Annotated in this window: 97 protein-coding genes, 1 tRNA gene and 1 riboswitch (2 of these 99 running past the window's edge); of the genes, 35 read left to right on the forward strand and 63 right to left on the reverse strand. The window is 68.5% G+C overall.

The annotated features are described in order from the left end of the window. The 8 genes from treF to ABD017_RS06790 all read right to left on the reverse strand — a co-directional run. Nucleotides 1–120: the start of an alpha,alpha-trehalase TreF gene (treF, locus tag ABD017_RS06755; RefSeq protein WP_343881458.1), read on the reverse strand. The gene continues 1,476 nt to the left of window position 1, outside the view; only the first 120 of its 1,596 coding nucleotides appear in the window; its start codon is at nt 118–120; the stop codon falls past the left edge of the window. 7 nt (nt 121–127) lie between these two features. Further along, entirely contained in the window at nt 128–895 is a 768-nt protein-coding gene (locus tag ABD017_RS06760; RefSeq protein WP_343881461.1) for an SDR family NAD(P)-dependent oxidoreductase, read from the reverse strand. Between the two features lie 76 nt (nt 896–971). Next, on the reverse strand, nt 972–1,853 hold the full coding sequence (bioC, locus tag ABD017_RS06765) for a malonyl-ACP O-methyltransferase BioC (RefSeq protein WP_343881463.1): 882 nt from the start codon (nt 1,851–1,853) through the stop codon (nt 972–974). Nucleotides 1,854–1,863: 10 nt separating this feature from the next. Next, complete coding sequence (bioH, locus tag ABD017_RS06770) at nt 1,864–2,637, reverse strand: pimeloyl-ACP methyl ester esterase BioH (protein ID WP_343881464.1); 774 nt, start codon at nt 2,635–2,637, stop codon at nt 1,864–1,866. Beyond that, nucleotides 2,634–3,566 (reverse strand): sulfurtransferase, encoded by a 933-nt coding sequence (locus tag ABD017_RS06775; protein WP_343881466.1) that lies wholly within the window; start codon nt 3,564–3,566, stop codon nt 2,634–2,636. Before ABD017_RS06775 ends, bioH begins: the two co-directional genes overlap by 4 nt. Before the next feature lie 26 nt (nt 3,567–3,592). Further along, nucleotides 3,593–4,786, reverse strand: coding sequence for an 8-amino-7-oxononanoate synthase (gene bioF / locus ABD017_RS06780; protein ID WP_343881468.1), 1,194 nt, complete (start codon nt 4,784–4,786; stop codon nt 3,593–3,595). A 123-nt stretch (nt 4,787–4,909) separates the two neighbouring features. Beyond that, the gene (gene bioB, locus ABD017_RS06785; protein ID WP_343881470.1) at nt 4,910–5,950 is read right to left on the reverse strand and encodes a biotin synthase BioB; all 1,041 of its coding nucleotides are present in this window, start codon (nt 5,948–5,950) and stop codon (nt 4,910–4,912) included. A gap of 99 nt (nt 5,951–6,049) precedes the next feature. Continuing rightward, nucleotides 6,050–8,032 (reverse strand): multicopper oxidase domain-containing protein, encoded by a 1,983-nt coding sequence (locus tag ABD017_RS06790; RefSeq protein ID WP_343881472.1) that lies wholly within the window; start codon nt 8,030–8,032, stop codon nt 6,050–6,052. 125 nt (nt 8,033–8,157) lie between these two features. Here ABD017_RS06790 and ABD017_RS06795 point away from each other — a divergent pair, with 125 nt between their 5' ends. Next, nucleotides 8,158–8,877 carry a ComF family protein gene (locus ABD017_RS06795; RefSeq protein ID WP_343881474.1) on the forward strand — a complete coding sequence of 240 codons (720 nt, stop codon included), beginning with the start codon at nt 8,158–8,160 and terminating at the stop codon, nt 8,875–8,877. 96 nt (nt 8,878–8,973) lie between these two features. Here the strand turns inward: ABD017_RS06795 and ubiA are convergent, their stop codons facing one another. Continuing rightward, the gene (gene ubiA, locus ABD017_RS06800; RefSeq protein WP_343881476.1) at nt 8,974–10,002 is read right to left on the reverse strand and encodes a 4-hydroxybenzoate octaprenyltransferase; all 1,029 of its coding nucleotides are present in this window, start codon (nt 10,000–10,002) and stop codon (nt 8,974–8,976) included. A 295-nt stretch (nt 10,003–10,297) separates the two neighbouring features. Here ubiA and ABD017_RS06805 point away from each other — a divergent pair, with 295 nt between their 5' ends. Next, nucleotides 10,298–11,416: a GGDEF domain-containing protein gene (locus ABD017_RS06805; RefSeq protein ID WP_343881477.1), complete on the forward strand. Its 1,119-nt coding sequence runs from the start codon at nt 10,298–10,300 to the stop codon at nt 11,414–11,416. 53 nt (nt 11,417–11,469) lie between these two features. On the opposite strand, the gene ilvA is transcribed toward ABD017_RS06805, so the two are convergent. From ilvA to ABD017_RS06875, 14 genes are all read right to left on the reverse strand, one after another. Continuing rightward, nucleotides 11,470–13,059: a threonine ammonia-lyase, biosynthetic gene (gene ilvA, locus ABD017_RS06810; protein WP_343881478.1), complete on the reverse strand. Its 1,590-nt coding sequence runs from the start codon at nt 13,057–13,059 to the stop codon at nt 11,470–11,472. Nucleotide 13,060: 1 nt separating this feature from the next. After that, on the reverse strand, nt 13,061–13,306 hold the full coding sequence (gene ilvN, locus ABD017_RS06815) for an acetolactate synthase small subunit (protein WP_343881479.1): 246 nt from the start codon (nt 13,304–13,306) through the stop codon (nt 13,061–13,063). A 20-nt stretch (nt 13,307–13,326) separates the two neighbouring features. After that, nucleotides 13,327–15,192, reverse strand: coding sequence for a biosynthetic-type acetolactate synthase large subunit (gene ilvB, locus ABD017_RS06820; RefSeq protein ID WP_343882197.1), 1,866 nt, complete (start codon nt 15,190–15,192; stop codon nt 13,327–13,329). A gap of 121 nt (nt 15,193–15,313) precedes the next feature. Continuing rightward, nucleotides 15,314–15,646 carry a VOC family protein gene (locus tag ABD017_RS06825; RefSeq protein WP_343881480.1) on the reverse strand — a complete coding sequence of 111 codons (333 nt, stop codon included), beginning with the start codon at nt 15,644–15,646 and terminating at the stop codon, nt 15,314–15,316. A 65-nt stretch (nt 15,647–15,711) separates the two neighbouring features. Then, nucleotides 15,712–16,701 (reverse strand): ketol-acid reductoisomerase, encoded by a 990-nt coding sequence (gene ilvC / locus ABD017_RS06830; protein ID WP_343881481.1) that lies wholly within the window; start codon nt 16,699–16,701, stop codon nt 15,712–15,714. Further along, a complete protein-coding gene (ilvD, locus tag ABD017_RS06835; protein ID WP_343881483.1) occupies nt 16,698–18,419 on the reverse strand; it encodes a dihydroxy-acid dehydratase in 1,722 nt (573 codons plus the stop codon). Before ilvD ends, ilvC begins: the two co-directional genes overlap by 4 nt. A gap of 35 nt (nt 18,420–18,454) precedes the next feature. Then, a complete protein-coding gene (gene leuB / locus ABD017_RS06840; RefSeq protein ID WP_343881484.1) occupies nt 18,455–19,540 on the reverse strand; it encodes a 3-isopropylmalate dehydrogenase in 1,086 nt (361 codons plus the stop codon). After that, on the reverse strand, nt 19,537–20,118 hold the full coding sequence (gene leuD / locus ABD017_RS06845) for a 3-isopropylmalate dehydratase small subunit (RefSeq protein ID WP_343881486.1): 582 nt from the start codon (nt 20,116–20,118) through the stop codon (nt 19,537–19,539). The genes leuB and leuD overlap by 4 nt, the downstream gene beginning before the upstream one ends. A 199-nt stretch (nt 20,119–20,317) precedes the next feature. Further along, nucleotides 20,318–21,730 carry a 3-isopropylmalate dehydratase large subunit gene (gene leuC, locus ABD017_RS06850; RefSeq protein WP_343881488.1) on the reverse strand — a complete coding sequence of 471 codons (1,413 nt, stop codon included), beginning with the start codon at nt 21,728–21,730 and terminating at the stop codon, nt 20,318–20,320. Further along, nucleotides 21,727–22,716: a branched-chain amino acid transaminase gene (locus ABD017_RS06855; RefSeq protein WP_343881489.1), complete on the reverse strand. Its 990-nt coding sequence runs from the start codon at nt 22,714–22,716 to the stop codon at nt 21,727–21,729. Before ABD017_RS06855 ends, leuC begins: the two co-directional genes overlap by 4 nt. Then, nucleotides 22,713–24,320, reverse strand: a complete 1,608-nt coding sequence (locus ABD017_RS06860) for a 2-isopropylmalate synthase (protein ID WP_343881491.1) — start codon at nt 24,318–24,320, stop codon at nt 22,713–22,715. The genes ABD017_RS06855 and ABD017_RS06860 overlap by 4 nt, the downstream gene beginning before the upstream one ends. Before the next feature lie 422 nt (nt 24,321–24,742). Continuing rightward, the gene (gene thrC, locus ABD017_RS06865) at nt 24,743–26,065 is read right to left on the reverse strand and encodes a threonine synthase (protein ID WP_343881493.1); all 1,323 of its coding nucleotides are present in this window, start codon (nt 26,063–26,065) and stop codon (nt 24,743–24,745) included. Then, nucleotides 26,062–27,042, reverse strand: coding sequence for a homoserine kinase (locus ABD017_RS06870; RefSeq protein WP_343881495.1), 981 nt, complete (start codon nt 27,040–27,042; stop codon nt 26,062–26,064). Before ABD017_RS06870 ends, thrC begins: the two co-directional genes overlap by 4 nt. Continuing rightward, nucleotides 27,039–28,208: a homoserine dehydrogenase family protein gene (locus tag ABD017_RS06875; RefSeq protein WP_343881497.1), complete on the reverse strand. Its 1,170-nt coding sequence runs from the start codon at nt 28,206–28,208 to the stop codon at nt 27,039–27,041. Before ABD017_RS06875 ends, ABD017_RS06870 begins: the two co-directional genes overlap by 4 nt. A 145-nt stretch (nt 28,209–28,353) precedes the next feature. Here ABD017_RS06875 and ABD017_RS06880 point away from each other — a divergent pair, with 145 nt between their 5' ends. Then, nucleotides 28,354–28,572, forward strand: a complete 219-nt coding sequence (locus ABD017_RS06880) for a hypothetical protein (RefSeq protein WP_343881499.1) — start codon at nt 28,354–28,356, stop codon at nt 28,570–28,572. A gap of 19 nt (nt 28,573–28,591) precedes the next feature. Here the strand turns inward: ABD017_RS06880 and ABD017_RS06885 are convergent, their stop codons facing one another. After that, entirely contained in the window at nt 28,592–30,577 is a 1,986-nt protein-coding gene (locus ABD017_RS06885; protein ID WP_343881501.1) for a bifunctional 2',3'-cyclic-nucleotide 2'-phosphodiesterase/3'-nucleotidase, read from the reverse strand. Nucleotides 30,578–30,741: 164 nt separating this feature from the next. Between ABD017_RS06885 and ABD017_RS06890 the strand changes: the two genes are divergently transcribed. From ABD017_RS06890 to ABD017_RS06900, 3 genes are all read left to right on the forward strand, one after another. After that, entirely contained in the window at nt 30,742–32,487 is a 1,746-nt protein-coding gene (locus ABD017_RS06890) for an alkaline phosphatase family protein (RefSeq protein WP_343881503.1), read from the forward strand. Nucleotides 32,488–32,601: 114 nt separating this feature from the next. Beyond that, a complete protein-coding gene (locus ABD017_RS06895) occupies nt 32,602–34,089 on the forward strand; it encodes an amino acid permease (RefSeq protein ID WP_343881505.1) in 1,488 nt (495 codons plus the stop codon). 195 nt (nt 34,090–34,284) lie between these two features. Next, nucleotides 34,285–36,183: a M61 family metallopeptidase gene (locus tag ABD017_RS06900; protein ID WP_343881507.1), complete on the forward strand. Its 1,899-nt coding sequence runs from the start codon at nt 34,285–34,287 to the stop codon at nt 36,181–36,183. A gap of 125 nt (nt 36,184–36,308) precedes the next feature. Here ABD017_RS06900 and ABD017_RS06905 read toward each other — a convergent pair whose 3' ends face one another. Then, nucleotides 36,309–37,055, reverse strand: a complete 747-nt coding sequence (locus ABD017_RS06905; RefSeq protein ID WP_343881509.1) for a pteridine reductase — start codon at nt 37,053–37,055, stop codon at nt 36,309–36,311. Nucleotides 37,056–37,123: 68 nt separating this feature from the next. Further along, nucleotides 37,124–37,930, reverse strand: coding sequence for a hypothetical protein (locus ABD017_RS06910; RefSeq protein ID WP_343881511.1), 807 nt, complete (start codon nt 37,928–37,930; stop codon nt 37,124–37,126). 266 nt (nt 37,931–38,196) lie between these two features. Between ABD017_RS06910 and ABD017_RS06915 the strand changes: the two genes are divergently transcribed. The 3 genes from ABD017_RS06915 (at nt 38,197) to ABD017_RS06925 (ending at nt 42,033) form a co-directional block, all read left to right on the forward strand. Beyond that, nucleotides 38,197–40,332 (forward strand): TonB-dependent receptor, encoded by a 2,136-nt coding sequence (locus ABD017_RS06915; protein WP_343881513.1) that lies wholly within the window; start codon nt 38,197–38,199, stop codon nt 40,330–40,332. An 88-nt stretch (nt 40,333–40,420) separates the two neighbouring features. Continuing rightward, nucleotides 40,421–41,614: a class I SAM-dependent methyltransferase gene (locus tag ABD017_RS06920; protein ID WP_343881515.1), complete on the forward strand. Its 1,194-nt coding sequence runs from the start codon at nt 40,421–40,423 to the stop codon at nt 41,612–41,614. 8 nt (nt 41,615–41,622) lie between these two features. Further along, on the forward strand, nt 41,623–42,033 hold the full coding sequence (locus tag ABD017_RS06925) for a VanZ family protein (RefSeq protein WP_343881517.1): 411 nt from the start codon (nt 41,623–41,625) through the stop codon (nt 42,031–42,033). A gap of 27 nt (nt 42,034–42,060) precedes the next feature. Here ABD017_RS06925 and ABD017_RS06930 read toward each other — a convergent pair whose 3' ends face one another. The 5 genes from ABD017_RS06930 to ABD017_RS06950 all read right to left on the reverse strand — a co-directional run bounded on the left by ABD017_RS06930 (nt 42,061) and on the right by ABD017_RS06950 (nt 49,804). Continuing rightward, a complete protein-coding gene (locus ABD017_RS06930; RefSeq protein ID WP_343882199.1) occupies nt 42,061–44,166 on the reverse strand; it encodes an LTA synthase family protein in 2,106 nt (701 codons plus the stop codon). 142 nt (nt 44,167–44,308) lie between these two features. Next, nucleotides 44,309–45,544, reverse strand: coding sequence for a multifunctional CCA addition/repair protein (locus tag ABD017_RS06935; RefSeq protein WP_343882201.1), 1,236 nt, complete (start codon nt 45,542–45,544; stop codon nt 44,309–44,311). 44 nt (nt 45,545–45,588) lie between these two features. Further along, nucleotides 45,589–46,743, reverse strand: a complete 1,155-nt coding sequence (locus tag ABD017_RS06940) for an outer membrane protein assembly factor BamB family protein (protein ID WP_343881519.1) — start codon at nt 46,741–46,743, stop codon at nt 45,589–45,591. A gap of 98 nt (nt 46,744–46,841) precedes the next feature. Then, a complete protein-coding gene (locus tag ABD017_RS06945) occupies nt 46,842–47,780 on the reverse strand; it encodes a complex I NDUFA9 subunit family protein (protein WP_343882203.1) in 939 nt (312 codons plus the stop codon). 2 nt (nt 47,781–47,782) lie between these two features. Then, the gene (locus ABD017_RS06950) at nt 47,783–49,804 is read right to left on the reverse strand and encodes a transglycosylase SLT domain-containing protein (RefSeq protein ID WP_343881521.1); all 2,022 of its coding nucleotides are present in this window, start codon (nt 49,802–49,804) and stop codon (nt 47,783–47,785) included. Nucleotides 49,805–49,941: 137 nt separating this feature from the next. Here ABD017_RS06950 and ABD017_RS06955 point away from each other — a divergent pair, with 137 nt between their 5' ends. Next, nucleotides 49,942–51,537: a glycoside hydrolase family 17 protein gene (locus ABD017_RS06955; protein ID WP_343881523.1), complete on the forward strand. Its 1,596-nt coding sequence runs from the start codon at nt 49,942–49,944 to the stop codon at nt 51,535–51,537. Here the strand turns inward: ABD017_RS06955 and ABD017_RS06960 are convergent. From ABD017_RS06960 to ABD017_RS06980, 5 genes are all read right to left on the reverse strand, one after another. Continuing rightward, a complete protein-coding gene (locus ABD017_RS06960; RefSeq protein WP_343881525.1) occupies nt 51,442–51,876 on the reverse strand; it encodes a hypothetical protein in 435 nt (144 codons plus the stop codon). The two genes, ABD017_RS06955 and ABD017_RS06960, sit on opposite strands and share 96 nt — an antisense overlap. Continuing rightward, entirely contained in the window at nt 51,873–52,691 is an 819-nt protein-coding gene (locus tag ABD017_RS06965; protein ID WP_343881527.1) for an endonuclease/exonuclease/phosphatase family protein, read from the reverse strand. Before ABD017_RS06965 ends, ABD017_RS06960 begins: the two co-directional genes overlap by 4 nt. A gap of 95 nt (nt 52,692–52,786) precedes the next feature. Further along, a complete protein-coding gene (locus ABD017_RS06970; protein WP_343881529.1) occupies nt 52,787–53,443 on the reverse strand; it encodes a thiol:disulfide interchange protein DsbA/DsbL in 657 nt (218 codons plus the stop codon). A gap of 49 nt (nt 53,444–53,492) precedes the next feature. Then, on the reverse strand, nt 53,493–54,380 hold the full coding sequence (locus ABD017_RS06975; RefSeq protein WP_343881531.1) for a thiol:disulfide interchange protein DsbA/DsbL: 888 nt from the start codon (nt 54,378–54,380) through the stop codon (nt 53,493–53,495). A gap of 256 nt (nt 54,381–54,636) precedes the next feature. Then, nucleotides 54,637–55,389, reverse strand: coding sequence for a c-type cytochrome (locus ABD017_RS06980; RefSeq protein ID WP_343881533.1), 753 nt, complete (start codon nt 55,387–55,389; stop codon nt 54,637–54,639). Nucleotides 55,390–55,502: 113 nt separating this feature from the next. Between ABD017_RS06980 and yihA the strand changes: the two genes are divergently transcribed. The 3 genes from yihA (at nt 55,503) to ABD017_RS06995 (ending at nt 57,843) form a co-directional block, all read left to right on the forward strand. Then, entirely contained in the window at nt 55,503–56,156 is a 654-nt protein-coding gene (yihA, locus tag ABD017_RS06985) for a ribosome biogenesis GTP-binding protein YihA/YsxC (protein WP_343881535.1), read from the forward strand. Between the two features lie 15 nt (nt 56,157–56,171). Next, nucleotides 56,172–56,861: a thymidine kinase gene (locus tag ABD017_RS06990; RefSeq protein WP_343881538.1), complete on the forward strand. Its 690-nt coding sequence runs from the start codon at nt 56,172–56,174 to the stop codon at nt 56,859–56,861. Nucleotides 56,862–57,078: 217 nt separating this feature from the next. Continuing rightward, entirely contained in the window at nt 57,079–57,843 is a 765-nt protein-coding gene (locus tag ABD017_RS06995) for a hypothetical protein (protein ID WP_343881540.1), read from the forward strand. Nucleotides 57,844–57,955: 112 nt separating this feature from the next. On the opposite strand, the gene mutM is transcribed toward ABD017_RS06995, so the two are convergent. The 5 genes from mutM to ABD017_RS07020 are packed head-to-tail and all read right to left on the reverse strand — an operon-like array spanning nt 57,956 to nt 62,173. Beyond that, a complete protein-coding gene (gene mutM / locus ABD017_RS07000) occupies nt 57,956–58,783 on the reverse strand; it encodes a bifunctional DNA-formamidopyrimidine glycosylase/DNA-(apurinic or apyrimidinic site) lyase (RefSeq protein WP_343881542.1) in 828 nt (275 codons plus the stop codon). 13 nt (nt 58,784–58,796) lie between these two features. Next, nucleotides 58,797–59,288 (reverse strand): hypothetical protein, encoded by a 492-nt coding sequence (locus ABD017_RS07005; protein ID WP_343881544.1) that lies wholly within the window; start codon nt 59,286–59,288, stop codon nt 58,797–58,799. Nucleotide 59,289: 1 nt separating this feature from the next. Continuing rightward, on the reverse strand, nt 59,290–60,645 hold the full coding sequence (locus tag ABD017_RS07010; protein WP_343881546.1) for a GldG family protein: 1,356 nt from the start codon (nt 60,643–60,645) through the stop codon (nt 59,290–59,292). Continuing rightward, nucleotides 60,645–61,415 carry an ABC transporter permease gene (locus tag ABD017_RS07015; RefSeq protein WP_343881548.1) on the reverse strand — a complete coding sequence of 257 codons (771 nt, stop codon included), beginning with the start codon at nt 61,413–61,415 and terminating at the stop codon, nt 60,645–60,647. The genes ABD017_RS07010 and ABD017_RS07015 overlap by 1 nt, the downstream gene beginning before the upstream one ends. Further along, nucleotides 61,412–62,173, reverse strand: a complete 762-nt coding sequence (locus ABD017_RS07020) for an ABC transporter ATP-binding protein (protein WP_343881550.1) — start codon at nt 62,171–62,173, stop codon at nt 61,412–61,414. The genes ABD017_RS07015 and ABD017_RS07020 overlap by 4 nt, the downstream gene beginning before the upstream one ends. A 167-nt stretch (nt 62,174–62,340) precedes the next feature. On the opposite strand from ABD017_RS07020, the gene ABD017_RS07025 reads away from it, so the two are divergent. Together ABD017_RS07025 and ABD017_RS07030 are read left to right on the forward strand one after the other, a co-directional pair. After that, nucleotides 62,341–63,537 carry a DesA family fatty acid desaturase gene (locus tag ABD017_RS07025; protein WP_343881552.1) on the forward strand — a complete coding sequence of 399 codons (1,197 nt, stop codon included), beginning with the start codon at nt 62,341–62,343 and terminating at the stop codon, nt 63,535–63,537. A gap of 209 nt (nt 63,538–63,746) precedes the next feature. Next, nucleotides 63,747–64,514, forward strand: a complete 768-nt coding sequence (locus ABD017_RS07030; RefSeq protein ID WP_343881554.1) for a DpnI domain-containing protein — start codon at nt 63,747–63,749, stop codon at nt 64,512–64,514. Nucleotides 64,515–64,622: 108 nt separating this feature from the next. Here ABD017_RS07030 and ABD017_RS07035 read toward each other — a convergent pair whose 3' ends face one another. The 3 genes from ABD017_RS07035 to rpmB form a co-directional block, all read right to left on the reverse strand. After that, nucleotides 64,623–64,946 (reverse strand): hypothetical protein, encoded by a 324-nt coding sequence (locus tag ABD017_RS07035; RefSeq protein ID WP_343881556.1) that lies wholly within the window; start codon nt 64,944–64,946, stop codon nt 64,623–64,625. A 234-nt stretch (nt 64,947–65,180) separates the two neighbouring features. Beyond that, on the reverse strand, nt 65,181–65,348 hold the full coding sequence (gene rpmG / locus ABD017_RS07040) for a 50S ribosomal protein L33 (RefSeq protein WP_056084493.1): 168 nt from the start codon (nt 65,346–65,348) through the stop codon (nt 65,181–65,183). A gap of 10 nt (nt 65,349–65,358) precedes the next feature. Then, nucleotides 65,359–65,595, reverse strand: a complete 237-nt coding sequence (rpmB, locus tag ABD017_RS07045) for a 50S ribosomal protein L28 (protein ID WP_007081352.1) — start codon at nt 65,593–65,595, stop codon at nt 65,359–65,361. Between the two features lie 296 nt (nt 65,596–65,891). Between rpmB and secB the strand changes: the two genes are divergently transcribed. The 3 genes from secB to ABD017_RS07060 all read left to right on the forward strand — a co-directional run bounded on the left by secB (nt 65,892) and on the right by ABD017_RS07060 (nt 70,608). Next, the gene (secB, locus tag ABD017_RS07050; protein ID WP_343881559.1) at nt 65,892–66,401 is read left to right on the forward strand and encodes a protein-export chaperone SecB; all 510 of its coding nucleotides are present in this window, start codon (nt 65,892–65,894) and stop codon (nt 66,399–66,401) included. Nucleotides 66,402–66,410: 9 nt separating this feature from the next. Continuing rightward, nucleotides 66,411–67,463 (forward strand): NAD(P)H-dependent glycerol-3-phosphate dehydrogenase, encoded by a 1,053-nt coding sequence (locus ABD017_RS07055; RefSeq protein WP_343881562.1) that lies wholly within the window; start codon nt 66,411–66,413, stop codon nt 67,461–67,463. 124 nt (nt 67,464–67,587) lie between these two features. After that, complete coding sequence (locus ABD017_RS07060; protein WP_343881564.1) at nt 67,588–70,608, forward strand: SNF2-related protein; 3,021 nt, start codon at nt 67,588–67,590, stop codon at nt 70,606–70,608. A gap of 84 nt (nt 70,609–70,692) precedes the next feature. On the opposite strand, the gene ABD017_RS07065 is transcribed toward ABD017_RS07060, so the two are convergent. The 3 genes from ABD017_RS07065 to glk form a co-directional block, all read right to left on the reverse strand. Continuing rightward, nucleotides 70,693–71,025 (reverse strand): hypothetical protein, encoded by a 333-nt coding sequence (locus tag ABD017_RS07065; protein WP_343882205.1) that lies wholly within the window; start codon nt 71,023–71,025, stop codon nt 70,693–70,695. A gap of 103 nt (nt 71,026–71,128) precedes the next feature. Continuing rightward, nucleotides 71,129–71,812 carry an HAD family hydrolase gene (locus ABD017_RS07070; protein WP_343881566.1) on the reverse strand — a complete coding sequence of 228 codons (684 nt, stop codon included), beginning with the start codon at nt 71,810–71,812 and terminating at the stop codon, nt 71,129–71,131. Nucleotides 71,813–72,000: 188 nt separating this feature from the next. Further along, nucleotides 72,001–73,047, reverse strand: a complete 1,047-nt coding sequence (gene glk, locus ABD017_RS07075) for a glucokinase (protein WP_343881568.1) — start codon at nt 73,045–73,047, stop codon at nt 72,001–72,003. Between the two features lie 178 nt (nt 73,048–73,225). Here glk and hemB point away from each other — a divergent pair, with 178 nt between their 5' ends. Next, nucleotides 73,226–74,218 carry a porphobilinogen synthase gene (hemB, locus tag ABD017_RS07080; RefSeq protein WP_343881570.1) on the forward strand — a complete coding sequence of 331 codons (993 nt, stop codon included), beginning with the start codon at nt 73,226–73,228 and terminating at the stop codon, nt 74,216–74,218. Here hemB and ABD017_RS07085 read toward each other — a convergent pair. Next, nucleotides 74,176–75,366, reverse strand: a complete 1,191-nt coding sequence (locus ABD017_RS07085) for an acyltransferase family protein (RefSeq protein WP_343881572.1) — start codon at nt 75,364–75,366, stop codon at nt 74,176–74,178. The genes hemB and ABD017_RS07085 overlap by 43 nt on opposite strands. Nucleotides 75,367–75,549: 183 nt before the next feature. Continuing rightward, complete coding sequence (locus ABD017_RS07090; protein WP_343881574.1) at nt 75,550–76,329, reverse strand: glutaminyl-peptide cyclotransferase; 780 nt, start codon at nt 76,327–76,329, stop codon at nt 75,550–75,552. Nucleotides 76,330–76,432: 103 nt separating this feature from the next. Here ABD017_RS07090 and ABD017_RS07095 point away from each other — a divergent pair, with 103 nt between their 5' ends. Next, nucleotides 76,433–78,256, forward strand: coding sequence for a monovalent cation:proton antiporter-2 (CPA2) family protein (locus tag ABD017_RS07095; RefSeq protein ID WP_343881576.1), 1,824 nt, complete (start codon nt 76,433–76,435; stop codon nt 78,254–78,256). Between the two features lie 140 nt (nt 78,257–78,396). Here the strand turns inward: ABD017_RS07095 and ABD017_RS07100 are convergent, their stop codons facing one another. Then, nucleotides 78,397–81,861, reverse strand: coding sequence for an ankyrin repeat domain-containing protein (locus ABD017_RS07100; protein ID WP_343881578.1), 3,465 nt, complete (start codon nt 81,859–81,861; stop codon nt 78,397–78,399). Between the two features lie 85 nt (nt 81,862–81,946). Further along, complete coding sequence (locus ABD017_RS07105) at nt 81,947–82,240, reverse strand: YcgL domain-containing protein (protein WP_343882207.1); 294 nt, start codon at nt 82,238–82,240, stop codon at nt 81,947–81,949. Nucleotides 82,241–82,485: 245 nt separating this feature from the next. Between ABD017_RS07105 and ABD017_RS07110 the strand changes: the two genes are divergently transcribed. After that, nucleotides 82,486–83,982 carry an OmpP1/FadL family transporter gene (locus ABD017_RS07110; protein WP_343881580.1) on the forward strand — a complete coding sequence of 499 codons (1,497 nt, stop codon included), beginning with the start codon at nt 82,486–82,488 and terminating at the stop codon, nt 83,980–83,982. 240 nt (nt 83,983–84,222) lie between these two features. Further along, nucleotides 84,223–84,299, forward strand: a tRNA-Arg gene (locus ABD017_RS07115). Nucleotides 84,300–84,465: 166 nt separating this feature from the next. Here the strand turns inward: ABD017_RS07115 and ABD017_RS07120 are convergent. From ABD017_RS07120 to ABD017_RS07130, 3 genes are read right to left on the reverse strand one after another with little or no spacing between them, the layout of a single operon-like run. After that, a complete protein-coding gene (locus ABD017_RS07120; protein ID WP_343881582.1) occupies nt 84,466–86,907 on the reverse strand; it encodes an EAL domain-containing protein in 2,442 nt (813 codons plus the stop codon). Continuing rightward, nucleotides 86,904–87,362, reverse strand: coding sequence for a response regulator (locus ABD017_RS07125; RefSeq protein ID WP_343881584.1), 459 nt, complete (start codon nt 87,360–87,362; stop codon nt 86,904–86,906). The genes ABD017_RS07120 and ABD017_RS07125 overlap by 4 nt, the downstream gene beginning before the upstream one ends. Beyond that, nucleotides 87,359–92,065, reverse strand: a complete 4,707-nt coding sequence (locus tag ABD017_RS07130) for a PAS domain S-box protein (protein ID WP_343881586.1) — start codon at nt 92,063–92,065, stop codon at nt 87,359–87,361. The genes ABD017_RS07125 and ABD017_RS07130 overlap by 4 nt, the downstream gene beginning before the upstream one ends. A 328-nt stretch (nt 92,066–92,393) precedes the next feature. On the opposite strand from ABD017_RS07130, the gene ABD017_RS07135 reads away from it, so the two are divergent. Further along, the gene (locus tag ABD017_RS07135; protein ID WP_343881588.1) at nt 92,394–92,777 is read left to right on the forward strand and encodes an HU family DNA-binding protein; all 384 of its coding nucleotides are present in this window, start codon (nt 92,394–92,396) and stop codon (nt 92,775–92,777) included. 245 nt (nt 92,778–93,022) lie between these two features. After that, nucleotides 93,023–93,589 (forward strand): hypothetical protein, encoded by a 567-nt coding sequence (locus tag ABD017_RS07140; protein WP_343881590.1) that lies wholly within the window; start codon nt 93,023–93,025, stop codon nt 93,587–93,589. Nucleotides 93,590–93,598: 9 nt separating this feature from the next. On the opposite strand, the gene ABD017_RS07145 is transcribed toward ABD017_RS07140, so the two are convergent. From ABD017_RS07145 to ABD017_RS07160, 4 genes are all read right to left on the reverse strand, one after another. Beyond that, nucleotides 93,599–94,186, reverse strand: a complete 588-nt coding sequence (locus ABD017_RS07145; protein WP_343881592.1) for a hypothetical protein — start codon at nt 94,184–94,186, stop codon at nt 93,599–93,601. Next, complete coding sequence (queF, locus tag ABD017_RS07150) at nt 94,183–95,007, reverse strand: NADPH-dependent 7-cyano-7-deazaguanine reductase QueF (RefSeq protein ID WP_343881594.1); 825 nt, start codon at nt 95,005–95,007, stop codon at nt 94,183–94,185. Before queF ends, ABD017_RS07145 begins: the two co-directional genes overlap by 4 nt. Before the next feature lie 55 nt (nt 95,008–95,062). Further along, complete coding sequence (locus ABD017_RS07155; protein ID WP_343881596.1) at nt 95,063–96,472, reverse strand: coniferyl aldehyde dehydrogenase; 1,410 nt, start codon at nt 96,470–96,472, stop codon at nt 95,063–95,065. A 150-nt stretch (nt 96,473–96,622) separates the two neighbouring features. Then, complete coding sequence (locus ABD017_RS07160) at nt 96,623–97,630, reverse strand: aldo/keto reductase (protein WP_343881598.1); 1,008 nt, start codon at nt 97,628–97,630, stop codon at nt 96,623–96,625. A 267-nt stretch (nt 97,631–97,897) separates the two neighbouring features. Here ABD017_RS07160 and ABD017_RS07165 point away from each other — a divergent pair, with 267 nt between their 5' ends. Together ABD017_RS07165 and ABD017_RS07170 are read left to right on the forward strand one after the other, a co-directional pair. After that, on the forward strand, nt 97,898–98,632 hold the full coding sequence (locus ABD017_RS07165) for a LysR substrate-binding domain-containing protein (RefSeq protein ID WP_343881601.1): 735 nt from the start codon (nt 97,898–97,900) through the stop codon (nt 98,630–98,632). A 132-nt stretch (nt 98,633–98,764) separates the two neighbouring features. After that, on the forward strand, nt 98,765–101,095 hold the full coding sequence (locus ABD017_RS07170) for a S9 family peptidase (protein WP_343881604.1): 2,331 nt from the start codon (nt 98,765–98,767) through the stop codon (nt 101,093–101,095). Between the two features lie 79 nt (nt 101,096–101,174). Here ABD017_RS07170 and ABD017_RS07175 read toward each other — a convergent pair whose 3' ends face one another. Beyond that, nucleotides 101,175–102,200 (reverse strand): ribonucleotide-diphosphate reductase subunit beta, encoded by a 1,026-nt coding sequence (locus ABD017_RS07175; protein ID WP_343881606.1) that lies wholly within the window; start codon nt 102,198–102,200, stop codon nt 101,175–101,177. Nucleotides 102,201–102,377: 177 nt separating this feature from the next. On the opposite strand from ABD017_RS07175, the gene ABD017_RS07180 reads away from it, so the two are divergent. Further along, on the forward strand, nt 102,378–102,674 hold the full coding sequence (locus tag ABD017_RS07180) for a GIY-YIG nuclease family protein (protein ID WP_343881608.1): 297 nt from the start codon (nt 102,378–102,380) through the stop codon (nt 102,672–102,674). A 96-nt stretch (nt 102,675–102,770) separates the two neighbouring features. Here ABD017_RS07180 and ABD017_RS07185 read toward each other — a convergent pair whose 3' ends face one another. The 3 genes from ABD017_RS07185 to glnK form a co-directional block, all read right to left on the reverse strand. Beyond that, nucleotides 102,771–102,995, reverse strand: coding sequence for a hypothetical protein (locus ABD017_RS07185; protein WP_343881610.1), 225 nt, complete (start codon nt 102,993–102,995; stop codon nt 102,771–102,773). A 16-nt stretch (nt 102,996–103,011) separates the two neighbouring features. Continuing rightward, nucleotides 103,012–105,459 carry a ribonucleoside-diphosphate reductase subunit alpha gene (locus tag ABD017_RS07190; protein WP_425543679.1) on the reverse strand — a complete coding sequence of 816 codons (2,448 nt, stop codon included), beginning with the start codon at nt 105,457–105,459 and terminating at the stop codon, nt 103,012–103,014. Between the two features lie 148 nt (nt 105,460–105,607). Beyond that, a riboswitch (cobalamin riboswitch) is annotated at nt 105,608–105,819 on the reverse strand. Nucleotides 105,820–105,896: 77 nt separating this feature from the next. Beyond that, entirely contained in the window at nt 105,897–106,235 is a 339-nt protein-coding gene (glnK, locus tag ABD017_RS07195) for a P-II family nitrogen regulator (protein WP_343881612.1), read from the reverse strand. 182 nt (nt 106,236–106,417) lie between these two features. Here glnK and ubiK point away from each other — a divergent pair, with 182 nt between their 5' ends. The 8 genes from ubiK to ABD017_RS07235 all read left to right on the forward strand — a co-directional run bounded on the left by ubiK (nt 106,418) and on the right by ABD017_RS07235 (nt 113,792). Continuing rightward, nucleotides 106,418–106,678: a ubiquinone biosynthesis accessory factor UbiK gene (gene ubiK / locus ABD017_RS07200; RefSeq protein ID WP_343881614.1), complete on the forward strand. Its 261-nt coding sequence runs from the start codon at nt 106,418–106,420 to the stop codon at nt 106,676–106,678. Between the two features lie 257 nt (nt 106,679–106,935). Continuing rightward, complete coding sequence (locus ABD017_RS07205; protein ID WP_343881616.1) at nt 106,936–108,435, forward strand: YifB family Mg chelatase-like AAA ATPase; 1,500 nt, start codon at nt 106,936–106,938, stop codon at nt 108,433–108,435. Between the two features lie 159 nt (nt 108,436–108,594). Next, nucleotides 108,595–110,382 carry a cation:proton antiporter gene (locus tag ABD017_RS07210; protein WP_343881618.1) on the forward strand — a complete coding sequence of 596 codons (1,788 nt, stop codon included), beginning with the start codon at nt 108,595–108,597 and terminating at the stop codon, nt 110,380–110,382. 151 nt (nt 110,383–110,533) lie between these two features. Further along, the gene (locus ABD017_RS07215; RefSeq protein WP_343881620.1) at nt 110,534–110,662 is read left to right on the forward strand and encodes a hypothetical protein; all 129 of its coding nucleotides are present in this window, start codon (nt 110,534–110,536) and stop codon (nt 110,660–110,662) included. Continuing rightward, nucleotides 110,659–111,093: a hypothetical protein gene (locus ABD017_RS07220; RefSeq protein ID WP_343881622.1), complete on the forward strand. Its 435-nt coding sequence runs from the start codon at nt 110,659–110,661 to the stop codon at nt 111,091–111,093. Before ABD017_RS07215 ends, ABD017_RS07220 begins: the two co-directional genes overlap by 4 nt. 140 nt (nt 111,094–111,233) lie before the next feature. Beyond that, complete coding sequence (locus tag ABD017_RS07225) at nt 111,234–111,758, forward strand: hypothetical protein (protein WP_343881624.1); 525 nt, start codon at nt 111,234–111,236, stop codon at nt 111,756–111,758. Between the two features lie 13 nt (nt 111,759–111,771). After that, nucleotides 111,772–113,178 carry a phospholipase effector Tle1 domain-containing protein gene (locus tag ABD017_RS07230; RefSeq protein WP_343881626.1) on the forward strand — a complete coding sequence of 469 codons (1,407 nt, stop codon included), beginning with the start codon at nt 111,772–111,774 and terminating at the stop codon, nt 113,176–113,178. A gap of 29 nt (nt 113,179–113,207) precedes the next feature. Beyond that, complete coding sequence (locus tag ABD017_RS07235; RefSeq protein WP_343881628.1) at nt 113,208–113,792, forward strand: SGNH/GDSL hydrolase family protein; 585 nt, start codon at nt 113,208–113,210, stop codon at nt 113,790–113,792. A 77-nt stretch (nt 113,793–113,869) separates the two neighbouring features. On the opposite strand, the gene ABD017_RS07240 is transcribed toward ABD017_RS07235, so the two are convergent. Continuing rightward, nucleotides 113,870–114,215, reverse strand: the 3' portion of a protein-coding gene (locus ABD017_RS07240) for a 1-acyl-sn-glycerol-3-phosphate acyltransferase (RefSeq protein ID WP_343881630.1). It continues 248 nt past the right edge of the window; only the last 346 of its 594 coding nucleotides appear in the window; the start codon falls outside the window, past its right edge; the stop codon is at nt 113,870–113,872.

Genomic DNA, 114,215 nt, shown 5'->3' on the forward strand with positions numbered 1-114,215 from the left:
CACGCGCGCCAGTTGCACCGCCACGAACAGCTCCTGGTAACGGTCGGCGGGCGTGAGCGTGTCGGCGGGCGCGGCGCGGGCCGCGCGTTCGGCGTTCGCATGCGGGTCCAGTACCGTCATCGCGCGCTCACTGTTCGTGGTAGTTCCACAGCAGGCCGCCGTCGATGCCCACCGTGGTGCCGGTGATGTACGCCGCATCGTCGCAGGCCAGGAAGGCCGCCACGCCGGCCACGTCTTCCGGCGTGCCCAGCCGCTTCAGCGGGATGTTGGCGCGCAGCGCCTTCAGCAGTGCGGGGTCGTCCATCAGGTGCGCGTTGATCGGCGTCTTGATCGCGCCCGGCGCGATGTTGTTGATGGTGATGCCCAGCGGCGCCAGCTCGATGGCCAGGTCGCGCGTGAGCATCTTCAGCCCGCCCTTGCTGGCGCAATAGCTGGCGAAATGCGGAAACGGCAATTCCTCGTGCACCGAGCTTACGTTGATCACTCGCCCCTCGCCGCCGCGGTCGCGCACGTGCCTGGCGAAGGCCTGGGTGATGAAGAACGGGCCTTTCAGGTTGACGTGCATCACCAGGTCGTAATCGGCTTCGCTGGCGTCGAGGAAACCGGCCCGGCGCTCCACACCGGCGTTGTTGACCAGGATGTCGATGCGGCCCATCGCGGCCACGCCCTCGCGGATCACGCGCTGGCCATCGGCCACCTTGCCCACGTCGCCCACCAGCAGGGCCGTCTTCGCGCCCATGGCCTGCAGCTCGTGCAGGGTTTCCTCGGCGCGGGCGTTGTCCGACAGGTCCTCGATGATGACGGCGGCGCCTTCCTGCGCCAGCCGCAACGCGATGGCGCGGCCGATCCCTTGCGCGCCGCCGGTCACCAGCGCCACCTTGCCCTGCAGTTTCATTCACGGCTCCCTGCGTCGAGAACAATGCTTTCGAGCATAAGCCGCGGTGGTGTGAACGCGATGCGAGCGGCGCGTTTCAGCGCCGGCGTGAGCCGCGCAGGCTGTCGACCGAGAAACTGGCGATCTCGACACCGCCGGCACCACGCCGCGCCTGTCCCTGCGGCGGGCCCCAGGCGTGCGCCGTGACCACTTCCCACGTGGCCGGGATATGGCCGTCCAGACGCAGGGATTCGTACGCCTCCAGCATGCGCCGGTAGCGCGTCTTGCCGGTGAGGCCGCGTTCGCGCGCGTGGTCGGCGTTGGTGGCGCCCAGGCCCTGCAGATCCTGCAGCAGCTTGCGCGGCTCGCTGTAGGTCAGCGTGTAGCGGCACACGTCCAGCACCGGATCGCGCAGGCCCGCGGCCAGTACCGCATCGCCCACGTCGTGCATGTCCAGGAAGCGGCTGACGTGCGCCTGCTGGTCGGCCTCGGCCCAGGCGGCGCGCAGCTCCTTCAGCGTGTCCGGGCCGAAGCTGGAAAAGACCAGGATGCCGCCGGGCTTCAGTACGCGCACGCACTCGGCAAACAGCGGCGGAAGCGCATCGATCCACTGGAAGCAGAGGTTGGAATGCAGCACGTCGACGCTGTGGTCGGCCAGTGGCAGGGCGGTGGCCTGGGCGCAGACGCGCAGGAACGGCTTGCGCCAGCTGCTGTGTTTTTTTGCGGCGCGCAGCATCGGCAGCGCCAGGTCGATGGCGATCACCTCCGCCTTGGGGTAGCGCTGTTTCAGCAGCGCGCTGCCGCGTCCGGTGCCGGCGCCGATGTCCACCACGCGCTGCGGCGTTTCCAGGTAGAAGTCCAAGCGATCCAGCAGCAGCGATTGCACTTCGCGCTGCAGTACGTCGTGCTTCTCGTAGGTGTTGGCGGCACGGCCGAACTGGTGGGCAATGCGGGAGGAGTCGAGCTGGAACGCGGTCATGGCATCGGTTTCATCGAGCAAAGGTGCGCAGCAGGGGTGCAAGGGCCTGCGCCACCGCATCGGCGTGGGCGAAGAACGGTGCGTGGCCGGCCTGCGGCGTGTCGTGGTAATGGCCCGCGCTCTGGCCGGCGGACCACGCCATCGCCTGCGGCGGCACCAGCCGGTCGCGGCGACCGGAGATCCAGGCGCTGGGTACGGCCAGGTCGGGCAGGGCGGCGCGGCGGTCGGTGTTCTGCAGCAGGGCGATGCCCTCCTGCAGCACGCGCCGGTCCGGTTCGCCGCGCGCGAACACCAGCGTGCGCAGATGGCGCAATTCCGCGCGCGGATCGGCACTGCCCATCGCCTCCAGCGCCAGGAAGCGCTCCAGCGTGGCGTGGTAGTCGGTGTCCAGATCGGTCGCCAGCTGATGGACCAGCGCCTCGTCCACGCCGTGCGGCCAGCTGGCATCGCGCACGAATTTCGGCGTGGCGCACAGCATCGCCAGGCCACGCACCTGCTGCCGCATGTCCAGCGCCGCAGTCAGCGCGATCAACCCGCCCAGCGACCAGCCCAGCCAGATCGCCGGTGGCGTCTGCGCCGCGATCGCGGCGGCGCAGACACGCGGTTCCAGCGGCAGATCGCTGTGGCGCGAATGGCCATGGCCGGGCAGGTCGACCACGTACATCGTGCACTGGTCGCCCAGCGCGTCCACCAGCGGGGCCAGCACGCCGCCGTGCATGGCCCAGCCGTGCAGCATCACCAGCGGAATGGGGCCGCGGCCTGCCTTTTCGATATGCAGCGTCATGCCGTGACTCCCTTCTCCCCTTTGGGGAGAAGGTGCCCCGCAGGGGCGGATGAGGGGCGGGTGCTCGCGGGAAAGTCCAACGAAGTGCACTGCGAATCAGCTTCATCGCCAGCGCCCCCCCTCTCCCCAGCCCTCTCCCCATGGGGGAGAGGGAGCAGCTCGGGCTTCGATTCGGCGTCATCGCCAGATGCTTCGGGCGGCAGCGTTGGCCGCAAGCGCTTGTCCACCGCACCGCGCCCGTCGAACACGAAGCAGTCGCCCTGCCAATGCGTGCCGTCGGTCTCCTCCAGGTATTTCAGGATGCCGCCGTCGAGCTGGTAGACGTGATCCATGCCCAGCGCTTGCATGTGCAGCGCGGCCTTCTCGCAGCGGATGCCGCCGGTGCAGTACGACACCACGGTCTTGCCCGTGTAGCGCTCGCGGTCGGCGGCGATGGCGGCGGGGAAGGCGGTGAAGTTGGCCAGGCCGTAGTCGACCGCGCCGGTGAACCGGCCCCGCGCGATTTCGTAGTCGTTACGGGTGTCCAGCAGCACCACGTCGCGGCCGGCGTCGTCGCGGCCGTTCGCCAGCCAGCGCTGCAGCGTGGGCGCATCGACGGCGGGCGCGCGGCCGCCTTCCGGCTGGATTGTCGGCTGGCGCATGCTGATGATTTCGCGCTTCAGGCGCACGCGCAGGCGGCCGAACGGCACGCTGTCGGAGAGCGACTCCTTCACCGCCATGTCGGCAAAGCGCGGATCGGCATGCAGGTGCGCCAGGAACGTATCGATACCCTCGCGATGGCCCGCCAGGAACAGGTTGATGCCTTCGGGCGCCAGCAGGATGGTGCCTTTCAGCGCGGCCGATTCGCAGCACTCGCGCAGGCGTTCGCGCAGCCCGGGCAGATCATCCAGGCTGACGAATTTGTAGGCGGCGATGTTGACGATCGACATGGAAAACTTCGCAGGCAAGCCCGCCATTATACGCGGCGGGTCGAAGCGGCCGGCGCGGGCAGCGTTTCCAGCGCCGCCAGCAACTGGTCGACATGAGCCTCGTCGTGGGCGGCCGACAGCGTGATGCGCAGGCGCGCCTTGCCCGCCGGCACGGTGGGCGGGCGGATCGCGCCGACCAGCAAGCCGTGCTGTTCCAGGTGGTGCGAGGCGGCCATCGCGGTGTCGGCATCGCCCAGCAGCAGGGGCTGGATCGCGCTGGATGATGGCATCAGCGGCAGGCCCAGCTCGTCGGCACCGCGGCGGAAGCGGGCGATGCTGGCGGCAAGCTTTTCGCGACGCCAGGTTTCGGATTGCGCCAGCCGCACCGCGGCCAGCGTGGCGGCGGCCACGGCCGGCGGCATCGCGGTGGTGTAGATGTACGGGCGGGCCAGCTGGGTGAGGCCGTCGATCAGCGCCGCCGAGCCGGCCACGAAGGCACCGGCGCAGCCCAACGCCTTGCCCAGCGTGGCCATCAGCACCGGCACCTCGCGCTGGCCCAGGGCGGCGGCCGCCACGCTGCCGGCGCCGTCGGGGCCGAGCACGCCCAGGCCGTGCGCGTCGTCCACCATCAAGGTGGCCTGTTCGCGTGCGCACAGCGCGGCCAGTTCGCGCAGCGGCGCCACGTCGCCATCCATGCTGAACACGCCGTCGGTGGCCAGCAGCGCGGCGGCCCCGCCGCGACTGGCGAACTGCCGCGCCGCCGCCGCCACGTCGGCGTGCGGATAGCGCTTCAACTCGGCGCCGGAAAGCTGCGCGCCGTCCAGCAGGCAGGCGTGGTTGAGCTTGTCCTGCAGGCACAGGTCGCCGCGCGCGAGCAGGGTCTGCAGTGCGCCCAGGTTCGCCATGTAGCCGGTGGAAAACAGCAGCGCGCGATCGCGTCCGGTCCAGGCGGCCAGGGCTTCTTCCAGCGCGGCGTGTTCGCGGCGGTGGCCGCAGATCAGGTGCGCCGAGGTGCTACCCACGCCTTCATCGTCGGCCGTGCGCTTGAACGCGGCGATCAGTTGCGGGTGTTGCGCCAGGCCCAGGTAGTCGTTGCTGCAGAAGCAGAGCAGGCGCCGGCCGCCGCTTTCCAGCCAGGGGCCGTCGGCGTGGTCGATGGTGCGCAGGCGGCGCAGCAGTTGCGCGTGTTCGCGTTCGGCGCGCTGAGTGGCCAGGCGCTGGAGCAGGTCGGGGCGGGGCATCAGTTTTTGGCGAGAGGCGAAGAGCACCCCCTCCTGACCTCCCCCTGCTGCGCAGGGGGAGGGACCGATGCCTTGCTCCCTCCCCTGCTTGCAGGGGAGGGTTGGGGTGGGGTGCTCTTGCTCTTACGCCGCCACACTGCAACCACAACCCTGCCCGCAACCTGCCGCCGCGCCTTCAGCGATATCGGCATGCACCGTACCGGCGTGCTCGACCACGTCCATCGGATGCAGGTCGAGCCGGCGGAACAGCGCGTGGTCGGCTTCCACGTCGGGGTTGCCGGTGGTGAGCAGCTTGTCGCCCAGGAAGATCGAGCCGGCGCCGGCGAAAAAGCACAATGCCTGCACCGCGTCGTCCATCTGCTGGCGGCCGGCGGACAGGCGCACGATCGAGCGCGGCATCAGAATGCGCGCCACCGCGATGGCGCGCACGAACTCGAACGGATCCAGCGGTTCGGCATTCGCCAGCGGCGTGCCGGGCACCGGCACCAGCTGGTTGATGGGCACCGACTGCGGGTGCTCGGGCAGGTTGGCCAGCGCCTGCAGCAGGCCGGCGCGCTGCTCGCGCGTCTCGCCCATGCCCACGATGCCGCCGCAGCAGGTTTTCAGGCCGGCGTCGCGCACCTGTTCCAGCGTGGTCAGGCGATCCTGGTACTCGCGGGTGTGGATGATTTCGCCGTAGAACTCCGGCGCGGTGTCGATGTTGTGGTTGTAGTAGTCCAGGCCCGCGTCCTTGAGCTGCTGCGCGTGACCGTCGCCCAAGAGGCCCAGCGTGGCGCAGGTTTCCAGGCCGAGCCCCTTCACCGCACTGACGATGGCGGCGACCTTGGGGATGTCGCGATCCTTCGGCCCGCGCCATGCCGCGCCCATGCAGAAGCGGCTGGCGCCTGCCGCCTTGGCGGCGCGGGCGCGGTGCAGCACCTCGTCGATCTCCAGCAGTTTCTGCGCCTGCACGCCGGTGTCGTAGCGCTGCGCCTGCGGGCAGTAGGCGCAATCCTCGGGGCAGCCGCCGGTCTTGATCGACAGCAGGGTCGACACCTGCACCGCATTAGGATCGTGGTGTTCGCGATGCACCGCGTGCGCGCGGAACAACAGGTCGTTGAACGGCAGGGCGAACAGCGCGACGACCTCGTCGCGGGTCCAGTCGTGGCGAACGGCAGCAGGCATGGCGGACTCCGGGGCAGAGGCCGCGAAGTGTGGGCGGCACTCGCCGCCTCGTCAACCATGAACATGGTTCGTTGGTTGACAAGGCGGCTGGCCGCGATGTTATTTGCTGGCGTCGCGTACCGCCTTCACCTGCTCGGCGGTCACCTGCCTGGCTTGGTTGCCCCAGGAAAGGCGCTCGTGGTTGGCGATGTCGGCGATGTCCGCGTCGTTGAGGCTGGCGGCGAACGGCGGCATCGCGCTGGGGTAGCTGACGCCGTCGATGGCCACGCCCTGCAGGCCGTGCAGGATCACGTCCAGATGCTTGGTCGGGTCCGCATCCAGCACGGCGGGGTTGCCCTTCAGCGGCGGGAACGCACCGGGCAAGCCCAGCCCGGTGGGCTGGTGGCAGGCCGCGCAATAGGTGCCGTACAGCTGCGCGCCGTGGGCCGGGTTGAACGTGTACGGCCCGGTGGCCGCCGGCGGCGGCGCGGCGTTCGCGTCAGCCGGCGCCTTGGTGATCTGCGGCTTGGCCAGCGTCTCGCCCGGCGTGGCGATCTCCAGGATGCCCTGCGCGCCCAGCACGGCGTGCGCCATCGAGTGATCCACGAACGGATAATGACCCGCCTCGTCCAGGGTGAGGTCGAACACCGCGCCCTCGCCCGGCCCCACCGTGTAGGTGGAGACACCGTCGATGGCCTGCGCCGGGTTGCCGCCGGGGTAGACCTTGTCGAAGATCGCGCCGATCACGTGGAACGCGCTCCACAGGTTGGGACCGGCGTTGACGACGTACAGGCGCACCAGGTCGCCGGGCTTGGCGGTCAGCGGATGCTGCGCGTACTGGAACGCGGCGCCGTTGAAGACCACTTCATCGGGGCGGATCTGCTGCATCTTCTCGTAGTTGCCGGCCATCAGCGTGCCGGAGACCTGCTGGGTGTACCACTCGCCCTGCACCAATACATAGCTCTCGGCGGCCGGTGGCAACGGCTCGGCGGGGTCGACGATGATTGCGCCGTACATGCCGTTGCCGATGTGCAGCAGCACCGGCGGCGTGCCGCAGTGGTAGAGGAAGGCGCCCGGCACCTTGGCCACGAACGAGAAGCTGATCGACTCGCCCGGCATGATGTCCACGTAGTGCAGGCTGGGCGGCGTGATCGCCGAGTGGAAGTCGATCGAGTGCTGCATGGTGCCGCGGTTGGTGAGGGTGACGTTCACCGTCTGCCCCTGGCGCACGTGGATCACCGGGCCGGGCACGGTCTTGCCGAAGGTCCAGGCCTGGTACTGCACGCCGCTGGCGATCTCCACCGTGTCGTCGCTGGAGGTGATGTGCACGTCCACGCTGTCGCCCGGCTGCAGCGGCGGCAGGCGCGCATCGCGGGCCTGCTTGATCGGCTGGGTCGAGGCCAGCGACAGCGGCGTCACCGCGGCGGCGGCGGCGGTCGGGCTGGCGCTGCGCACGTTAAGCGCGCTGTGCAGGCCGGCCAGCAGCAGCGCCACCAGCACCAGCACGCCGGCCAGCGCGGGTGCCTGCACGCGCCAGGAAAGATGCGGCACCTGCTCCAGCGGAACGCGGTTGTTCCACTCGGAGAACCGGCGCCAGCGCGGCCAGCGGCTTTCGATCAGGTAGTCGAGGCTGTACGGGCTGGGGCCGGCGCGCAGGTTGATCACGATCAGCGCCGCAAAGATCAGCACGAAGCTGATCGCCGCGCCGATGTTGTTGGCGCCCACCGAATACGGCCCGCCGAAACCTTCGGCCGTGCTCCAGATCAGCAGGCTGAACAGGATGCCCGCGACATAGGTGATCTTGCGCGCAAAGCCCAGCAGCAGGGCCAGCGCCAGCAGCGTCTCGGCGATGCGCGTGGCCCATACGAACAGCCCCACGTGCGGCGTCACCAGCGCGATCCACATGTTGAACCACCACGCCGACCACGCCGGCTGGCCGGTGGCGGCGTTGTGCAGGTAGCCGACGTAGTGGTCGGCGAAGCCGTCGGTCCAGGTCAGCGCGGCGCTGACGGCCCAGATCACGCCGAAAGCCACGCGCAAGGCCGTGCCCGCGATCGTGGGCCAGGTCGATGATGCGGGTTTGCCGTCGTGGGGTGTGTTCATGCGAACCTCCTGTAGGAATGGACGATATTGACGCCGTTGACGCTTGCCGAGTGTAGACCGTGAATGTCCGCTCGGCGCGAACCGGACCGTGCCGCTACCATCGCACCATGCCGGAGCGATGGATCATGGAGACGAACCGTCCGCAGCAGGTTGCGTCAGCGCTGCTGCGCTGGTTGTTGCCCCTGCGCTGCCTGTTGTGCGGCGCGGCGGGCGCGCACGGCATGGATCTGTGCGCCGACTGCAGCAACGAACTGCCGCGCAACCGGAGCTGTTGCGCCCGCTGCGCCCTGCCGCTGGCCACGTCCGCCGCGCTGTGCGGCGAGTGCCAGCGCCGTCTGCCGCCGTGGGATGTGGCGTGGGCGCCGTTTCGCTACGGCTGGCCGCTGGATCGGCTGGAATCGCGCTTCAAGTTCGGCGCCGACCTGGCCGCCGGGCGCGTGCTGTCCAGCCTGTGGCGGCGCGAGACCTGTCCCATGGCCCTGCCGCAGCAGATCCTGACCGTGCCGCTGCACCGCAGCCGCCTGCGCCAGCGCGGCTACAACCAGGTGCTGGAACTGGCGCGGCCGCTGGCGCGCGAGCTGCGCCTGCCGTTGCGCATCGACGCGCTCCAGCGCGTGCGCCGCACCGGAGCGCAGACCGAGCTCGACGCCGTGGGTCGCCGGCGCAACGTGCGCGGTGCGTTCGCGTTGCGCGAAGGTGTGGCACTGGCGTCGCACGTGGCGGTGATCGACGACGTGATGACCACCGGCGCCACGCTCGCCGAATGCGCTCGCGTGCTGAAACGCGCGGGCGTGCAGCGGGTCGACGTGTGGGCGCTGGCAAGGGCGCCCCTGAAGCGGAAGTGAGTGGAGAGGAGTGAGAAGTGAGAGAAAGCAGAAAGCAGAAAGCACTGTCTCGCCGCACTCACTTCTCACTTCTCTCCACTCACTCCTCGCTCTTCGCTATTTCGCCGCAAGCGCCAGCACTACGCCGATCCACAACGTCAGCCCGACCCAGTTGTTGTGGCGGAACGCGGCCAGGCAGGCGTCGCGCTGGCGGTCGCGGATCAGCCACAGCTGCCAGGCGAACAGGCCCGCCGCCGCCAGCAGGCTCAGCCAGAACGGCCAGCCCAGGGCCGCGCGCTGGCCCACGAACAGCATCGTCAACAGGAACGTGCCCATCAGTACGCCCAGGATCGGCACGTCGGCGTCGCCGAACAGGATCGCGGTGGACTTGGCGCCGACCTTGCGGTCGTCGTCGCGGTCGACCATCGCGTATTCGGTGTCGTAGATCACCGACCACAGGATGTTGCCGATGAACAGCAGCCAGCCCACCGGCGGCACCGTGCCGGCCACCGCCGCGAACGCCATCGGGATCGACCAGCCGAACGCCGTGCCCAGCACCACCTGCGGCATGTAGGTGTAGCGCTTGGTGAACGGGTACAGCGCCGCCAGCGCCGCGCCCACGAACGACAGCTCGACGGTGAGGCGGTTGGTGAACAGCACCAGCACGAACGCCACCGCCAGCAGCACGCCGGCCACCGCCAGGGCCTCGCGCGGCGTGACCCGCCCGGCGGCGATCGGGCGCCCGGCGGTGCGCGCCACCTGCGGGTCGAGCTCGCGATCGGCATAGTCGTTGATCGTGCAGCCGGCCGCGCGCATCGCGAAGACGCCCAGGGTGAAGATGAGCAGCGGCTTCCACGGCGGGAAATCGCCCGCGGCCAGCCACAGCGCCCACCAGGTCGGCCACAGCAACAGCAGCGCGCCGATCGGGCGATCCATGCGGGTCAGCACCAGGTAATCCAGTGCCTTCTCGCGCTGGCGCGCCGGCCAGCGGCGCAGCAGCCAGTTCAATACCCGCGTGGCCGTGGTGGAGCTGTCGGCCGGACGTGGCGCCTTGGCGCGCGGCCGGGCCGCCGCGCCGGGGCGCGGCCGTGGAGCAGGCGAGGGAGCGGTTTTCTGCGGGCGGCGCTTGCGGGACGTGGGGGCCATCGGGGGAGTTTAGCCCGTGGCCCGGGGGGCTGTGCCGCCGCGCACGTCACGCCCTCGCTGGCCGGGCGTGGAACGGCGCCGAAAACCGGCGATACTTGGCGCTGGTGGCGCGGCTGGGGGGCCGGCGCCGCCGTGACGTTGGCGTCCAGTCTTGCGGCAGGAGTCACCTGCCGGGATGGAGCGCGGGCGGCTGCCTAAAGCGCGATGGCGCGCGGCCGATACAGGGTCAGGCGTTCCGTTCCGGCTTCCGCCATGCCTGGCTTTTTGCGGATGCGCTGTGGCGTTGGGAGGGGTGATGGTCGAGTGTGAAAGCTCCGGGCGGGACAACATGGCGGTGCCGCGCAGCAGCGATGCCGAGCCGGCCGATGCGTCCCGGCTGCTGGCCCATTCCCGCCTGCTTGATTCCGTCGCGGCCTTCACCCATCACCGCGACGTCGATGCGCTCGATCACAGCCTGGTGCTTTCGCTGGCCGAACTGACTGCGGCACGCAGCGTGTCGCTGGGCAAGTACACCGCCGACAACCACGGCCGGCTGCGCACCGTGGTGCGCTGCACGGTGGGCGCCCACGGCCATTACGAGCTTCGGGTGTTCGAGCCGGCGCCGGATGATCCGTCCCTGCACCTGCTGCGCCAGGGCGCCGAGCGGGTGGAGACGCACGAGTATCCGGGCGCGGGCGGGCTGCATCGGCTGATCGTGCCGATACTTTCCGAAGGCCGTGCCGTGGGCGCCTTGCAGCTGGAAAGCGACGTGCCTTGCGGCGACAGCCGGCCGCTGGTGGCCGGCTTCGCGCGCATCTATGCCAATTACACCGCGCTGCTCAACGAGAGCGAGCGCGACAAGTTGACCGGGTTGTACAACCGCCGCACGTTCGAGCGGCACCTGCAGCGCCTGTTGCAGGCGGATCCGGGCGCGATACCCACCGAGGCGCTGGACGAGCGCCGCCACACCGATCCGTCCGCGCGCGACGAGGTGTGGCTGGCCATCCTCGACATCGACCACTTCAAACGCATCAACGACAGCTACGGCCACGTCTACGGCGACGAGGTGATCCTGTTGCTGGCGCAGCAGATGCGCGCCTGCTTCCGCCAGTCCGACGTGCTGTTCCGCTTCGGCGGCGAGGAGTTCGTGATCCTGCTGACGGCCCACGACGAGGCCACCGTGCGCACCGTGCTGGAGCGGTTCCGGCTGCGCATGGCCGAACACGTCTTTCCGCGGGTGGAGCACGTCACCGTCAGCGTCGGCTACGCGCGCATCGGCGAACACGACTACCCCGCCACCGTCCTCGAACGTGCGGACAAGGCGCTGTATTTCGCCAAGGAGCACGGCCGCAACTGCGTGCACGGCTTCGAGGCGCTGACCGCGCAGGGCCTGCTGGAAGGCGGCACCCTGGCGGGAAGTATCGACCTGTTCTGACCGGCGCCGGCCGGCTCTTCGGCCACCGGAATGACGGCTTGCCCGGCGTCTTCTCAGCCCTGCAGCAGCAGCCGGTAGGCGCTGTGGTCGCTCTCGTTGCGGTACGGATAGCCCAGCGTTTCGAGGAAGCGCTGGAACAGCTCGCGTTCGTGCGGCGGCACCTGGATGCCGACCAGGATGCGGCCGTAGTCCGCGCCCTGGTTGCGGTAGTGGAACAGGCTGATGTTCCAGTCCGGATGCATGTGGCCCAGGAAGCGGGTCAGCGCGCCGGGGCGCTCGGGAAATTCGAACCGGTACAGCTGCTCGTCCTGCGCCAGCGGCGAGCGGCCGCCCACCATGTGGCGCAGGTGCAACTTGGCCAGCTCGTCGTCGGTCAAGTCCAGCACGCCGAAATCCTGCGCGTGGAACGCGGCGATCAGCGCCTCGCGCTCGCCGCGGTTCGCGGTCTGCACGCCCACGAAGATGTGCGCCTGGCGGGCGTCGCCGACGCGGTAGTTGAATTCGGTGATGCTGCGGTCGTCCAGCGTGGCGCAGAAGCGGCGGAAGCTGCCGCGCTGCTCGGGCACGGTCACCGCGAACACCGCTTCGTGCTGCTCGCCCACCTCGGCGCGCTCGGCCACGAAACGCAGCTGGTCGAAATTCATGTTGGCGCCGGAGACGATCGCCACCATGGCGCCTTCGCCCTCTTCACCCGCGGCCTGCTGTTCGGCGATGTACTGCTTGAGCCCGGCCAGCGCCAGCGCGCCGGCTGGTTCGGGAACGCTGCGCGTTTCCTGGAACACGTCGCGGATCGCGGCGCAGATGGCGTCGGTATCGACCCTGAGCATGGCGTCGACATGGCGCCGGCACAGGGCATAGGTGCGCACGCCGACCTGCTTGACCGCGGTGCCGTCGGAGAACAGCCCCACTTCGTCCAGCGTCACCCGGTCGCCGGTTTCCAGCGAGCGGGCCATCGCGTCGGAATCGGCAGCCTGCACGCCGATGACCTTGACCTCCGGCCGCAGCGACTTGATGCAGGCGGCCACGCCGGCCAGCAGGCCGCCGCCACCCACCGGCACGAACACCGCATGCAACGGGCCCGGATGCTGGCGCAGGATCTCCAGGCCGATGGTGGCCTGGCCGGCGATCACGTCCGGGTCGTCGAACGGGTGCACCACGGTGTAGCTGTGGGCGTACTGCAGGCGCAGCGCCTCGGCCTGGGCCTCGCTGTACGAGTTGCCGCACAACACCACCTCGACCGAGTCGCCGCCGATCCGGCGCACCGCATCGAGCTTGACCCGCGGCACCGTCACCGGCATCACGATGACCGCGCGGATGCCCAGTTTCGCCGCCGCCAGCGCCACGCCTTGCGCATGGTTGCCGGCCGAGGCGGCGATCACCCCGCAGGCGCGCTGGGTAGGATCGAGACGGCTCATCTTGTTGTAGGCGCCGCGCAGCTTGAACGAAAAGACCGGCTGCTGGTCCTCGCGCTTCAGCGCCACCGTGCGGCCGTACCGCGCCGAGAGCAGTGGCGCGGGCTGCAGCGCGGTCTCGCGCGCCACGTCATAGACGCGTGCGGCATACATGCGGCGCAGCAGTTCCTCCTCGGACAACGAGGATTGCCCGTCCGGTTGCACCGGCGGCTTGCTGGAGACGGCGTTCATCTCAGGCCACCGTCGCTTGATGGCTGACTTCGAGCACGTCGATCAGCTTGCGCGTCTGGCGCACGATCTGCACCACGGCCTGGTCGTCGCCGCGGATGCTGAGCACCAGCTTCGAAATGGCCGGATCGGCGGTGGCGGCCACGTTGAGCGAATCGATGTTGTAGCTGCGCGACGCGAACAGCCCGGCCACGCGCACCAGGGCGCCGGTCTCGTTCTGCAGCATGATCGTGAGCGTGTGTTGTTGCATGGCGGGATTCATGGCGTTGCTCAAAACATGTCGTTGCGAAGGGTTTCGTCGCCGGCGGCATGCTGACGCGAGGCGATGAACTCACCGGTGATCATCTGGGCGTACGACATGCCCGGGCCCACCATCGGGTAGACGCCGGCATCCGGGTCGATCATCACTTCCAGGAAGGCGGGGCCGTCGTACGCCAGGAACTCGGCGATGGTGTCGGCCAGCTCCTCCTTGCGCTCCAGCCGGCGTGCCCAGGTGAAACCGTCGGCCTGCACGGCCTTGATGAAATCCTTGGTGTGCAGGCTCTTGTCGGAGGAGGCGAAGCGGCCCTTGAAGAACAGCTTCTGCCACTGCCGCACCATGCCGTCGCCACGGTTGTTGAGCAGCACGATCTTCACCGGCAGGCCATAGGTGGTGACGGTCTCCAGCTCGCCCAGGTTCATGCGGATGCTGCCGTCGCCGTCGATGTCGATGACAGTGGCGTCGCGCCGCGCGAACTGCGCGCCAATGGCCGCGGGCAGGCCGAAGCCCATCGTGCCCATCGAGCCGGAGCTGAGCCAATGCCGCGGCTCGCGGAAATCGAAATACTGCGCGGCCCACATCTGGTGCTGGCCCACGCCGGTGCTGATGATCGCGCGGCCCTCGGTGATGCGGTTGATCGCCTCGATCACCGCGTACGGCTGGATCAGCGCGCTGTCGCGGTCGTAGTTCAGCGCATGCGCGCGCTTGAGGTCGGCGATGTGCGCATGCCAGGCGTCGTAGCGCCCTTCCTGCCGTGGCTGGATGCCGTGCGCCGCGGCGTACTCGCGCAGGCGTTCGAGCGTGCGCCGCAGGTCGCCGATATGGTGCCAGTCCACCGTCTTCACCTTGCCGATCTCGGCCGGGTCGATGTCCACCTGGGCAATGAATCGGGCGCGCGGGGCGAACTTGTCCGGCACGCCGGCCACGCGGTCGTCGAAGCGCGCGCCCAGGGTCAGCACGAAATCGCAGTCTTCCACCGCGTAGTTGGCGTAGGCCGTGCCGTGCATGCCCAGGAAATGCAGCGCCAGCGGGTCAGTGGTGTCGAACGCGCCCAGCCCCATCAGCGTGGTGGCGACGGGCAGGCCGAAGTCGGCCACGAAGGCGCGCAGCGCCTGGGCGGCACCGGAGGCGATCACGCCGCCGCCGGCGTAGATCAGCGGGCGCTCCGCACGCGTCAGCGCGGCGAAGAAGCTGGCGCAGTCGGCGTCGTCCAGATGGGCCGACTCGACGCTGCGCAGGCGCGCGCGATAGCCGGGAATCGGCAACTGGCCCTCGCCGCGGAAGGTCAGGGAGGTGTTCTGCACGTCCTTGGGCACGTCCACCACCACCGGCCCGGGCCGCCCGCTGCGGGCGATCTCGAACGCGGTGCGCAGGGTGCTTTCGAGCAGGCTGGCGTCGGTCACCAGGAACACGTGCTTCGCGCACGCGCCCATGATCGTGCTGACCGGCGCCTCCTGGAACGCATCGCTGCCGATGGCGGCCACGCCGACCTGGCCGCAGATCACCACCATCGGGATCGAGTCGGCCATCGAATCGCGCACCGGGGTGACCATGTTGGTGGCGCCGGGGCCGGAGGTGACCACCGCCACGCCCACCTTGCCGGAGGCGCGCGCATAGCCGGCCGCCATGAAGCCCGCGCCCTGCTCGTTCGCGGGCACGATCAGCGGCAACGGCTCGCTGCCGTCATCGTTGGGGTGGGTGGCGTTGTGCCGGAAGACGGCGTCGTAGACCGGCAGGATGGCGCCGCCGGAATAGCCGAACAGCACGTCGACGCCCTCGTCCGCCAATACCTGCACGATGACCTCGGCGCCGCTCATGGACGTCGCCGCCAGCGGGTGCAGGTTGCCGGCGGGCGCCGGGGTGGACTTGGTATTCATCAGTTGTGCATTCACGATCTTGCGTTCCTTGGCATGGCCGGCGTGCGCCGGTTGCTTGGACGCGGTGCGGTGGCCTGTGCGATGCACCTGTCACCCCAACGCTGGTGTCATGGGTGGGGGCTCATTCCCCTGGTGGTCGTCCCGGCCCGACCGGGGCGCCGTAGGTCTCCACGATCTTCCGATCCTGTTCCGCCGCGCAGAAGCTTTCCCACACCAGGCCATTCACGTCGGTGGCGCTGGAGAAGCCTTCGGCGAGGTCGTCCTCGAAGCCGATGTGGCGCAACTGGCCCGCGCGCTCCGGCATCTGGTTGATGGAGAAATTCAGCAGGTCGGTACGCCACATCGCGTACTTGCCGGCGACGACGGCGCTTGGCCGTGCGTGCAGTCGATGGCTGTAGTCGTCGATCGACTCGGCCAGGTCGCGAACCGCCAGCGCAATGTGGAAACGTTTCACGTCGTGTCCCCGATGGAAAAACCTTGCCGCTCCGTTCCCCGGCGAACCGGGGAACGGGACGTCGATCAGCCCGCCTTCTTCGCCGGTTCCGGCTGCAGCCACGGCATGCGTGCGCGCAGCTTGGCGCCCACCACCTCGACCGGATGCTCCAGGTCGGCCTGCTTGAACTTCTTGTAGTTCGGCAGGCCCGCCTCGTACTCGGCGATCCAGTTGCGCGCGAAGGTGCCGTCCTGGATGTCGGTCAGCACGCCCTTCATGCGCTCCTTCACGCCGGCGTCGATGACGCGCGGGCCGCTGACGTAGTCGCCGTACTGGGCCGTCTCGGAGACGAACTGCAGCATCTTGGTGATGCCGCCTTCGTAGAACAGGTCCACGATCAGCTTCAGTTCGTGCAGCACTTCGTAGTAGGCGATTTCCGGCTGGTAGCCCGCTTCCACCAGGGTCTCGAAGCCGGCCTGCACCAGCGACGAGGCGCCGCCGCACAGCACGGCCTGCTCGCCGAACAGGTCGGTCTCGGTCTCTTCCTTGAAGTCGGTCTTGATCAGCATGGCGCGGCCGCCACCGATGCCGTTGGCATAGGCATGCGCCTTGGCCTCGGCCTGGCCGGACACGTCCTGGTACACCGCCCAGATGCTGGGCACGCCGCGGCCACGCTCATACTCGGTGCGCACCAGCGCGCCGGGGCCCTTGGGCGCCACCAGGATCACGTCGATGTCCTTGCGCGGGTCGATGCGCTTGAAGTGCACGTTGAAGCCGTGCGCGAACAGCAGCGCGGCGCCGGGCTTGATGTTCGGCTCGATGCTCTGGGTGTAGACGTCGGCCTGGACCATGTCGGGCGTCAGCACCGCGACCAGGTCGGCACCCTTCACCGCCTCGCCCGGCTCGGCCACCTTGAAGCCCTCGGCGCTGGCCTTTTCCCAGGACGGGCCGCCCTTGCGCAGGCCGACGACGACGTCGAGGCCGGAGTCGCGCAAGTTGAGGGCGTGGGCGCGCCCCTGGCTGCCGTAGCCGAGAACGGCGATGCGGGCATTGCCCAGGGTGTCGTTGTTGCTCATGCGGTAACTCCTGCTTTGGTTGGTTTGTTTGTGTGGGCGGGCGTCTGCACCGCCGTATCGGGGTGGGTGTTGGCGCCGTCGGAGGCGGAACCAACCAGCCGCGCGTACTTGGCCAGCACGCCGCGGGTGACTTTGGGCTCGGGCGGCTGCCAGCTGGCGCGGCGGCCGTCGAGGTCGGCATCGGTGACCAGTTCGCGGGTGTTGGCGTCGATGCGCAGGTGGTCGCCGTCGCGCAGCAGCGCGATCGGGCCGCCACGCGCCGCTTCCGGCGCCACGTGGCCCACCATGAAACCGTGGGTGGCACCGGAGAAACGGCCATCCGTGATCAGCGCCACGTCGTCGCCCAGGCCGCGGCCGATCAAGGCGGCGGTGACGCCCAGCATCTCGCGCATGCCGGGGCCGCCGGCGGGGCCTTCGTTGCGGATCACCACCACGTCGCCCTTGCCGATGCGCCCTTCCTGCACGGCGGTGAACGCGGCTTCCTCGCTCTCGAACACGCGGGCGGTGCCCTCGAAATGGGTCGCGCCGTGGCCGGCGCTGTTCTTGCCGGGGATCTTCAGGATGCAGCCTTCCGGCGCGACATTGCCGTAGAGGATGGAATAGCCGCCGCGCGGCTTGATCGGTGCGCTGACCGGGAACACCACCTGCTGATCCTCGAAGCGCGGTGCCTCGGCGGCCTCGGCAAACAGCGTGCGGCCGGTGACGGTGGGCGCGTCTTCAAGCATGCCGGCGGCGATCAGCTCCTGCGCCACGCGGGCGATGCCGCCGGCGTCGAACAGTTCCACCGCGGTGTACTGGCCACCGGGCAGCAGGTCGGAGATCACCGGGGTGTTCTCGGAGGCGGGCTGGAAGTCCTCCAGCGTCCATGGCACGCCGGCCTCGCGGGCGATCGCCAGCAGGTGCAGCACGGCATTGGTGGAACCGGCGGTGGCGGCCACCATGCGCGCGGCGTTGCTCAACGCAGTGCGGTTGAACATCGAGCTGGGGCGGCGATCCTCGCGCAGGCATTCCATCACCAGCTCGCCGCAGCGCTGAGCGGCTTTGAGCTTGTCCGGGTGCGTGGCGGGGATGTCGTTCAAACCCATCGGCGACAGGCCCAGCGTGGTCAGCACCATCGCCATGGTGTTGGCGGTGAACTGGCCGCCGCAGGCGCCGGCGCCGCCGCAGGCGTCGCATTCCACCGAGCGCAGCTCGGCATCGTCGATCTTGCCCGCGCCATGGGCGCCGACCGCCTCGAACACCTGCTGGATCGTGATCGGGCGATTCTTGTGCAGGCCGTGCGCGATGGTGCCGCCGTAGAGCGCGACCGCGGGAATATCCAGCCGCGCCATCGCCATCGCGGCGGCGGGGATGGTCTTGTCGCAACCGCACAGCACCACCATCGCGTCGCACAGGTGGCCCTCGACCGCCGCCTCGATGGAGTCGGTGATGACCTCGCGGCTCACCAGCGAATAGCGCATGCCGGCCGTGCCCATGGCGATGCCGTCGGTGACCGCGATGGTATTGAACTCCACCGGCGTGCCGCCCGCGGCGCGGATGCCCTTGGCGACTTCCGCGGCCAGATCGCGCAGGTTGAGGTTGCACGGGCTGACGTCGGACCAGGTGTGCACCACGGCCACCAGCGGTTTGCGGATGGCGTCGTCGTCCATGCCGGTGGCGCGCAGCATGGCGCGGGCAGGGGCGCGGTCGGCGCCGGTTTTGATTGCATCACTACGCATGGGAGTTCCAGTAAGGCATCGGGTGAAGCGCGGGGTCAGCCGGCCGAGCGCAGGGAGGGAGCGGCGCTGGCGTCGGCGTCCAGGGCGCGCAGCACCGCATCCAGCACGTCCTGTGTACCGGCCTGGCCGCCGATGTCGCGGCTGTGCGGGCCGTCGCGCAGCACGCGGTCGATGGCCGATTCGATCGCCACCGCCTCGGCTTCCAGCTGCAGCGAATGGCGCAGCAGCAGCGCGGCGGAAAGGATGGTGCCGACCGGGTTGGCCACGCCCTTGCCGGCGATGTCCGGGGCCGAGCCGTGGATCGGTTCGTACAGGCCCACGCGGCTCTCGCCCAGCGACGCCGACGGCAGCAGGCCCAGCGAACCGGCCAGCGCGGCGGCCTCGTCGGTGAGGATGTCGCCGAACAGGTTCTCGGTGACCACCACGTCGTAGCGCGACGGCTGGCTCAGCAGCAGCATTGCCATCGAATCGACCAGCTGGTGCTCGACCTTCACGTCCGGGAATTCGGTGGCGATGCGCTGCACCGTGCTGCGCCACAGGCGCGAGGTTTCCAGCACGTTGGCCTTGTCCACCGAGGTGAGGTGCTTGCGGCGGGCACGTGCCAGCGCAAAGGCGCGGCGAGCCACGCGTTCCACCTCGGCCACGGTGTACTTGCATTCGTCGGTGGCGGTGTCGTCGGTGCGGGTCTTGGCGCCGAAGTAGGCGCCGCCGGTGAGTTCGCGCACGAACAGCACGTCGACACCCTTGAGGCGTTCGTTCTTCAGCGGCGACAGCTCGGCCAGCGCCGGGTGCACTTGCAGCGGGCGCAGGTTGGCGTACACGCCCAGCGCGGCGCGCAGGCCCAGCAGGCCCTGCTCGGGGCGCACCGGTGCGTTCGGGTCGGACCATTTCGGCCCGCCCACGGCGCCCAGCAGCACGGCGTCGGCCTGCTTGCAGGCGGCCAGCGTGGCGGCGGGCAGCGGCTCGCCGGTGGCGTCGATGGCACAGCCGCCGATCAGCTGTTCATCGAAGCTGAACTCGTGACCGTAATGACCGGCCACGGCCTGCAGCACGGCGACAGCCGCGGCGGTGACTTCCGGACCCACGCCGTCGCCGGGCAGGGTGACGATGCGTGCCTTCATGCCGCTTTCTCCTGGTTTTCGAAATTGCCGATGGCGTCGGTGTGCTGCAGCAGGAAGCCCAGCTGGTCCACGCCGTTGAGCAGGCAGTGGCGGGCGAACGGCTCCAGCGTGAACGCGATGCGGCTGCCGTCGGGCAGTTCGATCGTCTGCTCGCGCACGTCGATCGCCAGCTCCGCGCCGGGGTTGTCCAGCAGCCAGCGGTGCTGCGCTTCGTCGATCACGATCGCCAGCAGGCCGTTCTTCAAAGCGTTGTTGCGGAAGATGTCCGCGATCTCGCTGCACAGCACGGCCTGGATGCCGTAGTCGAGCAGCGCCCATGGCGCGTGTTCGCGCGAGGAGCCGCAGCCGAAATTGCGCCCGGCCACCAGGATCGAGCAGCCCTGCGACTGCGGCTGGTTGAGCGGGAAGGCCGGGTTGTCGGAGCCGTCGGCCTGGTAGCGCCAGTCGTTGAAGCATAGCTTGCCCAGGCCCTCACGCACCGTGGTGGTGAGGAATCGCGCCGGGATGATGCGGTCGGTATCGATGTTTTCGTCGGTCAGTACGGCGGTGCGCGACTGCAGGCGGGTAATGGGCTGCATCAGAAAATCTCCGAAGGGCAAAATCCCTTCTCCCCGCTGGGGAGAAGGTGCCCCGAAGGGGCGGATGAGGGGAGGGTGCTCGCGGTGTGGTGGATCGAAGCGTGCGCCGATAGAGCCGTGAGGCCAGCGCTGCCCCTCTCCCCAACCCTCTCCCCACAGGGGAGAGGGAGCAGTTTCCCGTGGCGTCGGGACGCCGCGCTCATGCAGCAACCTCCGCCAGGTACACGCGCGGATCGGCGATCACGCCGGCCACGGCCGATGCGGCCGCGGTGGCCGGGCTGGCCAGCACGGTGCGCGCGCCCTTGCCCTGGCGGCCCTCGAAATTGCGGTTGGAAGTGGAGACGACCAGCTGGCCCGGCTGCGCCAGGTCGCCGTTCATGGCGATGCACATCGAGCAGCCCGGCACGCGCCATTCGGCGCCGGCATCCAGGAACACCTGATGCAGGCCCTCGCGCTCGGCATCGCGGCGCACCGCCTCGGAGCCGGGCACCACCAGCATGCGCACGCCATCGGCCACGTGGCGGCCACGCAGCACGCTGGCCGCCTCGCGCAGGTCGGGCAGGCGCGAGTTGGTGCAGCTGCCGATGAACACCACGTCCACCGCCATGCCTTCCATCGACTGGCCGGGCTCGTAATGCATGTAGTCGCGGGCGCGGCGCTCCTGCGCGTTGGCCGGCTCCGGCAGCGGCGCGCTCAGCGCGCTGGCCATGCCCGGGTGGGTGCCGTAGGTGACGGTGGGGCCGATCTTGCTGGCATCGAAATGCACTTCGCGGTCGTAGCGGGCGCCCTCGTCGCTGCGCAGGGCGCGCCACTTCGCCACGGCGGCCTCCCAGTCGGCGCCCTGCGGCGCCAGCGGGCGTCCCTTCAGCCAGGCGAAAGTGGTTTCGTCGGGGGCGATCAGGCCGGCGCGGGCACCGGCCTCGATCGACATGTTGCAGACCGTCATGCGCTCTTCCATCGACAACGCCTCGATGGTCGAGCCGCGGTATTCCAGCACGTAGCCGGTGCCGCCATCGACGCCGATCGTGCCGATGATGTGCAGGATCAGGTCCTTCGCGCCCACGCCGGGGGCCAGCTTGCCGTCCACGCGGATCGCCATGGTTTTCGGCTTGCGCTGCAGCAGGCACTGGGTGGCCAGCACGTGGCCCACCTCGGTGGTGCCGATGCCGAACGCCAGCGCGCCGAACGCGCCATGGGTAGAGGTGTGGCTGTCGCCGCAGACGATGGTCATGCCCGGCCGGGTGGCGCCCAGCTCGGGGCCGATCACGTGCACGATGCCGCGCTGGTCGCTGTCCCAGCCGTGCAGGGTGACGCCGAACTCGGCGCAGTTGGCCTCAAGCTGCTCCACCTGCGCCTTGGCGGCGGCATTGGTATACGGCCGCACGCCGTCGGGCCCGGTGGGCAGCGTGGGCGTGGAGTGATCGAGCGTGGCCAGGGTGCGATCGGGGCGGCGCACGGTGAGGCCGCGCTGGCGCAGCTCGCTGAACGCCTGCGGCGAGGTGACTTCGTGCACCAGGTGCAGGTCGATGTACAGGACGGCGGGCGTATCGGTGGTCTCGGGCGCCACCACGTGGGCGTCCCATACTTTCTCGAACAAGGTTCTTGCGGTCATGCGTTGGCTCCAGTCGACGCTGGCTGTTCGTGGGGAGTCCGGTCGTGGGCGGCCGGTTCTTTATTGTCGCGGTCACTGACGACGTTCAGCCAGTTCCAGCGGTCTTCGGTACGGCCGTCGAACAGGCCGAAGAAGGCCTGGCGCAAGGCCTTGGTGATCGGGCCGGGCGTGCCGTCGCCCACGTTCTTGCGGTCGACCGAGCGCACCGGCGTGACCTCGGCAGCAGTGCCGGTCATGAAGATCTCGTCGGCGGTATACAACGCCTCGCGCGGCAGGTCGCGTTCTTCCACGCTCAGACCCAGGTCGGCGGCCAGCGTCAGCACGGTGTCGCGGGTGATGCCGGCCAGGATGCCGGCGCTGGAGGGCGGCGTGAGCAGCTTGCCGCGCTTGACCAGGAACAGGTTCTCGCCGGCACCTTCGCTCAGCAGGCCGTTGTGGCCCAGCGCGATGCCCTCGTCGTAGCCGCCGCGGCGCGCCTCCAGCCCGATCAGCTGGCTGTTGAGGTAGTTGCCGCCGGCCTTGGCCCAGCTGGGAATGGTGTTGGGCGCGGGCCGGTGCCACGACGACACGCAGACGTCGGCGCCGCGCTCGGCCGCCTCGCCCAGGTACGCGCCCCAGTCCAGCGCCATGATCGCCACGTCCACCGGCGCGGCGCCCTTGGGCAGCACGCCCAGGCCGCCGGCGCCGCGAAACACGATCGGGCGCACGTAGGCCGATTCCATCTTGTTGGCGCGGATCAGCTCGATGCAGGCGGCGTTGATCTGCGCCTCGCTGTAGCCGATCTCGATCTCGTAGACCTTGGCCGACTCGAACAGGCGCCGGGTGTGGTCCTCAAGCCGGAAATACGCCGGGCCGCGATGGGTCGCGTACACGCGCTCGCCCTCGAACACGGACGAGCCGTAGTGCAGCGCATGGGTGCTGACGTGCACATTGGCCTCGGCCCAGGGCTTGAGCTGTCCGTTGTGCCAGATGAAAGGCGTGCTCATGGTGTGGATCCCAATGCTTTCGGTGCGGAATGGTGGCGGGCCGGGGCCTGCCGTTCGATGCGGTTGACGATCGCCAGCGCGGCCAGCGCGGCCGCCTCCACGATGTCGGTGCTGACGCCATGGCCGTGCCAGTCGAGGTTGCCGTGGCGGGCGGTGAGTTCGGCGCGGCCCTGGGCATCGCCGCCTTCGCCCATCGCGCGAATCTGGAACTGGTTCAGCGCCAGCTCGATGCCGGTAGCGCGCGTGATGGCACGCAGCACGGCATCGACCGGGCCGTCGCCGATGGCCGCCTCGGCCACCTCGCGGCCATCCTCGTGCACCAGCTTCACCGCGGTGGAGCTGCCGCCGCCCAGGTGCGAGCTGGCGTTCAACTGCAGCAGGCTCCACGGGCCGGTGGTGTCCGGGTCCTGGCCCAGCGCCAGCGCCTGCAGGTCGTCGTCGTGGATGTCGCGGCGCTGGTCGGCCAGCGCCTTGAAGCGGGCGAAGATGCCGTCCAGCGTGGCGTCGTCCGGCGTGTGCCCCAGCTTCTGCAGCCGCTCGCGCAACGCGTGGCGGCCGGAATGCTTGCCCAGCACCAGGCTGGTTTCGGCGATGCCCACATCCTGCGGATGCATGATCTCGTAGGTGCCGCGGTGCTTGAGCATGCCGTGCTGGTGGATGCCCGATTCGTGCGCGAACGCGTTGTCGCCCACGATCGCCTTGTTGCGCGGCACGCCCTGGCCGGTGAGCTGGGTCAGCAGTCGCGAGGTGGGATACAGCTTGCGCGTGTCGATGCCGGTGCTGACGCGAAAGTGCGGTGCGCGCACCTTCAGCGCCATCACCAGTTCCTCCAGCGCGGCGTTGCCGGCGCGCTCGCCGATGCCGTTGATGGTGCATTCCATCTGCCGCGCGCCCGCGCTTACCGCGGCCAGGCTGTTGGCCACGGCCATGCCCAGGTCGTTGTGGCAATGGCTGGAGAAAATCAGGTTTTCCGCGTTGCGCACGTTCTTGCGCAGGTAGGTGAACATCTCGAACATCTCCGCTGGCGTGACATAGCCGACGGTGTCCGGCGCGTTCAATGTGGTGGCGCCCGCGGCGGCGGCGGCATTGAACACCTCGACCAGGAACTCCGGCTCGGTGCGCAGCGCATCCTCGGCCGAAAACTCCACCTCATGGCACAGCTCGCGGGCACGCTCGACCGAGCGCGCGGCCGCTTCCACCACTTGTTGCTTGCTCATGCCCAGCTTGTGTTCGCGATGCAGCGGGCTGGTGGACAGGAACAGGTGGATGCGCGAGCGGCGCGCGCCTTCCAGTGCACGGGCGCAGCTGTCGATGTCGCCGGGAACGCAGCGGGCCAGGCCGGCGACAGTGGTCTTCGTCAACGACCGGGCAATCTTCGCCACCGCGTTGAAATCATCCGGCGACGCCTGCGGAAAACCCGCTTCCAGGATGTCCACGCCGAGCTCTTCCAGCGCATGCGCCAGTTTCAGCTTCGCGTGCAGATCCATCGAAAAACCGGGAGCCTGCTCGCCATCGCGCAGGGTGGTGTCGAAGATCAATACGCGATCGGGCGAGCTGTTCTCGCCATCAATGCTGTCGTTCGTTGCTGCCGGTTGGTTATTCATCGCTGGCTCCGCGAGGCGGCGCCAAGGGCATGAAAAAACCCCGCATTCGTTTCCGGGTGCGGGGTTCTTCGGGAGTCATCAGGTCATCTTCTAACTACCTGGACACATGCCCTCAGCCCGCACCTCCGTTGGTAATGAGGAGTACGAGTACAAGGACGAGGATGAGCGCGTCGCGCAATCGCGGCGGGCCAGCAACCATCGCGGGATGATTCATACCGGTGATGCGGCGATGTGTGCTGCGCTGCGACATGTCGTTGACCGTACGGCACACCCCTTGGCTTGTCAACACTTACGTTTGTAATTGAGTGAGGCGGCAAACGAACGGTCGCGTATGGACGTCCAGAAGTCCGGACGTCCATCGGCAGGATGCCTGCCTGGCCGGCGCTCACGGCAAGTCAACCATCCGTCGACGTACGGTCGGCTCAGGCGCCGCGCGCCAGCAGCCAGTCGTGCAGGGCCGCGTCGGTGGCTGCCAGCGGCAGGGCGGTGGCCGGGCGCTGGAGCATCGTTGCCAGCGCCGGCGGCACGTCCAGCGGATGGCCGAGCAGGGGCTCGACCACGCTTTCGAACTTGGCGGCGTGGGCCGTGGCCACCACCGCCCAGCTCGCGGCGTCGCCGGCGGCGCGCAGCTGGTCCAGCAGGTGCATCGCCGTGGCGGTGTGCGGACAGAACACCTCGCCGTGCTGGCGCGCATGCGTGGCAATGGTTTGGCGGATGGTGGCGTCGTCCACGCACTCGGCGTGCAGCAGCTGGCGCAGTGCCGAAGGGTTGGGGAAGGTCCAGCGCAGCCGCTCGAAGTTGCTGGGTGCACCCACATCCATGGCATTGGCCAGCGTCGCCACCGCGTCGCGCGGGGTGTATTCGGCGCCGCCGAAGTAATCGGCCAGGGTGGCGTTGGCATTGCATGCCAGCCGCACTTCCCCCACGGGCAGGCCCATCTCGCGCACCCACAGACAGGCCAGCGCGTTGCCCAGGTTGCCGGTGGGCACGATGAAGTTCAGCGGTTCGCCGTGCGCGCGCCACCAGCGCAGCGCGTTGTGCGCGTAATAGCTCATCTGCGGCAGCAGCCGGCCCAGGCTGATGCTGTTGGCCGACGACATCGGCACCTGCGCCTGCAGCGCGGCGTCGTTCAAGGCCGCCTTGACCATCCGCTGGCAATCGTCGAAACGACCGTCGACCCGCAACGCGGTGACGTTGTCGCCGAAGCTGCCCAGCTGGTGCGCCTGGCGTGGCGAGACCTTGCCGTCGGGATAGAGGATCACCACCCGCACGCCGGGCCGCCGATGGAATGCCGCGCCCACCGCCGCGCCGGTGTCGCCCGAGGTGGCCACCAGGATCGTCAACGGCCGGTTGTCCGCCCGCGGCAGCCGTTGCAGGCAGGCGGCCAGGAAGCGGGCGCCGAAATCCTTGAACGCCGAGGTGGGGCCGTGGAACAGCTCCAGCATCAGGCTGTTCGGATGTTGCGGCAGCGGGCGCAGCGGCGCGTCGAACACAAACGCCTCCGCGCAGATGGCGGCCAGCTCGTCGGCCAGCGGATCGCCGGCAAAGAACGGCGCCAGCAAGGTGGTGGCGGTGGCGGCGATGCTGCCTTGCGGGTCGAACGCGGCCGGGTCGATCCGGGGCAATACCTCCGGTACGTACAGGCCACCATCGGGTGCCAGCCCGGCGGCGATCGCCTGGCTGATCTCCACCGCGGGGCTGCGCGCGCGGGTGCTGGCGTAGAACAAGGGTTCGGTGCGGCTCATGGGTTGTTCTCGATGGCGGAAATGACGGCGGCAGCAGGGCCGTTCACGGGCGACACCAGGGCGTCGCTGTCCAGCCCGGCCTCGGCGAAGGCGGCGTGCATCGCAGCGGCCGCGCTCTCGGCTTCGGCGCGCGATTCGTACCAGCCGAACACGCTGGGTCCGCCGCCGGAAATGCTTGCGCCCAGCGCATGGTGGTCGAGCGCGGCCTGCTTCACCCTGGCGAAATTGGGCACCAGCGCGGCGCGGCGCGGTTCGACCAGCACGTCCTTCAGGCCTTCGCGCACCAGCGCGGCCTCGCCGCGGTAGCAGCCGGCCAGCAGCAGGGCCAGGTTCGTGTTTTGCGACACGAACTCGCCCAGCGTGTAGTTGCCCGCCAGCGCGGCGCGCGCCTTGCGCGTCTCCAGCACGTAGTGCGGATGCACCAATGCGCAATGCCACGCCGCCGGCACCGGCACGCGCAGCAGCCGGCTCCTGGTGGCCAGCACCAGGCCGCCCAGCAGCATCGGGCCCAGGTTGTCGCCGTGCTGGCTGCCGCTGGCCAGCGCCTCGCCCTGCAACGCGAACGGGTACAGCGCCTCGTGCGAAAGCGGTTGCGGCAGCAGGGCATTGGCGGCCACCAGCGCGGCCACGCAGGAGGCGGCCGAGCCGCCCATGCCCGAGCCCAGCGCGATGCCCTTGTGCAGGGTCAGTTCCAGGCCATGCTCCAGGCCCAGCGCCTTGTGGAACGCCTGCAGTGCCACGCCGGCGGTGTTCTTCTGCGGGTCGGTGGGCAGGGCGGTGACGCAGCCGTGGATCGCGGCGATGCGTATTTCGGGCAAATCGATGCGCCGTACTTCGGCGCGATCGCCGGGGCCGGCGAGGCTGTGGCCCAGGATGTCGAAGCCTACCGCCACGTTGCCGACGCTGGCGTAGGCCACGGCGAAGGCGACGTCGTTTCCGGTTTCGCGGTGCGCCGGTGCGAGGACGGACGCGTTCATGCGCGTACCCCCAGCGATTCGGCGATCCGCAGCAGGTCGGTGAACACGCCCGCGGCGGTGACCTCCGGCCCGGCCCCCGGCCCCTGCACCACCAGCGGGTTGTCGCAGTAGCGGCCGGTGGTGAACTGCACGATGTTGTCGGTCAGGCGGGTGTGGGCGAAGGTGTGATCGGCCGGCAGGACGACCAGTTTCACGCTGGCGTGGCCGTGGCGGTCGAGGCTGGCGACGTGGCGCAGCACGCCGCCGTCGGCGCGCGCGGCGGCCAGCTGGCTGGCCATCGGCGCATCGAGCTCGGGCAGGCGCTGCATGAACGCCTCGGGCGACAGCGCCGCCAGCTCGGCCGGCACCAGGCTCTGTACGTCGACCTCTTCCAGCGACAGCGGCCAGCCCGCCTCGCGGGCAAGGATCACCAGCTTGCGGGCCACGTCCATGCCGGACAGATCGTTGCGCGGGTCCGGCTCGGTATAGCCCAGCGCGTGGGCTTCGCGGACCAGGCTGGAAAACGGGTGGTTGCCGTCGTGGCGGTTGCACAACCAGGCCAGCGTGCCGGAGAACATGCCGTCGATGGCCAGCAGTTCGTCGCCGGTATCGAGCAGGTCGCGCAGGGTCTGCACGATCGGCAGGCCGGCGCAGACGGTGGCTTCGTAGCGGAAACGCGCGCCGCCGTGGGCGCAGGCGGTGCGGATCGCCTGCCAGCGCGCCAGCGGGCCACTGCCGGCGAGCTTGTTGGGAGTGACGACGTGGATGCCGGCCGCCAGCCAGTCGGCGTAGCGCTCGGCCACCGCGTCGTTGGCGCTGCAGTCGATCAGCAGCGCGTGGCGGCCATCGTCGCCGGTGACGTGGGCGGCGAACTCGTCGAGGTTGCCGGGTCGCCAGATCTGGGCGCGCTCGGCGCCGCTGCCGAGACCGACGCGCAATTCCGGGTCGTCGCAATCGAGCCACATGCGTTTGCTGGCGGCGACGCCGCACAGTCGCAGATCAAGCCCGGCGTCGCGGGCAAGCCGCGGTTGGGCGGCGCGTAACTGCGCCAGCAAGGCACTGCCGACCCGGCCGGGGCCGATCAGCCCGACAGCCAGTACGCGACGGCGCGCCGTCGAGCCGGGCGTGGTCGCGGTCAGCGGCACGGGCTGCAGTTGATCGACGAGTGGTGGTGCGCAGGTGTTCACGATTGCCTCTCCGGAAGAGGCCCGTGCTCGCTGGCGGTGATCGGTGTGTGCCGGCCCGCATCATCGAGGGCGGGGCCGTTTGCGTCTGTAACTTTATGCGCGCACGGATACCCACCCGAAGCCAGTAATGGTAATCGGGGTAATCGTGGCGGTGATGATCATGGCGTCGCACGGCGGCACGGAGCCGCGACCGGGCGGCGTGGAATGTAGGTGTGCTGGCGTGGATGACGGCGACATGCCCACGACCATAAAGGCGTTGCTGCACTGCAGTCAACAGATTCATTTGAAACTGTATGGCCCGCGTGCGGCGACGCTTGCGGGCGCGGTGCAGCCGCCGCATGGGCCGATTGCGGCGCCGCAATGAACGCGTCGGCGGACGCCGTTCAGTGCGCCAGGTCGATGGCGTAGGTTGCGGTGCCGTCGCCGTGGTCGCGCAGCAGGCGGATGTTCGTCAGCCCCGCTTCACGCGCCACCGGCAGTTTGCCGCTGGGCGCGGTGAACACCACCGGGCCGCGCGTCCTGAGCGGCGCGAACCGCCAGGACGTCGGCTCCAGCGTGGTGGCGTCGATGGTGCCGCGCTGCTTCAGCCAAGCGGCCAGGATCTCGCGATTGCCGTCCGCCACGCTGAGCACGATGCTGTTGCCATCGAGGCCGGGAAAATGCCCGCCGCCGTTCGCACGGTAATTGTTGGTGACCACGATGAACGGCTGGGTCGGGCTTACCGCCTTGCCGTCGAAGCTCAGCGAAACGATGCGCTGGCCCGCCGGCTTCGACACGTCGATCGTGTAATGGATGCCGCCCTGGATCTGGTCGAAGTTGTAGCCGGTGAAGCGGGAGTTGATCAGCGACTGCTCGCCGGTTTTGGCCGGGTCGATCCGGTTGAAGCGCCGGGCGGATTTCTCCAGCCACGCCTTGACCCCGGCGCCGTCGGTTTTCACCGCGGCCAGCGTGTTGGGATAGAAGTACAGGTTGGCGGCGCTGCGCAGGGTCAGCGGCCCGGCGGGCACGTCAGTGTAGTCGTCGACGCCGCCGAAGCCGGTACGGAAGGCGGCCGCGGCGGAGAGCACGGGCACGTTCGCCAGCTCGGGATGCAGACGCGGCAGCCGGGTGCGCACGTAATCGGCCTGCGCCGCATTGACCGGCGCCAGCGCGGTCATGTTGCCCTCGTCGGCGAAATAGCTGCTCATGCGCAGCGTGCTTTTGCCGATCGGGGTGTCGATGTAGGCGATGGCGGCCTCGTGCGCCTGCCGTACCAGCGGCGCGATGGCGGGGTCGGCGGGCACGCAGTCGCTTTTCGCCTTGCAGATCGGCCGCACCTCGCTGTGGCTTTCGTCGCGATTGACCAGCCAGCGGCCGCCCTTGCGTTCCAGCACCAGCTGGATCACGCCCAGATCCTTGCCGAAGAAGCCGCCCATTACCGCGGGCACGCCGCGGACGAGTCCATGTTTTGCATCGACGTCCTTCATGCCGGCGTAGCGCGGGCCGGGGAACTCGGTGTGCGAATGGCCCAGCAGCAGCGCGTCGATGCCGGGCACGCCCGCCAGGTACCAGCCGGCGTTTTCCATCTGCGGCGTGTACGGTGCGGTGTCGAGGCCGCCGTGCAGGATCGCCACGATCAGGTCCGGATGCTGCGCCTGCAGTTGCGGCAGGTATTTCTGCGCCGCCTCGACCACGCCGCTGACGGTGACCTTGCCGGCCAGGTTGCGCTTGTCCCAGTCCATGATCGGTGGCGGCGTGAAGCCGATGATGCCCACCTTCAGCGGCACCTTCAGCTTGCTGCCGTCGGCGGTATACGCCTCGATGGTCCGGGTCACCACCGCCCACGGCTGGAAGATCGGCGCGCCATCGCGCGCGCTGTACACGTTGGCCAGCACCAGCGGAAAGTGCGGGCCCGCGCAGCGGTCGCTGTGGCCGCCATCGACATGCATCGGCGTGCCGGTGACCTGCGACAGGAAACCCAACCCGTAGTTGAACTCGTGGTTGCCGGCGGTGCCGCCGTCGTAGCCGACCGCGTCCATCGCGCGGTAGATCGCCAGCTCCTGGCCGCAACCCACCGGTTTCACCAGCGCCTGATAATCGGCCAGCACGGTGCCCTGGATGGTGTCGCCGCTGTCGAACAGGAAGGTGTTGGGGAATTCGTCGCGGGCGCGGCGGATCAGCGTGGCGGTGCGCTCGTAGCCCAGCGAGTCGTCCGGCTTCAGCTGGTAATAGTCGTAGCTGAGCACGTTGGCGTGGACGTCGGTGGTCTCCAGGATTGCCACGCTGGCGCGCGCGCCCTCGGGTGCCGGCACCGGGCGCGATGGCTGGCTGGCGCATGCGGCCAGCAGTGCGGTGGCGAAGACAAGCGGGAGCAGCGCGCGGTTCGACATGGAGGATTCCGTGCGCCGTGCCGGCGCAAAGCGGCAGGATAGGCAGGCGGGGGCACGCGCGCCAATGCTGTCAGTCACGGTCGGTGCCGATCACGCGATCTGTCATGTTCAACGACTATCATGCCGCGCTCCCGCGCGGTCCTTCGCGCTCACCGGGTATCGCCATGTTTCGTCGTTCCACCATCGCCGGCCATTTCGCCCTCGGCATCACGTTCTCGCTGCTGGGCGCTTGCGCCAGCGCGCCATCGGCGACGTCCGCACATGCTGCGATCGACGTGCCGGCGATCCGGCGGCCGCAGGGCGAGACGCCGCAATGGTGGTTCCGCAGCGGTGCGGCGCAGGCCGCGCAGGCCTCCGCCCAGGCGCATGCCGAAGGGCAGCGGGCGAAGAACGTCATCGTGTTCCTGGGCGACGGCATGAGCATTCCCACGATCACGGCGGCCCATGTCCTGGCCGGCCAGCGCAAGGGCGTGGACGGCGAAAGCTATCGCCTCAGCTTCGAGCGGATGCCGTTCAGCGCGCTCTCGCGTACCTACGAAACCGACCAGCAGACGCCCGACTCGGCCGGCACCATGACCGCGATCATGAGCGGGGTGAAGACGCGCGCCGGCTTCATCGGCGTATCGCAGGTGCCCAAGCGGCAGGACTGCGCCGCCAGCCGCGGGCAGGAGCTGGTGACCACGCTGGAACTGGCGGCCGCCGCCGGCATGAGCACCGGCGCGGTCAGCACGGCGCGGATCACGCACGCCACGCCCGCGGCCACATATGGCCACCTGCCCGAGCGCAACTGGGAAGTGGACGCGGCGATGCCGGCGGCGGTGCGTGCCGAAGGCTGCAAGGATTTCGCGGCGCAGCTGATCGACTTTCCCGTCGCCAACGGGCTCACCGTGGCGTTGGGTGGCGGGCGGCGGAACTTCCTGCCCGCCGGCGTGGCCGATCCGGAATATCCGAAGAAGTCGGGTGCGCGCCTCGATGGCCGAAACCTGGTCGATGAGTGGACGTCCAGACATCCAGATGGGAAGTATGTGTGGAACGCCGTCCAGCTCGATGCGCTGGACCTGGCGCACACGCCGCGACTGCTCGGCCTGTTCGAGCCGTCGCACATGCGCTACGAACACGACCGGCCAAAAGACGCCGGCGGCGAGCCCAGCCTGGCGCAGATGACGCGCAGCGCGATCGAGGTGCTCAAGCAGAATCCGAACGGTTTCTTCCTGATGGTCGAGGGCGGTCGCATCGACCATGCCCTGCATGCCGGCAACGCGTATCGCGCGCTGGATGAAACGATCAGCCTGGCCGATGCGGTGCAGGCCGCGCTCGACGCCACCGATCCGGCCCACACGCTGATCGTGGTGACGGCCGACCACAGCCACACGCTGAGCTTCGCCGGCTACCCGCGCCGCGGCAATCCGATCCTGGGCAAGGTGCGCGGCGCCACCGACAGCTACGACGAGGAAAGCACCGCCGCGCTGGCCCACGACACGACCGGTCTGCCGTACACCACACTGGGCTTCGCCAACGGCCCGGGCTACACCGGCGCCAGCGACGAGCAGCCCGAGGGGCCCAAGCACTTCCCGCACCAGCCGAAACACTACACGGCGATCAGCAAGGGACGGCCCGACCTCACCGACGTCGACACCACCGATCCGGATTACATGCAGGAGGCGACCGTGCCGCTGGGCGGCGAAACGCACGGCGGCGAGGACGTGGCGATCTTCGCCAGCGGCCCCGGCGCGGCGGCGTTCCATGGCGAGCTGGAAGAGAACACGATCTTCCACGTCATCGTGCAGCACACGCCGCGGATCCGCGCCGAACTGTGCCGGCTGGGCAGCTGCAACGCCGATGGCGTGCCGGTGGACCGACCCACGCGACAGGCCTGGTTGCAGCAGGTCGCGCCTGCCATGGTCCGGTGACGTCCGGGCCGCGCGACCGCTGTCCCGCCCCCTCCATCGGCGCCATCCGCATGTGTTAAATGCCGCAAAAAAGCCTTTGTTATGCTGCCCCATTGTCACAAGGGGAAAAGCTGAATGGGTTTTATTGCCAAACTGATCCGTCACAAATCCATCGAACACCTGCAGGCCGAGGCCGGGCAGCGCGGCGATTTCCGTCGCGTGCTGGGGCTGTGGCAGCTCACCGCGATCGGCGTGGGCGCCATCGTCGGCGTGGGCATTTTCGTTCTCGCGGGCCAGCAGGCAGCCGCCAATGCCGGCCCCGCCGTCGTCCTGAGTTTTCTCATCGCCGGCCTGGGCAGTGCCTGCGCCGCGCTGGCCTATGCCGAGTTTTCCGGCCTGATTCCGGTCACCGGCAGCGCCTATACCTACAGCTACGCGGTGCTGGGCGAGCTGTTTGCCTGGATCATCGGCTGGGATCTGCTGATCGAGTACGCGCTGATCGTGGGCGTGGTGGCGATCGGCTGGTCCGGCTACGTGCAGGCGCTGATCGAGCAGCTGTTCGGCGTGCATTTGCCGGTGTGGGCGCAGGGTGCCTACGACCCGCAGAACCCGGACAGCGGCAAGGTGTTCAACGTGATTGCCGCGGCGGTCACCCTGCTGATCGCCTGGATGCTGACGGTGAAGACCGAATGGGGCGCGCGCGCGAACACGGCGATCGTGGCGATCAAGGTGATCGGCGTGGCGCTGGTGATCGGCGTGGGCGCGTTCTACGTGAACACCGCCAACTGGCACCCGTTCATTCCCGCGGCGATCACCAGCGAGGGGTTGACCCAGTACGGCTGGGGCGGCGTGCTGGCGGCGTCCAGCATCGTGTTCTTCGCGGTGTTCGGCTACGACACGCTGACCACGGCGGCGGAGGAATCGACCCACCCGCAACGCGACCTGCCGCGCGCGGTGCTGCTGTCGCTGGCGGTGTCGATGGCGCTGTACGTGATGGTCTCGCTGGTGCTGACCGGCATGGTGCCGTACCAGCAACTGGCCGGCCCGGCACCGGTGGACGCGGCGTTCAAGGCACTGGGGCTGCATTGGGTGCGCGGCATCATCTCGGTGGCGGCGGTGGCCGGCATCACCAGCGTGATGTTCGCCTTCATGCTGGGCGCGGCGCGCATCTGGTTTGCGCTGGCGCGCGATGGCCTGCTGCCGAAGTGGTTCGCCAGGGTGCATCCGAAATACGGCACGCCGGCACGGCCGACGATCATCCTGGGCGTGTTCACCGCGCTGGTGGCCGGTTCGCTGCCGATCGGCGAGGTGGCCGAGCTGGTGAACATCGGCACGCTGGCCGCGTTCATCATCATCTGTGGTTCGGTCTTGCTGCTGCGCGTGCGCAAACCGGATATTCCGCGCGGTTTCCGCACCCCGGCGCTGTGGCTGGTGGCGCCGGCGGGCATGCTGTTCTCGCTGTTCCTGATCATCGGCTGGCCGTGGTACAGCGATGGCCGCTTCCAGCTGCTGGGTGGCTTGCCGTGGATCACCATCGAGCGCTTCATCCTGTGGATGGCGCTGGGCCTGATCATCTATTTCGGCTTCGGCATCCGGCACAGCCGACTGGAACGCGAGCCCTGAGGCGTGGCCCGGCGATTGGCCGGGCCGTGACCTTCGGCATGGGTTAAGCGCGGGGGCGGCGGTCTAGGATCGGTGGGTCGTATCTCTGTCATGACAGCGTTTGCCTGTGCGCTCCCTGCGTGGCGCGGCGTCGCCCGCACCACGGCGCGGCGCCGTCCGTCGGACGCCTGACCGATCCATTCCCCGGAGAAGCTCTTGAAACTCACTCGCCTCACTTCAGCCTTCGCCGCCGCTGCCTTCGGCATCAGTTCCTTCGCGGCTTTCGCCGATGTACCGCCGCCGCGCGACGTGCCGTTCGAGGGCACCGTGCAGATCAACGTGGATGCCACCGACGTGGCGCATCGCATTTTCCGCGTGCACGAGGTCATCCCAGCCCAGCCCGGCCCGCTGACCCTGCTGTACCCGCAGTGGCTGCCGGGCAACCATTCGCCGACCGGGCCGATCGACAAGCTGGCCGGCCTGGTGGTGAAGGCCAACGGCAAGACGCTGCCGTGGAAGCGCGACACGGTGAATGTCTACGCCTTCCACGTCGACGTGCCCGCCGGTGCCAGCAGCGTGGACGTGGCGTTCGAGTTCCTGTCCCCGCAGGCGCGCGACCAGGGCCGCGTGGTGATGACGCCGGAAATGCTGAACCTGCAGTGGAACGCGAGTTCGCTGTACCCGGCCGGCTACGCCACCAAGGGGATCACCGCGCAAACCAGCGTGAAGTTCCCCGCCGGCTGGCAGTTCGGCAGCGCGCTGGAGGTGGCGTCGCGCGACGGCGACACCGTCCACTTCAAGCCGATCAGCTACGACAACCTGGTCGATTCGCCGATCTACGCCGGCAAGTATTTCAAGCGCGTGGATCTGGATCCGGGCGCCAAGGTGCCGGTGCATCTGAACATCGTGGCCGATGCGCCGAAATATCTGGAGATCACGCCGGAGCAGCTGAAAGTCCATCGCAACCTGGTGCAGCAGATGTACAAGCTGTACGGCGCGCGCCATTACGACCACTACGATTTCCTGTTCTCGCTGAGCGACAAGATGAGCGGCAACGGCCTGGAGCATCACCGCTCCAGCGAGAACGGCGTGGGCACGGGCTACTTCACCGACTGGGACAAGAACGTGCTGGATCGCGACCTGCTGCCGCACGAGTTCAACCATTCGTGGAACGGCAAGTACCGCCGCGGCGCCGACCTCACCACGCCCAGCTTCAACGTGCCGATGGAGGACTCGCTGCTGTGGGTGTACGAGGGCCAGACCCAGTTCTGGGGCTTCGTGATGGCGGCGCGCTCGGGCCTGTGGAGCGAGGAGCAGACCCGCGATGCGCTGGCCGCCGTGGCTGCCCGCTATGACCGCGGCCGGCCGGGCCTGGCCAGCTGGCGCAACCTGCAGGACACCACCAACGACCCGATCATCGCCCAGCGCGCGCCGCTGCCGTACCGCAACTACCAGGCCAGCGAGGATTACTACTCCGGTGGCCAGCTGATCTGGCTGGACGTGGACGCCAAGCTGCGCGACCTCAGCCGCGGCAAGCACTCCATCGACGATTTCGCCAAGGCCTTCTTCGGCATGAACGACGGCGACTGGGGCGTCAACACCTACGTGTTCGAGGACGTGGTCAAGACCCTCAACGGCATTCAGCCGTACGACTGGGCCAGCTACCTGCGCACGCGGCTGGACGGCCATGGCCCGTGGATCGGCGGCATCGAGGGGCATGGCTGGAAGCTGGTCTACACCGACAAGCCGTCCGCCACGGTCAAGGCCATCGAGGCGCGCCGGCATTCCGCCGACCTCACCTATTCGATCGGCCTGTCGATCGGCAAGAGCGGCGCCATCGGCGACGTGCTGTGGGACAGCCCCGCGTTCAAGGCGGGCATTTCCCCCGGCATGACCGTGGTGGCGGTGAACAACCACGAGTACGATGCCGACGCGCTGAAGGACGCGATCACCGCCGCGGCGAAGGACAAGAACCAGCCGGTGGAATTGCTGGTGAAGAACTTCGACGAGTACAAGACCGTGCGCATCGACTACCACGACGGCCTGAAGTACCCGCACCTGGTGCGCGACGAGAGCAAGCCGGACACGCTGGGCAAGCTGCTCAAGGCGCGCTGACACCCGCGCCACTTCACTGTAGGAGCGACTTCAGTCGCGACGCTTTTCATCAAACCCGGCCGGGAGCGTCGCGACTGAAGTCGCTCCTACGGTCGTTCCTGCAGTTATTCCCGCAGTCGCAGCTGCTACACCGACAGCGTGCGCCCGCCATCCACGCGCAGCACCTGCCCGGTCACGAACGGCGCGTCTCGCAACAGCCACAGCACCGCGCCGGCCACGTCCTCGGGCGTGCCGGCGCGCTGCATCGGCGTGCGCGCCAGCAGGGCCTGCTGGTCGTCGTATGCCTTGCCGTCGCTTGGCCACAGCACGGCGCCGGGCGCCACGCCGTTGACGCGTACCTGCGGCGCCAGATCCAGCGCCAGCGACCGCGTCATGGCCGCCAGTGCGGCCTTGGCCATGCAATACAACGGATGGTTCGCCAGCGGCCGCTCGGCATAGATGTCCAGCAGGTTCACGATGCTGCCCTGCGTCTGGCGCAGCGCGGGCACGGCCGCCTGGCTCAAGAAGAACGGCGCCTGCGCATTGGAGGCGAACAACTCGTTCCATTGCGCCGGCGTGGCCTCGCCGACCGGGGTGGGATAGAACGCCGAGGCGTTGTTGACCAGCGCGTCCAGCCGGCCGTAGTGCGCCAGCAGCGATGCGACCAGCGCGGGCAGCGCTGCGGTATCGGCAAGCTCGCCCTGCAGCAACAAGGTGCTGCCGGTTCGTTGCCGTTCCAGCGTCTCGGCCAGCGCGGCGGCCTCGCCGGCGGAATGGCGATAGTGCAGCGCCACGTCGTAGCCGGCCGCATGCAGCGTGCGCGCGATCACCGCACCCACGCGGCGACCGGCGCCGGTGATCAGGGCGACGCGACGGTCAGGGTGTGACTTCATGCCTCGGTCCCGCAGTCATTCGACCCCCAGCTTGCCGCAAAGCCCGCCCGGGCGTCACCGCCCCGGGCTCATTCGGGCTCGGGTGCGGGCGGTTTCCGGGTGGCCGCCTTGCGCGCCGCGCTTGCGCGGCTCACCACCTTGCGCGCCGTCGTGGCGGCCTTGCGCGCGGTGCCCGCCACCTTGCGGGCGGCCCCGGACACGCTCTTTTCCCCGCTGTTGCGCGCTTTCGGTTTGGCCTTTTTCGTGGCAGGCGTGACGCCATCGGCATCGTCTTCCATGGCGATCTCGCTCTCGAACATCTCGATCGCAGTCTGCGCCACCTGCCCGGTGTCGTAATACGCGTACGCACCCACGCCCAGCGCACCGATCACCGGCAACCAGCGCGAGAAGCCCTTGTTCAAGGTGCGCTGGGTGAGTTTGACCCCCACCTGGCTCGCCACCCGCTGCGCCACCCCGTGCGACATGCGGCGGAACACCAGCCGGTCGCCCATGCGCACCACCAGGTCGCGGAACGCCTGCGCGGCGGTGTGGCGGAACAGACACCACAGCATCTGCTCGCGCCCCAGCGTGGCGAGCCGGCCGTAGGCGGCGGCAATGTCGCTGACCATCTGGCCCTGGATTTTCCAGATCGCCACCAGTTCCGGCAGCAGGGTCAGCCAGCCCAGCGGCCCGGGCGGCAGCGCCAATGAACCGGCCGCCAGCGCCGCACGCTGCGCCGCGCGGGTGGCCAGCTTGCGCGCCTCGCCCTCCGGGTCGGTGCTTTGGCCGATCCGGCTCGCCGGCACCTGGCTGACGAAATCGAGCACGGCCTGCGCGATGCGGCCGTGGTCGACGGGCATGGGGGTGGCGGGAACGTTTTCGCTGCGCTTCGTCATGCGGACTCCAGGGCGACGCCGAGGGGCGCGCTCGCTTGGCCAGTGTAGGCATGCGGCGTGAAGCGCGGGTGGGGCGACTTGCCGGAGCGACTTCAATCGCGGTGCTCTTGGTTCCACAGGCGAAAGGCATCGCGACTGAAGTCGCTCCTACAAAAAAAAGCGGGGTTTCCAGGTGCACATGACTTGCGGCAGGGAGCGCTTGCGTCCGGTAAGTTATGTTATAACATAACAAAATAAAACATCTTCCCCACCTGTTGGAATCACCGATGAAACGATCCGTGCTCGCCATGAGCCTGGCCCTTGCGCTGGCCATGCCGTCCACCCGCGTTCTTGCGTCCGATACGCCGGCGGCTGCCGCCCCGCCCCAGGTGAGCGATGCGCAGAATCTCAGCGTCATCGACGTGTCGGCCGCGCTGGACCAGGCGCGCAACGCGCTGTCGCCGGACACCGGCAGCAGCCAGTACGTGATCGACCACAAGGCGATCGCGCAGTTGCCGCTGGGTGCGTCCACGCCGATGAACCAGGTGCTGCTGCAGGCGCCCGGCGTGGTGCAGGATTCCTACGGCGGCCTGCACGTGCGCGGCGATCACGCCAACCTGCAGTACCGCATCAACGGCGTGATCATTCCCGAGTCGATCTCCGGCTTCGGCCAGACCCTGGACACGCGCACCATCCAGACCGTGAAGCTGCTCGACGGCGCACTGCCGGCGCAGTACGGGCTGCGCACGGCGGCGGTGGTCGACATCACCACCCGCAGCGGCCACGAGCTGGGCAACGGCGGCAGCGTGGGCATCACCGGCGGCTCGTTCGGCACGCTCAATCCGAACACCTCGATCTGGGGCAACGCCGATCGCTGGAGCTGGTTTTTCACCGGCAACTACATGGAAAACGACGCCGGCATCGAAAACCCCACCGCCAGCCGCAAGCCCATCCACGACCACACCAACCAGGCGCGTGGCTTTGGCGACATCAGCTATCTGATCAACGACAGCACGCGCCTCAGCTTCCTGTTCGGCGTCAGCAACAACCGCTTCGAGATCCCCAACAATCCGGGCCAGCAACCCGAGTTCGGCTATCTCGACACGGCGGATTTCAATTCGGCGGACTTGAACGAGCGTCAGCGCGAAAACACCCGTTTCGGCGTGCTGGCCCTGCAGGGCACGCTGGGCGCGACCAGCTATCAGGTGTCCTTGGGCCAGCGCTACACCGACGTGGCCTACAGCCCGGACCGGATCGGCGAGCTGATGTTCAACGGCGTCGCCTCCGACGTCAGCCGCAGCAACCGCGCCAGCACGCTGCAGGCGGATTTCGCCATGCCGATGGGCGGCAGCCACACCTTGCGCTACGGCCTCTACGGCAGCTTCGAGCGCGCCGCCAGCGGCAACGACGCGTGGGTGTTTCCCGCCGATGCCGATGGCAACCAGGTCAGCACCACGCCGCTCAACATCCTCGACGACAGCCGCCTCATCGCCCGAACCTGGTCGGCCTACGTGCAGGACGAGTGGAGCCTCGGCGAAGACTGGACGCTGAACTACGGCCTGCGCGGCGACCAGTACCAGCTGGCCCGCACCGAGAGCCAGCTGAGCCCGCGCCTGGGCGTGGTGTGGCAGGCCAGCGACAGCACCGTGGTGCATGCCGGCTATTCGCGCTATTTCACGCCGCCGGCCACCGAGATGATCGCCAGCAGCAACATCGCCAAATTCGACGGCACCACCAACGCGGTGGCCGACACCGGCAACAACATCCCGCTGGCCGAGCGCTCGGATTACTTCGACGCCGGCATCCAGCAGAGCATCGGCCCGGCCTGGACCCTCGGCGTCGACGCGTACTACCGCAAGGTGCAGCGCCTGCAGGACGAAGGGCAATTCGGCTCGGCCCTGGTCTACTCCACCTTCAACCTGGCCGCCGGCCGGGTGAAGGGCGTGGAGTTCACCGCCAACTACGCGCGGGGGCCGCTGTCGGCGTACTTCAACGCCTCGCTGGGCAAGGCCATCGGCAAGCGCATCATCACCAGCCAGTACAACTTCGATCCGGCCGACCTGGCCTACATCGACAACCACTGGATCCTGCTGGACCACGACCAGAAACTGACCTCGTCCGGCGGCATCAATTACGCGTTGAACGACCGCACCAAGGTCGGCGCCGACTACCTGTTCGGCAGCGGCCTGCGCAAGGACGGCAACGTGCCCAACGGCGACTCGCTGCCGGCGTATTTCCAGCTGAACCTGAACCTCTCGCACGATTTCATGTTCGGCGACGGCGGCAACCTGCACACGCAACTGGCCGTGCTCAACGTGCTCGACCGCAGCTACGCGCTGCGCGACGGCAGCGGCATCGGCGTGGGTGCGCCGCAGTTCGGCCCGCGCCGTGGCGTCTACCTCAGCGTGCAGAAGGATTTCTGACGCGGACGCAAATGGGGAATCGGGAATGGCAGGAGCGGTACGCGCCATCCACTATGCTTGACGTGCTTGCCACCACCCGCCAACGCTGATGCCTTCCCGACTCCCCGAACCCGGCGCCGACGAGCGCGCGCATTCCGACGACCTGTTGCAGCTGCTGCGCGGGATGATCGCCTCGCACGGCCCGCTGCCGTTCTCGCAATACATGGAGCGTTGCCTGTACGCGCCGGGGCTGGGCTATTACAGCGCCGGCCGCACCAAGTTCGGTGCCGCCGGCGACTTCGTCACCGCGCCGGAGCTGGGGCCGCTGTTCGCGCGCTGCGTGGTGCACGCGCTGCAACCCACGCTGGTGGCGTTGGGCGAGGAGGCGGATTTCCTCGAGCTGGGCGGCGGCAGCGGCGCGTTTGCGGAGGCGGCGCTGCTGGCCTTTGCCGACAGCGGCACGCTGCCGCGGCAGTACCTGATCCTGGAGCCCAGCGCCGACCTGCGCGAGCGCCAGCGCGAACGCCTGGCCGCCAGCCTGCCGGCCGAGCTCAACGCCCGCGTGCGCTGGCTGGATCGTCCGCCCGAGCAGGACTGGCGCGGCGTGCTGTTCGCCAACGAGGTGATCGACGCGCTGCCGGCCACGCGTTTCACGCTGCGCGATGGCGAGGTCTACGAGGAATACGTGGCGCTGGATGGCGAGGGCCGCCTGATGCGCGTCGACCGGCCCGCCGATGCGCTGGTGAGCGGCGCCGTGCGCCACGTCGAGCGCGATGTCGGCAGCGCGTTCACCGATGGCTACCGCTCGGAGATCCTGCCGCAGCTGCCGTACTGGGTTCAGGCCGTGGCCGGCTCGCTGGTGGCGGGGCTGATGCTGTTCATCGACTACGGCTACGTGCGCCGCGAGTTCTACCTGCCGCAGCGTGACGACGGCACGCTGATGGCGCACTACCGCCACCACGCGCACAACGATCCGCTGTACCTGCCGGGCCTGAACGACCTCACCGCGTCGGTCGATTTCACCGCGCTGGCCGAAGCCGGCAACAGCGCCGGCTTCGCCGTGGCCGCCTACCTGCCGCAGGCACAGTTCCTGATCGGCGCCGGGCTGCAGGAAATCTTCGCGCGTGAGCAGGCCCGGGCGCCCGACGAGCACGCGCGCTACCGCCTGTCGCAGCAGGTGAAGACCTTGATGCTGCCCGACCAGATGGGCGAGCGTTTCCAGGCGATGCTGCTGGCACGCGGCCTCGACGTGCTGGCGCTGCCCGCCGAGCTGATGGCCGCCGACCAGGGTGGCCGGCTTTGAACGAGGCGATGGACGTCCAGACGTCCAGACGGCTGCGCTGGCACGGGGCCTGGGTGGCGCTGGGTTGGGCGATCATGGCGTTCGTGCTGTGGATGGCGCTGATGCCGGACCCGGGCATCACCTTGTCGTTCACCTATGGCGACAAGCTGCTGCACGCCAGCACCTTTTGCGGGCTGGCGGGCTGGTGGGGCAATGTCTATCGCAGCCGCCGCGCCCGCGGCTGGATTGTGCTGGGCTGCCTCGTCTTCGGCGTGTTCATCGAATTCGCGCAATCGCTGGACCCGCCGCGCGATGCCAGCGGCTGGGACGTGCTGGCGGATGTTGTCGGCATCGTGCTCGCGCTGCTGTTGCTGCGCACGCCGCTGGCCCGCGTGCTGGCGGGCATCGAGGCATCTTTCGAGCGCAGGCGCGCCGGTTGACCCGGTTGCGTCGACCGGGCGCGTGTCCTACGGCCCGCTGCTGCTGGCCGATGCGGGCGCCGCGGCGGTCGGTGCCGGCAACGGCGCGACCGGCCTGGCGTCGTCGGGCCGGCGCACCAGCTCGCCACGCTTGAACAGGTCGCTGGCCACCTGGTAGTAGGCGATCGTCTGCGCGATCTGCTCCTCGTTCTGCGGTGCGATGGCAGTGCCGTCGCCGGTGACGTAGTCGGGCTTCATCTGCTCAAGCTTGCGCCCGGGCTCCAGCACGGTGAGCACGTCATGGTGCAGATAACCCAGCTTTTCGTAGGTGGCCGGGAACGCACGCTCGCGGCCGGGTTCCAGCTGGAACACGTCGTAGCCGAAGAAGCGCGAGCGGTAGCTGAAGTGCAGCAGGCCCAGCAGGGTCGGCGCAATGTCGATCTGGCTGGTCAGCCGCTCCACCCGCTGCGGCGCGATGTGCGCGGGCGCGTAGATCCACAGCGGGATGTGGTAGCGGTTCACCGGCACGCTGGTCTTGCCCGCGCTGGAGGCGCAGTGGTCGGCGGTGATCACGAACACGGTGTCGTTGAAATACGGCTTGGCCCGCGCGCGCTTGATGAAGTCGCCGATCGCCCAGTCCGTATACGCCACCGCGCCGGCGCGGGTGAGCTGCGCCTGCTTCACCCGGCCCTGCGGAAACGTGTACGGGCGATGGTTGGAGGTGGTCATGACGTGCAGGAAGAAGGGTTTTCCCGCCGCGTGGATCTGGTCCATCTGGCCCAGCGCCAGCGTGTACAGATCCTCGTCCGCCACGCCCCACACGTTCTCGCTGTGGATCGTGGCGCTCTTGGGGATGTCGCGCCGGTCCACCGTGCGATAGCCGTTGTGGCCGAAGAAATAATTCATGTTGTCGAATTCGCCGTAGCCGCCGTAGACGAAGTCCGACTGGTAGCCGCGGTCGTTGAAGATGTCCGCCAGCGAGAACAGGTTCTCGTTGTGTTTTTCCTTCAGCAGCGAGTCGCCGGGCGTGGGCGGCACCGACAGCGACAACGCCTCCAGCCCGCGCACGGTACGCGTGCCGTTGGCGTAGAGGTTGTCGAAGAACATGCTCTGGCCGACCAGCGAATCAAGGTAGGGCGTGATGCCGTCCTTGTTGCCGAACGTGGCGAGGTAGTCGCCGGACAGGCTTTCCACGCTGATCAGCACCACGTTGAGATGCTGCTCCGGGCCGGCGTGGCGGATCGCGCGGGTGAGATCGCGCGGGTCGTCGTTGAGGTAGGTGGCGTCGGGCGTCTTCAGCATCGCGCGCACGCGGCGGAACGCCTCGTCCTCGGGCAGGGTGCGGTAGAACTTGGCGTAGTCGAGGTGGCTGCTGCGGAAGGCGCTGAAGAACTGGTAGATGCCGTTGCCGGCCAGTTCGTTGACGTAGTTGTTGCCGGTGCGGTCCTTCATGCCGCCGTTCACCGCGGCGACCGAGACGACGGTCAGCACCAGCCACAGCAGCGCCACCTTGCCGCGCTGCCAGAAGCGTGTGCCGTCATCGCGTGCGCGCAGGCCGCGCCGGCCGATTGCGAACAGCACCAGCGCCAGCACCAGCAACAGCGCCAGCCAGCGCCCGATCGGGTACGACTCGCGGATATTGCCGATCACCTCGGTGGTGTAGACCAGATAATCCACCGCGATGAAATTGAAGCGCACGTCGAACTCGTTCCAGAACACCAGCTCGGACGCCGCCACGAACAGCAACCCGTACAGCAGCAGCAGGGCGAAGCCATACAACGCCCACTGGCCGGCGCGCGAGGTATAGGTGAACGCGGCCAGCGGCAGCACGAACAGGAACGGCAGGACCGCCGGCCAGGTGGTCCTCAGCGTGGCGTGGTACATGCGGTGCAGCACGACCAGGCAGATCGCGCAGGCCAGCACCACCACCACGGCGCTCAGCAGCCAGCGCCGCAGGCCCGGCATGCGCCCGGCCCGCGTGGGCACCAGCCACAGAAACAGCACCAGCGGCCACGCCACGTAGATGAAGGTGATCAGGTCGTAGCCCAGGCCCACGCCGAACGCGTACAGCAGGTTCAGCGGCGTCGGCGGCACCTCGTGGCCGGACATCACCAGCAGCACCACCCGGGTGACGAGGGCGATCGCCAGGAACATGATGCCCAGCCACAGCAGCGGGCGAAAACGCTGGCGCAAGGCCGAGGAGGGTGGATGGATGCGCGGCACGGCCAGCTCCAGGCAGGCATGGGATGGAGGGTGGCCCGGATGGGCGGTCGGAATGGCGGCTTTATAGCGCGAATCAGCTTGCCGGATGCTTAGTTTTCACCGCGGCGATGGCTTCGATGCGCGCGCGCTCCATGGCCGCGCCGATGGCCGGCCCGCCCAGGCCCTGCGCCACGAAGCCGGCCGCCTTGACGGCGGCCGCTGCGGCGCAGGCCTCGCGCAGATAGTCCGCTTGCGGGTAAGCGTCGTTCTGGTGACCAAGGCGGCCACGCTTGTCCGCCATGCAGGCGGCCAGGAAAACCTCCAGCCGCGCCGGGCGCCGCAAGGCATCCAGCGAGGTCAGCAGCCTGGCCACCGTGGCCGGTTTCAGCTCGAACGCGCGATGCACGTTCAGATGCTCGCGGCACACCGCCTCGGCCAGCGCCGCGTGTTCGGTGGGTACTTTGAGCCGCGCCGCCAGCTGCCGCAGCGGGGCCACGCCGCGTTGTTCGTGGCCGATGTGGCGGGGCAGGGTGTCGGCCGGCGTCAGCGCCTTGCCCAGGTCGTGGGTGAGCGCGCAGAAGCCCACCAGGTCGTTGCCGGGCGCCAGGGCCGCGGCGGCATCGAGCACCATTTCCACGTGCACGCCGGTATCCACCTCCGGGTGGAACTCGGCGCGCTGCGGCACGCCATACAGCGCATCCACCTCGGGAAACAGCACGCGCAAGGCGCCAGCCTCGCGCAACACGCGCAGGAAGGCGGAAGGTTGCGGCTCGGTCAGCGCCTTGCGCGTTTCGGCCCACACGCGTTCGGGCACCAGGTGATCGACCTCGCCGTCGCGCACCATTTGCCGCATCAGCTCCATGGTCTCGGCGGCCACGCTGAAACCCAGCGGCGCGAAGCGGGCGGCGAAGCGGGCCACACGCAATACCCGCACCGGGTCTTCCACGAACGCGGGCGACACGTGGCGCAGCACCCGCGCCTCGATGTCGCGCACGCCATTGAACGGATCGGTCAGCGTGCCGTGCGCGTCGCGGGCGATGGCGTTGATGGTGAGGTCGCGGCGGGCCAGGTCCTGCTCCAGCGTCACCGTGGCGTCGGCCTGGAACACGAAGCCGTGGTAGCCGCGCCCGGTCTTGCGCTCGGTGCGCGCCAGCGCGTATTCCTCGCCCGTGTCCGGGTGCAGGAACACGGGAAAATCCTTGCCCACCGGCCGAAACCCCAGCGCCAGCATGTCGTCCGGCGTGGCCCCGACCACCACATGGTCGTGGTCCACCACCGGCCGCCCCAGCAAGGCATCGCGGACGGCGCCGCCGACGAGATAGATGCGCATGGCGCGATCGAGCCCGGTACCGTGCGTGCGCGTGGTCATGGCAGTCAGCGGGCGGCGTAGATGAAGCCGTCGTCGCTGCCGAAATAGACGCTGCCCTCGTGCACCGCCGGCGACGAATAGATCGTGCCCTCGGTGGAGACGTAGCCCAGCAGCTTGCCGGTGGAGCGCGCCAGCGCGATCAGCTCGCCATCGCACAGGCCCACGTACACCGCGTTGCCGACCACCACCGGCGAGGAGAACACGCGCCCGCGGGCGTCGAACGACCATTGCTGCTTGCCGGTCGCCGCATCCAGTCCCAGCACGGTGTGCGCGTCGGAGGTGCCCACGTAGACCATGCCGCCGGCCACCGCGGGGCTGGAGATCACCCACGAGCCCTTGTTGTCGAATGTCCAGCGTTTGGCGCCGGTGTCGGCGTCGAGCGCGTACAGAAAGCCGTCGCGACTGCCGAAATACACCACGCCATCGACCACCGCGGGCGAGGATTGCACCTCGCCCAGCGGAAACTGCGGGTTGCCGGCGGTCTTGAACGTCCAGCGCGGCTTGCCGCTGCGCGCGTCCAGCGCGTAGAGGTTGCCATCCATGCTGCCGGCGTAGACCACGCCGTCGGCCACCGCCGGCGTGGCGCGCACCCGCGCCCTGGTCTGGAACGACCACAGCTGCTTGCCGTCGGCGGCCGCCAGCGCGTACACGCGGCCATCGGCCGCGCCCACGTACACCACGCCGTCGGCCACGACGGGCGAGGACTGGTAGAAATCCCAGCCCATGTACGGCGGCGGCAGCGGCGTGCCGGTGCGGACGCTCCAGCGCGGCTGGCCACTGGCGGCGTCGATGCGGTGGATCGTGCCATCGGCGGCGGCGACATATACCGCGTCGGCGTCGGTGGCCGGCGACGAGGTCAGTTCGCCATCGGTCTGGAATGTCCACTTCGCCTTGCCGTCGGCCGCATCCAGCGCATACAGCTTGCCGTCGTGGCTGCCCACGTAGACCGTGTCGCGCGACACCACCGGGCTGGAGCGGTTCAGGCGGCCGGTGTGGAATCTCCATGCGGGCGCGATCAGCCGCGGCGCATCGGCATCCAGCAGCGCGTCGCGCCAGCCGCGGGTGGCGCACACGCCACTGCGCTCGGGCACACAACCGAACATGCCCGCCCACGCGGTCGGCGTGCACAGCATGCCGCTCCACGCCACGGCGGCAGACATCAGCATTCGCATCCAGCAACTCGACGGCATTCGTAACTCCCCCTGGGTTGGTTGCCGGCAGGAAAGCCTGCCGCGCAAGACGATGGTGTGATGCAGGTTCAGCGCCGCAGCGAGCGCGCGGCGGACAGCCGCCGTTCCCGCGCGGGCGTCTCCAGCAGCCGCGGTGCCCACGCCGCGAAGGCTTGCGGCGTGATGCCCAGCATCGCATAGCCGTCGTGCCTGCCGACCGAATCGGTGCGCAGCGAGCGGAAGTTGTCCAGCGAGAAAGGCTTGCCCGGCAGCAGTTCGGCCACTTGCGCCTGCAGCCGGCCGAGGCCGTCGGGCAGCTCCAGGATCGGCGTGCGGTAACCGCCAGCGGCGCGGATCTGCCGCACGATCTCGCCCAGCGAAAGCACGTCGGGGCCGTAAAGCTCGAAGCAGCGCTCGCGGCCCAGTGCCGGGGTGTAGACGCAGCGGGCGATCGCGGTTGCCACGTCGCCCACCCAGGTCGGTGCCAGCCGCGCCCGCGCGCGGGCCAGCGGCAGCACCGGCAACCGGCGCAGCAGTCGCGCGAAGCGGGTGACCAGGCCGTCGCCGTCGCCGAACATCACGCTCGGTTGGTACAAGGTCCAGTCCAGCCCGGACTGGCGCACGCGGGCCTCCATCTGGCCGCGCGATTTCAGGTACAGCGACAGGCCCTGGCCGGCCTTCAGCGCGCTCATCTGGTGCAGTCGCGTCACGCCGTTGATGCGGCAGGCCTCGATCAGCTTCTCGACCAGCGCCACGTGCACATGCTCGAAGCTGTGGACGCCGCGGGGGTTGAGGATGCCGACCAGGTTGATCACCGCGTCAAAGCCGGCCAGCTCGCGTTGCAGGGTGGCTGGATCGTGCACGTCGGCGCTGCGCACCTGCACGCCGGGCAGCACGCCCAGCTCGCGGTGGCGGGCGCGGTTGCGGCTCAGCAGCACGATGGTGTGGCCGTCGGCCGCCAGCCGGGGCACCAGGTGGCGGCCGACGAAGCCGGTGCCGCCCAGCACGACCAGTCGCTGCGCCGGCATGCTCAAGGCGCGTCCGTCGCTGCCGCCGACGCCGCGGCGGACGGGCAGGCAATGGTCTTGCGCGGTGCGTTCGCGGTGGCCATCGCATACGGCTGCCCGATGGTGCTGAGGCGCGTCGTCAGCGGCGTCACCGTGCCGTTGAGGCGCCAGTCGTAGATCACGCTGAAGGCCATCACGCGGGCCACGTATTCGCGCGTTTCCTTGTACGGGATGCTGGCAATGAACACGTCCGGTGCCAGCGTGCCGCGCGCGGCCAGCCACTGGTCGACGCGGTTGGGACCGGCGTTGTACGCCGCGCTGGCCAGCCATGGCGAGCCGTCGAAGCGCGCGGCCATGTGGGCCAGGTAGCGCGTGCCCAGCGCGATGTTGGTGGCCGGGTCGTACAGCGTGTCGCCGCCGCCCCAGGTCATGCCGTTGCGGCGCGCCACCAGGGCGCCGGTTTCGGGCAGCAGCTGCATCAGGCCGCGGGCGTCGGCACCGGAGCGGGCGTCGCTCATCCATGCGCTCTCGGCGCGCAGGATGCCGTAGGCCCAGGCAGGATCGATCCCGGCCGCTTCGGCCTGGGGCACCAGGCCGTCCTGGCTGGCCAGCGGAAAGCGCAGGTCGTACAGGCGCAAGGCGTCGCCGCTGCTGAAGGCGAATACGGCCCGGTCGTACCAGCCGCGCTGGTTGGCGAGCGCGGCGGCGACCCGCACGGTGGCCTGATCGGCGCCCTGCAGGGCGCGGTTCCATTCGCGCCGGGCCGGTTTGGGCAGATCGACCGCGAACAGCTCGAACGCGCGTTGCAGCCCGGGCAGCGCCAGCAGCGATGCCTGCGCCGCGGGATCGTCGGCCAGCGTCAGCGGGCAGATGGCGTACGGCTGGTCCAGCGCGTCGGCGGCCAGGAAACCGAAGAAGGTGGCCTCGTCCGCCAGCGTGCGGAATTGCGCCTGTGCACCGGCGGTGTCTCCCTGCGCCGCCAGCGCGCGGCCGCGGAAGTAGCGCCATTCGCCGTCCTGGCGCAGCGCCGCCGGCATCGCGTCGATCGCCGCGATCACCGCCGGCCAGTTTTGCCGCGCCAGCGCCACGCGGGCGCGCCATTCGTAGGTGCCGTCGGTTTGCGCGGCGGCGGGCAGGGCAATCAGCCGCGCCAGTGCCTGGTCGTCGAAATCGGTGGCGTGGAACAGGGCCAGCGTGGCCAGGATGTGGTTGCGCTGCGCCTCGCTGAACGGGAAGCGGGCCTGCAGCGCCTGCCACGCCGCGTCGGCGCTGGTGGTCTGGCGCCTTGCCAGGCGGGTCAGGGCCAGCGTGGCCGCGCGGGTATCGCGCACGCCGGTGCCCCAGTTGGGCGCGGCCGCCACCGCGGCGGCGGGGTCGCGCCAGGCCTGGGCCAGGTGCAGCGCGGTGGGTCGATCCGCGGCCGGCAGCCACGACGCCAGGCTGGCGACCGTGCCGGCCTTGCCGGCTTCGGCGGCGCGATCGATCCGCTCCCACAAGCGCGCGGTGGTGAGCAGGCCCTGGTCGTGCGCGGCAGCCAGCACCGGGTCGCAGGCGCCGGGCAGATCGGGCTTGGCCCACAGTGCGGCCAGGTCACGCTGGAAATCGAGCGCACCGCCGCCGGCCAGCCGTGCCTGCAACGCGTCGCAGGCCAGCGCATCGCCCAGGCCGGGCTGGTACAACGCGGTGAAGCCGGCCCAATCCTTGCGCCGCGCCAGCTCGCGCAGGAAATCGCGGCGCAGGTCGGTAGCGGGGATCAGGTCGGGGTAGCTCGCCAGGTAATCCTCGACCGCGGCGCGATCGATCAGGCGGATGTCATGCTCCAGCGCCGCGGCCGGCAGGTACGGGTACAGCGGGTAGTCGTGCAGGCCGGCCGCCAGCGCGCGCCAGCTGGGATCACCCTGATTGGCGGCGGCGTAGGCCTGCCTGAACGCGATGCGCTGCGCATCGATGGATGCCGCAGCCTGCGCAGGGGAGGTCGCCAGCAACGCGCCGGCCACGGCTAGCAACCCGCAGAAAAAGCGCCGTGGCGCTGCACTCGAAAACATGAAAGCTCCTCTTCGGCCGATCCCCAGTGTAGTGGATGCGTCCCGCACCGCCGCCGTGAAGGCGGTGGCGCGGGCACTGCTAAACTGGCGCGTTCCCGCGCTTCAACCCAGCCGCGCTTCAACCAGCAAGGATCGGCATGCCGTCCCCATCGTCGCCCCGCTACCGCCCGCAGGTATTTGCCTGGCTGGGCCTGCTGCTTGCCGCGCTGGCGATTGCCGCGGGCTGGTGGGTGGAGGGGCGCCCGGTGGCGTTGCCGGATGCGCCCTCGGCGCGAATTTCCTGCGTCTCCTATGCGCCGTTTCGCCAAGCGGGGGAAACCCCGCTCGATCCCCACGCCTTCATCAGCCCCGAGCGGATCGATGCCGACCTGCGGGTGCTGTCGCAGCGCTTCGACTGCGTGCGCACCTATTCGCAAGGGCAGGGCCTGAGCGCCGTGCCGCGGATCGCCGCGCGCCACGGCATGAAGGTGCTGATGGGGATCTGGCTGGGCGCCGATCCGCAGGCCAACGCCGAGCAGGTGCGCCTGGGCATCGCCGCGGCCAGGGAAACGCCGCAGGCCCTGCGCGGCGTGGTCGTGGGTAATGAAGTCCTGTTGCGCGGCGAGCTGTCCGCGACGGCGCTGGCCGGCTACGTGCGCCAGGTTCGCGACGCGGTGGACGCACCGGTGACCTACGCCGACGTGTGGGAGTTCTGGCTGCGTTATCCGCAGATGGCCGCGGCGGTGGACTTCATCACCATCCACATCCTGCCGTACTGGGAAGACAAGCCGGTGGCGCCGGAGCGCGCCGTGCGACACGTGGCCGAGGTCTACGCGCGGGTGCAGCAGGCGTTTCCCGGCCGGCGCGTGATGATCGGCGAAACCGGCTGGCCCAGCGCGGGGCGGCCGCGCCAGCAGGCCGCCGCCAGCGTGGTCAACGAGGCGCGCTACCTGCGCGAATTCCTGGGCTACGCGGCGACGGTGAACCTGCCGTACAACGTGATCGAGGCGTTCGACCAGCCGTGGAAGCGCGCGCAGGAAGGCACGGTCGGCGGCTACTGGGGCATCTACGACGCGCAGGCGCGTGCGAAATTCCCCATGCAGGGACCGGTGGTGGAGGAGCCGCGCTGGTGGCTCGGCGAAGCCGCGGCGGGCGTTGGTGCGCTGCTGTTCGTCTTGATCGGCGGCTGGCGCCGGCGTTGGCGCGGACGAGTGGCGCTGGTGCTGGCCGGCTGGGCCAGCGGCGGCGCGCTGGCGTGGCAGGCGCGGCAGATGATCTATGCCTGTCGCGATGCGTGGGAGTGGAGCCTTTCGATCATCGCCTGCCTTGGCGCGCTGGCTACCGCGCTGTGGCTGGCGCGCTGGATCGCGGCGCGGCTGGACGGCGAGGCGCGTGCGGAACTGCCAATGCTGCCCGTGCGATTCGGCTGGCTGTTCGCGCTGGCCTTCTACGGCTTGCTGCTGGTGTTCGATGGCCGCTACCGCGATTTTCCGCTGGGGCTGTTCGCGCTCCCTTGTGCGGGTTTTGCGCTGGCCGCGTGGCTGGGCCCGCGCGCGACGGTGGCGCCGCTGCCGGAGGCGCGGTTCCTGGCGGTCGCCCTGCTGGTGCTGGCCGCCATCGTGGTGGTGCAGGAGCGCGGGCTGAACCCGGCCAGCTGGCTATGGCTGGGGCTGAACCTGCTGCTTGCCGCGCCGGTGCTGCTGCGCTGGTGGCGCGTGGCGCGGTCGCGAGACCTGCCAGCGCAACAGGCGTAGGCAGCCGATCAGCAGCGCCAGCGCGCCCGCTTCGAAGCAGTAAAGCTCCAGCGCAAACGCGCCCAGCGCCGCGGCCAGCCAGGCGAGCCATGCGCTTGGGCGCAGCAGCGTCGCGACCGCGGCGACCAGCGCCGCGATGCCGTAGATGTCGTGCAGGAAACCCAGCACCAGCCATTGCCGCGCGGTGCACCACCACGGGCTGGCAGCGGCAGCGCACAACTGGCCGATCGCGCTGTTTTCGATCAGGCCGTAGCGCAGCATCGCGGCACCGGCGCCAACCAGGGCCAGCAGCAGCCAGGGCAGGGCGACTCGCCCGCGTCGTGCGGCAGCGGAGGTCATTGGCGGGGCGCGCTCAGCGCACGGCCCACGTTGGCCGGCAGCCGGATCTCCGCCGCCAGCGGCAGGTGATCGGAAAACGCCTGCGGCAACGCCCAGACCTTGTCCAGCACGATGCCGGGCGAGGTGATGATGTGGTCCAGCGCCCGCCGTGGCTTCCAGCTGGGAAACGTGGGCGTGGCCTGGGCCGGTGGTTGCAGGCTGCACTTGGAAAACAGCCGCGCCATCTCGGCGCTGCCCGGTTCGGTGTTGAGGTCGCCCATCAGTACCGCATGCGGAAAATCCTGCAGCAGCTCGGCGATGAACCCCAACTGCTGGGCGCGGGCCGCGGCGCTCAGCGACAGGTGGGCGATCATCACCGCCAGCGCGTCGCGGCCTTCGCCGAATTGCGCCAGCAGGGCGCCGCGGCCGGGGATGCGGCTGGGCAGCGGGTAATCCAGCACCGCGTGCGGCTCCATCCGGCTGATCAGGCCGTTGGCCGAATGCGCCAGCCGCGCCATCGGGCGGTTGGGCTGGTGGCTCCAGAACGGCATGCCGGCGGTTTCCGCCAGATAGCGGGTCTGGTTGAGGAAGCCCGAGCGCAGGCTGCCGGCGTCGGCTTCCTGCAGCCCGATCACGTCGAACTGCGGCAGCACCTCGGCCAGCCGGTCCAGGTTGTCCATCTTGCTGCGCCCGGGCAGTACCGCGCTGATGCTGCGGGTGACGTATTCGCGGTAGCGCTGCACGCTGCCGCCGGCCAGGATGTTGCAGCTGAGCAGGCGCAGGCGACGTTCGGCGCCAGGGGCAACGCTGCTGTCGGAAGGTACGGCGCGGGTCATCGCATCACATCACGGGAAAGAGGCGTTCGGTTTGCCGATGCTGTGCCAGGCATGTAGCAGCGAACGTGAACGCGGTGCGCCGTCCGCTGCCGGGCCTACTTTTTCGCAGCCAGTTCACGCTTGGCCAGCCACAGCGCCACCGCGGCCATTTCTTCCTGGGTCTTCACCCCGGTGATGCGGTATTTGCCATCCACCACGATGGTGGGGGTGCTGTCCACCTGCCAGTGCCGGATCAGGTCCAGGTCGCTCTTCATCGCGGCCGTGGCGGCGTCGGAGTTGGCGATGCGCAGGAACTCGGCGCGGTCCACACCCTGGCGCGCGTAGAAGTCGGCCAGATCCTCCAGCGAGTTGATCGGATAGTTCTGCTTGAACTTGGCGTCGAACAGCGCCAGGTGCGTGCGCTCGACCACGCCCAATTGCCTGGCGGCGTAATAGGCACGCGCATACGGCTCCCACTCGGCGCTGAACGGCGCGGGCAGCAGCTTGAACATCACGCCGGCCGGCAACTCCTTGCGCAGCTTGTCGGCCAGCGGCGCGAAGTGGGCGCAGTGCACGCAGCCGTAGGAGAACACCTCCACCACCTCGACCTTGCCCTTGTCGTCGAGCCGCTGGTGCGGCGCCGGCAGCGTCACGTATTCCGAGCCCTCGGCATACGGCGCGGGCGAGGCGGGGCCGGGCTGCGCAGTGCAGGCGGCGGTGAGCATGAGGCCGGCAGCCAGGGTCAGTACACGCAAGCGGGAAAACATCGTCATGTCACCTCTCGATGGTGATGGCCTCGCGGCCGCCTCGAATGCCCGGGGTCTACTTGCCGGCGGCTTCCTTCGCCACCAGCCAGCGGGTCAACTCGACTGTCTGCGCATAGCCGCCGGCGCTGCCGACGGTGTAGCGGTACTTGCCGTTGACCACCATGGTGGGCGTCTGTTCAATGCCCAGCGCCTTCACGCGCTCGTCGGCGCGCTTCATTTTCAGATTGGTGGCGAAGGAGGCGGCTACCGCCTCGAACTCCTTCGGGTCCACCCCGAACGGCGCGTAAACCTTGGCCGCATCGGCGATCGTCGGCAGCGCGCTGGCAGGCTTGAGGCCGGTGCCGGCGGGGTTCATCGCGCTCAGCTCGCGGGTCTTCCACACCGCGTCGTACATGGCATCGTTGCCTTTTTCGGCCACGCCCAGCGCCTGCGCGGTGAAATACGCGCGCTGCAGCATCACCCAGTTTTCCGGCGGATTGAACGAGGCCGGCAGGTAGGTCATCACCGCATCGGCCGGCAGGCTGGCGGCGATCTGGTTGGCGGTGGGATGGAAGGCGTTGCAGGCCGGGCAACCGTAGGAGAAGACTTCGGTGACCTCGATCTTGCCGGGGTGGCTGGTGGGCTGGGCCGGTTCGATCAGGAAGTAGTTCTTGCCCTCGACCCACTTGCCGTCATCGACGAACGGCGGCGCATTGCTGGCGACGGTGGCGGCTGCCGCAGGCTGGTCCGGGGTTTCCGGTGCCGGCGCGGTACTGGCCACGGCGGGGGCCATGACGGTGGTGGTGGTCACCGCCGGCGCGGGCGCCACGCTGGCCGGTGCCGTGGGCGCGGCGGCGGTGGCGGCGGCCACGGGAGCAGCGGGTGGGGCGCTGGTGTCGCTGGAATTGCTGCAGGCCGCGAGGGCGAACAGGGCGGCGCAGAGAAGCGGCAGACGTTTCAACATGGATCACCTCGACAGGGGTGGCGCCACGGCAGCGAGCGCCAGGGTGGGGGCCCAAACCGAAAGCGCCGGCCCAGGAGCGTGGGCGGTAGAAACCAAGTGAGCGAGGCAAAGCGGTTTTGCGTCAGTTTTTTCGATCGTTTGAGGCGAACAGCCGTAGCTATTCAACGAAAAGGAGCGGAAAAAAATGGCCAAAACCGCGAAGCCACAGCCACTTGTGTTTCTGCCGTCCACGCTCCTGGGGCCGGCGCGCGGGGAATCAGGGTTGGGCGGTCGATTCGGTGTCGGCGCTGTGCAGCCCTTCGATGTAGCTGGCCAGTGCGGCGATGTCCTTGGCGTCGAGCTTGGCGGCGATCGACGGCATGATCTTCGCGCGCGCATCGTCGCCCCAGGTGGTGCCGTCGTGCCAGGCTTTCAGCGTGGCTTCCACGTACTGCGCGTGCTGCCCGGCCAGGTGCGGATACATCGCGCCGGGGTTGCCGCTGCCGTCGATCGAATGGCAGGCCATGCAGGCCGGGATGCCGCGGCTGGAATCGCCCTGGCGGTACAGCGTCTCGCCCTGCTCGACCAGCGCCTGGTCGGCCACGCCGGGCAGTGGCTTCTGGCTGGCGAAGTAGGCGCCCAGGTCGTGCATGTCCTGCTCGGAGAGCGGCGCGGCCATGCCCATCATGATCGGGTTCTGACGCTTGCCGGATTTGAAATCGGTCAGCTGGCGCACGATGTACTGCTCGCTCTGGCCGGCCAGCTTCGGGTACTGCGCGTCGGCCGAGTTGCCGTCCATGCCGTGGCAGGCGCCGCAGACGGCAGCCTTGGCCTGGCCGGCGGTGGCGTCGCCCGGTTTTACGGCGGCAGCGGGTGCGGCAGCCACGGCCGGCGCGGCGGCGGGCTGGGCGGCCGTGGTGGCGGCAGCCGGCTGGGCATCCTGCGCCGTGGCCGTGCCGGACAGCACCAGGGCAAGGGCTACGGCAGCCCCGAGAACAGCAGGCCGAAAACCGGCGGACCGAAAACTCATACAATTGACTCCCGAGAGACTGCAGACACTGCCGTTGATTGCGCCCATGGGCCCGCGATCGGCAGAAACCGCAGAATTATCCCTGCGCCACCGTACCTTGGTCAAACCGCCCCATGTCGAATCCCCTACAGGGCGCGCAGTTCGTGCTCGCCGCCCATCGCATCAGCCAGCTTCCCGCCGATCGGGGCGCAGAGGTGGCGTTCGCGGGCCGCTCCAACGCCGGCAAATCCAGCGCGCTGAATGCGTTGACCAACCACAAGGGTTTGGCGCGCACGTCGAAGACGCCCGGGCGCACCCAGCAGATGGTGGCGTTCGGCCTGCCGCCGGTGGCCGTCGAGGGCCAGCCGCCGCTCGACGCACGGCTGATCGACCTGCCCGGCTACGGCTACGCCAAGGTGCCGCTGGAGATGCGCGAGCACTGGAAGCTGGAGATCGACGCCTACCTGCACCAGCGCCGCAGCCTGCGCGGACTGGTGCTGATCGTCGACATCCGCCATCCGCTGAAGGAATTCGACCGGATGATGCTGGCGTTCTGTTTCGCCACCCAGTTGCCTTGCCACGTGCTGCTGACCAAGGCCGACAAGCTGTCGCGCAACCAGGCCATGCAGGCGCTGGCCGCCTTGCGCAGGGAGTTCGCCGACAACAGCCCGCACGCCACCGCGCAGATTTTCTCGTCCGCCGCCAGCACGGGTGTCGATGAAGCGCGCGAGGCGGTGATGACCCTGCTGCGCACGCCGCGCGAAACGCATCCGGCCGGCGACCGCTGACGCCCGCGCTGCGCCATGGCCAAGCTCTATTTCTATTACTCGGCAATGAACGCCGGCAAGACCACCACGCTGCTGCAGAGCGCGTACAACTACCGCGAGCGCGGCATGCGCACGCTGATCCTGAAGCCGGATGTGGATACCCGCACGGACGGCGCGCCCTCATCCGGCCCTGCGGGCCACCTTCTCCCGCAAGCGGGAGAAGGAAACGGGGCGATGGTTTCCTCGCGTATCGGGCTTCGCGCCCAAGCGCACCGGTTCGGGGGCGACGAGAACCTGCTGGCGCTGGTGCAGGCCGACATCGCGGCCCACGGCCCGCTGCATTGCGTGTTCGTCGACGAGGCGCAGTTCCTGGCCAAGGCGCAGGTATGGCAGCTCAGCGAGGTGGTCGACCAGTTGCGCATCCCGGTGCTGGCGTATGGCCTGCGTACCGATTTCCGCGGCGAACCGTTCGAGGGCAGCGCCTACCTGCTGGCCTGGGCCGACGAGCTGCAGGAGATCAAGACCATCTGCCATACCGGCAGCAAGGCCACCATGGTGGTGCGCGTGGACGAGCACGGCCGCGCCGTCACCGACGGCCCGCAGGTTGAGATCGGCGGCAACGAGCGCTATGTGTCGGTGAGCCGCGCCGAGTTCAAGAAGATCAGCCGGGGCGAGGGCTTCATCGAGTTGCAGCAACCCGTGTTGCCACTGGGCGAGCCGCAATGATGTTGCCGCGATCACCCGACGGCGACGGTACGGTCGCTAGTTTGGCCGACTTCCCACGCCCCAAGGATGGCCCGAACAAGTCGTCATCCCAGCGAAAGCTGGGATCCAGCGCCTCGGTAACTTCTTGAAGGCACTGGATTCCAGCGTTCGCTGGAATGACGAGCAAAGGCTTGTTCAGGCTTTCCCAGACCGTTTTCGCATCCCGAAGGAATCCCGCATGACCGAGACAAGCCCCGCCTGGCCGCGCCCGTACTGGACCCCGGGCGACGAGAAAGCCGTGCTGGTGTTCTACGTGTTCGGCAAGTTCGACGCGGAGCTGGTGATCCCGTCGATGCGCTACCAGAGTCCGGGCCTGCCCGAAGGCGTCGAGATCCAGCGCTTCCAGAACGCGGTGCTGCGCCAGTGGGACGGCTATCCGCTGCAGGGCGCGCTGGGCGAAGTCCTGCACGCCGAGAATCCCGAGGTGGCGCAGCAGGCGCGCATTGCGCCCGAGGTGCTGGTGGTGCGCGGCGAAATCGAGGATCGCAACAACCTCGACTACCTGCACGACACGCTGGGCGTGCTGGCTGCCCTGCTCGACGTGGGCGGCACCTCGATCCTCGATCCGCAGATCCTCAGCCTGTTCAGCGCCGAGCAGTGGCGCCAGCGCTACCTGGTGCCGGGCGGCGCGCCGCCGCGCAACCACGTGCTGATCCTGTGCAACGCCGATGAGGTGCCCGACCGCTCCTGGGTGCGCACCCGCGGCATGCGCAAGTTCGGCCGGCCCGACCTCAGTGTGCGCAACGTGCCGGAGAACGAGCTGGGTCGCGCCGGCAGCATGTGCGAGCGGCTGATGGAGTTCCTGTCGATGGGCGGCCATTTCCGTGCCGGCCAGGAACTCGCCGTCGACGGCCTCTCCGCCGACATGGTGGCCGAGCCCGGCGGCAGCGCCACCGACCCCCAGTTCAACAACACCCACGTGGCCTTCCGCTGGCCCGATTGAGGCTTTGCCGGAACGCAAACACCCTGTAGGAGCGGCTTCAGCCGCGACCGCCTTTGCCTTTGGCCTGGTGAAAGCGTCGCGACTGAAGTCGCTCCTGCATGGGCTTGCGCGCCTACTTTTGGCAGCGCGGGCACCAGAACGTGGAGCGCTGCCCCAGCACCACCTGCCGGATCGGCGTGCCGCAGACATGGCAGGGCTCGCCCGCGCGGCCGTAGACGTTGAGCTCGCGAAAGAAATAGCCAGGCGCACCGTCGGGGCTGATGAAGTCGCGCAAGGTGGTGCCGCCGCGTTCGATTGCCCAGGCCAGGATGCGTTTCACCTCGGCGGCCAGCCGCGCATAGCGCATGCGCGACACCGTGCCGGCGGCGCGGCGCGGGTCGATGCCGGCAGCGAACAGCGCCTCGCTGGCGTAGATGTTGCCCACGCCCACGACGATCGCGTTGTCCATCAGGAACAGCTTCACCGCCGCCTTGCGGCCACGCGAGCGGCGCCACAGCAGGTCGCCGTCGAAGGCATCGGTCAGCGGTTCGGGGCCGAGGCCCGCAAGCAGTTCGTGGGTTTCGCCCGGCGCCTGCCACAGCAGGCAGCCGAAGCGGCGCGGATCGGTGAAGCGCAGGATGCGCCGCGCCTGTGTGGGCGTGCGTTCCAGCGCGATGTCCACGTGATCGTGCTTGCCCACCGGCGCGTCCGGCGGCAGCACGCGCAGCACGCCGCTCATGCCCAGGTGCAGCAACGCACTGCCCGCTTCGGTGTGCAGCAACAGGTATTTCGCGCGCCGCTCCACCGCCTCGATGAGCTGGCCCGGCAGCAAGGCGGTGATCTGCGGCGGGATTGGCCAGCGCAGGTCGGCGCGGCGCAGGGTGACGCCCAGCACGCGGCGGCCGATCAGGTACGGCGCGATGCCGCGACGGGTGGTTTCGACTTCGGGCAGTTCGGGCACGGGTGGTTCGCGGTCAATGCAGGTCGGTGACGTGGCCGGTGGGTGGCCGCGGCGTGTAGTGGGCGGGTATCAGCGCAATGCGATCGCCCACGCGCACGTAGCGCTGCGGACCGGTGACCGAGGTTTCGCCGAACTCGATTCGCTGGCCGTTCAAGGTGAGCACCGCCGCGGGCGGCGCCAGGCCGATTTTCGCGGGCTGGAAATCGCTGGCCTGCCGCCAGCTCAGCACCCTGGCGGCGGCGGTATCGGCCAGTTCGGCGAGACGCCCGTCATCGCTGCGGTGGGGCGTGCCGTCCACGGCCCACCAGTGACCGTCGCGCTTTTCGTAGTGCATCGCTGGCGCGCCCGAAACCGCCAGTGCGACGTGATCGACCGCGGCCGGATCCAGTGCCAGCAAGCTGCCGGGTGTGGCCTGCGCCTCGCGACGCCATTGCCATCCCGCCACGGCCAGCAGTGCGACCACCACGGCCAGCAGGGCAAGGCGTCGGCGACTGGCGCGCGTCATCTCAGCGCCGCCGCCGACGCCACACGATGGCGCCGCCGATCAGCAGCAACAGCAGCGGCAGCACCACGATGAAGCCCACGCTGATCGCATTGAGCCCGCCCTGCGAGATCTGCAGCAGCCGGTCCGGCGCGCCACGCGGCGGCAGGTCCACCAGTTTGTCGTCGCCCAGCAGCCAGTCGAACACGCGCTCGCCCAGCGCCCGGTTGCCGCCATTGCCGAGGAAGGTATTGGAGAGGAAATCGCCGTCGCCGATCACCACCGCGCGCTGCTCGCTCTTGTCCGGGCTGGGCGACAGCCGGCTCAGCGCCAGTCCGAAATCCAGCGGCCCCTTCAGTTCGCCGGCGGCCGCGTCGAAGCGGATGTTCGAGGTGGCATCGTTCGCGATCGGCTGGAACTCGGTCCAACTTTGCGGGCCCGAGCGCAGGAACGGCGCCACCGCCCAGTCGCGCTGGCTGACCTGCGCCAGCGCGGACGCCTGCGGAAACAGCGTGGTGAAGGTGAAGCCGCGGGTGATCGCGTGCGCCGGGTAGTCGCCGCGCGTGATGATGCGCGGATCGTGCAGGCCCAGCGCGGCGCCGGAACCGTCGACCAGCACGCCGGGCAGCACGTGCACGCCCAGCGCGTCGGCCAGCGGGTCGAGACCCAGCGTGTCGTTGGCCGGTTCGGTCAGCCACAGCAGGTTGCCGCCGCGTTGCAGGTAGTCGACCAGCGCCTGCACCGCGCCGCTCGGCAGCGCCAGCGTGGGACTGGCCAGCACCACCAGATCGGTGTGCTCGGGCACCGCGCCGACCTGGCTGAAATTCAGCGGCACCGCGCGCATGCCGCGGCTTTCCAGCTGCGCCATGAAGGTGCCCATGTCCGCATTCGCCTTGCCGTCGGCGCGCCGCTCGCCGTCGCCGGTGACGAAGGCCACCATGCGGTCGCTGCCGCGGATCAGCCGCTCCAGCGCATTGGTGAGGCTGCGCTCGGAAAGCTCGTCCAGCCGCTGCTCGCGCTCGCCGTAGCGGATGATCAGCGCGCCGTCCACGGTGATGCCCAGCTCGCGCATCGCGGCCGGGTCCTGTTGCGGATCGACGAAGCGCAACTTCAGGTCGGGCTTCACCGCCTGGTAGCGCTGCAGGAAGCCGGCCACGGTCTGGCGCAGGTCGCCTTGCGGGCTGGCATAGCTGGTGATTTCCACCGGGCCGTCCAGCCGCGCCAGCACCGCACGGCTTTGCGCCGACAGGCTGGTGCGGCCGCCGGCGGTCCAGTCCGAGACATGGGCGAAACGCGTGCTGAGAAAGCCCAGCGCGCCGGCGGCCAGCAACAGCATCATGGCAAACAACCAGCCGTCCAGACGTCTGAACACGGCGCGCATCAGCCGCGCTCCCGCTCGGTGTCGAGCCGGCGTGACGCCAGCGCCAGCAGCACCGCGATCAGCAGCGCGAACCAGGCAATATCGGCGGTGGACACCAGCCCGCGCAGCAGCGGCTGCTCATGCGTGCTCATCGCCAGCCAGTTCAGTACCCCGCCGTTGATGCCGGCCATCTGCGCGCCCACGTTCACGCTCCACAATGCCAGCGCGATGATCAGCGCCGCCGCGGCGGCGATCGCCGGATGCGAGGCAAAGGCGGAGCAGGCCACGCCCAGCGCCGCCAGCGCCGCCAGCATCAGCGCCAGGCCCAGCGTGGCGGCGGCCAGCTTGCCCCAGTCCAGGTCGGTGGCGTGCGCCAGGGCCAGCGGCATCGCCAGCGTCAACGCCAGCCACGACAGCAGCCACAACAACAGCGCCAGGTATTTGCCCAGCACGATGCGCGAGGCGGGCAGGCCAGCGGCGAACAGCAGCGGCAAGGTACCGTTGCGCCGCTCGCCGGCGATCGCCGTCATGCCCAGCAACGGCACCACCAGGAAGGACAGCTGCGCCAGCTGGCCCAGCAGCGGCACCGCGACCAGGTCGGTGAAGCCCGGGCCATCCGGCAAGGCGGCGCGCTGCACCTGGCCGGCCAGGAAACCGCCCAGCAGCAGGGTGAAATTCCACGCCAGCCAGGCCAGCGTCAGCGCCGCCAGCACCCACGCCAGCGGACGCACCACCATGCGCCGCCACTCCAGCCGCGCCACCGCGAACGTGCCCGCCACGGCGCCGCTCATGCGGCGCGCGCCGCGGCGTCGCCGTGCATCGCGATCTCGAAGAAGGTGCGTTCCAGCGCCTGGTGATCGTCCGCCTGCACCGGGCCGTCGTGGCGCAGGCAGCCGTCGTGCAGGATCGCCACGCGATCGCAGACGGCGGTGACCTCGGCCAGCAGGTGGGTGGACAGGATCACCGCGGTGCCCGCCGCGGCCTGTTCCCGGATCAAGCCGCGCAAGGCCACCGCCTGCACCGGATCGAGCGCGTTGGCCGGCTCGTCCAGCACCAGCAACGCGGGCCGGTGTACCAGCGCGCAGGCCAGCCCCAGGCGCTGGCGCTGGCCCTGCGAAAGCACGCCGGCCAGGCGCCGGGCCAGCGGCTGCAGTTCCAGCCGTTCGATCGCCGCGGTGCAGGCATTGCGCTGCGCCGCGCCGTTCAGGCCGCGCAGTCGGGCATGCGCGGCCAGATGCTCGGCCACCGTCAGCTCGGCCCACAGCGGCGCGCGCTCGGGCAGCCAGCCCAGCAGGGTGCGCGTCAGTTCGGGTTGCTCCCGCGTGTCGATCCCGCCGAGGCGGATGCTGCCGCTGTCGGGCCGCAAGGCACCGGCAATCATCGACAAGGTGGTGGATTTGCCCGCCCCGTTGACGCCGAGCAGGCCCAGCACCTGGCCCGGCTGCAGGCTCAGGCTCAGCTCCTGGACGGCGGCGCGGCCGGCGCGACGGCGGCTGATCCGGTCCAGTTGCAGGAGGGGCGCGCAGGCGCCGGTGGGCGAGGTGGTCATTGCATGATTGTCACGGCGCCCCCACTGATAGACAACAGGCCACGGATGCGCCGAAGCTAACGACGGGTTAGCGTTTCCCCCTTGACCGACTGGTATCATTGTGTTTCGCGCAGGCGCGCGGCCAGTCCCGCTCCCGTTGCTCCGTCCACTTCCCGGTAATTCCTTTTATGCTCGACGCGGTACTCGATTTCCTCAACGACGGCCTCACCGGCGCCAGCTGGGTGCAGAAGCTGGTCTACCTGCTGATCGTCACCCAGCTCACCATCTTCACCGTGACGCTGTACCTGCATCGCAGCCAGACCCATCGCGGCGTGGATTTCCACCCCGCGCTGGCGCACTTTTTCCGTTTCTGGGGCTGGCTCACCACCGGCATGGTCACCCGCGAGTGGGTGGCGGTGCACCGCAAGCACCACGCCAAGGTCGAGACGGCCGAAGACCCGCACAGCCCGATGATCTACGGCATCAAGAAGGTGTTCTGGGACGGCGTGTCGCTGTACCGCGACGCCTGCGAGTCGAAGGCCGACATGGAACAGTACGGCCGCGGCACGCCCAACGACTGGGTCGAGAACAAGGTCTATGGCGCGCATCCGTACTGGGGCCCGGCCCTGATGCTGGTGATCAGCGTGGCGCTGTTCGGCGTGATCGGCGCGGCCATGTGGGCGCTGCAGATGGTGTGGATTCCGTTCTGGGCCGCCGGCTTCGTCAACGGCATCGGTCACTGGGCCGGCTACCGCAACTTCGAAAGCGCCGACACCGCGCGCAACCTGATCCCGTGGGGTTTCTGGATCGGCGGCGAAGAGCTGCACAACAATCATCATGCGTTCCCCAGCTCGGCGAAGTTCGCCCTGCGCAAGTGGGAGTTCGACATCGGCTGGGCAGCGATCTGCGGCCTGCGCGCCGTGGGCCTGGCCAAGGTGCTGCGCGTGGCGCCGTCGCTGGACGTGCGGCCCAACGTGCGCCTGCCCGACGCCGACACGCTGAAGGCCGTGCTCACCCACCGCTTCCAGGCCATGACCGACTACTACCGCGGCGTGATCGTGCCCACCCTGCGCGACGAGGCGCAGCACGCCGGCGACAACCTCAAGTCCGTGCCGCGCCGCATGCGCCGCGCCCTGGCCGACGGCGGCCGCTGGCTGGACAACGACAGCAGCGCGAAACTGCAGGCCGTGCTGGCCCGCCGCCCCACCCTGCAAACCGTCTGCGACTTCCGCAACCGCCTGGCGGCCCTGATGGAACAGCGCGGCGCCGACCAGGCGCTGAAGGGTCTGCAGCAGTGGATCCACGAAGCCGAGGAAAGCGGCATCCGCGCGCTGCAGGAGTTCGCGCAGCGGCTGAAGGGGTATACGGTCGCCAACGCGGCCTGAGTCCCACGATATTGTCGTTTGCACAAAGCCCGCCATTGGCGGGCTTTGCTTTTGGTCGGCGCAGCCAGCGCGATCCGCCCCGCTGAAATACGGGGCCGGCTCGTCACAATTTGAGCTGCACAGTGAGAGTCTGGTTACGTTCCGGAAGTAGAAGCCGCCCCACGACCGGCTATCTTGCGTTGTTGCCCCATCCGCGAGGACCTGGTTCAGTGGATCTGAACCTCGATACGTCTCTCGCCGCGCAGTACAAGGGTGCGACACAGTGGGCGCGCGTAGTTACTGAGCATTGGGTAAGTTCCCAACTTTTCTGCCCGAACTGTGGGCAGTCGCTCGAATCCTACCCGAACAACACGCCGGTCACCGATTTCCTCTGTCTGACCTGCGACGAACAGTTCGAGCTGAAGTCCAAGCACGGCCCATTCGGTCCCCGGATAGTGGACGGCGCCTATGCTGCCATGCTGCGCCGATTACGGAGCAACCAAGCTCCTAACCTCCTCGGCCTAACCTATGACCGAGCACAAGGCCGGGTTCGCAACCTCTTCGTGATTCCCAGCCAGTTTTTCGTACCCGAGATCATCGAGCCCCGTAAACCACTTGCGTCGACGGCGCGCCGCGCCGGATGGGTTGGCTGCAATATCCTCGTTCAAAGAGTCCCCCCGGCCGGCCGGGTCAACATCATTGCCGACGGTGTCGCAATCGCCAAAGATGACGTTTTGAAGGCTTGGCGGCGCACGTTGTTCCTGAGGGAGCAATCGCGGCTCGAAAAGCGCGGATGGCTTCTCGACGTGATGAATTGCGTCGAGCGGCTCGAAAAACCGCAATTTCAGTTAAGCGACGTGTATCAGCACGAAGACTCGATCGCTCGATTGCACCCCAATAACAGGCACGTAAGAGCCAAAATTCGGCAGCAGCTTCAGTTCCTGCGCGACGCCGGATTTCTGGAATTCCTGGGGCGAGGTCGATACAAGGTGCGATAGCCAGATCGTTTCAAGCGTTGTCCCGAGCCATCTTTTCTGGTCGCGCCACGCCACACTGCTCTCCGACCAGTTGCATGCCAACCATGCTGAAATGTCCGCGAAGTCGCGTCACATCAGAACATCGAGGCGCAACGAGCGGGGCTTCTCAATTGTCTGCGTCCAGACGTGCCGATTCGCGTAGGCGCTGCCTTCTACGTACTCAGCCGCCCTCTGCGGACCGTCGCAGATGGCCATGACGACAAGACCGTCATCGTCCCGGCTGACTAGGACCGCGTGTTCATCGCCCTCGCACCTCTCCGGTTCGATTACCCACCAATGCGGCACGTCGTCCAATTCAATCTCGGCCCATGTCGCAGCGGCGCGCTCATCTTCGAACGGGCCGATAAACCGCAATCCACAAAAAGGGTTTCCGTAAGCAACTATGGCTTTCATCCGTCTACCTCCGAGTGCGGCTGACAGGCGCTTTTATCTCGCGTCCGTTTCCCCGGAATCAACATTACAGCAGCGAGGCCGCCCGGCAGCTTCAATTGCCTCCGTTCTCTCTTTGTCGGGAGCAAAGAAAAACCCGCCACGAGGGCGGGTTTTGGTTACCTCACTGGATCCCAGCTTGCGCTGGGATGACGTTCTGACAAAGCCACTCGCGCGTAGCGCGAGCGGGTCAGAACGTCACTTGATCTTGCCTTCCTTGTAGATCACGTGCTTGCGCACGACCGGATCGTACTTCTTGAACTCGAACTTTTCCGGCGTGTTCTTCTTGTTCTTCTTGGTGGTGTAGAAGTGGCCGGTGCCGGCCGAGGAGATCATGCGGATCTTGTCTTGTGTCTTGTTGGCCATGGCTCAATCCTCAGACCTTTTCGCCGCGGGCGCGCATTTCGGCAATCACGGCTTCGATGCCATTCTTGTCGATCGTGCGCAACGCATGGTTGGAAACGCGCAGTTTGATCCAGCGATTCTCGCCGGGGACCCAGAAGCGGCGCTCATGCAGGTTGGGCAACCAGCGGCGACGGGTCTTGTTGTTGGCGTGCGAGACGTTGTTGCCGCTCTGCACACCCTTTCCGGTGACTTGACATACACGGGCCATGACGACCTCCGTTGAAGGGCTTTGAAGCCTGGTTTGCCGCCCGTTGGCCAGGGCAGCATCGGCCCAGCGGCGCCTGGGGCGCCCCGCGATGCTGGAGGGTGGTGCGGTCGCCTGTCGTGAATCCGCATCGCGTGGCGGATGGCCCGAAGCCTCGGGTCGATATGGCGAGCCGCGTATTCTCCCAGAAAAACCGGGCGGCGCGCAATCGTTGGCCAGGCGGGCGCGTGCGCCAGTGGGGGATGTATGGAACAATCAGCCCCTTTAATTCGACGCAAACGCGCTCCAAGGGATTTCCGATGGCAGAAGTAACCACCAACGGCCAGGCCAACGGCCAGGGCAGCCAGCCGCAACTGATGTTGCAGAAGATCTACGTGAAGGATGTCTCGTTCGAGGCCCCCAACGCGCCGCAGATTTTCCAGGCGCTGGGCGAGAACGACCAGCAGCAGCCGCAGATCCAGCTCAACGTGGGCCAGAAGGCCACTGACCTGGGCAACGACCTGTACGAAGTGGCGCTCAGCCTCACCCTGACCTGCACGCTGGGCGAGCGCACCGCGTACCTGGCCGAAGTGGAGCAGGCCGGCCTGTTCGGCATCGCCGGTTTCAGCGAGGCGGAGCACGCCGGCATCATCGGCAGCTACTGTCCGAACCTGCTGTTCCCGTATGCGCGCCAGGTGATTTCGTCGCTGGTGCTGGAGGGCGGCTTCCCGCCGTTCCTGTTGCAGCCGATCAATTTCGATGCGCTCTACAGCGAGCAGATGCGCCGCATGCAGGGCGGCGACGAGGCCCCGGCCACGCTCAACAGCTGAGTCGAACCCATGGCTGATCTCCCGACCATGGTGGTGCTCGGCGCCGGTTCCTGGGGCACCGCGCTGGCCGCCCTTAGCGCGCGCAACGGGGTGCCCACCCGCCTGTGGGGGCGCGATGCCGCTGCGCTGGCGGCGATCGCGCAAACCCATCGCAACCAGCGTTACCTGCCGGACGTGGAGCTGCCGCCGGAACTGCGCTGCGAAAGCGACCTGGCCACGGCCTTGCGCGGCGCGGACATCGTGCTGATCGCGGTGCCCAGCCACGCCTTCGCCGCGATGCTGGCCGAGGTGGCCCCGCTGCTGGACGCCGGCACGGCGATCGCCTGGGCCACCAAGGGTTTCGAGCCCGGCACCGGCCGCTTCCTGCACGAGCTGGTGGCCGAGCAGCTGCCCGGCCGCGCCACCGCAGTGGTCACCGGCCCGTCGTTCGCCCGCGAGGTGGCGGCCGGCCTGCCCAGCGCGGTTACCGTGCATTCGGAGGACGAGGTTTTCGCGCGGCAGCTGGCCGGCCTGTTGCACGCGCCCAACCTGCGCGCGTATTCGGGCAGCGACGTGCTCGGCGGCGAGCTGGGCGGCGCGATGAAGAACGTGCTGGCCGTGGCCACCGGCATCGCCGATGGCATGGAGCTTGGCCTGAATGCCCGCGCCGGCCTGATCACCCGCGGCATGAACGAGATGCTGCGTCTGGGCATGGCGCTGGGCGCGCGGCCGGAAACCCTGATTGGCCTGTCCGGCCTGGGCGACCTGGTGCTGACCTGCACCGGCGACCTGTCGCGCAACCGTCGGCTGGGACTGGCGCTGGGCCGTGGCGTGGCGATCGACGAGGCGCTGCGCCAGATCGGCCAGGTGGTGGAAAGCATCCTCACCGCCGACGAGGTGAACCGGCTGGCGCTGAAGCACGGGCTCGATCTTCCGATCAGCGCCGCCGTGCATGCCGTGCTGCACGGCGAGGTCACCCCGGTGGACGGGCTGCGCCGACTGATGGCGCGGGAACAGAAGGCGGAATACCCGCCGGGCCTGTTCCGCACGCCTGATCCAGGCGCGGCCAACCCGTCACATTAGCGCGAAAACCCGCGGCATGTCCGCACTGGCCGAGCCCTGTTTTCGGTGAGTGGGCCGTGTGCCGCCAACGCGTGGCACGCCTGCTAAGCTCAACGTTTTGCTTGTCGCCATGGACCGCATGCGCATGCAGCAACCGGACGGGAAACAGCGCGTTGGCGGCGCGTCAGCCAACACGGACGACGCGCTTGCGGCGGCGTGGCGAAGGTTGCTGGCCAAGCCGCGCGTGCCGCCGGCCGACGAGCCGGCCGTGCTGGGGTTCTTCCTTGAGGTCATTCCGCAGGACAGCGCCTCGTTCGCCTGCCTGGATGCCGCGCCGGTGCTGCTCACCGTGGCCGAACACGGCCGCTACACGCGCCCGGTGCCGCTGGACAGCCGCCACCTGGTGCAGGTGACGCTGGCGCCGCACGAGCAGCGCCTGGCCGCCACCGTGCTGGGCCTGCCGCAAAGCGTACGCAAGGGACGCAGCTATGCGCGGCTGAGCGGCCACGTGGGCGACACCCTGCTGGCGGAGATGCTCGATACCGCGCCGTGCTTCCTGGGCGGCCTGGGCGGCCTGCGGCTGTCGCGCAGCCGGCCGCATCCGCTCAACTGGCACTGGTCGATGGCGCCGGACGGCAGCCAGCGGCTGCTGCCGCTGCTGCCCAACAGCCAGCGTCTGCTGCGCGTCGATGCGCTGTGGTATCTCGATGCGGAACACGCCGCGCTGGGCCTGCTCGATGCCGCCGCGGAGGAAACCCGCTGGCTGGAATTGCCGCCGCTGAAACCCGAGGACAGCCCCCGCCTGCGCGAGCTGTTGCCGGCCAGCCGGCTGGCCACGCGGCTGCCGCCGCCGCAGGTTTTCGGCGACATGCGCCGCTCCGAACTGGCGCCCAAACCGGTACTGACCCTGCACGCGCTGACCCGCCATGCGCGCCTGGCCGCCGGCACGCCGCCGCTGGCGTACGCGCGGTTGGCGTTCGACTACGCCGGCGAGCGTCTTCCTGGTCGTGGCGGCGAGCCGCTGGTGCGGCGCGTGCGCGACGGCCAGCTGGTCGAGATCACCCGCCGCCGCGCGGAAGAACTTTCCGCCATGGAGCAGCTCGAACGCGCCGGCCTCACGCCCGGCGTGGACACCGAAGGCCTGCCCTGGGACGTGGCCGAGACCCTGCCCGAGGACACCTGGCTGTTTCCCGGCACCGGTCACGCCGGCGCGCTGGAGGTCAACACGCCAGCACGCTGGCTGGCCTTGCGGCCGCGGCTGGAAGAGGAGAACTTCCAGCTCGAATACGCCCCCAGCTTCCCCTTCGAGGTGCTCGAAGGCCCGGTGCGCTGGTACGGCCAGGCGGTGGAGGATGCCGACGATCACGCCTTCGACCTGGAGGTCGGCATCGAGCTGGACGGCCAGCGCCACAGCCTGCTGCCCGCCGTGGCGCAGGCGCTGGCCGAGCACCAGTTGAACCTCAGCCCGGCGCCGAACGAGCCGGAGGATGCGGTGTGGTACGCGCCGGTCGACGCGCGCCGCCGCGTGCCCGTGCGACTGAAGGAACTGCGCGGCCTGCTGGCGCCGCTGGCCGAATACCTGGAAAAGCCGCGCCGCCAATTGCACCTGCCCAAGGTGCAGGCCGGCCGGCTGGAAGAGCTGGCCGCGGCCATGCCCGGCGGCGGCACGCTGGATGCGGCCGAGCCGCTGTTCGGCTTCGCCGCGCGCCTGCGCGATGCCGCCGAACGCGCCAGCGACGCGGTGCCCGAGGGGCTTACGGTCGAACTGCGGCCGTACCAGCGCGAAGGCCTGCGCTGGTTGAACGCATTGGCCGAGGCCGGCGTGGGCGGCGTGCTCGCCGACGACATGGGCCTGGGCAAGACGCTGCAGCTGATCACCCACCTGCTGTCGCTGAAACAGCGCGGCGCGCTGACCCAGCCGGCGCTGGTGGTGGTGCCGACCAGCCTGATCCCGAACTGGCAATCGGAAATCGCCCGCTTCGCGCCGATGCTGCGCGTGCTGACGTTGCACGGGCCGCAGCGCGCCGAGGAGTTCACCCAGCTGGGCGACCAGGACATCGTGCTGACCAGCTACGCGCTGCTGCCGCGCGACGTGGTGGCGCTGCGCAAGCAGGCCTTTGCGCTGATCGTGCTGGACGAGGCGCAGCAGGTGAAGAACCCGCGCACCCAGGCGCGCCGCGCGCTGCTGAGCCTGCGCTCGCCGCGCGTCGTCTGCCTCACCGGCACCCCGCTGGAAAACCACCTGGGTGAACTGTGGTCGCAGATCGACCTGGCCGTGCCGGGGTTGCTGGGTGACGAGGGCGCGTTCCGGCGCCATTACCGCGTGCCGATCGAAAAGCAGCACGACGAGGAGTGCCAGCAGCGGCTGAACCTGCGCCTGGCGCCGTTCATCCTTCGTCGCACCAAGGCGCAGGTGGCCACCGAGCTGCCGCCCAAGACCGAGATCACCCGCCGCGTGGTGATGGAGGGGCGCCAGCGCGACCTGTACGAAGGCCTGCGCCTGGCGCTCACCGAGGAACTGCGCGAGGTGATCGCCCAGCGTGGCATCGCCCACTCCGGCATCGTGGTGCTGGACGCGCTGCTGAAGCTGCGCCAGGTCTGCTGCGACCCGCGGCTGGTGAAGCTGGAGGCCGCGCAAGGCGTGCACGAGTCGGCCAAGTTCGAATTGCTGATGGACATGCTGCCCGCACTGATCGACGAAGGCCGCAAGGTGCTGCTGTTCTCCCAGTTCACCGGCATGCTCAAGCTGATCGCCGCCGAGCTCGACCGCCGCCGCATCCGCTACGTCACCCTCACCGGCGACACCCGCGACCGCGCCGAGCCGGTGCAGCGCTTCCAGAACGGCGAAGTCCCGCTGTTCCTGCTTTCCCTGAAAGCCGGCGGCGTGGGCCTCAACCTCACCGCGGCCGACACCGTGATCCACTACGACCCGTGGTGGAACCCGGCCGCCGAGGCGCAGGCTAGCGACCGCGCCCACCGCATCGGCCAGGACAAGCCGGTGTTCGTGTTCCGCCTGATCACCAGCGGCACGGTGGAGGAGCGCATCGAGGAACTCAAGGCGCGCAAGGCGGAACTGGCCGACGCCGTTCTGGAAGGCGGCGGCACCCGCGAAAAGCTCAGCTTCGACCAGCTCGACCTGGATACGTTGCTGGCGCCGGCGGGGTGAACGCGCGGCGTTGACCCGGTCGGTGGAATGCAGGGCGCCCGCTAACGGGCGGCCACGCCGCGTTTCCGGCGCGGCCCGATCGCATCACGAACGCGGCGACACGCGCGTGCGCAGCAGGGCATCCACCGACTGCTGCCATTGCGGCGATCCGGGTTCCGATTGCGGTGCCTCCTGGCCCAGCTTGCGCTGCACGGCCCGGTTCCATTCCGCCGAGCCCGGATCGGGGCCGTGGCCGTTGTCGCTGATGCCCAGCGTGCGGTCGACCCATGCGAACCAGGCGGGCGAACCCAGCGCGGCGTTCGCCGGCGGGGTGTTGCCGGCCTGCGCCTGCGCCGTGGCGGGGGCGTCGGCCGACGGCGTGGGCGAGCACGCGGCCAGCAACAGCAGCAGGGGAATACAGGCGACAAACCGGCGCATGGTCATTCCTCATTCCTGTGACGGAGGGCGGCTGCGAAGCCTAACCGGGCCGCCCTCGCGGGAGATTAATTTTTCATCAGCCGGCCGTTGCCGGCGGCGGCGCTCAATTGCGCGCCGCGACCTCGTCGATGTGCCGCAGCAGGTCGGCCGGGTCGTCGTAGACGCGGAACGCGCCCGATTCCTGCAGCTCGCCGCGGCCATAGCCGCCGGACAGCACGCCCACGCCCAGCGAATGCGCGCGCTGGGCGGCCAGCATGTCCCACACGCTGTCGCCGATGACGAGCGACTGGTGGATGTCCACGCCCAGGCGCCGCGCCGCGGTCTGGAACAGGTCCGGGTCGGGCTTGGCGTGGCGCACTTGGTCGCGCGTCACCACGTGCACCTTGGACGGGTCCACGCCCAGCGCCTCCAGGTTGGCCGCGGCGGTGGCCATGCGCCCGCTGGTGGCGATGGCCCAGGGGATGTCCTGGGCGGTGAGGTACGCCAGCAGTTCGCGCGCGCCGGGCAGGGGCCGGATGGCGCTGCCGGCGTGTTGCCGGTTGTAGGCCTCGGCGTGCCATTCGCGCAACCGCGCGAGGCGTTCTTCGGTGATCTCCAGCCCGGTCTCGCGCAGCAGGATGTTGGCGAACAAGCCGCCGCTCATGCCGATCTTGCGGTGGATGCGCCATACCGCCAGGTCCACGCCTTCGCGCTCGAGCGCTTCTTTCCAGGCCAGCACGTGCTGGTAGACGCTGTCGACGAGGGTGCCGTCGAGATCGAACAGGAAAGCAGTGTCGCTGCGTGGCATCGGGGTTCTCCAGTCAGTGGGCGACCAGTATGACGCCCGGGTGGTGAGCGCGGCGGTAACAAATGGCGCGCGACCGCGATGGAGCGGCGGCGATCATCCGTGCGGCAGCGGGGTTTGGCCGTCCAGACAGCCGATCGCCGCGCGCCGGAAGCTTGTCCAGCGCCGCCGCGTTCCGCGCCTTCAGCGCGTCACGAGCGCTTGATAGCGCTGTCAAAACACGGCGGCGTTGCCCACAGGGCGTGTCCCGTCTCCTGCATGGCCAGCGCGGCGGCGCCCAGCAGGCCCGGCTCCGAATGCGTGATCGCCACGGTGGGTACCTGCTCCATGGTGTCGCGGAAGCGGCCCTTGGCCTCGAAGCGCTCGCGGAAGCCGCCATGCTGCAGCCATGGCAGCAGGCTGGGCAGCACGCCGCCGGTGAGGTAGACGCCGTCCCAGCCGCCCATGGTCAGCACCAGGTCGCCGGCCACGCTGCCGAAGATGCCGGCCAGCGTCTCCACCGTGCGTACGCACAGCGGGTCCTCGGCGGACACGGCGCGGGCGGTGATGTCTTCCGGGCTCAGTTCCTCGACCGGCTGGCCGGCGATGTCGGCCAGCGCCAGGTAGAGGTTCACCAGGCCGTTGCCGCAGATCATGCGTTCGTTGGAGACGCGGCCGAAGCGCTGGTTGAGGCGGTGCAGGATTTCCACGTCCTCGGCCGTGTGCGCGGCAAAACCGGCATGGCCACCCTCGCTTTCCAGCACGCTGCAGCTGCCGTCGCGCAGCAGCAAGCCGCCCACGCCCAGGCCGGTACCCGGGCCCATCACCACGAAGGTCTGCGAGGCATGGCTGCCCAGCCGCGGCAGCGGCGGCTTGCCCACGGTCACCAGATCCTTCGGGGTCAGCAAGGTCACGGCCATGCTCTGGGCGGCGAAGTCGTTCACCAGCCGCACCGAGTTCATGCCCAGCTTGTTGCGCAATTGCTGCGCCGATACCGCCCAGGGATTGTTGGTGATCTGCACCGTCTCGCCGTCGGCGATGCGTCCGGCGGCGGCGATGATTGCGTAGCGGGCGCTGAAGCCGGTGTCGCCGAAATACTGCCGGATCGCCTCGGCCAGGGTGTCGAAATCCGCCACCCGGTAGCGCCGGATGCTGTCGGTGAGCAGCGGTGCGGTCAGGTCGGTGTCCGCCAGCGCGAAGCGCACGTTGGTACCACCGAGATCGGCGAGCAAGGTCGGGGTACGGCTGGGCTGACTCATGGATCTTCCTGACGACGCGAAAACCCCTAGCGTGCACGTTGCAACGGCCATTCGTCCAGTGTTTTGCCCCACCATACGTGGCGGAATGGGCTTTGAAGGCGCCAAACCCCCGCTTCCGGGGCGCCGCCTTGCCTGCGGGCGCTAAAATGGCGGGCATCGATTCCGCGAGCCCCCGCCCATGAACTTTCCCGCCGTCCGCATGCGCCGCATGCGCCGCGATCCTTTCTCCCGCGCGCTGATGCGCGAGCACACCCTGCTGCCCAGCGACCTGATCATGGTGGCGTTCGTCATCGAGGGCGACGGGCAGCGTGAGGCCGTGCCCTCGATGCCGGGCGTGGAGCGGCTGTCGATCGACGAACTGCTGAAACTGGCCGGCGAATGCGTGCGCCTGGGCATTCCCGCGCTGGCGCTGTTCCCCTCGCCGGGTGCCGCGGTGAAAAGCGAGGATGCCGCCGAGGCGTGGAACCCCGATGGCCTGATGCAGCGCGCCACCCGCGCGCTGAAGGCGGCGTATCCCGGGCTGGGCCTGATCGGCGACGTGGCGCTCGACCCCTACACCACGCATGGCCAGGACGGCCTGATCGACGCGGACGGCTACGTGATGAACGAGCCCACCGTCGAGGCGCTGGTGAAAATGGCGCTGGCGCAGGCCGAAGCCGGCATGGATTTCGTGGCACCCTCGGACATGATGGATGGCCGCATCGGCACCATCCGCGACGCGCTGGAGGCAGCCGGCCATATCCACACCCGCATCCTGGCCTATTCGGCCAAATACGCCTCTGCGTTCTACGGCCCGTTCCGCGACGCCGTGGGTTCGTCGGCCAACCTGGGCAAGGGCAACAAGCACACCTACCAGATGGACGTGGGCAACAGCGACGAGGCGCTGCGCGAGGTGGAGCTGGACATCAGCGAAGGCGCCGACGCGGTGATGGTGAAACCGGGCATGTCCTATCTCGACGTGCTGCGCCGGGTGAAGGACGCGTTCGGCGTGCCCACCTTCGTCTACCAGGTCAGCGGCGAGTACGCGATGTTGAAGGCGGCGTCGCAGAACGGCTGGCTGGACGAGAAGGCGGTGGTGCTGGAATCGCTCACCGCGTTCAAGCGCGCCGGCGCCGACGCCATCCTCACCTACTTCGCGGTCGACGCGGCGCGCTGGCTGCGCGGCGGCTGACCTGGCACCCGCCGCCCCGGCGCGTGGATGAAGCGGGCGGTCAGCCAGCGGCGCACCGGCAGGTCGTAGAGCTTCAGGCAGGCCCAGGCGATGGCGATGCTGGATGCGAACACCACCGCGCCCATCGCGCCTTTCACCAGCGTGGACGCCGCCTGGTGGTCGGTCATCCACGCCACGTAGGTGTAGATCAGGCCGTAATGGGTGATGTAGAGCGGGTAGGAAAGCTGCCCGAAAAACGTGGCGGCGCGGGTGGCCGGCCCCGCGACCAGCGACGCGCCCGCGCCGATGGCCACGATCACGGGAAACAGCACGATCACGCACAGCGCTTCGTACAGCCCGTTCATCCACAGATGCTCGGCACCGCCGAAGCGCGGCAGCGCCAGCGCCACCACCAGCAGCACGCTGCAGGTCTCGAACGCATACTTGATGCGGATGCGCTTGCCCAGCCGCATCAGCAGCATGCCCGCCAGAAAGGGAAACAGCAGGCGGGCGAAGCCGATGTGCAATTGCTGCGGGGTGATCGACCAGCCGCCGATCAGGTCGCCCCGCGGGCCGAACAGCACCAGGTGCAGCAGCAACGCCGCCGCCAGCGCCACCAGCACGCCCAGCCAGCGGTTGGACAGTTTGCGCAGGCCCAGCGCGTACAGGATGTTGGCGATGTACTCGAAGAACAGCGACCACGCCGGGCCGTTGAGCGGGTGCATTTCACCCCAGCCGCGGATGTCCATCGACGGCGGCAGCGGCAGTAGCGTGCAGCCGATGAGCATCACCAGCAGCATCACCCACACCGGCGTGGCGTCGATCGTCGGAAACGCCGGGCCCGCCTGCAGGTAGTAGAACGCGGCACCCACCAGCATGCCCATGACCACCATCGGCTGCAGCCGGATCAGCCGCCGCTTGAAGAAGTCGCGCAGCCCCATTGCCTGCCAGCGGTCGTCGTAGGCATAGGCGATCACGAAACCCGACAGCAGAAAGAAAAAGTCCACCGCCAGGTAGCCGTGGTTGATCCACTGCGTCAGCGGCTGCCCGGGCCTGAACGTCTCGCAGATATGGAACAGCACCACCATCACCGCGGCCACGCCGCGAAGCCCGTCGAGGATGAGGTAGTGGTCCTTGCCCGCGGCGGAGGCGTCGAGATGTTTTGTCATGTCGCGTGGATTGTGGTCGTGGGTTTGGGGCGTGTCCGGTTGGTGGTGCAGCGTATCCGAAAAAATCGCCGGCTTACCGGATCGGCAAGCTCCCGTGTGAGCGACTTCAGTCGCGATGCTCTTGCTTTGGAACCCCGGAGCAGAAGCATCGCGGCTGAAGCCGCTCCTGCAGGGCGGGACAGCTCAGTGGCGGGGCTCGGTCAGGCGGATCTCGTACACATGCGGCCAGCGCTTGCCGGTGACGAACAGGCGGTCGCCCGCGGCGTCGTAGGCGATGCCGTTGAGCACGTCGTTGGCCGGGTCGGGCGTGTCCTCGGGGCGCGGCCCCAGGCCGCCGAGGTCGATCCAGCCCACCACCTTGCCGCTGGCCGGGTCGATGCGGGCGATGCGCGGGGTCAGCCACACGTTGGCGTAGATCTGGCCTTTCACCCACTCCAACTCGTTGAGGTTGGCCAGCGGCTGGCCGTCGGCGGTGACGTCGATGTGGCCGACCTGGCGCAGGGTTTCCGGGTCGAGCAGGCGCAGGGTCGCGGTGCCATCGCTCATCAGCAGGTGCCTGCCGTCGCTGGTCAGCCCCCAGCCTTCGCCGGGGTAGCTGAAGCGCGCCAGCGGTTTCAGCGTGGCCAGATCGAACACGAAGCCCTGCTGCCCGCGCCAGGTCAGCTCGATCAGGCGGTCCTTCCAGGCGACGATGCCTTCGCCGAAAAAGCCCGGCCCCGGCGTGGCCACCTGCTGCAGCACCTTGCCGGTTTGCAATTCCACCTTGCGCACGAACGACTGCCCCACGTTGCCGGTGCCCTCGTACAGATAGCCGTCCAGATAGAACAGGCCTTCGGTATAGGCGCCGGTGTCGTGCGGCCAGGCGTGCACCACCGAGTAACCGTAAACCGGCACGTCGCTGGCGGCGGCTGCGCCGGTGAGGGAAGCGCCCAGCAAGGCGAGAACCATGGCGAATCGTTTCATCGCGCCATGATGCCGGAGCCGCGTGCCGGTGTGTCACCGGCGGGTCACCCGGCCCGCTGCGGCGCATGGAATAATCGAGGCTTGCGACGAAGCCGGGAAACGCGTGGAAAGTCACCAATTCTTGCAGACGGCGGTGGTCTTTCTGCTGGCCACGGTCATCGCCGTGCCGCTGACCAAGCGGTTCCGGCTCGGTGCGGTGCTGGGTTATCTGCTGGCCGGCGTGGTGATCGGGCCGCCGTTGCTCGGCCTGGTCAGCGACACCGAGGGCGTGGCCACGATCTCCGAGTTCGGCGTGGTGCTGATGCTGTTCGTGATCGGGCTGGAACTGTCGCCGCAGCGCCTGTGGGTGATGCGCCGCGCGGTGTTCGGCACCGGCCTGCTGCAGGTGGTGGCCACCAGCCTGGCGATCGGCGCGGTGGCGTTTTACCTGTTCGGGCTCAGCGGCAAGGCGGCGGTGGTGGTGGGCGGCAGCCTGGCGCTGTCATCCACCGCGTTCGGCCTGCAGATACTGGCCGAGCGCAAGGAGGCCGGCTCGGCCTACGGGCGCCAGGTGTTCGCGATCCTGCTGTTTCAGGACCTGGCCGCGATCCCGCTGATCGCCGCGGTGCCGCTGCTGGCGTCGTCGACGGCGCAGAGCTTCGACCTGCTGGCGATCGCGCGCACGGTGGCGGTGATCGTGGCGGTGGGCGTGGGCGGCCGCTACCTGTTGCGGTGGGTGTTCCGCTTCGTGGCGCGCGCCGATTCGGTGGAGGTGTTCACCGCCACGGCCCTGCTGGTGGTGATGGGCGTGGCCTTCCTGATGGAGCTGGCGGGGCTGTCGGCCACGCTGGGCGCGTTCATGGCCGGCATGCTGCTGGCCGATTCGGAATACCGCCACGAGATGGAATCCAACATCGAGCCGTTCAAAGGGCTGTTGCTGGGACTGTTCTTCATCAGTGTGGGCATGTCGATGGATTTGTCGCTGCTGCTGGAGCGACCCGGCCTGATCTTCGGCCTGGTGGCGGCGCTGCTGGTGCTGAAGGGTGTGCTGCTGTGGCCGCTGGGTCGCCTGCTGGGCGGGCTCAACCGTTCCGACTCGCTGCGCCTGGTGATGCTGCTGGCCTGCGGCGGCGAGTTTGCGTTCGTGGTGTTGCGCCTGGCGGCGGAGAAGCACCTGATCGCCGTCGCCCAGCGCGATGCGCTGGTGCTGACGATCACCCTGACCATGGCGCTGACGCCCCTGCTGGTGGTGCTGGCGGCGCGTGGCCTGCAGCGCGGGCCGAAGAAGCCCGCGCGCGAGTTCGACGCGATCGACACCGACACGCCGCGGGTGATCATCGCCGGCTTCGGCCGGGTGGGACAGATCATTGCCCGCGTGCTGCGCGCGCAGAAGATTCCGTTCGTGGCGCTGGAGCATTCGGCCGAGCAGGTCGATTTCTCGCGCCGCTTCGGCAACATCAACCTGTTCTTCGGCGACCCCGCGCGACCGGAGTTGTTGCGCGCGGCGCAGGCGGAGAAGGCCGAGGTGTTCGTGCTGGCCACCGACGATCCGGAGGCCAACCTGCGCACGGCGCGGCTGGTGAAGCGGCAATACCCGCACCTGAAGATCATCGCCCGCGCGCGCAACCGCCAGCACGTGTTCCGGCTGATGGACATGGGCGTGGACGAGCCGATCCGCGAAACCTTCCACTCCAGCCTCAAGATGACCCGCATGACGCTGGAGGCGCTGGGCCTGCCGCACGAGTACGCGGTCGACCGGGTCGAGCGGTTTCGCCGCTACGACGAGGACATGCTGAAAAAGCAGGCGCTGGTCTACGACGACGAAACCAAGCTGATGCAGAGCACCCGCGACGCGCTGGCCGATCTGCAGAAGTTGTTCGAGGCCGATGCGGAACCGGGGGCGGAACGGGAACGCGAAAAGGGAACGGTGGAACCCGAAGAGCCCTGATACGCAGCCCTTGCTTCCCCCGCAAGCGGGGAAGGAGGCGACCCAGCCTCAGCGCCGTCTAATGTTGCTTCCCCCGCCTTGCGGGGGAAGCTGCCCGTAGGGCTGATGGGGGCGCTCTTCGCGAGGCTCAGGAGGAAGAATCAGTCCGCCGGCTGCGCCGGTTGGCGCAGGGTCTGGCGCACGCTGGGGATGGCGCTGGCGCGGGCGGCCAGTTCATGGGCGATGTCGATGTAGCCCAGTTGCCGCGCGACGTCGGCGGCGGTGCGGCCGAACGCGTCGGCCGCGTTGCGGTCGGCGCCGCGCGACAGCAGCACGCGGGCCGGCGGCAGCAGGGCATGCATGGCGCAGGCGTGCAGGGCGGTGACGCCGCGCTGGTCGGCATGTCCGGCGCGCGCGCCGGCTTCCAGCAGCACCGGCACGAGCGCGCCGATGTGGGTGGCGTCGCAGGCGCTGCCTGGGCGCAGCTGCGCGCCCAGCAGCAGCAGCAGCGGCGTCATGCCTTCGCTGTCGGCGCGGTTGATGTCGGCGCCGTGCTTGAGCAGCACGTCGAACAGGCGCCGTGCCCGCAGGCTGTCGTTGTGCTCGAAACCGAACTGCGCCGCCGCATGCAGCGCGCCACGGCCGCGGGCGTCGACGGCGGTCAGGTCGGCGCCTGCTTCCAGCAGCGTTTCCACGATTTCCGGATAGCCCATCGCGGCGGCCACCATCAGCGCGGTCGCGTCGTTGGGCAGGCGCTGGTCGACGGCGACGCCGCGTTGCAGCAACAGCTTGACCAGCGCTTCGCGCCGCGCCGCTACGGCAGCGCCGAGCGGCGTCACGCCGTTGCTGGCCGCCTGCGCCGCATCCGCACCGGCATCCAGCAGGTGGCTGGCGATGTCGCGATGGCCGGCGCCGCAGGCGTGCAGCAGCGCGGTGGCGCCGTGCGGGTCGGGCGTATCCACCGCAAAGCCGAGTTCCAGCAGCCGCTGCACCGCGGCGGTGGCGCCGGCGGCAGCGGCCAGCGGCAGGTCGCCGGCACGCAGCGGGCGCCGCGGCAGGCGCCAGTCGGCCCAGTTCAGCCAACGCTCGATGGCGGGGTCTTCCAGCGCCAGGCCCAGCGGGGTTTCGCCATTGGCGTCGGCCGCCTCGGGGTTGCCGCCGTGGGCGATCAGCAGGCGCACCAGCGGCAGCGCCTGCGGGCCGTGCTCTAGTGCGGCGAACAGTGGCGTGCGGCCATCGCGGTCGCGGCTGTTGGGATCGCAGCCGCGCGCCAGCAGCGCCTGCAATACGTCGATCTGCGCATTGGCCACGGCCAGGTGCAGCGGTGAGCGTTCGCGGGCATCGGGGCCGAACGGATCGGCACCGCGTTCCAGCATGTCCAGCGCCAGGGCGTTGAAAGCGCTGCTGCCGTGCAGTCGCACCAGCGTCTGGGCCAGCAGGCCGGCACCGGCCGGGCTGGCGCCGGCCTGGAGCAGTTCCGCGACCGCCTCGGCCGAACCCGGGAGCCGCTGCAGCAGCGCGTCGAACAACCGCCGTCCCAATGGCGAAACAGCGGCTTCGGCCCCTTCATCGGCAGCGGTTTCGGTGTCGTCCAGTTGTTGCGCGGGCAGGCGCGCCTCGGCGTCGAGGCCGTGGTCCAGCAGCCAGCAGCGCGCGCTGCGCAAGCCGGGCGTGGCCAGCTGCAGGTACAGCTGCGCCAACTCCGATGGCGGCCATTGCCGCACGCGGTCGGCGAATCCGGACACCACGGCCCAGTGGCCGAAGCGCAGCGCGTCGAGCAGATGGGCTGGCGTATCGGCGCCTTCGGCCAGGGTGTCGTGGCTGAGGTTGGCCGGCAGCGGCGTTTCCGGATCGAGCAGGGCCACCAGATCCCAGCGACCGGCCGCGGTGGCGTGGTCGAGCGCGCTGCGGCCGTCGCCGCCGGGCACCTTGGGTTCGGCACCGAGCGCCAGTAGGGCGCGCACGGTCTCGGCGTGGGCGCGCGGCGACTGGCAAGCCAGGGTGAGGGCGTCGCGGCCGTGTTCGTCGCGATGGCGCGCATCCGGCTGCGCCTCGGCCAGCAATTGCACCACGCCGCAGGCGCCGGCGCGGGCTGCTTCCATCAAGGCCGTGCTGCCGTGTTCGTCGGCCAGGTCGACGTCGGCGCCGGCGGCGCGCAGCACGCGCGCGATCTGTTCGTGGCCTTCCGCGGCAGCGGCGTGCAGTGCGCTGCGATGGCGGGCGTCGACCGCGTTGACCGCCGCGCGATGCTTGAGCAGCAGCTTCACCCCGGCGACGTCGTCGTCGGCGATGCCGGCCGCCGCGACCAGGGCCGGCTCGCCATCGGCCGGCGTGGGTTTGGCGCCGCGCTCCAGCAGGAACTTGGCCAGCGGCCAGTTGGCGGCGCGGCAGGCGCCGGCCAGCGGGCTGACGCCGGCCTTGTTCAACGCGTTGATCGGGGCGGCAGCGTCCAGCAGCATCGCGGCGACGCCGGGCTCGGCGCTCAAGGCGGCGCCGTGCAGTGGCGTGTTGCCTTCGGCGTCGGTGACGGTGGGGCTGGCGCCGTTGGCCAGCAGCGTCAGTACCGCTTCGGGCCGGCCATGGCGGCTGTCGCGGGTGGCCGCCAGCAGCGGCGTCAGACCGCCGGTGGCGCGATTGACGTCGGCGCCGCGGGTGATCAGGGCGCGCAGCAGGCGGGTGTCCGGCAACAGCGCGGCCAGCATCAGCACCGGGCGCTGGTCGCGATCGGTGGCTGGCGGTGCGGTGTCGGGATCGGCGCCGGCCTCGATCAGTGCCAGCGCCCGCTCGATGTCGCCGTCGCGGGTCGCCGCCAGCAAGGCCTGGGCCTGCTCGGGGGTGCCGGCGATGCGCTCCTGCTCGTTCAGCGGCAAGGCGACCGGGCGCGGCGGGTCTTCCGCATCGCCCGCCAGCGGCGGCAGCTTGCGGCCCTTGCCGCCGCGCGTGCACAGCAGGGCGCGCAAGGTGCGGTTGGCCACGATCAGGCAGCCCAGCGGCAGTACCACTACGCCGTAAAGCGCCAGTGCGGCGATCCGCAACTCCGACGGCAGGATGCCGTACAGGCCGGTGAGCGCGATCGCCACGAACGCCATCACCAGCAGCGACAGTGCCGCCGGCAGGAAATGGCTGAAAAAGCGCTCCTCGCTCGACAGGTGGCGGCCGAACGCCAGGCTGCGCAGGGTGGCGGTGAAAATCCACGAGCCATCGCTTTGCTGCGGGTAGGCGTCGTCCCACACGAAAACCAGCCCGAACGCCGGCCACAGCCGCCACAGCACCGCCAGCGCAACCACGCAGGTGGCCGCCAGCGCCAGCGCGGCGCTGAGCCCGTGCGAAAGGTTCAGCTGCAGCATCGGCCAGGCCACCAGCACGAAGACCAGCGCGGTATAGCCGCTGAACATCACCAGGTGCGCCGCGCCACGGCGCAACACCGTGCGCACGAAGCGGGGCTCCGGGTCGAAGCCGATCACGTGGCAGATCGCGGCCATGGTCAGCGCGTTGGCCAGCAGCAGCGGTATCAGCGTCAGCGGATGGGTGGCCAGGCCGGCGGCGGCGACGGCGAGCAGCCCCGGGACGAACCAGGCAAGGGCTTGCGGGAGGGGCGGGCGGCGCCGCGATTTGGGCAGGGTCATGCCGACAGTATAGAAACCGTGACGAATCCAGACGATAACCCGGCGTTAACGCTCGACCGGTTCTCGCCGCCGTTGCCCCCTGCGGTCAATCGTCGCGGTCGTCGTGTAGCTCGCGCCGATAGGCGGGATGGTTGGCCGCAGCCAGGGTTTCCTGCGGCGGCACCTGCAGATGCCAGCCCTGCGTGCGCAGATGGTCGAGCACTTGCAAGGTGTCCTCGTTCGGCAGCTTGCGCTGCTCGTCCAGCTGCACCTCCATCACGAAGCGCAGCTCGCCCAGCAGCAGCAACAGCGGTTCGGGCAACACGTCGAACGCATCGCGCTCGGCCAGCCACAGGTAGCTGTCGTGTTTGCGCAGGCTGGCGTAGACAAAACAGGGCATGGCGGCATCCGGGAGGGGGGACATCGCGATTCTCCACGCTACCGACCAGGCCTGCCAGCCTGCGCCAGGAGCCCGCTTGTCTCCCGCCGGCGAGCGCCGTCTTGGCAAGCCGTGGACATTGTTGCTGCCACCCTTGCAACTGGTTGGCAGAGTGGGCAAAGTGCGGAGAGGTAGTTCAAACGATTGTATTAATTTTAGAGCTGCCCGCCCCAAGCCCCAGCCGTACAACAACGCAGGAGCAAGCGATGCACACTTCCTTCCGTACCCTTTCCGGCACCGCCAGGCCGCTGGCGCTCGCCGCGCTGAGCCTCGCCATCGTGGGTGCCCTGGTCGCACCCTCCAGCGCCGACGCCAGCGCCTTCCAGTTGAAGGAGAACAGCGTCAAGGCGATGGGCCGCGCCTATGCCGGTTCGGCGACCGCCGGCGGCGATGTCTCCGTGGTGGTCAACAACCCCGCCGCGATGAGCGATCTTGAGGGCACCTACCTGCAGGCCGACGTCACCGCGATCAACTTCAGCACCAAGTTCAGCGGCACCGCGACCGACGTGATGGGGCGCCCGATCGAGGGCGGCAACGGCGGCGATGGCGGCACCACGCTGCCGGTGCCGGCGTTGTACTTCGCCACCCAGGTCAGCGACCGCATGCACCTGGGCTTCGGGTTCTCGGTGCCGTTCGGCTTCCAGACCGAGTACGACCGCAACTGGAAGGGCCGCTACGGTGCGGTCAAATCCAAGTTCCAGTCGCTGGATGCCACCTTGTCGGCCTCGTTCGACGTCACCGACAACTTCAGCCTGGGCGCCAGCGTGATCGCGCAGAAGACCTCGGCCGAGTTGACCAGCGCCATCAACTACAACGCCGTCGGCCTGGGCATCCAGCAGGGCATCGGGGCGAAGGCTGCCGCGGGCGTGGCGCAGATCCAGGCCGCGGCAGCGGCTGGCCAGATTCCGCCGGACGTGGCCGCGGGCATGATCCAGGATGCGCTCGCGGCGGCGGCAGCCGGTGCCGCCGGTGTGGCCGCCGCCACGCCCGTCGGCAGCGACGGTTACGCCCGCATCAAGGGCGACGACTGGGCCTATGGCTGGCAGCTCGGCGGCTACTGGAAGCTGAGCCCCAACGACAAGCTGGCGCTGAACTACCGCTCCAGGATCAGCCATACCCTGGAAGGCACGGGCAACTTCACCACCACGCCCGGCTATGACGCCTTGCTGGCCAACCCTGAGCTGGCCGCCAGCATTCCGCCGTTCCAGCACACCACCGGCACCGCCGACTTCACCACGCCGGCGGTGGCCAGCTTCAGCTACTGGCACCAGGCCGAGCGCTTCGGGCTGGGCGTGGACGTGGCCTGGACCAAATGGAGCGTCTTCAAGAACCTGACGGTGAACTACGGCAACAGCCAGCCGTCGACGTCGGAGCACTACAACTGGCGCGATACCTGGTACGTGTCGCTGGGCGGCGACTACAACGTCAACGACAAGCTCGCCCTGCGCGCGGGCGTCGCGGTGGATACCACGCCGACCTACCTGGCCACCCGCAGTGCGCGCGTGCCCGATTCCACCCGCAAGCTGGCCACCGTGGGCCTGAGCTACAAGGCCAGCCCCAACTTCGAGGTCAACGCCTCGTACGCGCACATCTTCGTCAACAACGCGCACGTCCACACCACCGATTCCACCGGCAACACGCTGGTGGGCAACTTCGAGGACTACGGCAACCTGCTGGGCGTATCGGCCACGTACAAGTTCTGATGCCGCATCGGGCCTGAACCAGAGCCTCCCCGTGCGAACGGGGAGGCTTTTTTGTTGCATGGTCGTCGGCAGCGCGCCGGTTCCCGATCGTGCAGCCACTGTCGCGGACGCGGGTCGGCCGTCGCCGTACGACACCCGTGCGGGGCGCGCATCCAATGTGCGCGCGTGGACAGACAACTCGGCTATACTGCGCGTCCGCCGCCATGCGCCTCTGCATGGAAAGGCCGGCCATCAACGCATGCGTCCGTAGCTCAGCTGGATAGAGTACCGCCCTCCGAAGGCGGTGGTCGTGGGTTCGAATCCCGCCGGGCGCACCATCCTCATTTTGCTGGCCCGCACGACAAGCGGCGCCTCGCGCATGCCCTCCTCAGCCGTTCTCCCTGAGCGTAGGCCGAAAGCCGAAGTCGAAGGGCCTGTGCCAACCGTAGCCTTCGACTGCATCGCGCACAGGGTGCGCTCCTGCAGCCCAGCGGCCCGCGTTGCTCAGGCTTCGATCTGATAGTCCGCCAGCCATTCGGCCACGGCCTGCGCCTTCATCGGGCGGCTGAACAGGTAGCCCTGAAGCGCATCGCAGCCCATGTCGGTCAGGAGCTGCGCCTGCTCGGCGGTTTCGACGCCTTCGGCGATCACGGTCATGCGCAGTTGGTGGCCGATGGCCACGACGGTATTGGCGATGGCGATGCTGCTGGCGTCCCGCGGGATGTCGAAGACGAAGGATTTGTCGATCTTCAATTTGTCGACGTGGAACTGGCGCAGGTAGGACAGGCTGGAGTAGCCGGTGCCGAAGTCGTCGAAGGACAGGTGCACGCCCAGGGTGGACAGTTGCTGCATCGAATGCAGGGCGCGGTCGACGTTCTCCAGCAACGCGCTTTCGGTCAGCTCCAGTTCCAACCGGTCAGCGGGCAGGCCGTGGCGGCGCAGCGTGTCGGCCACCTGCTCGGCGAAGTTGCCGCGCTGGATCTGCTGTGCGGACACGTTGACCGCCACGAAGAAATCGCCCAGGCCGGCGTCCATCCATGCGCGCGACTGCGCGCAGGCGCGGTCGAGCACCCAGCCGCCAAGCTCGGGCATCAGGCCCAGGGCTTCGGCCACCGGAATGAAGCGCTCGGGCATCACCAGACCCATCTCGGGGCTGTTCCAGCGCAGCAGCGCCTCGAAGCCGATCACGGCGCGGTCGCTGCTGCGGATCTCCGGCTGGTACACCAGGTGCAGCTCGTCGTGCTGCATGGCATGGCGCAGGCGGATGCCCAGCATGCGGCGGTCTTCCATGCGGCGCATGTCATCGGTGGAGTATTCGCAGACCAGGTCGCGGCCCAGCTGTTTCGCGCGCGACATGGAGGCCTCGGCGCGGCGCAGCAGGTCGTTGATGTCGTGCACCCGGCCGGGGTAGGTGGCCACGCCCACGCTGATGGTGACCCGCACCTCGCCATCGCCCAGCGTCACCGGCTCGGCCACGGCGCGGCGCAGCTGCTCGGCCAGCGCCACCGCCTCCTCGCGCTCGACATGGGGCAGGGCGATGACGAACTCGTTGCCGGTGAACCGGGCCACGCGCCCGCGCGTTCCGACAAGGGCGCTCAGCCGCTGCGCCAGCGCCTCGATCACCCGGTCGCCCACCTCGTAGCCCATCGCCTCGTTGACGGCGTGGAAGCGGTCGATGTCGCCGAACACCAGGCTGAAGGGCTCGTCCGGCTGCTGCTCGGCGTGCTCCTGCAGCATCGTCTCGATGACCGGAAAGCGCGCCAAGCCGGTGGCCACGTCGTGGGTGGCCGCATAGGCCAGCCGTGCCTCGGTGTCGCGATGCTCGGTGATGTCGCTGAGGATGCCGATGTAGTGCGAGGTGGCGCCATCGGTGTCGCGCACCGGCGCGAAATAGAGCTGGTTCCAGAACGGCGTGCCGTCCTTGCGATGGTCGCGCAGCACGGTGTTGTATTCGCGTTGTTCGGCCAGCGCACGACGTACCATCGCGCGCTCGCTTTCGCTGCTGTCCTCGAAGGCCAGCTGGCGGCAGCTCTGGCCGATCACTTCGGCGGCGTCGTAGCCGGTGATGTGCTCGAACGCGCGGTTGATGAAGGTCACCGGTGCGCCCGGTTCGCGCGCATCGGCGATCACCACGCCGCTGCCGGTGGACTGGATGGCGCGTTCGAGCAGCCGCAGCTGCGCCTCGACCCGACGGCGTTCCGTGATGTCCTGCAGGTGTGCCAGCACCGCGTCGACGCCGTGGTAGGCGAGCGGATGGAACAGCCCCTCGACCTGCAGCTGCCGGCCGTCGTTGTGCTGGATGCTCCACGTTTGCGCGGTGGCGGAAAACAGTTCGCCGCTGGCCAGGTCGGCCAGGAATCGCGATCGTTCCTCGGTGGCCAGCACCGCGTCGATGGTCTGGCCCAGCAGGTGCAGCGGCGACCAGCCGTATTGCGCGTGCGCGGCGGCGTTGGCGTTGAGGATGGCGCGGCTGTGCCGGTCGAACACCAGCAGCGGCACCGGGCTCTGCTCGAACAGCAGGCGGTGCTGCGCCTCGCTGTCGCGCAGGGCGTCCATGAAATGCATGCGGTCGACGGCGTAGCGGATGCTGCGGTCCAGCCGCTCGGCATCGATCGTGCCCTTGACCAGGTAGTCGCTGGCACCGGCTTCCATCGCGGCCACGTCCACCGCGTGGTTGCCGCGCCCGGTCAGCACGATGAAGGCGCGCGACAGGCCCTCGCGGCTCACCGCCTCGATCAGGTCCAGCCCGCTGGAGGGCCCCAGCAGGTAGTCCACCAGGTACACGTCGTGGGCACCCCGGCGCAATTCCTCCAGGCCCTGCTGCGGCGTGGCGCACCAGTCGAACGCGTAGTGGCTGCCCGGTGCGTCATTGAGCAGGTCGCGGATGAGGACGAAATCGTCCTCGTCGTCGTCGACCACGAGAACCCGCAGTGGCGCGGCGTTCATTCGTCGCTCCCCTGTTTCTCGGTGGGAAGCTGGGCGATGTCGGTCCAGTAGCGCTCCAGCGAGCGCAGCACGGCGATGAGCTCCTCGAAGCGGCTGGGCTTGGTCACGAACGAGTTGGCGCCGAGCTGGTAGCTGGCCAGGATGTCCAGCCGCGCCCGCGAGGTGGTGAGGATGATCACCGGCAGGTGCTTCAGGCCGTCGTGCTCGCGTATTGCGTGCAAGGCCTCACGGCCGTCCATGCGCGGCATGTTGAGATCGAGCAGCAGCAGGTCGGGCAGCTTGCCGCCGGGGACATCGACCAGCGCGTTAAGGCGTGCCATCAACTCCACGCCGTCCGGCACGAAATCCAGTTCCACCTCGACACCGCTGTCGCGAAATGCATCGCGCATCAGGACACGGTCGTCGGCATCGTCCTCGGCCATGAGGATGGACAGCGCGGCACGGGCTTGACTCATGAATCCACTCCCAGAAACTTTCCGTCGATGAAAGAGGCATCCTGCGGATCGGCCGGTTCTGGCGTGCTGGCCGATCCGGGCAGCATGACGATGAAGCTGGCCCCCTGTCCAGCCTGCGCCTCGGCGCGTACCGAGCCGCCATGGCGCTCCACGATACGCCGCACGATGGCCAGGCCGATGCCCGTGCCCTCGTAGACGTTGCGCGGGTGCAGGCGCTGGAAGGGGGCGAAGATGCGCTCGGCGTAGCTGCTCTCGAAGCCGATGCCGTTGTCGGTCACGCGCAATTCCCAGCGCGCGGCGCCAGCAGCGTCGGCGTGCTCGATCCGGGTGGCGGTGACGCTGATGCGGCAGGGGCGGTCGGCGGCGCGGAATTTCAGCGCGTTGGCCAGCAGGTTTTGCAGCAATTGGCGCATCTGGGTCGGGTCGGCCTGGATCACCGGCAGCGTGCCCGCCTCGATCACCGCGCCCGCCTCGGCGATGCGCGTTTCCAGGTCATCCATGACGGCCTTCAGCGTGTCCGAGAGATCGACCGCGCTGACCGCCACGTTGCGCGTGGCCACGCGGGAGTAGGCCAGCAGGTCGTCGATCAGCGCCTGCATCCGGTGCGCGGCGTGGCCCATGCGCTGGAGATAGTCGCTGGAGGACTCGTCCAGCGTGCCGGACAGGCGCGACAGCAGGCGGTCGGAGAACGACTGGATCTTGCGCAGCGGCTCCTGCAGGTCATGCGAGGCGACATAGGCGAAATCCTGCAGCTCGCGGTTGCGGATGCGCAGGTCGTCCATCGCGCGCGCCAGCGCCACGTCGGCCTGGTGGCGTGCGGTCACGTCGCGCGCGGCGCCGTAGAGCAGGCCGTCGGCGCCGCTGATCGAGACCCACTCCAGCCAGCGGTAGCTGCCGTCGGCGCAGCGCATGCGGGTCAGCAGGCCGTCGATCGATTCCACGCCATCGATCTGGCGCTGGATCGCCAGCTGCGTCGGCGCCTTGTCCAGCGGATGCAGCAGGTCGATGAACGGGATGGCCAGCATCTGCGCCTCGTCCAGGCCCAGCAGCCGTGCGTAGGCCGGGTTGGCCTGCAGGAACATGCCGCTGACGGGATCAGCGATGCAGAACACCTCCTGCGACATCTCGAAAAACTGGTTGCGCTGCTGCAATACGCGTCGGGCCGCCTTGACCCCGCCGATGTCCCGGAAGGCCATCACGGCACCGGCCAGCTGGTCGCGGGTGATCAGCGGCGTGGCCAGGTAGGCCACGTCGAGCAGGCTGCCGTCGACCAGCCTGAAGGCGGCGTCGTCGTCGGAGGCATGGGCCACGCCAGCGAGGATTTTCTGCAGCGTTTCGCGCATGCCGTCGGGCAACTCGTCGCTCGTCGGCAGGCGCTCCGGCGCCAGCTTCAGCGTGCGCGAGGCCGTGCGGTTGAGGAAGGTGGGCTGGCCATCGGCATCGACCGCCACCAGGCCCTCGCCCACGCTTTCGGCGATCGCGTAGATCAGCGCCAGCTGGCCGGCCAGCGCCTGCTGCGCGTGGCGCAGTTCGCGGTGGTCCTGCAGCACGGCAAAGACGCCGCGCGGCTCGCCCTGCACGATGATCGGGATGTTGACCAGGTGCGCCGCGAAGCGCTGGTCGTTGGCGTCCAGTGCCGCCACGTCCAGCCGCGCGGATTCACCGCGGGTGGCGCTGTCCAGCGCCGCCTGCACGCGCGCGCCGTCGACCGGCGCAAAGCTGTGCACGAAGGCGAGCCGTTGCGGCCGATCCAGCCCCAGCAGGGCATTGGCCGCCGGGTTTCGGCTCACCACCCTGCCGTCCAGGTCCAGCGCCAGCACGCCGTCGGGGTGGTGCTCGAACAGCGAGCGGAACCGCTGCTCGCTCTCGCTCAGCCGGGTGAACGCGTGGGCGTGCTCGATCGCCACGCCGGTCAGTGCCGCCAGCGTGTCGATGCCGCTGATTTCCGCGGCGGACGGATCGTGCGGCGCGTTGTGATACACCGCGAACGTGCCCAGCACCGCGCCGTTGCGGGCCAGCACCGGCGTCGACCAGCACGCGTGCAGGCCATGCGCCAGGGCCAGCGGGGCGTAGTCGTGCCACAGCGGATCGTTGGCGATGTCGGTCACCACCACGCGCTCGCCGCGCCACGCTGCCGTACCGCAGGAGCCGGCTGCCGGGCCGATCGCGGAGCCGTCGATGCCGCGGCAGTAGTCGGCCGGCAGCCGCGGTGCGGCCCCGTGATGCAGGCTGCCGTCGCGCAGCAGCAGGATCGAGCAGATCGCATCGCGATGCGCCGTTTCGTAGGCGGTCACGATCGATTCGAGCACCTGCGGCAAGGCGTCGCCGCGCGCGATGGCGGTGAGGATCTGCCGCTGGCGCTGCTCCAGGTCCTCCGCGCGGTGCAGCTCGGTAAGGTCGCGGCCCACCACGTACATGCATTGCGATGGCTCGGACCACACCGCCGACCATTGCATGTACAGCACGCGTCCGTCGTGGCTGACGATGCGGTTGCGGACGTTGGGGTTGGGCACGCCCTGCAGCACCTGCGTGGCCGCCGCGACGGTGCTTTCGCGATCGTCCGGATGCACGACATGCGTCAGCGGCTTGCCCAGCAGCGAGCCTGGCGCGAAGCCCCAGCGCCGTTGCGCCGCGGCGCTGAGCTGCAGGAAGCGGCCCTCGCGATCCAGCACGCAGATCACGTCCGGCGCGCTGTCCATCATCAGGCGCGACGCCTCGAGCGCGCGCTCCAGTTCGCGGCCCTGTTCGGCCAGCCGCGCGCTGTCGGCTTCGGCCCGCCGGGTGCGCTCGCGCGCCAGCGCGGACAATCTCAGGGCGACCGCCAGCAGGCCTCCCAGCGCAAAACCCAGCAGCAACACCAGCTGCGGTATGCGGCCATGCTCGCCGCCGGGCCCGGGGTAGACGTTCACGCTCAACCACTGGCCGGCCAGTTGCATATCCATGCTGGCGGGGGTCTGCGTGGTGCCGTGCTCGCCCTGCGCGTACAGCACCTGGCCATGCTGGGTGATCAGCAGCCCGTGCAGCTCGGGCATCGCTTCGAGCAGGCGCGGAAACAGGCGGTCGAACTGGAAGGCCGCCACGACGTAGCCCTGGTTCGCGCCGCCGTCGCGCACCGGCGCCACGATCAACTGGCCCTGCTTGCCGTTGAGCAGGGTCAGGGGCGCGCTGAGCACGGTGTCGCCTTCGGCGTCGACCTGATCGAAGATGCGCGCCGGCGCAAACAAGGCGCCGGCCGATGGCGGGCCGGACGTGGCGGGGCGCACCAGCGTCTGTCGCATGACGTGGGTGGCATCGGCGTAGCCCACCGCGCGCAGGCCATCCATGTCGCGCAGGTAGTTCGCGGCGTCGTGCGCAAAAAGCGGCTCGCGCAACGAGGCAGGCGTGGTCGCCAGGCGCGATGCCAGCCGTTCGAACGCCTCCATGCGCGAATTCATGCCCTCCTGCAGCAGGTTGGCCACGTTGTCACGCCGGCCTTGCAGCGCATCCCATTCCAGCCGTCTTTGCTGCTGTTCCAGCGATCGCCACAACAGCAGCGACGAGGCCACCGTCAGCAGGCAGATGACCGCGGGAAAGACCACGGCCCGGTAACGGTGCTGCGAGGGAGGCCGCGGATTGCTGGTGGCCAGCCCGATCCCCAGCATCAGCATGCCCAGCGCCACCGGCAGCGACATCGGCGTATGCGGACCCAGCGTGCGCATGCCCGGCAGCGCGAAGACGTAACCCACCAGCGCCAGCACGCCGGCCAGCGACACCAGCAGGCCGCAGGCCCAGGTGGCGCTCCACCAGGCCGAGTTGCGCCGGGCGAACAGCGCGCACGTCAAGCCGCCGGTGGCCAGCAGCAGCGACAGCGCCGTGTTGGGCGCCAATCGCCCCGGTATCGCGTGCTCGGCCTGGATCGCCTGCTGCCGCCACAACAGCTCGCCGACGACGTCCATCCGGTCGAGGTATTCCGCCAGCAAGGGCGACACCGCCAGCGGAACGCACAACAGCCCCAGGCACCACGCGGCCAACGTGCGCCCGCTGCCAAGCAACCACAGGGCATGACCGAGCAGTACGAAAGCCAGCGCCGTGTTGAACGCCATCGGCACCAGCAACGTCCCGCCCTGCACCAGCACCGCGGCCTGCAGCATCCAGCCAAGCAGGCCCATCCAGCCCAGGCCCGACAGTGCGGCGGGCGCGAGGGTCGGGGGCCTCACCGGTTCCTCCAGCAGCGAGGCGAACAGCCAGCCGCCGCAGCTGAGCGCCAGCGTCTGCAGCGCGCCGAGCAGCAGGTCGATCGGCGCGTGCGGTGCGGTCCACGCGCGAAGGAGGTAGGCCAGCCCCGCAAACGTCGTGGCCAGCGCGATGCCGCGTGCCGTCGCTCGCAGCGCCGCCGAGGTGGTGATGCCGGCGCAGATGGCGGCCGGCAGGACCAGCATCGCGGCGTACCAGAGCGGTGCCCTGGCGTCCGGTACGTGACCGGTCCTGATCTGCGCCGCGGCCCACGCCGCCGCGCACAGGGCAAGCACCAGCCCCACGCGACGATGGCCGCGCGCGGTCGACCAGGCCGAGCAGGCCAGCACGGCCAGCAACGCATCCAGCGCCACCTGCTCCATCGAGAAAGCCCCGGCCAGCGCCACGCTGCAGGCATGCAGCAGCGCGAGCGCGGGTACCAGCAGCGCGCCAGTCACCGGAAACCGCAAATGCCGCCTGGCGTCAGCCATGTCATCCCCCTGATGACTCCTCCGTGCCAACCGCAACGCCGCAAGGCCTGCCCTGCAGTGCCGCTGTGGCGATCAATCCCGCAAGCCGTCCGGAAATCCCGCCGTCGTCGCCTGCTGCATGCAGTAGAACATGCCCGCGTCGACACGGGTATATCGGCGCAAAACGCCCTGGCTGGAGTCGCCCGTGTCATCGCGATGCGGCATTCAGGCGCTTTTTTGCCTGCTGCATCACTTGGCGAGCCCCACACGCTTGCCCTACATTCCACATTGCCGAGAGGGTTTTCGCGGCAAACCCACCATCCATCATTCGAACACACGGAATTCATCCATGGCCAAGACGACGAACAAGACGAAGGGCGCAGCACCCAAAGCAGCGGCCAAACCTGCCGCTGCCCCGAAACCGATCAAGGAACCGTTGAACAAGTCCGGGCTGCTCGCGCACCTGGTCGAGACCAGCGGCGTGGCGGCGAAGGACGTGCGCGCCGTGCTGGCTGCGCTGGAAGGTGCCGTCACCGCCTCGGTCAACAAGAAGGGCGCCGGCGAGTTCACCTTGCCTGGCCTGCTGAAGGTCACCGCCGTCAAGGTGCCGGCCAAGCCCAAGCGCAAGGGCATCAACCCGTTCACCAAGCAGGAGCAGGTGTTTGCCGCCAAGCCTGCCTCGGTCAAGATCAAGGTGCGTCCGCTGAAGAAGCTGAAAGACGCTGCTGCCTGAAGTCGGACCCCGGATGCGGCGTGCGTGATGCCGCCGCATCCGATTCGTTTTTCCCATGCGGGACGGCGCGACAGACGCCCGACCGCCGCCGGCATACCCCGCCGTTTCAAACATCTCCAGACGAAAATTTCCGTGCACCGCTGCACGATTTCGTCGAATGCCCCCCGAAATAATCTAGACTCTGGTTCGACCCGGCCTGGACGCGATGGCGAGGCCGGTGTACAGGGACGGGGGCTTCGATGCGTTTGCTGCGCGGCATTCTCGAACGGACGCCTGCTCCGGAAGGCCAACTCACGGCCGGTTCCGGCGACAGCGCCGCGCTCTTTCCGGTGCGTTACCGGCAGCGCCTGGTTGCCGAGCTCAAGCTGGATGCGGCCACCGCCAGGGGCTTGATGCGGGCCCTGCTCGATGCCTGCCGTGGCGGCGACGAATGCACCCGGATCGCCTGCCTGCAGGATTTCGCCGATGCCTTTCGGCGCAACGCGCTGATCAAGAGCGTGCAGTTCTATCCGTACCTGCGGTGCGCGCTCGAGCATGACTCCATGGCAATGATGCACTTCAACGAAGTGCAGGCCGAGGCCCAGCGTCACGTGCTGCGCATCGAGGCGATCCTGGTGGAATATCTCGGTGCTCCGTGGGATGCCACCTGTCGTCGCCGCTTCGTGTCAGACATGGCGCGCGCGGCAAGCTTGCTGGGGCGGTTGCTGCGGCAGGAGGAGTCGACCCTGTTCCCGCTGTACCTGCCGCCGGACCAGTATCGCTATCTCGGTGGCCCGCCGGCGCGGCAGAACGGCGCGCAGGCGGCGGGCTGAGGCGGCGCTTCAGGGTTTGGCGATCTCGAAATCGCGCTGGGTCACCGGCGCGCCGTCGAGGAAGATCTCGACCCGGTATCTCCCCTCGGGCCACAAGTCGGGGTTGTGCAGCGTGAACGTGGTGGTGGCCGGCCCGTCGGCGGCAATCGACTGGCTGATGCTGCTGATCAGCTGCCCGTCGCCTTCCAGGTAACGCCAGCGCGCGTTGAGCGTGGCGTCGGCGGTGTGGCCGCGCGTATCCACGCTGGCGTACAGCATGCGGGTGTCCGGCGCAAAGCGCGTGCCCGGCGCGGTGATGCGGTGGGCGGCGTCCACGTCCGTGCCCAGCGTGAGCTGCACCACTTCGATTGCGGCCGCCGCAGGTGCGGCGGCGCTTGTTGCCGCAGCGGGCGCCGCGGCCGTGGAGAGCGCCTGCGCGGGCGTCGTCTGCGCCACGCTGGCGGGCGCTCGCACCGTGCTGGTTGCCGGTGCCGGTGCCGGTGTGGCGGGCGGCGTGGCGGGCTTGCCGCAACCGCCCAGCGCCAGCAGCCAGAGTACCTGGCAGGCGATGGCCGCCACGTGCCGATGCCGCCGGACGCGGGCCCGTTGCTGCCTCATTGCCGCACCGTCCGCGGGTTGGCTGGCGTGATCGGCGTGCTGCTGCGGAACGGGTTGATGTCCAGCCCGCCGCGTCGCGTGTAGCGCGCATACACGCTCAGCTGCCGCGGTTCGCAGGTGCGGGTCAGGTCGGCGAAGATGCGCTCCACGCAATGCTCGTGGAACTCGTTGTGATTGCGGAACGACACCAGGTAGCGCAGCAACCCCGCATGGTCGATCGGCGCACCGCGGTAGGCGATCTGCACGCTGCCCCAATCCGGTTGACCGGTGACCGGGCAGTTCGAGCGCAACAGGTGCGAGACGAGCGTCTCGGCCACCGGCGAGGCGCCGCTGTCGGCCTGCAGGAAATCGGCATTCGGCGGGCCGTAATCGTCGATCTCGATGTCCTGCTCGTCCAGCAGATGGCCGTCCATATCGCAAACGGCGTGTGCCGCCGCCCTGGCGTCGCTCAGCTGCACGCCGACCACCGCGCCCGCCGCGGCCGAGAGATCGCGCGTCAGCGTGCTGGCAAGCGTGGCCGCGTCGGCAATGCGCTCGCCCGCAAAACCGTTCAGGTACAGCTTGAACGATTTCGATTCGATCAGGTGCGGCGACGCCGCCGGCACGCGGAACTCGGCCAGCGCCACCACGGGCTTGCCGCGCCGATCCAGCCACGACAGCTCGTAGGCGTTCCAGATGTCCACGCCGTGGAACGGCAGCGGTTCGGCCAGGCCCAGCTGCGCCCGATTGCCGGCGCGCGGGATGGGAAACAGCAGCGCGGGATCGTAGCGGTCGGCGTAGGGCGTTTCCTTGCCCAGCGGGGAATGTTCGGGCGAATTCATGCCGGCAAGTCTATTGATACGTGGCGCAGGTGTCTCGCCGCGCCATCGCTGCGGTTCAGCTGCGCCGCAGCAGCAGCTCGATCAGGCGCCGGAATCGTTCACCGTAAGGTGGATTGAACAAGCCGGTGCCATTGAAGCGCGCCTGGCGGAAAACCGGCTTCAGGTGCGAGAACGTGCGAAACCCCGCCTCCCCGTGGTAACCGCCCATGCCCGAGGCGCCCACGCCACCGAACGGCAGGCCGTGCTGCGCGATGTGGTACAGCGTGTCGTTGACCGTAACGCCGCCGGCCGTCGTGCGTGACAGCACCTCTCCGATCAGCGCCTGGTCGCTCTCGAACAGGTACAAGGCCAGCGGATGCGGGCGCGACGCCACCTGCGCGATGGCCTGGTCGATCGTGTCGTAGGGCAGGAGCGGCAGTAGCGGGCCGAAGATCTCCTCGCGCATCACCGCCATGCTGTCGTCCACGCCAGTCAGCAGTTGCGGCGGCAACAGCCGGCGCGCGGCATCCGCGGCCGCATCGCCCAGCGCATGCACGCGGGCGCCGCGATCGCGCGCGTCGCGGAGCAGGGCGGTCAGCCGCTGGTACTGGCGATCGGAGGCGATGCTGGCGTACTGCGCGAGCTGCGCCAGTTGCGGATACAGCCGTGCCGTCACCCGCTGCGCCACGGCCACGAAGTCGTCGATGCGATCGCGCGGCAACAGCACGTAGTCCGGCGCGATGCAGGTTTGCCCCGCGTTGACCAGCTTGCCGAGCACGATGCGCTCCACCGCGTGCTCGAAGCGCGCGCCCGGGCCGACGATCGCCGGCGATTTCCCGCCCAGTTCCAGCGTCACCGGCGTGAGATTGGCGGCGGCCGCGCGCATCACCTGATGCCCTACCGCGGTCGATCCGGTGAACAGCAGGTGGTCGAACGGCAGCGCCGAAAACGCCTGCGCCACCTCCGTCGCGCCGGTGACCACGGCCACCGCGTCGGCCGGAAAACGGCGTGCCACCAGCGAGGCAAACAGGGCCGAGAAACGCGGCGTGAATTCGCTCATCTTCAGCATCGCGCGGTTGCCCGCGACCAAGGCATCGACCAGCGGCCCCACCGCCAGGTACAGCGGGTAGTTCCACGGCACAATGATGCCCACCACGCCGCGCGGCTGCGGCCGCAGCTCGGTGCGCGCGGGCAGGAACAGCGCATTGGCCCAGCGGCGGCGTGGCGTCATCCAGCGCCGCCCGTGGCGCAATGCATGGCCGATCGCCGAGAGGCTGGGAAACAGTTCCAGCAGCTCGGTTTCCTGTGCCGGTCGCCGGCCGAAATCGGCGTCGATGGCGGCCGCCAGCTCCGCGCGATGGTCGAGCAGCAGACTGCGCAGCGCGCGCAACCGCTCTGCCCGCACCGGCCACGCCGGCAGCGGATCGGCGTTTTGCGCATCGCGCATGTGCTGCAGCGTTTCGTTCAATGCGACAGGATCGGTCACGGCGTTCTCGGAGGCAGCGTGGATGTTGCCTACCTTAGCCCCTGCGCCTCCCTGGGAGCGGCTTCCGTGGGAGCGGCTTCAGCCGCGATGCTCTTGCTCTGGGCCTCAGGCAGAAGCATCGCGACGGAAGTCGCTCCCACGGCTGTCGCCCTAGACGTTGACCATGTGCATGCCCGCGTCGGTGTAGCGCCGGCCGGCTACCGCTCCGGGCGAGAACGCCGCGTCGATCGCGGCCAGCTCGTCGGCGTCGAGCCTCACCTGCAGCGCGCCCAGGTTCTCGTCCAGCCGGCTGCGCTTGCGTGTGCCGGGAATGGCCAGCACGTCCTCGCCCTGCGCCAGCACCCAGGCCAGCGCCAGCTGTGCCGGCGAGCAACCCTTGTCGGCGGCCAGCGCCTTCACCTTCTCCACAAGTTGCAGGTTGCGGTCGAAGTTGTCGCCCATGAAGCGCGGGCTGTGGCGGCGGTAGTCGTCCGCCTCGAAATCGTCCGGCGAGCGGATCGCACCGGTGAGAAAGCCGCGACCCAACGGCGAGTACGCCACCAGGCTGACGCCCAGCCGGCGGCAGGCAGCGAGCATGCCGTTGTCCTGCGGGTCGCGCGTCCACAGCGAGAATTCGCTTTGCAGCGCGGCAATCGGATGCACCTTGCAGGCACGCTCCAGGGTGGCGCTGGAGGCCTCGCTCAAGCCCAGATAACGCACCTTGCCGGCGGCCATCAGATCGGCCATCGCGCCCACGGTGTCCTCGATCGGCACGTTCGGATCGACGCGGTGCTGGTAGTAGAGATCGATGGTGTCGATGCCCAGCCGCCTGAGGCTGGCATCGCAGGCGGCGCGCACGTACTCGGGCCGGCCATCGACGCCGCGCGCCTGCGGGTTGTCCGGGTCCAGCACGATACCGAACTTGGTGGCCACGAAGGCCTGGTCGCGACGGCCCTTGATCGCCTTGCCCACCAGCACTTCGTTGGTGTGGGGGCCGTACATGTCGGCCGTGTCGAGCAGGGTGAGGCCGCGCTCCAGCGCGTGGTGGATGGTGGCGATCGATTCGGCGTCGTCATGCGCGCCGTAGAACGCGCTCATGCCCATGCAGCCGAGGCCGAGGGCGGAAACTTGCGGGCCGGGCTTTCCGAGGGGGTTCCGGCCGAGGGTGCGCATCTGCATGGGTGACTCCGGTGCGGTGAAGGTGCACGCATGGTGCGCCGCGTTGGCGGTGCGATAAATGGTCAATAATGGGCATCACCATTTCAGAATGAACAACAATTGCCATGGACCGTCTCGAAGCCATGCGGCTGTACACGCGCATCGTGGAACTGGGCAGCTTCACCGCGGCGGCGGACGACTTGAATCTGCCGCGCCACCGTCACCCACGCGATCAAACGGCTGGAGACGCGCCTGGGCGCGCAGCTGCTGCAACGAACCACGCGCCGCGTGCGCACCACCAGCGACGGCGACACCTATTACGCGCATTGCCTGCGCCTGCTGGCCGACATGGACGAGGTCGAGGCGAACTTCCGCGAGGCGGCGATACAGCCGAAAGGCCGGCTGCGGATCGACCTTCCCGCCTCGCTGGGCCGGCTGCTGGTGATCCCCGCCTTGCCCGCCTTTTTCGCGCGCTTTCCGCAGATCGAGCTGGACATCGGCACCGGCGACCGCTTCGTGGACCTGGTGCGCGAAGCCGTGGATTGCGTGCTGCGCATCGGCCATCTGGGTGATTCGGGCATGGTCTGCCGGCGGGTGGGGATGCTGGCGCAGGCGACCGTGGCCAGTGCCGCGTACGTGCGCCGGCACGGCCTGCCCGAATCACTTGCCGCGCTGCAGGATGGCCACGTCGCGGTGAACTGGGCCTCGCCCAACACCCGCCGCGCCGAGCCGCTGGAATTCATGGTGGGCCGGCGTCGTCGCACCGTCACGCTGCCGGGGCGGGTCAGCGTCAGCGGCATGGATGCCTATCTCGGCTGCTGCGAGGCGGGGTTGGGCATCGCGCAGATGACGCGCCAGCGCATCGCGGAAGGACTCAAGGCCGGCCGGTTGCGCGAGATCCTGCCTGCCCACCCACCACCGTCGCTGCCGATCACCGTGTTGTATCCGCAACAGCGGCACATGCCGGCGCGCCTGCGCGTCTTCATCGACTGGCTGGTGGAACTGACGGCGGCGCCGCGCTGAGGCCTGCCAGCCCGGGCGCTGGCGCATGGACCTTTGGCACGGGGACGCCGACGACTCATGCGCTAGCATCCCGCGGACAGGTGTGCGCGCAGATTGCGTGGCGCTGCACGCCATCCGTCCGTGGAGGAACACATGCATTCGATGATCGGCAAGCCGCGCCTGCTCGGCGCGGTGGTGATGGGGTTGCTGTCCGGGGGTGCCGTCGCGCAAGGGCGCACGCTGAGCGCCAGCGACTACGCGCAGGCCGAGCGGTTCATGAGCTACAACACCGTGCCGCTGGTCGATCACGCGATCGGCACGATCAACTGGCTGGACGACGACCATTTCTGGTACGTGGACCACGACGCCAACGGCGATCATTTCGTGCGGATGGATGCCGCCAGCGGCAAGACCACGCCCCTGTTCGACCAGGCGAAACTCGCCGCGGCGCTGTCCGAGGCCGGCGACAAACCGGTGGATGCGAAGAAACTACCCGTCACCGGTTATGAAACGAGGCCGGATGGCCGCATCGACATCGCGGTGCGCAGCAAGCATTACGTGTGCGACATGGTGGCCGCCAATTGCGTCGATCGCGCCGCCCTGGTGAAGACTGGCGACGAGCCCGGCGCGCTGTCGCCGGACAAGAAGAGCGAGGCCTTCATCCGCGACTGGAACCTGTGGCTGCGCGACGTCGCCAGCGGCAAGGAGACCCAGCTCACCACCGACGGCGTGGAGAACTTCGGCTACGCCACCGACAACGCCGGCTGGAAGCACACCGACAAGGCCATCGTGGAGTGGTCGCCCGATTCCAAGCAGATCGCCACCTTCCAGCAAGACCAGCGCAAGACGGGCGAGATGTACCTGGTCAAGACCAAGGTCGGCCACCCCGAACTGCAGCAATGGAAGTATTCGCTGGTCGGCGACAAGGACGTGACGATGATCGAGCGCGTCATCATCGACGTGCCCACGAAGAAGGTCGTGCGCCTGCAGATGCCGCCGGACCAACACCGCTCCACCCTCTGCGACGACGTCAGCTGCGGCCCCGACGGCGGCTGGGACGACGTGAAGTGGGCGCCGGACGGCAAGACCCTGGCCTTCGTCTCCACCTCGCGCGACCACAAGCACGAATGGTTCCGCATCGCCGATGCGCGCACCGGCAAGGTGCGCACCGTGTTCGAGGAACAGGTGCCGACGTATTACGAAAGCGGCAACGGCGCGGTCAACTGGCGCTACCTGCCCCAGACCCACGAGGCGATCTGGTTCAGCGAGCGCAACGACTGGGGCAACCTGTATCTCTACGACCTCACCAGCGGCAAGCTCAAGCACGCGATCACGACGGGCGAGGGCAACGTCACCGAAGTGCTCAAGGTCGATCCGAAGACGCGCACTGTGTGGTTCCGCGGCGTCGGCCGTACCGCGGGGGTGAACCCGTATTACCAGCAGTTCTTCAAGGTCAGCCTGGATGGCGGCCAGCCGGTGTTGCTGACCCCGGAAGCGGCCGACCACACAGTGACGCTGTCGCCGGATGGACGTCTATTCGTCGACACGTATTCCACGCCCACCGTGCCCCCGGTGACCGTGCTGCGCAGCACCGCCGACGGCCGCATCGTGGCGCCCGTCGCCACCGCCGACATCTCGCGCCTGAAGGCGGCCGGCTGGGTGCCGCCGATCCCGTTCACGGTGAAGGCGCGCGACGGCAAGACCGACCTCTACGGCATGATGTTCAAGCCCACCCACTTCGATGCGTCGAAGAAATACCCGATCATCGACTACATCTACCCCGGCCCGCAGACCGGCTCGGTGCGCGGCCGCAGCTTCTCCGCCGCGCGCGGCGACCATCAGGCGATGGCCGAGCTGGGCTTCATCGTGGTGGCGATCGACGGCATGGGTACGCCCTGGCGCTCCAAGGCATTCCACGACGCCTACTTCGAGCACATCGAGGACAACACGCTGCCCGACCAGGTCACCGGCCTGAAGCAACTGGGTGAGCGGTATCCGTGGATCGACCTCGATCGCGTAGGCGTGTGGGGCCACTCCGGCGGCGGCAACGCCACCGCCGGCGCGATGTTCCATTACCCCGACTTCTTCAAGGTCGGCTGGGCCGAAAGCGGCAACCACGACAACCGCAACTACGAGGACGACTGGGCCGAGAAATGGCAGGGCCTGCTGCAGACCGACAAGGACGGCAAGACCAACTACGACGCCCAGGCCAACCAGAGTTTCGCGAAAAACCTCAAGGGCCGCCTGATGCTGGTGCACGGCACCCTGGACGACAACGTACCCCCGTCCAACACGCTGCTGGTGGTCGACGCGCTGATCAAGGCCAACAAGGATTTCGACCTCCTGATGATCCCCAACGCCCGCCACGCCTACGCCGACGCCACCCCATACGCCACGCGCCGGCGCTGGGATTATTTCGTGCAGTACCTGGCCGGCAATACGCCGCCGAAGGAGTACGAGTTGAAGGCGTGGCCGTGGCGGTGAGCGCCCAGGACTGACCGACGCACAAAGGCCAGGGCGACTGCTCTGGCCTCTGGGCGATTCCGGAGCCCGCATCCCGGCGCTAGAACGCCATATCGAACGCCACCTCGCCCTGCACGCCGACTTGGTACGCCGACACGCGGCGTTCGAAGAAATTGGCCAGCTCCTGCACGTCCTGCAAGTCCATGAAGTCGAACGGGTTCTTCGCGCCGTACTTCCTCGGCATGTCGAGCTGGGCGAAGCGCTGGTCGGCGCAGTATTCGAGGTACTGGCGCATGTGCTGCACGGACATGCCGGCCACGCCGCCGGACAGCACGTCCTCGGCGAACTGGGTTTCGCAGGCGATCGCTTCCTCCATCATCTGTTCGACCTGGGCGCGCATGTCGGCGTCGAACAGGTCCGGCTCCTGTTCGCGCACGGTGCGTACCACGTCGAAGGCGAACGCCATGTGGCAGCTCTCGTCGCGGAACACCCAGTTGGTGCCGGCGGCCAGGCCGTGCAGCAGGCCGCGCGAGCGCAGGTAGTACACGTAGGCGAAGGCGGCGTAGAAGAACAGCCCCTCGATGCAGGCGGCGAAGCAGATCAGGTTGAGCAGGAACTGGCGCCGGTGCGCGCGCGTTTCCAGCCGTCGCAGGCCCTGGATCGAGTCGATCCACTTGAAGCAGAACGCGCCCTTCTGCCGGATCGACGGGATCGTTTCGATCGCGGCGAAGGCGGCGTTGCGCTCGGCCGGGTCGGGGATGTAGGTGTCCAGCAGGGTGAGGTAGAACTGCACGTGCAGCGCTTCCTCGTACAGCTGGCGCGACAAATACATGCGCGCTTCCGGCGCGTTGATGTGCTGGTACAGGTTGAGCACCAGGTTGTTCGAGACGATGGTGTCGCCGGTGGCGAAGAACGCCACCAGGCGCTGGATCAGATGGCGGTCGGCCGATGACATCTTCGTGTCGAGGTCGCGCGTGTCCATCGAGAAATCCACCTCCTCAACGGTCCAGGTGTTCCTGATCGCGTTGCGATACATCTCGTAGAAGCCGGGGTAGCGCATCGGGCGCAGGGTGAGTTCGAAACCGGGGTCGAGGATGTGGGCGTTGCGGGTGGGTTGGGCGGGCATGGTGTTTTCCTTGAGTGATTCGCGGCCGATACGGCGCGGATGGTTTTTGCTTCGTCATCCCAGCGAAAGCTGGGATCCAGCGACTTTTGCCTACGCGTTGTCACGGTGGAAACCGAAGGCGCTGGATTCCAGCTTCCGCTGGAATGATGGGATTGAAGGGTTGCGGAGAAGATGGCGATGAGGGAGCGCCGACCGTGTGTCTACCTGCCTGCCAGCCGGCGCAACGGCACGTTGTACGCTGGCGTAACCTCCAATCTTCCAGCACGCATCTGGCAGCATCGATACAACGTGGTCGAGGGGTTTACCAGGCAACATCACGTGCACGACCTTGTGTGGTTCGAGTTGCACGAAACGATGAAATCCGCGATCACGCGCGAGAAGGCGATCAAGGCGTGGAAGCGAGCCTGGAAGATCGAGCTCATCGAGAAATCCAATCCTTACTGGCGTGACCTGTACAAGGAGATATGCGACTGACCCTCCGCCGTCATCCCAGCGAACGCTGGGATCCAGCGCCTCTGCGTCGTACCGGAAGACGCTGGATTCCAGCTTTCGCTGGAATGACGGTGGGCGTTACAGCTTGCGCGCATAGTCGTCATGCACGAAGCGGCTGACATAGCTGGCGAGGCCGCGGCCGGCATGCGCGAGCTTCTGCATGTTCGCAACGTGTTCTGCGCCGGTGACCTCGTCGGTGTACTCGTAGGTGTCGCCGTTGACGAAGCGGATGCGGATGGAGCCGTCACCGCTTTCGTAGGCGGTGACGCCTGAGTTGCCATCGAGGTTCCGGTAGCGTTTCATCGCGACACCTCTCGCGCTATTGGCAGGCCTCGCAATACTCGGGGTTCTCCAGTGAACAAAACACCGCGGCGGTGGCTTGCGCCTGGTCGGGCACGGCCGACACGGTGGTCTTGGCGATCTTCGTGGCCGGTCGCGAGCGCAGGTAGTACGTGGTCTTGATGCCGGCCTTCCACGCGTACATGTACATCGAGCTGAGTTGGCCGATGTTCGGGTTCTCCATGAACAGGTTCAACGACTGGCTCTGGTCGATGTAGGCACCGCGCGCCGCGGCCAGTTCGATCAGCGCCTTCTGCGGCAGTTCCCACACCGTGCGGTAGATCGCGCGCAGGCGCTCGGGGATGGCGGCGATGCCCTGGATCGAGCCTTCCGCCAGCTTGATCGCGTCGCGGATTTCGGATGTCCAGAGGCCCAGCGCCTTCAGTTCGTCGGCCAGGTAGCGGTTCACCTGCAGGAAATCGCCGGACAGCGTCTCGCGCTTGAACAGGTTGCTGACCTGCGGTTCGATGCATTCGTAGCAGCCGGCGATCGACGCAATCGTGGCGGTGGGCGCGATGGCGATCAGCAGCGAGTTGCGCAGGCCGTGCTGTTTGATCCTTTCGCGCAGGGCATCCCAGCGTGCGCCGTCGTGCGGTGTGGCGTTGGGCCAATGGTCGAATTGCAGTTCGCCGGCGGCGGCGCGGCTTTCGGCGAAGCCTGGATGTGCGCCTTCGGTTTCGGCCAGTTCGCACGATTGCGACAGCGCATGGAAATAGATTTCCTCGGCGATGCGGGTGGACAGCGCCAGCGCCTCGGCCGAATCGAACGGCAACCGCAGCTTGAAGAACACGTCCTGCAGGCCCATCACGCCCAGGCCCACCGGACGCCACTTCATGTTGGCGTTGCGCGCGGTGGCGATCGGGTAGTAGTTGAGGTCGATCACCCGGTTGAGCTGGCGCACGGCGGTGCGCACCGTGGTGGCGAGCTGCTCGAAGTCGAACGCGCCTTCCGTGACATGCCGCGCCAGGTTCACCGAGCCCAGGTTGCACACGGCCGTCTCGTCCGCCGAGCTGACTTCGAGAATCTCGGTGCACAGGTTGGACAGGTGGATCACGTTCCAGGGTTTGGCCGTCTGATTGGAGGTCGCGTTGCAGCGGTCCTTGAACGTCATCCAGCCGTTGCCGGTCTGCGCCAGCGTGCGCATCATGCGGGCGTACAGCTCGCGCGCCTTGACCGTCTTCACGGCGAGGCCATCGGCCTCGGCCTGGCGGTAGGCGGCGTCGAACGCTTCGCCCCAGCGGTCGACGAAGTGCGGCACCAGCTTCGGATCGAACAACGACCAGTCGCCGTCGCTCTCGACCCGGCGCATGAATTCGTCCGGCACCCAGTTGGCGATGTTGAGGTTGTGCGCGCGACGGGCGTCGTCGCCGGTGTTGTCGCGCAGTTCGAGGAAGTCCTCGATGTCGGCGTGCCACGATTCCAGGTACACGCAGGCCGCGCCCTTGCGCTTGCCGCCCTGGTTCACCGCGGCGACCGAGGCGTCCAGCGTCTTCAGCCACGGCAGCAGGCCGTTGGAATGGCCGTTGGTGCCGCGGATCAGCGAGCCGCGCGAGCGCACCCGCGAATAGGCCAGGCCGATGCCGCCGGCGAATTTCGACAGCTTGGCCACGTCGGCGTACTTGTCGTAGATCGATTCCAGCGAATCGACCGGCGAGTCGAGCAGGTAGCACGAGCTGAGCTGCTCGTGCGCGGTGCCGGCGTTGAACAGGGTGGGCGAGCTGGCGATGTACTCCAGCGACGACAGCAGCCGGTACAGCTCCAGCGTCTCGCCGATCTCGCCGCCGCCCAGCGCGCAGGCGATGCGCATGAAGAAGTACTGCGGCGTCTCGATCACCAGCCGCCGCTGCGGATGACGCAGCAGGTAGCGGTCGTACACCGTGCGCAAACCGAAGTACTCGAAGCGGTGGGTGGCCAGCACGTCGATCGCGTCGTTGAACTTGCGCGCGTTGGCGGCCACGAAGTCGCGCAGGCGGTCGTTGAGGATGCCCAGTTCCGCGCCGCGCGCGATCGACTGCGAGAAGCTCTGGATTTCCTGGCCGCTGACTTCCTTGTCGATGTAGGCGCCCAGCAGCCGCGCGGCCAGCTGTCCGTATTCGGGCTCCTCGGCGGTCAGCGCGGCGGCGGTGCGAATCGAAAGCTGATCGAGCTCCTGCGTGGTGGCGCCGTCGTACAGGCCGCCGATGGTCTTCAGCGCCACGCGCAGCGGGTCGACCGCATGCAGGCCTTCGGCGCTGCGCGTCACGGCGCGCACGATCTTGTTGACGTCGACGGCTTCCTGGCCGCCGTTGCGCTTGGTCACGTGCATGGATGCCGCGCTGTGCGGCGGGGTGAGGGTGAACGGGGTTTCGGCCGCGACTTCGGGAAGGGCGATCGGAGATTCGGCGGGCGCAAAAACACGCTCGCGTACGGCGATATCGGGGGCTTGCATGGCAGGACGCTCCGGCATGGAATCAAACGCCTGCTCCCGCGCGCAGGGCCTGAAGCGATGGATTCCGGAGGCGCCGGCAACGCGGTGCCGACAAGGCCCGCGCCACGACGTGCTTCCCCGCGGAAACCGTCACTACGCACCGGGACACGTTCGTCCCGATGTGCCGGCAGGTCTTCGGACTTGCGGACGAGGATCTTGCGATCCGCCTATTTGCCCCCGCTTCCCAGCCGCCGAGGGCCAGTGCATGTGGGTGCTTTCGTTTCCGCTTTACCGCTGCGGGGCAGTTCCGGAGTTACACCGGATTCCCTTTTAACCCGACCGACGAACATGCCGACCGGGACCGACGGCCACAACATATCGGGTGATGGATGGTTGGTCAACCCAACAACTTGTGTGCCGGGCATGGGGCGGTGTGCCTGTAGTGTGGCTGGCAACGTCTACAGCGCGTCGTGATCCATCTCGCCGGTGCGGATGCGGGTGACCTGGTCCAGCGGGCTGACGAAGATCTTGCCGTCGCCGATCTTGCCGGTGCGGGCGGCCTGCTGGATGGCTTCCAGCACGCGATCGAGCTGGTCGTCGGTTACCGCCACCTCCAGCTTGATCTTGGGCAGGAAATCGACCACGTACTCGGCGCCGCGGTACAGCTCGGTATGGCCCTTCTGGCGTCCGAAGCCCTTTACCTCGGTGACGGTGACGCCTTGCACGCCCACTTCCGCCAGCGCCTCGCGCACGTCGTCCAGCTTGAACGGCTTGATGATGGCCACGACCAGCTTCATGGAATTTCCTTGGGGTATGGGGCACGCGCGGTGCATGGCGTCCATTCTGCCTTCGCGCGCGGGCGCTGTCGCCTCGTGGGCGTCGTGTAGGACAATCCCTACACATTCCGACGGAGCATGCCGATGGCGCCCCCGATTTCCGTTCACCTAGTATTTACCCCGACGAGTGCGAGGCGCTGTCCATGATGGATAGGCAGGATATCGACCAGATTGCCCTGCGGCTTGTGTCGTTGGTACCGCCAGGATTGGCAGAGGCGCATCAGGATTTGCGAGCCAACTTCCAGGATGTTCTGGCGCAGGGATTGCGCCGCCTCGACCTGGTCACCCGCGAGGAGTTCGACGTCCAGACCCAGGTGCTGGCGCGCACACGCGCGAAGATCGACCAACTCGAGCAACGCGTGGCCGAACTGGAGGCTGCCGTCGCCCATCGCGGGACGCCGTAACACCAGCTCCCGGGAGCCGCCCCCGATCCGTCACCTCACCCCGAGAACGATCGGGGGCGGTTGTTTATCAACGGATGGAGTCGCCCGGTGCCCGTGCCTGTCAGCGCTTGCGAAGAAAACCGCCTCCGGTGGCTTTCTTCTGTCGCGCGCCCGATGCGTGCCCGGACGTATTCCTGTCCGGCCGTCCGCGGCCGGGCCGGTAGCCTGCAGGAATCGCAGGTTGCCACCGATCGCTCCACGCGCCGACGCCTGCCCGCATGAGCCTCGCCGTTACCCTCAGCCGCGCCCAGGAAGGCATCGCCGCGCCGCAGGTGATGGTGGAGGTGCATCTCTCCGGCGGCTTGCCCAGTACCAACATCGTGGGCCTGCCCGAGGCGGCGGTGCGTGAAGCGCGCGACCGCGTGCGCGTGGCGATCCAGAACACCGCCTTCGAGTACCCCGGCCGCCGCGTCACGGTGAACCTGGCACCGGCCGAACTGCCCAAGGATGGCGGCCGTTTCGACCTGGCGATCGCGCTGGGCATCTTGGCGGCCAGCGGGCAGGTGCCGCGCGAGAAGCTCGACGACTGCGAATTCCTGGGCGAGCTGGCCCTGACCGGTGCGCTGCGCGGCGTCTCGGGCGTGCTGCCGGCCCTCTTGCGCGCGCGTGCGCGCGGGCGGCGGGTGCTGGTGCCCTGGCAGAATTCCGCCGAGGCTGCGCTGGTGCCGGATGTGGACGTGCGGGTGGCGCGCACGCTGGCCGACGTGTGTGCCTGGCTGCGCGGGGCGGAGGAGCTGTCCGCGCCGATCGCCACGCCCACCACCGGCGGGGCCGACGACGGCCCCGACCTCGGTGACGTGCGCGGCCAGTTGCAGGCGCGCAGGGCGCTGGAAATTACCGCCGTGGGCGGTCATCACCTGTTGCTGATGGGGCCGCCCGGCACCGGCAAGACGATGCTGGCCGAACGCCTGCCCGGCATCATGCCGCCGCTGTCCGAATCCGAGGCGCTGGAAACCTGCGCGGTGGCGTCGGTGTCGGGCCAGGTGATCGACCTGACGCGCTGGCGCCGGCGGCCGTTCCGCGCGCCGCACCACACCGCCTCGGCGGTGGCGCTGGTGGGCGGCGGGTCGTATCCGCGCCCGGGCGAGATCTCGCTGGCGCACAATGGCGTGCTGTTTCTGGATGAGCTGCCCGAGTTCAGCCGTCAGGTGCTCGAGGTGTTGCGCGAACCGATGGAGTCGGGCCAGATCCTGATCTCGCGCGCGGCGCGCCAGACGGTGTTTCCCGCCCAGTTCCAGCTGGTAGGCGCGATGAATCCGTGCCCCTGCGGTTACGCCGGCGATCCGGGCCAGCGCTGCCGCTGCACGCCCGACCAGATCCAGCGCTATCGCTCGCGCATCTCCGGGCCGCTGCTCGACCGCATCGACTTGTGCGTCGAAGTGCCGCAGGTGCCGCTGGCCGACCTGGGTGCGCCGCGCTCGGGCGCCGACGAGGATTCGGCCACGGTACGCGCGCGGGTGCTGGCCGCACGGCGGCAATCGCTGATGCGGGCCGGCCGGCCCAACGCGGAAATCAGCGTGCGCGAACTGGAGCGCGATTGCGCGCTGGGCCCGCCTGAACGGCGCTGGTTCGAGGCCGCGCTGGAGCGGCTGGGGCTGTCCGCCCGCGCCTATCACCGCGTGCTGCGGGTGGCGCGCACGATCGCCGATCTCGATGGCGGCGCCGCCTTGCTGGAGCGCGAGCACCTGGCCGAGGCGCTGCAGTATCGGAGCCGTTAGAGCGAGGAGTGAGTGGAGAGGAGTGAGAAGTGAGAGAAAAGCTGGGGCATGCCGTGATGCCGCCTTCTCTCTCTTCTCACTCCTCTCCACTCTCTCCTCGCTATGGACGTGCCGGCCGTCGCGTGGTTCGATGGCGCCCCGATATTCCCAAGGAATGCGATGACTATCGAGCTCGGCCTGATGCTCGCCGGCATGCTGATGATCGGCTTCCTGGCGCAATGGCTGGCCTGGCGGGTGCGGCTGCCGGCGATCCTGTTCCTGCTGCTGGCGGGCATCATCCTGGGGCCGGCCACCGGCGTGCTGAACCCCGACAAGCTGCTGGGCGATCTGCTGTTTCCGATCGTGTCGCTGGCGGTGGCGCTGATCCTGTTCGAAGGCAGCCTCACCCTGCGCTTCAACGAATTGCGCGGCATCGGCAACGCGGTACGTGGGCTGGTCAGCTATGGCGCCATCGCGGCGCTGCTGTTGCTGGCGTTGGTCGCCCATGTGGTCGCCGGACTGAGCTGGCCGATCGCGCTGCTGTTCGGCGCGCTGGCCTGCGTCACCGGCCCCACCGTGATCGCGCCGATGCTGCGCACGCTGCGGCCGAACGCGCGCATCGCCAACACGCTGCGTTGGGAAGGCATCGTGATCGATCCGCTGGGCGCCTTGTTCGCGGTGCTGATCTACGAAGCCATCGTGTCTCAGCGTGAGGGCCATACGCTGGGCATTTTCGTGGCCACGATCCTCTGCGGCGCGGTGATCGGCGGGCTGGCCGCCATGGCGATCGGCTTCCTGCTGCGGCGGCAGATGATTCCCGAATACCTGCAGAACTACGCCGTGCTGGCGACGGTGCCGCTGGCTTTCAGCGTCTCCAATGCGCTGACCCACGAGTCCGGCCTGCTGGCCGTCACCATCATGGGCATCGCGCTGGGCAACATGCGCAACGTGCACATGGACGACATCCTCGACTTCAAGGAAAGCCTCACCACGGTGCTGGTGTCGCTGCTCTTCATCCTGCTGGCGGCGCGACTGCACTGGCCGCTGCCGGACGGCATGCTGGGCGCGGGCATCGCCGTCTTCGTCATTGCGCAATTGCTGGTGCGCCCCTTGACGGTGGCCTTGTCCAGCATGGGCAGCAGCCTGAACTGGCGCGAGCGGGCGCTGATCGGCTGGGTGGCGCCCCGCGGCATCGTGGCGGCGTCGGTATCGGCGCTGTTCGCGTTGCGCCTGGACGCCCTGGGTGTGGCGGGCGCCGACGCCCTGGTGCCATTGGTGTTCACCCTGATCATCGGCACCGTGGTGCTGCAGAGCGCCACCGCGCGGCCGCTGGCGTTGTGGTTGAAGGTGGCCGAACCCGAGCCGCGCGGCGTGCTGATCTTCGGCTCCGACTACGTGGCCCGCGCGATCGGCGCAGCGCTGAAGGATGCCGGCTTCCGCGTGGTGCTGGCCGACGATGACTGGGACGGCATCCGCCAGGCGCGCATGGACGGCCTCAGCACGTTCTTCGGCAATCCCGCCTCGCCGCACGCGGAGCGGCATCTCGATCTCGTCGGTGTCGGCCGGTTGCTGGCCATGTCCACCAACCGCGAGCGCAACTCGCTCGCCTGCGTGCATTACCGGCAGGAGTTCGGGCGCGACAAGGTCTATCGCCTGCGCAACCTGACACCGCAGGAAAGCACCGAGCGTGCAGCGTTCTCCGGTGGCCTGCTGTCACCGCCGCTGTTCGACGAGAACATGACCCACGGCCGCTTCGGCGAGATGCTGTCCAGCGGCTGGCGCGTGAAGTCGACCAGGCTCACGACCACCTTCGACTGGCCGCATTTCATCGAACAGTACGGCTCCGATACCGTGCTGATGTTCGGCGTCGAGGAAAAAGGCGTGCTGCGCGTGGCGTCGTCCAAGCGCGAGCTGGAACCGCGGCCGGGTTGGACCGTGATCGCGCTGGTGCCGCCGGCTGGGGTGTAGAAGAAGACACAGCAAGTGGCTTTCTTCGCAAGCTCCAGGCGTTGCGTTCGGCGGCTGGTCAGGACCGCACCGAAAAGCGGTATGCGCCGACATACTGCCGAGCAAGAACGCATTATAAAGAGCCGCAGTACGCCGCCGAGATGGATCCCTCATGCCGCCTATTGTTGTCGTCGACATCCGCTTCCAGTTGCACTACTGGATTGAACATGTATCCGGACAGGGAGCCGTGGTCACCGCGCCGGCGATTGCCGCGTACCAGTTCGTTCGGGGGGAAAAATGAAATGTCTTGTCGCCATGGCGTTCTTGCTCGGCGCGGCGTCGTGCGCCATGGTCGCCAGAGGAGCTCCCCCACAAAACCCTCTCAGTCTCGAACAACTGCACCGCCAGGCGGCGTTGATCGGGCACGAGGTTGATGTCGTCAGTTGTGCCGGCATACCAGTGAGCGATGCGCCCCACGAGCAAAATCTGATAATCCTCTATCCATGCGATACCGGCCCGTCGGAAGACGCAATCGATAAAATGGTGGCGGGGCGTCTTTCGGTGCGGACGATTCTGAAACCATCCAGTGAGTGGGCGGTCGGCGAATCGCCAGCGTTCAAAGGCAGGTTTCGGGGTATTTTGAAACGGGAAGCGATCGATCCCGACGACGAGGAGAAAGTGCTGGTTATCGAGCTGGATGAGGTGGAATTTCATTCGGCGGTCGATCTATGACTCCCGTGCATGGGCTCGCAGCGACACTGAGCGAAGCGGCACGCCGGATGAAAGGCGCCATGTCCAGCCGATCAAGGCTTTTCCACACGCTCGTGCCTGCCGTCGTCCTACTTTTGCTGACCGCAGGATGTTCCCCCGCCATGTCGACCCAGTCCAATGCCGGTAGCGCGCAAACGTCGGGCTCCTCCATGTTTCCGCTGCGCTTCGTAAAGCACGACTTCCAGGTGTTCTGCTACAACACCCTCCGCTGCCACGTGATCTACAACGACTTCAACTTCACGCCCTACAAAGCCGACGAACGACCCTCGCCGGCGCCGCCATCGGCGGATTACAGGGAGCATTGGCCGTTTGCGTCCTACCTGGGCATCCGCAATTTTCCTCCACCGGCACAGGTGGATTGGACGTCGCTGGACGGGGTGGCGCACACCGCCAAGGTGGACATCGGTGCCATCTTCAAGGACGAGCGCGTGCTGTACAACGTGCCCGACACCGAGATTCCCGACCGCTCGTGGGGAGGCGAGCCCGGCATCCTGCTCGAAGTGAACGACCGCACGATCAGCGTCTACATGAAGGCATTCATTGCTACCAGGACCGAGCAGATCCCGGGCAACAAATACAGCTATGGCCGGGACGACGTGATCCTGGCCTGGACACATACCTACTGAATAGGGCGCTGTCATGGAGCACGACCGGATGGACCCGGATGGCATCCTCGGTGATGGCGTACACACCGATCCTGCCGCGTCGCGATTGCCGATTTACACAGAGAGTCGGGTGCAACTGGCGTCTTTCGACGAGCCCGTACTGATCCATGCGGATCATCCGCATGAGCGTCTCTTCATTGCCGCGCTGGATGGCACCGGCAATGACGCCATCCACGATCCCGAGCATGCGACCAACGTCGCGCTTATCGCTCGACAGGTGGAACAAGCCGGCAATGCGAGGATTGGTTTCGGTTATGTTCCCGGGCCGGGCACCCAGCAACATGGGCTGTTCTCACCTGTGTTTGACAACATGCGCGGCAACACCGTTGATGAGCGGGCCGAGGAGATGTACAGGAAGTTCATCAACCAGGCCTGGAAATGGAAGCAGGAAGATCCGGACGCGGAGATTCGTGTCGCCAGCGTCAGCTTCAGCCGCGGCAGTGAAGAGGCAGCCCTTTTTGCACGGCTGGTTGAGGAGCGTGGCATTCAGGATCCCTCCGGTGCCCGTTACACCTACGATTCCCATCATCAGATCAAGCACGTCGAATACACCAGGCCGCCGCTGGTGCCGCCGCATCAGGTGGCACAGGCGGTGGTCATGTTCGATCCGGTGGGTACCGGCAGTGCGATGAACATGGATCGTCGGCTGCCGCCGTCGGTGATCTCCGGCATCCAGTTCATCGCAATGGATGAGCACCGCGGCCTGTTCAAGTCCGATCGGATCATTGATCCCGGCATCACGCCCGACGGGCGCTTTGCCGGCGTTTACGTGCCCGGCGCGCATTCGGACGTGGGCGGCAGTTACCACCGCAACGGCTTGTCGGTCCGTACCGGCAACGCCGCCATCGATTACATCAACGGGTTGAGCGATACGCCGTTCCTGGCCAAGAGTCCGGAACCCGACGACCCACGTCTGAACGTGATCCACCGTTCGCAGGAAGGCATGTGGCTGTATCGCTTGTGGCCCAAGATCGACCGGCTCCAGCCGGGCGGCTACAACGAGCGGGAGGTGTCCCGGCACGTCATGGGACAAGTGCCCGATGCCTACAACGCCGAACCGCGCAATGAAACGCTCAACCGGCAGTTTGACCGCCAGCCCATGCCCAACGGCCCGGTGCCGGACGCGATCGACCTGCCACGCGGAGCGCCCCGGAGCGAGCTCGACCAGTGGATCGACCGCATGTACCTGGCGTCGCAGAACCCTGACAACGGTGCCTGGGACAGGGTGCAGCATGAGGCAGCGCAATCCTATCTGGGCACGCCCGATGGCCAGCAGTTCCAGCAGCAGGCCGACAGCCTGAACGCGACGTGGGATCGGCAACTGCTCGCTCGGCAACAGGCGCACCAGGCCACACCGGCTGCGATGGGATTGAGCCAGTAACACTCTCCTGGATCGACAAGGACGTGACCATGGACAGCACCCGCACCGAGGATGTAGAGACGGCTCGACAGGCCTTGATCCGGTTGATGGCGATCGCCGACCGCCTTGAATCGCGCAACGCGCAGGTCGCGCAACGCATCGACGCGGCAACCGTTGCCCTGGATCAGGGCGTGAGTCGCCTGGACGCTGGCGGCGGGCGGTTCGCCCAGGACGCCCTGCAGGTGCTCGGCAGCAGCGTGCGGCAGGTGATGGCCCAAAGTGCCGCACAAGCCGTGGACGGGCTTCACCAGCGGCTGCAACAAGGGGCTGACAGCGTGCGCGCGGCGGCACAAGCGATGGATGCGCAACGCAAGGGGCTGGCAGCCGCGCGGCATACCCTGGTGTGGAACGGCCTGATCGCCCTGCTGCTCGGTTCACTGTTGGCGGCTGGCGCCGCTGCATGGGTGGTTCATCGCAGCCTGCAGGATCTGGCTCAGGTGCATTTCGGGCAGGACCTGTTGCGTGCCACGCAGCGCGGCGCGATCACCCGCTGCGGCGATTCGCTGTGCGTCAAGGTCAGCAGGAAGCCGCGCCACTTCGGCAAGGACGGCCAATACGTGTTGCTGGAGGAATAGTCGCGCCGGTGGGCGGGGGGAGCCTCTGGCTCCGGCGCCGATTCGCCGCAAGGCTTACGCCGGCGATACAGCCCGCCTCACTCCGTATTGCGATGCTTGCCCCGGTACGGCCTGAACAGCGCGCGGATCGCGGGCATGTCCGCGTCCACGTCGCCGCTGGCGTGCACCAGCGGACCCAGGGTGAAGGTTTTCGTGGGGTAGTCGAGGAACAGGGTCTGGATCGGCACGTTGGCGCCATGGGCGATGCGCAGGAAGCCCTGCTTCCAGCGCCGCACCGGCTTGCGCGTGCCCTCGGGCGTGATGCCCAGCCACATGCGTTCACGCTCGGCAAAACGCTGCACCATCTGCGCGGGCACGTTGGTGGCGGCGCGGCGGTCGATGCCGATCATGCCCAGCGGGCGCAGGATGATGCCGAACGGTCCG

It is taken from the genome of Rhodanobacter caeni, from assembly GCF_039523575.1.
GTDB lineage: Bacteria > Pseudomonadota > Gammaproteobacteria > Xanthomonadales > Rhodanobacteraceae > Rhodanobacter > Rhodanobacter caeni.

Bases quoted from the DNA above. Each gene is read 5' to 3' on its own strand.
- ABD017_RS06760 (WP_343881461.1), bottom strand. From the start codon at position 895: ATGAAACTGCAGGGCAAGGTGGCGCTGGTGACCGGCGGCGCGCAAGGG.
- bioC (WP_343881463.1), bottom strand. From the start codon at position 1,853: ATGACCGCGTTCCAGCTCGACTCCTCCCGCATTGCCCACCAGTTCGGC.
- bioH (WP_343881464.1), bottom strand. From the start codon at position 2,637: ATGACGCTGCATATCGAAAAGGCAGGCCGCGGCCCCATTCCGCTGGTG.
- ABD017_RS06775 (WP_343881466.1), bottom strand. From the start codon at position 3,566: ATGTCGATCGTCAACATCGCCGCCTACAAATTCGTCAGCCTGGATGAT.
- bioF (WP_343881468.1), bottom strand. From the start codon at position 4,786: ATGCCCCGCCCCGACCTGCTCCAGCGCCTGGCCACTCAGCGCGCCGAA.
- bioB (WP_343881470.1), bottom strand. From the start codon at position 5,950: ATGCCTGCTGCCGTTCGCCACGACTGGACCCGCGACGAGGTCGTCGCG.
- ABD017_RS06790 (WP_343881472.1), bottom strand. From the start codon at position 8,032: ATGAACACACCCCACGACGGCAAACCCGCATCATCGACCTGGCCCACG.
- ABD017_RS06795 (WP_343881474.1), top strand. From the start codon at position 8,158: ATGGAGACGAACCGTCCGCAGCAGGTTGCGTCAGCGCTGCTGCGCTGG.
- ubiA (WP_343881476.1), bottom strand. From the start codon at position 10,002: ATGGCCCCCACGTCCCGCAAGCGCCGCCCGCAGAAAACCGCTCCCTCG.
- ABD017_RS06805 (WP_343881477.1), top strand. From the start codon at position 10,298: ATGGTCGAGTGTGAAAGCTCCGGGCGGGACAACATGGCGGTGCCGCGC.
- ilvA (WP_343881478.1), bottom strand. From the start codon at position 13,059: ATGAACGCCGTCTCCAGCAAGCCGCCGGTGCAACCGGACGGGCAATCC.
- ilvN (WP_343881479.1), bottom strand. From the start codon at position 13,306: ATGCAACAACACACGCTCACGATCATGCTGCAGAACGAGACCGGCGCC.
- ilvB (WP_343882197.1), bottom strand. From the start codon at position 15,192: ATGAATACCAAGTCCACCCCGGCGCCCGCCGGCAACCTGCACCCGCTG.
- ilvC (WP_343881481.1), bottom strand. From the start codon at position 16,701: ATGAGCAACAACGACACCCTGGGCAATGCCCGCATCGCCGTTCTCGGC.
- ilvD (WP_343881483.1), bottom strand. From the start codon at position 18,419: ATGCGTAGTGATGCAATCAAAACCGGCGCCGACCGCGCCCCTGCCCGC.
- leuB (WP_343881484.1), bottom strand. From the start codon at position 19,540: ATGAAGGCACGCATCGTCACCCTGCCCGGCGACGGCGTGGGTCCGGAA.
- leuD (WP_343881486.1), bottom strand. From the start codon at position 20,118: ATGCAGCCCATTACCCGCCTGCAGTCGCGCACCGCCGTACTGACCGAC.
- leuC (WP_343881488.1), bottom strand. From the start codon at position 21,730: ATGACCGCAAGAACCTTGTTCGAGAAAGTATGGGACGCCCACGTGGTG.
- ABD017_RS06855 (WP_343881489.1), bottom strand. From the start codon at position 22,716: ATGAGCACGCCTTTCATCTGGCACAACGGACAGCTCAAGCCCTGGGCC.
- ABD017_RS06860 (WP_343881491.1), bottom strand. From the start codon at position 24,320: ATGAATAACCAACCGGCAGCAACGAACGACAGCATTGATGGCGAGAAC.
- thrC (WP_343881493.1), bottom strand. From the start codon at position 26,065: ATGAGCCGCACCGAACCCTTGTTCTACGCCAGCACCCGCGCGCGCAGC.
- ABD017_RS06870 (WP_343881495.1), bottom strand. From the start codon at position 27,042: ATGAACGCGTCCGTCCTCGCACCGGCGCACCGCGAAACCGGAAACGAC.
- ABD017_RS06885 (WP_343881501.1), bottom strand. From the start codon at position 30,577: ATGTCGAACCGCGCGCTGCTCCCGCTTGTCTTCGCCACCGCACTGCTG.
- ABD017_RS06890 (WP_343881503.1), top strand. From the start codon at position 30,742: ATGTTTCGTCGTTCCACCATCGCCGGCCATTTCGCCCTCGGCATCACG.
- ABD017_RS06895 (WP_343881505.1), top strand. From the start codon at position 32,602: ATGGGTTTTATTGCCAAACTGATCCGTCACAAATCCATCGAACACCTG.
- ABD017_RS06905 (WP_343881509.1), bottom strand. From the start codon at position 37,055: ATGAAGTCACACCCTGACCGTCGCGTCGCCCTGATCACCGGCGCCGGT.
- ABD017_RS06910 (WP_343881511.1), bottom strand. From the start codon at position 37,930: ATGACGAAGCGCAGCGAAAACGTTCCCGCCACCCCCATGCCCGTCGAC.
- ABD017_RS06915 (WP_343881513.1), top strand. From the start codon at position 38,197: ATGAAACGATCCGTGCTCGCCATGAGCCTGGCCCTTGCGCTGGCCATG.
- ABD017_RS06920 (WP_343881515.1), top strand. From the start codon at position 40,421: ATGCCTTCCCGACTCCCCGAACCCGGCGCCGACGAGCGCGCGCATTCC.
- ABD017_RS06925 (WP_343881517.1), top strand. From the start codon at position 41,623: ATGGACGTCCAGACGTCCAGACGGCTGCGCTGGCACGGGGCCTGGGTG.
- ABD017_RS06930 (WP_343882199.1), bottom strand. From the start codon at position 44,166: ATGTTCCTGGCGATCGCCCTCGTCACCCGGGTGGTGCTGCTGGTGATG.
- ABD017_RS06935 (WP_343882201.1), bottom strand. From the start codon at position 45,544: ATGCGCATCTATCTCGTCGGCGGCGCCGTCCGCGATGCCTTGCTGGGG.
- ABD017_RS06940 (WP_343881519.1), bottom strand. From the start codon at position 46,743: ATGTCTGCCGCCGTGGCGTGGAGCGGCATGCTGTGCACGCCGACCGCG.
- ABD017_RS06945 (WP_343882203.1), bottom strand. From the start codon at position 47,780: ATGCCGGCGCAGCGACTGGTCGTGCTGGGCGGCACCGGCTTCGTCGGC.
- ABD017_RS06950 (WP_343881521.1), bottom strand. From the start codon at position 49,804: ATGTTTTCGAGTGCAGCGCCACGGCGCTTTTTCTGCGGGTTGCTAGCC.
- ABD017_RS06955 (WP_343881523.1), top strand. From the start codon at position 49,942: ATGCCGTCCCCATCGTCGCCCCGCTACCGCCCGCAGGTATTTGCCTGG.
- ABD017_RS06960 (WP_343881525.1), bottom strand. From the start codon at position 51,876: ATGACCTCCGCTGCCGCACGACGCGGGCGAGTCGCCCTGCCCTGGCTG.
- ABD017_RS06965 (WP_343881527.1), bottom strand. From the start codon at position 52,691: ATGACCCGCGCCGTACCTTCCGACAGCAGCGTTGCCCCTGGCGCCGAA.
- ABD017_RS06970 (WP_343881529.1), bottom strand. From the start codon at position 53,443: ATGACGATGTTTTCCCGCTTGCGTGTACTGACCCTGGCTGCCGGCCTC.
- ABD017_RS06975 (WP_343881531.1), bottom strand. From the start codon at position 54,380: ATGTTGAAACGTCTGCCGCTTCTCTGCGCCGCCCTGTTCGCCCTCGCG.
- ABD017_RS06980 (WP_343881533.1), bottom strand. From the start codon at position 55,389: ATGAGTTTTCGGTCCGCCGGTTTTCGGCCTGCTGTTCTCGGGGCTGCC.
- yihA (WP_343881535.1), top strand. From the start codon at position 55,503: ATGTCGAATCCCCTACAGGGCGCGCAGTTCGTGCTCGCCGCCCATCGC.
- ABD017_RS06990 (WP_343881538.1), top strand. From the start codon at position 56,172: ATGGCCAAGCTCTATTTCTATTACTCGGCAATGAACGCCGGCAAGACC.
- ABD017_RS06995 (WP_343881540.1), top strand. From the start codon at position 57,079: ATGACCGAGACAAGCCCCGCCTGGCCGCGCCCGTACTGGACCCCGGGC.
- ABD017_RS07005 (WP_343881544.1), bottom strand. From the start codon at position 59,288: ATGACGCGCGCCAGTCGCCGACGCCTTGCCCTGCTGGCCGTGGTGGTC.
- ABD017_RS07010 (WP_343881546.1), bottom strand. From the start codon at position 60,645: ATGCGCGCCGTGTTCAGACGTCTGGACGGCTGGTTGTTTGCCATGATG.
- ABD017_RS07015 (WP_343881548.1), bottom strand. From the start codon at position 61,415: ATGAGCGGCGCCGTGGCGGGCACGTTCGCGGTGGCGCGGCTGGAGTGG.
- ABD017_RS07020 (WP_343881550.1), bottom strand. From the start codon at position 62,173: ATGACCACCTCGCCCACCGGCGCCTGCGCGCCCCTCCTGCAACTGGAC.
- ABD017_RS07025 (WP_343881552.1), top strand. From the start codon at position 62,341: ATGCTCGACGCGGTACTCGATTTCCTCAACGACGGCCTCACCGGCGCC.
- ABD017_RS07035 (WP_343881556.1), bottom strand. From the start codon at position 64,946: ATGAAAGCCATAGTTGCTTACGGAAACCCTTTTTGTGGATTGCGGTTT.
- rpmG (WP_056084493.1), bottom strand. From the start codon at position 65,348: ATGGCCAACAAGACACAAGACAAGATCCGCATGATCTCCTCGGCCGGC.
- rpmB (WP_007081352.1), bottom strand. From the start codon at position 65,595: ATGGCCCGTGTATGTCAAGTCACCGGAAAGGGTGTGCAGAGCGGCAAC.
- secB (WP_343881559.1), top strand. From the start codon at position 65,892: ATGGCAGAAGTAACCACCAACGGCCAGGCCAACGGCCAGGGCAGCCAG.
- ABD017_RS07055 (WP_343881562.1), top strand. From the start codon at position 66,411: ATGGCTGATCTCCCGACCATGGTGGTGCTCGGCGCCGGTTCCTGGGGC.
- ABD017_RS07060 (WP_343881564.1), top strand. From the start codon at position 67,588: ATGCAGCAACCGGACGGGAAACAGCGCGTTGGCGGCGCGTCAGCCAAC.
- ABD017_RS07065 (WP_343882205.1), bottom strand. From the start codon at position 71,025: ATGCGCCGGTTTGTCGCCTGTATTCCCCTGCTGCTGTTGCTGGCCGCG.
- ABD017_RS07070 (WP_343881566.1), bottom strand. From the start codon at position 71,812: ATGCCACGCAGCGACACTGCTTTCCTGTTCGATCTCGACGGCACCCTC.
- glk (WP_343881568.1), bottom strand. From the start codon at position 73,047: ATGAGTCAGCCCAGCCGTACCCCGACCTTGCTCGCCGATCTCGGTGGT.
- hemB (WP_343881570.1), top strand. From the start codon at position 73,226: ATGAACTTTCCCGCCGTCCGCATGCGCCGCATGCGCCGCGATCCTTTC.
- ABD017_RS07085 (WP_343881572.1), bottom strand. From the start codon at position 75,366: ATGACAAAACATCTCGACGCCTCCGCCGCGGGCAAGGACCACTACCTC.
- ABD017_RS07090 (WP_343881574.1), bottom strand. From the start codon at position 76,329: ATGAAACGATTCGCCATGGTTCTCGCCTTGCTGGGCGCTTCCCTCACC.
- ABD017_RS07100 (WP_343881578.1), bottom strand. From the start codon at position 81,861: ATGACCCTGCCCAAATCGCGGCGCCGCCCGCCCCTCCCGCAAGCCCTT.
- ABD017_RS07105 (WP_343882207.1), bottom strand. From the start codon at position 82,240: ATGCCCTGTTTTGTCTACGCCAGCCTGCGCAAACACGACAGCTACCTG.
- ABD017_RS07110 (WP_343881580.1), top strand. From the start codon at position 82,486: ATGCACACTTCCTTCCGTACCCTTTCCGGCACCGCCAGGCCGCTGGCG.
- ABD017_RS07120 (WP_343881582.1), bottom strand. From the start codon at position 86,907: ATGAACGCCGCGCCACTGCGGGTTCTCGTGGTCGACGACGACGAGGAC.
- ABD017_RS07125 (WP_343881584.1), bottom strand. From the start codon at position 87,362: ATGAGTCAAGCCCGTGCCGCGCTGTCCATCCTCATGGCCGAGGACGAT.
- ABD017_RS07130 (WP_343881586.1), bottom strand. From the start codon at position 92,065: ATGGCTGACGCCAGGCGGCATTTGCGGTTTCCGGTGACTGGCGCGCTG.
- ABD017_RS07135 (WP_343881588.1), top strand. From the start codon at position 92,394: ATGGCCAAGACGACGAACAAGACGAAGGGCGCAGCACCCAAAGCAGCG.
- ABD017_RS07145 (WP_343881592.1), bottom strand. From the start codon at position 94,186: ATGAGGCAGCAACGGGCCCGCGTCCGGCGGCATCGGCACGTGGCGGCC.
- queF (WP_343881594.1), bottom strand. From the start codon at position 95,007: ATGAATTCGCCCGAACATTCCCCGCTGGGCAAGGAAACGCCCTACGCC.
- ABD017_RS07160 (WP_343881598.1), bottom strand. From the start codon at position 97,630: ATGCAGATGCGCACCCTCGGCCGGAACCCCCTCGGAAAGCCCGGCCCG.
- ABD017_RS07170 (WP_343881604.1), top strand. From the start codon at position 98,765: ATGCATTCGATGATCGGCAAGCCGCGCCTGCTCGGCGCGGTGGTGATG.
- ABD017_RS07175 (WP_343881606.1), bottom strand. From the start codon at position 102,200: ATGCCCGCCCAACCCACCCGCAACGCCCACATCCTCGACCCCGGTTTC.
- ABD017_RS07180 (WP_343881608.1), top strand. From the start codon at position 102,378: ATGAGGGAGCGCCGACCGTGTGTCTACCTGCCTGCCAGCCGGCGCAAC.
- ABD017_RS07185 (WP_343881610.1), bottom strand. From the start codon at position 102,995: ATGAAACGCTACCGGAACCTCGATGGCAACTCAGGCGTCACCGCCTAC.
- ABD017_RS07190 (WP_425543679.1), bottom strand. From the start codon at position 105,459: ATGCAAGCCCCCGATATCGCCGTACGCGAGCGTGTTTTTGCGCCCGCC.
- glnK (WP_343881612.1), bottom strand. From the start codon at position 106,235: ATGAAGCTGGTCGTGGCCATCATCAAGCCGTTCAAGCTGGACGACGTG.
- ubiK (WP_343881614.1), top strand. From the start codon at position 106,418: ATGATGGATAGGCAGGATATCGACCAGATTGCCCTGCGGCTTGTGTCG.
- ABD017_RS07205 (WP_343881616.1), top strand. From the start codon at position 106,936: ATGAGCCTCGCCGTTACCCTCAGCCGCGCCCAGGAAGGCATCGCCGCG.
- ABD017_RS07210 (WP_343881618.1), top strand. From the start codon at position 108,595: ATGACTATCGAGCTCGGCCTGATGCTCGCCGGCATGCTGATGATCGGC.
- ABD017_RS07215 (WP_343881620.1), top strand. From the start codon at position 110,534: ATGCCGCCTATTGTTGTCGTCGACATCCGCTTCCAGTTGCACTACTGG.
- ABD017_RS07220 (WP_343881622.1), top strand. From the start codon at position 110,659: ATGAAATGTCTTGTCGCCATGGCGTTCTTGCTCGGCGCGGCGTCGTGC.
- ABD017_RS07225 (WP_343881624.1), top strand. From the start codon at position 111,234: ATGTCGACCCAGTCCAATGCCGGTAGCGCGCAAACGTCGGGCTCCTCC.
- ABD017_RS07230 (WP_343881626.1), top strand. From the start codon at position 111,772: ATGGAGCACGACCGGATGGACCCGGATGGCATCCTCGGTGATGGCGTA.
- ABD017_RS07235 (WP_343881628.1), top strand. From the start codon at position 113,208: ATGGACAGCACCCGCACCGAGGATGTAGAGACGGCTCGACAGGCCTTG.